Consider the following 110,485-nt stretch of genomic DNA (forward strand, 5'->3'; position numbering starts at 1 on the left):
ATGGTGTAGCGGTTGGGGTTGGCGACGAAGGTGATGTCGATGTGCCAGCCTTTGTTGTCGCGCGGCGGCGGCGCGCTGGGCACGGTCACGTCGGGCCGGCGCGACTTGTACTCGGCGGCCTTGCGCTGCCAGATCTCCGGATGGTCGTCGAGCCCTTCGGCGATCGGGTGCGCGGGCGTGAGCGGACCGAAGGCGCGGCCGAACGCGAGCTGCTGCGCGTCGGTGATCGGCTGGTCGCGGAAGAACAGCACGCGCCACTGGTGGATCGCCGCCTTCAGGATGGCAACGGTGGCGGCGTCCAGCGGCTGGCGAAGGTCGACGCCGGAGATCTCCGCGCCGATCACCGGCGTGAGTGGGCGGACTTGAATCGTGGTGCGTTCGGCGACGGCGGACATGCGGGTCTCCTGTGATGGAAATGGAACGAGAGTCGTCCTTTCAGCGCAAGCTCCATGCCATTGGAAAGGCCCGTCGATCAGGGTGTCGTTGCTCTGTGCGCAGCATCCGCGGCGGGCGGCTGCTGGCTTCACAGCAGGCCGCGTGGCTGTGCCGCGGCAGGTCCGCGCAACCCCGAAAATAGCGTGAACAGGCCCGGCCAGGCACCGGCACGGCCCCCCCCTCCTTCTCTCGACATTCAGACATGACCGACCGAAAAATCATCCTCCCGTCATCCATGGCGCTGCTCGCGCAGAGGGCCGGCTATGCGCCCGCCGTACAGGTGGGTGCCACCGTCTACTGCGCCGGCCAGGTCGGCCGCACCGCCGACCTGCAGGTCATCGCGGACCCCGAGGCGCAGTTCGTCGCGGCCTGGGAGAACCTGCGGCTGGTGCTGGCCGAAGCCGGCTGCACCTTCGAGGACGTGGTGGAGATGACCACCTACCACGTCGACATGCGGCAGCACATGGCCGTGTTCAGGGCGGTGAAGGACCGGACCTTTCCCCGCGGCGCCTGCGCCTGGACCTGCATCGGCGTGACGGAACTGGCCCATCCGGGGCTTCTGGTCGAGATCAAGTGCGTGGCGGTGTCGCGCGCGGTGCCGCGAGACGACAGCGTGTCGTCTTCCTGAGCTGCGCCTCAGCGCGACCTGGCGCGCAGCCGGCCCAGCCAGAGGTACAGGCCGCTGCCCAGGACGACGATGGCCAGCAGATCCAGCAGCGCCCAGACGACTTTCAGCGGCAGGCCACCGTAGTCGCCGAAATGCAGCGGGCGCGCGAGTTGCAGCGCCCGCAGGTAGGTCGGCATTTGCGCCACGGCGCTCAGTTCGCCGGTCTGCGCATCGACCAGTGCCGCGGTGAACAAGCGGTGTGTCAGCGGCGTGTTGCCGTTGGTCCAGACCAGGTAGTGGTGCGGGTTCGAGAACGAGCGGCTGGGAAAGATGAGGCTGGTGACGTTGCGCTCGGGCAGTGCCGCGCGCACCGTGTCGAAAGCGGCCTGCGCGGTGCCTTGGGGCGCCGCCACCGGCGGGCCCTGGTGGCCGCGCAACAAGGCGCTCATGTCGGTGCGCCGCCAGTGGGCCGAGAGCGGTTTCGACAGTTCGTTCAGCACACCGGTGGTCCCGACGACCAGCATCCATGCCAGCGCGCACACGCCCAGCAGGTTGTGGCGGTCCAGCCATGTGAGCCGGCGCGTGCGCGTGCGCACGGCGCCGAAGTCGAGCTTGCGCATGTAGGGCGCGTAGAGCACCGTGCCCGACACCAGCGCGAGCACGAAGACGACGCCGACCACGGCCAGCGTCATCTCGCCTGCAAAGCCGACGAAGAGATCGGTGTGCAGGCGCAGCAGCCAGCCCATGGCGGTCGGTCGCTGCGCACCGGTCGGCGGCGTGTCGGCCACCACGGCGCCGGTGCGCAGATCGAACTCGATGCGGTGGTCCTTGCTGCGGTCCGGGCTGTCGGCCGGCGCCATCACCACCTTGGCGCGCGGCTCGTCGTCGTCGATGAAGACGAAGCGCACGACCTCGTCGGGGTAGCGTCCGCGCGCGGTGCGCACCAGCGTGTCGAGGCTCGCCCAGGGCGCGCCCGCGGCGGTGTCCGACAGCGTCGGCAGCGGCGTGCTGCCGGCCTCCTCGATCTCCTGCGAGAAGATCAGCGGCAGGCCGGTGATGCACAGCACCAGCAGGAACACCGTGCAGGCGAGGCTGCTCCAGGTGTGGAGCCGCTGCCAGCGTTGGAGCGCCTGCGACCTCATCGGCGGGCCAGGACGGTCATGTCGGGGAACAGGGATCAGAAGTCGAAGGTGGCCGACAGCAGGAAGGTGCGCGGCGCACCGCGTGCGAGGCCGAAGGCACTCGACGCCGCCGCCCAGTAGTCCTTGTCCGCCAGGTTCTCGATGCCGACGCGCAGCGTCGCGGGCAGGTCGGCGATGCGGGTCCGGTAGCGGGCGCCGATGTCCACGCGCGTCCACGCCGGAATGCTCTGCGTGTTGGCGGCGTTGTAGTACTGCGAGGAGGTGTAGATCAGCCGGCCGGTCAGCGTCAGACCTTGAACCGCGGGCAGGTCCCATTCGCTGCCGAGGTTGAACTGCGTGGTCGGCACGCCGATGGCCTTGTTGCCGTCGAACAGGCCGTTGGCCGTGCGGGTCTGCACCCCCTTCATGAAGGTGACGCCGCCGAGCAGCCGGATGCCGCGCGCCACTTCGCCGAAGGTGTTGAGCTCGATGCCGCGGTTGCGCTGCTCGCCGTCGACGCGGTAGGTGTTGGTCGCGCTGTCGGTCAGGCCGCTGGGCTGCTCGATCTGGAACACGCTGGCCGTCACGGCGAAGCGACCGAAGTCGTACTTGGCGCCGGCTTCCACCTGTCGGGCGCGCAGCGGTGCGAACACCTCGCCCGCATTGCGCGTACCCGCCGGCGCGCTCGGCCCCTGGCTCAGGCCTTCGATGTAGTTGCCGTAGACGCTGAAGGCCTGCGACACGCGCACGACCAGCGCGGCCGCCGGCGTGACCCGCTCCTTGTCGTAGGCGGTGGTCGGCGCACCGGTGGCGGCATTGAAGTTCTGCACTTCGACGCTCTGCTGGCGCAGGCCCAGCGTCAGCTGCACGCGGTCGTCGAGGAAGTGCAGCGTGTCGGCGATCGCGATGCTGCGCAGGTCGGACTCGGCCGTCTTCGGCGCCGTGGATGCGTAGCCCGTCAGCGCGGGCTGTGCGATCACGGGCGGCCGGTACATGTTGCCGGTGTAGGTCGAGATGACGGGCGCCAGCACGCCCGACTCGGTGTGCAGCGTGCTCAGGTTGAGGTTGATCTCGTGCCGGACCGAGCCGGTGTCGAACTGGCCGCGCAGGCCCGCCATGGCGGTGCGCGTGTCGGAGTAGGTCGGCTGGTAGTACTGGTTGGCGCGGAAGTCGCCGAGCGCGTTGCGCAGGTAGATGAAGTTGTACAGGCCGAGGAACTCGTTCCTGCGCCCGCCGACGGCGGCGAAGGCGGTAAGCCCGGGTGCGATGTCGACTTCGCCCTGCACCATGCCGAAGCGGTCCTGCGACTTGGCGAAGTACCAGGGCTGGCCGAGGCTCAGGGTGTTGTCGGGCGCCCGCGGAATCTGGAAGTTCGCGTTGTCCGTGTAGGCGATGCGGGTCGGCGCGTCGGTGCGCATGTCGTGGTAGCCGAGGTCGGCCGACAGGCGCACGCGGTCGCCGCGGTAGTCGAGGCCCAGCGTGGCCGAGCCGGCGCGCTGCGACTGGTCGTCCACGCCGGTGTCGCCGTCGCGGTAGGCGCCGTTGAAGCGCAGGCCCCATTGCTTGTCGTCGCCGAAGCGCCGGCCCAGGTCGAGGTGCTGGCCGAACTGCGCGCTGGCGTAGTAGCTGGTCGTGAGCTGCGTGAGCGGCTCGTCGCCGGCGCGCTTGGTCACGAGGTTGATGTTGCCGCCGATGCCACCGGTCGGCGCCATGCCGTTGAGCAGTGCGCCCGGGCCCTTGAGCAGTTCCACGCGTTCGATCGACTCGAGCCCGCCGGTCATCTGTGGCGCCACGATGCCGTAGAGGCCGTTGACCGCCATGTCCGAGGTCTGGGTCGGGAAGCCGCGGATGGTGAACTGGTTGATGTAGCTGCCGTCGGGCCAGATGGTGCGCACCGAGGGATCGTTCTTCACCACGTCGCCGATCGTGCGCGCCTGCTGGTCCTGGATGCCTTCGGCGGTGAAGCTCGTGAGGTTGAAGGGCGTCTCCAGGAAGTCCTTGTTCCCGAGCAGCCCGGCCCTGCCGCCGCGGGCGACCTGTGCCCCGGCGTAGGCCGGTGGCAGGCGATCCGCCGTTGCGGCGTCGGCCGACACGGTCACGGCGGGCAGCGTGCCCGCCGCGCCGGCGTCGGCGGGCGTCGCCGAGGGCGGCGCCCTGCGCAGCGTGTACTCGCCGCTGCCGCCGCGCTGGGCCGACAGGCCGGTGCCGCCGAGCAGCTGGCGCAGCGCGTCGTCGGCCGGATGGCTGCCGCTCACGCCGGGGCTGCGAAGGCCGGCCGTGAGTTCGGCGTTGACGGTGATCTGCAAGCCCGACTGGCGGCCGAAGCGCACCAGATTCTGGTCGAGCGTGCCGGCCGGAATGTCGAAGCGCACGCGGGCCTCGCCGGCCGCTGGCGCAGGCTGTGCCAAGGACTGGGGCGACACCGAGGCCATCGCCATCAGGGCGAGCGACAGCACCGCGCCGCGCAGTGGCGAGACGGCATGGACCGAAGAATGAGATGCGCGGACGGGCGCCATGGGCGGGTTCCTTGTCGAAGCTGAGGTCAGGAAAAGGCGCCACGTGCATCGCCCGCAAGGCAGCACACGCAGCGGTTCTGACAGGGAGGCCCCGCGAGATCCGGAAAACTGCCCCTCTACGGAGAAAATATTTCGCCGCGGCGCCGAAGGCCCCGGCATGCGGCGTTCAGTGCGCTGCCGCCGGTCCCACCGATACCCAGTAACGCGTGAACTGCGACACCTTCACCGGCAGCGTCTTTTCGAGCGAGGCCAGCACCCGGTCGGTCGCTTCGGCGCCGGCCAGGGGCCAGACGCCGGTGACGCGCAGGTCCGCCACGGCCGGGTCGCAGCGCAGGCGGCCGCTGCGGTAGCGGTCGAGCTCGGCCAGCAGGTCGGCCAGTCGCATGCGCTCGGCGACGAGCTTGCCTTCGGTCCATGCCTGCGCGGCTTCGTCCAGCGGCAGGCGTGCGTCGACGCCGTTGCGCGTGAAGCGCGCCTGCTCGCCGGCCGAGACCCGCACCGGCGCGTCCGACGCGGCGGACGCCACGCGAATCTCCACCGCGCCCTGTTCGACCGCCAGCCGCGTGAAGCCCTGTGCGTCGTCGTGGAGCGCGTCGCGCCGCACGGTGAAACGGGTGCCGATGGGGGTGAGCATGCCCTCGCGCGTGCCGACCAGGAAAGGGCGCCCGGCCGCGTCGGGCGCGGTCGCCACCTGGATCTCGCCGGCATGCAGCGCGATCAACCTGCGCTGAGTGTCGAATCGGATGTCGACCGCGGTGGCGGTGTTCAGCAGCAGGCGGGTGCCGTCGGCCAGCACCAGGGCGCGACGCTCGCCGGTGGCGGTGCGCGCGTCGGCCAGGGTCCGGGCGAGTGGGTCGTGCCAGGCGACCTCGTTGCGCAACAGGTACAGCGCGCTGCCGCCGATGCCGGCCCATGCCAGGGTCTTGAGCAGGCGCCGGCGCGGCAGGGCCGCGGCCTGCGCCAGCGTGGCGCGTGCCATGGGCGCGGGCACGTGGCCGGTGCTGTCGCGCAGCCGGCCGCCCAGCGCCTGCAGCCGCTGCCAGGCGCGGGCATGTTCGGGATGCGCGACATGCCAGGCGGCGAAGGCGGCCTCGGCCTCGGGCAGTCGCTCTCCCGAGGCGCGGCGCACGTACCAGGCCACGGCCTCCTCGACGATGTGTTCGTCGACCGGGCTGCCATCGTCTGGCATGCCGTCGTGCAAGGACCCCGCGGCGGCGCTCATGGTGCCGGCGTGTACAGCGCCTGGTAGCAATGCATCAGCGCGCGCGTCATGGCCTTCTGCACCACGTTGACGCTGAGCCCCAGGCGCTCGGCGATCTGCGGGTAGCTGAGGCCGTCGAGCTGCGACAGCAGGAAGGCCTCGCGCACCGTGGGCGCCAGTCCGTCGAGCAGACGTGCGATGCGCTCGAGCGTCTCGAGCACCAGCAGGCGCTCTTCCGGTGAGGGCGCGAACGCGGTGGGCTGCGCGGCCAAGGCCTCGAGGTAGGCCTGCTCCAGCGCCTTGCGGCGCCAGTGGTTGGCCACCAACCCGTTGGCGATGGTCGCGAGGTAGGCGCGCGGCTCGCGCACATCGATCGGCTCGCTTTTGGCGAGCAGGCGCACGAAGGTGTCCTGCGCCAGGTCGGCGGCATCGAAGGCGTTGCCCAGCTTGTGCCGGAGCCAGGATTGCAGCCAGCCATGGTGGCTGCCGTAAAGGACGTCGATGCCGGAAGATGACGCGCAGTTGGGGGCACTCACGATGCAGGCACTGCCCACGGCTGCGGGCAGATTTCGGAATAAGAATTGATCGCATTATGTGTCGGATCGTGCGCGCGGCCTCGGGCCGATGCGTCCTTCGTGCTTGAACGAGACTGAGATAAAGGGAGACGCGCCGGTGCGATAACTGGGATATACGGGAACGAGGCGGGATTTAGAAAACGGCCTCGGTGTAAATCCGTTACGCGTATTGAAACGGGCCGCGCTGCCCGGTTCTTCAGAGTTCGGGGGGGGCGTCCAGCATGTCGAGCTGCTGCTCGTGCCGGAACGATGCCAACTTCGCACGAACGCGGGCGATCAGGCGGCGCAGCCCGCTCTCCGTCATTCCGTGCCGACGCGCCAGCTCGATGTAGTTCGAGCCGTTGAATGCGTCATAGATCTCAAGTTCCACCTGGGCGAGCTTCCACTGGAAGTCGGCGGGGATGTAGATCATCTGGCCGCCCCAGTGGGCAGCAAGGCGGTCGGCCAGCGCACAGGCGACCGTGGACGCGGCCGCCGGAGTGACCTCGTTTTCTCGGAGTACGCGCTCCGCGAGCTGCACCAGGTCGGCGAGCAACTCGTTGCGCTTCTCGCCCATCCGTGTTTCAGCGCTCACGGTGCACCTCCGATGTTGGCCTTGATGGATGTGGCTCTCGTGCCCCCGACGACGGCCGCGTAAGCCTCCCAAGCAGCCCAGTGGCGATCGAAAGTCAGTCCGCCGCCGCTGACCTCGTTGTGCGCCCTTTGACACTGGCCGAGTTGCTCGGCCGTCAGGGCGCCGCGCGCGGCCAGCGCTGCAGCTTCGGCCCTGAGCCCAGCGATCGCTGCCGGCAGGAAGCGCATGGCCCACTTCTTGAGCGACTCGATCAGGGCCAACATCTGGTCGTCCCGCGCCCAGCGCAGGTCGTCGACCTTCGCGATGCGCTTCACATACGCGGCCAGCGCCGACTCGGTCGGATCTTGGACTGCGCCGAGGTGGTGCAGGAACAACCACAGCGCGCGCACCTTGCGGGCCTCGGTGGGGGTTGCCTGCGGCCGATCTCCAGCCTTGGAACGCACCTTGAAACCCGCCTTTTTGGCGTGTTCCAAGACCTTCATCAGCGCTGGAACGCCCATCTTGGCGGTCGAGTCGGCCTTTCCAGCGGTGCGCAGCATGGTGCGGTAGGTCGGATCATCCATCTGCAGGTCGCGCTTGGCGACGTGGATCAGGGTGATCAGCCTGGCGCGGCCGCCCGCGGCCGATGCCGAGCGCGTGGGCCTGGTCGGTGCGGTGACGGGCTTCATGCCAGGAGCGCCCTTTCCGGCACGCCACCGACGCCGCGGTTCAACTGCGCCTCGAGGCCGGCCACGAACCCAGCCGCCCGATCCGTGGTGGTCACGTTCCGTCCGATGGTCCGGTCTTTGGCCTTGAACGTCGTGCTATCAGGCCAGGTCTGAGCCTTGTACTGCTCGATCAACAGGACGTTCCGCTCCGAATTGGCGAAAGCGTCTAGCAACTGGTGCGCGGCATGCACCCAGCCCATGGCGAACTCGTCGCCTCGGGCCGTGAGGGTGATGGGCTTGCAACGAGCCGGCTGCTTGCGCAGATGGGCCAGGCGCGCCTTCGCGCACTGGCGCGACAGAACGTCCCAGGCATACGCGGCAACCTGCGGCGCTGAGGCTATGCCGATGAAAGCCACCTCCCGATGGATGACCCGGCGCGAGCCAAGCATCCGGTCCTCGCTCAACCAGATCAGGTCGCAGCCGAAGGCCTCCGCGATCATGCGAGCGAGGCTCACCTCCCAGCGCGGTTGTGAGTTCGTGCGCGTCGAGCACTTCACGACGCTCACGTCGGACAGTGCGACGTCGTCGAGGCTCACGCCATGCTCCGCCATCAGGCGTTGCGCCTGGCGCATGGCGATGCCGGCCTCGTTCGGGTTGGTGCTCTTCGCGAGCGCCAGGCACTTCTTGATCTTCTTCAGGGCGTCATCACGGTTCATGGTTCACCCCAGGATGAGCGGCCCGAGCCACGAGTTCCACAGGCCCAGCAGGCTCGAGATGGAGAAGATGAGCTGCATGGTGAACAGTGGCCACTGGCGATGCTTCGCGCCGTGAGCCATCCAGGCGGTGTTGCTGGCCAGGAAGAGACCGAACGCCAGCGCGGGCACCGTCATCATGGCCATCAGGAAGGCGCCGACGATGCCCGTTGCGGCAGCCAAGACGTCGATACGCATCACGATTGACCTCCCGCAGCCTGCGGCCGTTGCCGGCGTTGCTCTTCGAGCTGCTCGATGCTGATCGCGAGAAAGTCGAACAGCGTGCATGGCGTGCGGTCAGCAAGCCACAGCGTGTCGTAGATATCGCCCGAGTCATCAGCGCGCGCGAGCAGCTCGCGCGCGGTGCGCAGCGTGCGCAACGTCATCGCGCGCTGTTCGCCAAGGGGATGGATCGCCTGGTCGATCTCCGCGATGACCAGGTCAAGGCGATCGGCGAGTGTCTCGGTCTCGTTGACCCATAGCGACGCGCGGATGGCGCCGCGTGTGGTCTCCGCGCGCAGCGCATTCGCCACCGTCGTCAGCACATCAAAGGCCTGTTGGGACCGGTCGAAAGAGCCCATGCGCTGCTCCAAAAAAGACCCCGCCGCCCGAGGGCGACGGGGAAAGACCAAGCCGCCAGACGGCGTGCCTTGACCAAGGAGGGAAGTGGTGGAGTTCATACGGCAACCATGTCCAGAGGAATGGGGGCGTAGCGATCGGTGTCGCCGATGCGCTCGTAGATGCGAACGTACTGCTTCGAGCCGATGACCTGGATCGATTCGCCGATCGCGCGCATCGCTTCCTGCCAGCGCGCGTCGGTGATGGCCCAGCGGCGCAGGCCCAGGATGCGGCCCACACTCAGCTTGCCCTCCTTGTCAGCTCGGAAGGTCTCTTGAATCACGATCTTGACCTCGTCGCGCGAGCCGTCCGTCCAATCGGCGGCACAAGCATCGATCAGTTCCTTTGCAGCCTGCAGGCGCTCGTCGAAGGTGATGGACTCCGACGTGGCGATCAGCAGCTTGTAGCGGCCATCGAAGGTGTGCAGCGTGACGTTGCCCTTCTTACCGCCGCGCTTCACGCCGTACTGCTCGGCGCTCAGCTCGATGAACGCGGTCACGTCGCCGAACACCTTGGCCTTGAACTGGGCCAGCTTCTGGTGCAGCTCAAGGGCGAGGGGCGCCAGTTCGCCGACCAGGCGGTCGCGTTCCTGGTCGATCGGCTTCACCAGACTGATGGGCACAAGGCGACCCTGCGGGTCGCGCATGTAGCCCTCGGGAACGGTGGTCGGGGAAGTCATAAAAATTGCTCCTACGGTTGGTAAATGGGTGCCGTCTCAGGCGGAAATTGGTCGGTGTGGTGCGGCAGCGAACTCCCTTTCTTCTGGGCGGCATAGCTGTCTGCAATCAAGTCGTGGCGCACGGTTCCCGCGATGACGGGAACGTCGAACGCCTCGGCCACGTCGCGCGAAGTGCAGCCCACGGCGCCCTGCAGCGCCTTTGCGGAGATGGCGCTGCCGTCGGCAGGCAGCAGAGCCAAGAGCGTCACCTGGAGGCGCTCCGCGGCCGTCATGCGACGCTCCCGAAGGCCACCCGCCGACCACCAATCAGGCTGTCGACGTTGACGTGGTCCAGCGCACCGGCGCGAGCAGGCACCCAGGGGGCTGGCTGGTACTGCGGGCCGTGCATCACGTTGATGTGACGCGGCGCGGCAACGCGGCCGGTAGATTCAGGCGCAGGCGTCGCAGTGACCTGTGGCGCCTGGCCCTCGAACCAGACGAGCTTTCCGGCTTCGTTGATGCGCTTGTCGATGCGCTTGCTGGAGCGCAGGCGCGCCAGGCTCTTCTGCATCCAGTAGGGGTCGCGCGCCAGGTCGTCCGCAGTGACAAGGTTCACCGCGAGCAAGGCCTCAAGCAGTTGTGCAGTGCTGCGCTCGCCGTGGGCCCGCAGTTGGCCGAAGATGGCCGCGCGCACCGGGGTCAGCACCTTGGCCGGGACGTCCTTAGGGCGTCCGAGGTCGAGCATGCTCATGGCCGACCTCCGCACAGAACCGAGCCTTCGGCCATACCCTTGAGGTGCGCTGCTTCGAAGCGCTTCACCTCTCGGTTGCTGTAGTCGTTGACGGCGATGGCGGTCAACATCGAGCCGCCAAAGAGCATCAGCCAGGTCATCCAGAACACGGCGCTTTTCATGCAGGCACCCGCATGGCGCTGATGCGCTTGGCCTCGGGGAAGTTCTCCATCGCCACGATGACGGCGTCGAAGCCGTCGGCGTAGAGGCCGTGGTGCTCGCCGATCGAGCCGTCGCGCATGACGATGCGCAGGAGGTAGGTCTTCATTCGGCCCTCGCGACGGCAGCGATCAGCCCGGCGGTCACCTTGGTGGCGCCGATCTTCACGGCTTCGTTCATCGCCGCGCTGACCAAGTTGTTGATCGCCAGCGGGTGGCACAGAGACAGGCTGCGCGTCTCCCGGCCGCTGCGGGTGCTCTCCGTCACGGCTTGGCGCAGGCGGGTCCGGATCTCCACGATTGCGTCCGGCGCCATGAGTGCGTCCAGGTCGAGGTCGACGCGGCTGAACTTGTGGCGCAGGTAGGCCTCGACGTGGTTGTCGAGCGGCGGCAGCTTGACCATCTCGCAGCGCTGCACCACCTCGCGCACCTCGGGGTTGCGCTCGGAGAGCTTCAGCTCCAGCTCCGTCTGGCCGATCAGGATGATCGCCAGCAGCTTCTTGAAGCCGTCCTGCAGCTCGTAGAAGCGCTTGAGGTGCTTGAGCGTGGGGGTGGCGAGGTCGTGGGCCTCTTCGATGATCACAACGTGCTTGCGGCCGATCTGCGCGCTCGCCTTGAGGATGTCGTGCATCTGGCCCGAGCGCTGGCTCGTTGCGGCGCGCAGCGAGGTGCCCGGCGACACAGCGCGGATGACGGCACCGGTGATGTCTTCTGCCTTGAGCGGGCGCCCCTTGCGCTCCGAGGAGGCCATGCCGAGAACGTAGGGCTCGATGACCGTGATCGGCTCGCCGCTGGTGTTGATCCACTCGTTAAGGTCGTGGCGCAGCGTGCTCTTGCCGCCACCGCTCTCTGCGATCACGGCTAGCATGCCGCCGTGCTTGGCCGTCTGGCGCATCGACGCGCGCACGTACCGGATGTCATCCGAGAGGAAGACGTCCGCTTCGCTCTCCATTTCGCCGGTGAAAGGGTCGCGGAGGATCTTGAAGTGGGCGCGCGCGGCGCGATCGATGGTGTGTTTCCGCAGTAGCATGTTCTCGTCCTCGGTTTTTGAATGGGCTTGGGGGCCGGAGTGAGCGGGGCAACCCGCCATCGGGCACATCGCGTTGGCGCGCGGTGTGTCCGGTGCTTCGTTAAACGCGACGGCCACCATGGCCTCGTCCGCGCCGTTGGCTCGCAGGAATTTCGCGGTGCGCTCCTGCAGCTGTGCTTTCCCGCCATGGCCTTTGGGCCAGTGGTCGAGGTTGATCATTAAATTGACGGTGGCGCCCGATACGCCCAGGTGGCGAGCGAGATCGGACTGCTTGCGCTTGACGCTCGTGAGTGCGGTTTTCAGGTTGAGCATGGATTCCTCAGACCGCGCGCAGGCCACCGGCCGCACGCATGGGTTCCGCCTGGACCGGCGCGGTGAATTGCGCGATCAGCGCGTCGATCTGGTCCTCCGGCACGCCTTCTGCGTATCGGGCCGTCATGAAGGCGTTCTCGTCTGCCGTCAGGTAGCGACCGATGCCCTTCACCACCCGCAACATCGCCTCGACAGCGTCCAGCCGTGCGGGTTCGATGCGTGCGTGCGCTGGTGCCTCGATTTCGGAGCCCGTGCGTGGCAGGTAGGTCGGCTGCTCGATGTCCTGCAGGTAGCTGTGTGCGACCAGCTTTCCCTCGAAGGGCGCCGTCTTCTTGTCCCGTGCCGCCTTGACCTCGTCCGCACCCATGCCGGGGTATGCCTTAGCGTCCATGCTGGCCGTGGCGTGCTGGGCCTCTGTGCGCGGCATCGCCTTGTATTCGGCGCCGATCTCAGCTGCAGCTTCGAGCTGGCCGAAGCGGTCGAAGCCCTGGACCGGCTCGACGCGGTGGATCAGCATTTCGCCGTCGTAGCGCGGCACCTCGACCTGGATGGCGCACTCGCCGTACACCAGGGCGCGCACCTGCACTTTGTCGCCGACGCTGATGCCGTCCAGGCCGCGCAGGCTGTAGTCGGCTGGGCGATCGGCGGACGGATGGCGGAAGCTGATGGTCAGGTTCGGGCGGACCAGGCGGTCGACCTCGCGGCTCGCCATCAGGGCGCGGCAGACGTCGACCGGCGGCAGCAAGCGGAGCTGGTCCTCCGTGATGAGCTGCCACAGGTCGTAGCGTGCGGTCGCGCCCACCATGCCGCGGCGGCGCAGGCGCGTGTCCTGCCCGGGGATCAGGTTCGCGCAGTAGGAGTTGGCCCAGGCGCTCGCAGCGGCGTTGAGTTGCTCGACGTTTTCGACGGGCTCGAACCGCAGCCGTGACTCGAACTGCGTCTCGACGATGTTGTTCGCGTTCTCGACGCCGCCCTTGGCCCGAGCGTTGCCTGCTTGATGGTCCAGTGGCGTGACTTCGAGCTGCTTGAGCAGATTCTTGATCGCGGCCGACTGGTTGGCGCTGCCCTTGTCCCACAGCATGAATTTCGGCACGCCGCGGAACAGCCGGCCTGGCTGCACGCCCCAGGCGAACATGAGGAAGTTGAAGAGGTTGTGCTGGTCTTCGCCGGCCGCCTCGCAGTACCAGGGCACGATGGTGGCGCTGGCCTTGTCGTACATGACGTAGCGGTACACCTTGAACTTCACCTTCGCCATGGCGTCCAGCTTGTTCTTGTAGAACTCGCTGTCGCGCACGATGTATTGGCGGTCCTTGAGGTAGTACACCAGGCACAGCGACGGATCGACCTGGTGCGTGTGGTTCGGGTGCGGCGCGCGCAGCTCCTGGACAGGAGCCGCGACGCGCTGCGCCGCCACGTTGAGCTTGCGGTCGCGCAACAGGGTGTTGAGGCGGCTGTTGCCGACGCCGAACTCGATGCCGTTCATTTCCAGCATGCCGCGCGCGGTGGTGGTGAACAGCGTTTGCTTCCCGTTCTCCCGCACAGCTTCGCGCTGCGCAGCGCCCAAGGTGGCGAGCGCGTCGAGCGATACGCTGGTCGAGCCCTTGTCGCAGCGTGCGCGACGGCCCGACGACCAACCCACGGCCGCCTTGAGCTGGCGATACACGGTCTGCGGCGACCAGTCCAGGAACTCAGCGGCCTCGCGCACCAGCGGCGTCGCGCCGCCATGGCCGACGGCGTCCAGGCGCTGGGCTAGCCCACGCATGTAGTCGTGAATCTCGGGTGAAAGTGCGGGCATGGCTTCGACCACCTCAGCCACGTTCGCCGACCGCCATCTGGTACTGGCGGGCCTCGTCGATGTAGGCGCCGAAGCGCGTTTCGATCTCGACCTGGAGTGCACCGACCGCGCTCGCGGTGCGGTTGACCGAGTCGTCCAGGCTGAGCAGCACGAGCTTCACGCTGGTGGGCAGTTCGTTGTTGGCGCCGTCGCCGGGCTCTTCGTTCCACCAGGCCTCCAACGCAATGACCGCCTCGTGGTGCGCAGCCAGTGCCTTCTCCAGGAGGCTCTGGCGTTCGGCGATCTCCAGCTGGAAGGGAGTGATGCGCTCGTCGAGCGGCACAGCGACGGGTCGCTTGCCGGCCAGCTTCTTCTCCAGAGCGTCGCGCTCGGCTTCGGCCTTCTTGCGCTTCGTAGCGTTGAACTCGGCATCCTTCTCGGACTGGCGCAGCGCCGCGCGCAGCTCGCTCGGGCTCATACGCTCAATGTTGTCGATTTCCTGAAGGTTTTCGAGGATGTCGTCGTCATGGGTGACCAACTCCAGGAAGGCGCTGGCGCTCTTCACCTGCGTGCTCAAAGCCGCCAAATTGGCGGATTTGGCCGTTTTGGCCGCGGCCTGCATGAAGCGCTGCGCGGTGCGATCCGAGAAGCCGAGCAGCTCGACGCGCGCCTTGAAGTCCCCGTGCGGCGTCATCTGCTTCAGCAGCAAGAGGCGCTTTCCGCTCTCGAGGAGAGCTTCCACCGAGCGGCGCTGATAGAACCGAATCTCGTCTTCGAGCGTGCCGACCGACAACTGGCCGTCGTAGCCCAGCGAGAGCGCCAGCTCTTGCACTTTGCCTTGCGCTTCGTCTTGCAGACGGACCAGCTCCGCGCCTGCCTCTTCGGCTCGCGCGAGGGCCCCTTCGTTGACGATTGCCCCCTGAACCGGGGGCGTTTTTGTAGCCGTTCGTGCCATGGCTGTCTTCCTTGCTCTATTGGGAAATGGTGAAATTGCGGCGCACCTCGGCGAGCTGCTGCTCGTGCTTGTCGAGGGCGGAAAGGGTTGTGATGCCGACGCGGGCTGCGGAGCGACCAATTCGGAAGCGGCCAGACGACTCGTCCTTCACCGCCCAGCCGCACTCGATCAGCGCCGCGGCCGTCCGAGTGACATAGCTGGGCGGGCAGCGCATCGCTGCGGCGAGGTCCTTGTTCGTCAGGCCGCGGAGCGGTTCGCTGGCGAGCAGCTCGACCATGCGCAGTGCGCGGAGCACCATCGCGCTTCCCTTCGATTCGTCGGCTGCGCTCATTGCCGGGCTCCTTCCATCGGTACGAGTTCAAGGTCGGGCGCCGGGCCGCGCAGCGGCACCTTGTGAATGCCCCGAACGGTCGGCACGTCAAGCCGGGCTTGGCCGAGTACTTCGTGGAGGTACTCCGCAGGGCTGATCTCGCGCACGGTCACACCGGGAAGGCTGGGATGCGCGCTGGGGGTGCTGAGGAACATCGCTGCGCCTTTCAGGGGTTGAAGTCGAATTCGGGGTTGGAGTGCTGGGCGACGTTCGCGCGGTGCCAGGCCATGTCGCCGAGGTGTGCGGAGAGCGCGGCCATCGTCTCGACGGACTCGGCCTTACCCGCGTAGAAGTCGGTGAGCAACTTGACTGCTGCACTGAAGCCGTTGTGCAGCTCGACGACATCCTTGCTCTTGAGCGGGCGTCCATTCGGGATCTCGACCAGCAGCCGGCCCTTGCTTGCGGCAAGCCAGCGGGTGAGGAAGTCGATGCCGCAGGCGTTCTCGAAGGGAATCACCAGGTTGGCGGGAATACGACCGTTCTGGAGCCACTTGTAGAGCGTCCAGTGATCGGTGAGGCCCATCTCGGCGGCGATGCCCTCGACTGACCTATTGAGGCGTTCGCGGGCGTGGTCTTTGCACAGCTCCATCGCATGGCGAATGCTGGTGGGCTGGAGCTGCTTCCAATTGCGGCGTGCTGCTGGAATCATGGTCGGCGGCCTGGTGGGAAGGCGGCCAAACAAACGGCCGCGTTGGATAGGTCGAAGCGCATGGGGCGTCGGTACACTTCGATCAATGGGCGGCGTCGGTCGCAGGCTTGAGCCCCAACTTGACGGCGATCTCGTGGGCTTGGCCGTAGTGGCCCTTGTCGAATCCGTTGACGACGCGAATCACCTTGTTCGCCCGATACCCGTTGTCGCGGGCCCATTGGGAGAAGGTCATGCCGCGCGCACGGAAGCGCTGCTTGAGTTGGTCGGGGGTCATTGCCGTGGCTCCTGTGCCAAAGTTGTTTGGTATGTGTGGCGATGAAGTTTAGGTTTGATTTTCAAACCTGGCAAGAGGTTTTGGTTTGATTTCTGAACTTTTGAAGCGAGTGATGAGCGAGTGCAACCTGAAGCAGGCCGACTTGTCGGAGCTGCTCGGGGTCTCGCTGAGCCGCGTCAAGGCGATGACGTCGGGCCGTGTGAAGCACCTGACCCGAGAGGAAAGCGAAGTCCTGATCCGACGGCTGAACATCCGAGCGGATTGGCTGATCAATGGCGAAGGGCGGATGTTTGACGAGCCCGAGATTGACCCTGAGTTCACCGCCCAAATGGGGGCGGCCATGCGCACGCTGGAGTTAGTGAAAGCGTTGCCGCTGACTGACGTGGAGCGATGGCGGCTCGAAGCCCTGATCACGGGTGATGCAGCGGCAGACGCGCTGCTGATTGCCAACGCACTTCGGGCGCAGTCGTTGCCTCCAGATGAAGCTGCGCTGTTGGACAACTATCGGCACGCTGATGAAGATGGGAGAGAGGCCGCTCGGAGGGTGCTTTCTTCGCTCGCGAAACAGAAAAGGGCCTGACCGGCGTCCGCCGTGGTTGCGCCTGGTGCTCTGGCTCCTCAACCTCCTGCTGTCGAACCGCGGAGAGCCCGACGAACGCCAGACGATCGTCGCGCGTGTTGCAGCCGTGGTGGTGACTGTCTTCGGAAGCCTTTAAGCTGCGCGGGCGCTATCGGTCAGCAGCACACATTGGGACGACGCCATACAGAGGGAATTCACTGCTGCTATGACGGCGACCGCTACCAGGTTGTAGAACGAAGATAAGGTGGAAACAATGGCAGACGACGAGGAAATCCATCGCAACAAGCTCACCGGTAAGACCTACATCAGCCCGCAGATCCCCACTCTGAATGGGCCCCTTCGCATTGCATCCAAGGTGATTGATTCCGAGGGCGCCTACTATGCCAAGGTGAAGAAAGAGGTTGTCCTTCGTCGCACTCCAGCAGCCAGGACTGAGATCGTTGCCAAGTTTCTTGAGGATGACCGCAAGCTCACGGTTCTGACACTCCAGCAGTTCAACGGGAACAACGGCCAGCCGCACCGTACAAATTTCTCTTTTGTCGGCAGCGAAATCCCGAAGCTTCTGAGCTTCCTCAATGACATCGCTGAAGTGGAGTTCCAGCATCCCGGCGCAGTCAACATCACAGATGCGGACTTGCACCGGTTGGTGTTGTCGAAGGCGCAGGCGGCGACCTTGGTTCATGACAATCAGGAAGTCTTCCTTGAAGCGCTCAAGTCTGAAGTCACCAAGAACGATATCGTCGCTTTGGGCTACCGCAAGAAGCAGCTTGGGGTGTTCTCTCAGCTCCTGAGCGATCCAGAATTTTTTGACCAATGCAAGAGGCAGAAGTCCATCAAAGGCGATGAGCCACTTTGGCAAGCCTTCTTTGAAAAGAATCCTTGGGTGTTTGGCTATGGGTTGAGCTACTTCTACGTCACCGGCTTTGAAGAGCGCAAGCTTGAGCAGGTCGTTCAGGGCTACGATCTTCTCAACAGGGGTAAGCGAGCAGATGCAGTCATGAAGACCAAGGGGATCATCAACTCCCTTTGCTTCGTTGAAATCAAGCATCACAACACCAAGCTACTTGAGTCAGATTCCTATCGGCCGGGCTGCTGGGCACCTTCCAAGGAGATGGGGGGTGCAGTTGCTCAGGTTCAAGCTACCGTGGCCATCGCCATGCACAGGCTTCACGGCATGCAACGTATGGTGGACAGTGATGGAAATCTCACGGGCGAAGATGTCTTCAATTTCAAGCCGCGTGCCTTCATCGTCATTGGCTCCCTCAATGAGTTCGTTGGCGAGCATGGCGTGAACCAAGACAAGCTGCGTTCCTTTGAGCTTTACCGCGCGAGCCTCTCGGGGATTGACATCTTGACGTTTGACGAGCTCTATGAGCGCAGCAAGTTCATCGTTGATTCAGCACACCCATAAGAACTCGGCACTGGGCATCCCTTAGAGCTTTTGGTGTTTACGAAACTTGATCTTGAATCGAAAGCGAGAACCGATCATGCCTGCTTGGAGAGCCTTCACTTTCATCGCCCTGCTGTGCGCCGGCACTCCCGCACTCGCAATCAACAAATGCACGGGCGTGGATGGGAAGGTCACCTACCAAGAAACGCCGTGCGCAGCCTCGATGCGCTCGACAGAAGCTCTGAAGATCCAGGAGGGTCCTGCGACCACGCCGGAGGAAGCACGCTTCAACTCGGCTGCGGCGCGTGGAAAGCTGATCGTAGGCATGCCGGCGCAGTTGGTTCGTCGAGCCTGGGGCGAGCCGACCAAGATCAACGTCTCGGTGGGCAGCTACGGCCGGCACGAGCAATGGATCTATGACCGCGGCAGCTATCGCGCGCAGTACGTCTATGTGCAGAACGGCATCATGACGAGCATCCAGACGCCTAGCGAGTAGTACGCAGGCGCCTGCCTCCCTCGGCAGGCAGCCAAGCAGTCCAGGTCGACAGGATCGAAACCCGGTCCTTTGTCTCCCCGCCTGGATATGCACCGCCGTCACAAGACGGCCGATTCGTTCCCCGGAAAACTGACCGCTTCCTGTGTCAGTCCACCTTCCGAGGAGCATCCCGTGAAACTCAAAGCAACCGTCCCAGTTTGGCTCCGCGCGCCGCGCAACAGCCTCTGGCTCATCGTCGCCATCGTGCTGCTGGCCGTGATCGCCAGCATTGCGCCGGTCCAACTGCCGGTCGTGATCTACAAGGTGGCACTGATCGCGCTCGCCGCCGTGTTGGGCTATTGGATCGACCGCGCGGCTTTCCCCTACGCACGCCCTGACGGCTACCTCTGCCGCGACTGGCGGCGAGGGACGAACGAGCCGGAGAACGATGTCGATCACCCGGTCGTGCCAAGTCACCAGCCCGTCTTCGTCGCGGCAATGCTTCGACGTGCGATCGTCATCGGTGCGACCGTCATCGGCACAGCACTGGGCCTGTGATGCACTGGCAGGCCGACAAGGACTTCGAGGACCAGATGGCCCGTTGCGGACGCTGGCACAGACGGGCCACAGCACTGGTCGCAGTGGTCACATTGCTCGTGATCGCCATGCTGATCGGCATCGGGTCGACAGCTCACGCCCAGGTGCCGCACGCCGCACAGGCGTATCGCGCCGACCTGACGCGCACAGCGCGCGTCGTATGGGGACTGAACGCGCCCGTGGCGGTGTTCGCTGCCCAGGTCCATACCGAGTCGGCATGGAAGCCCGGCGCCGTGTCGCACGTCGGCGCGGCCGGTCTGGCGCAGTTCATGCCCGGCACGTCGAAGTGGATTGCGGGAATCGACCCGGCGCTCAAGGCCGATCAGCCGTTCAACCCGGCATGGGCGATGCGCGCCCTGGTGGTCTACGACCTGTGGCTCTACGAACGTGCGCCGGCCCCATACAGCCCACGCGATCGCATGTGGGTGGCGCTCCGGGCCTACAACGGCGGGCTGGGGCACTGGCAAGCAGAGGCGCGCAACGCAGTGTCCAGCGACCGAGCGGCCGTTGACGCAGCCTGCGGCACAGCCAAGCGGCACCGCAGCCACTGCGTCGAGAACCTCACGTATCCGCGACGCATCCTGATCGACCTGCAACCGCGCTATGCGACGTGGGGGCCGACGCTGTGAACAGCTCGACTTGGTTTCTCGCTGTCGTCCTCGCAAGCCTGACGAGTGCGGCCGGCGGCATCGCGTACGGCCACGCCGACGGTAAGGCCGAAGCCGTTGCCAAGGAGAACGCGAAGGCAGTGAAAGACTTGACGGGCTTGATCGACTCGCATGCGCAGCTCGTCACGCAGGCCGCAAATGCCAGCAAGGCCATCCGCCAAGCAATAGCGCGTCGCGCCGGTGCTGACGCCCAGACCACCGAGGAGTTCAAGAATGCGCTCGCCGCTACTGCTGACAGTCGTGCTGGCTGTCTGTTCGATGACGACGTCATGCGCCGTCTCGCCACCGCCCAGCGCCGCGCTGCCCAAGCCGCGGCCGGCGGAATCCTCGGTGAGGTGTCCAGCGCCAGCGCCGGCCCCGTCGGGCCGTGAGGTAGACCCGGTGGCGGCAGCACTCAAGGACCTCTACGACCTGTACGGCATTTGCGCAGGGCGCTTCGCCGATCTGCTCGACTATCTCGACGGCGGGCAGCAATGACCATCCAGGCGGACTTCTGGCAACTCGTCGGCCTGCTGGGCGCGTTCGTGGCTTCCCTCGGGACGATCGGCGTACTCCTGTTGAAGCAGATCCAGAGCGGGCTGGACGAGCGCTTCACGCAGCTCGCCGGTCGTCTGGATGGCATCGAGCAGGTCAATCGGGACGAGACCATCCAATGGCAGCGCGTGGAGCGCGAGTTCCTCAAATTCCAGGCCGACTTGCCGATGCGCTACGTGATGCGCGACGACTACATCCGCGGCCAAACCACCATCGAAGCAAAGCTGGATGCAATCGCCATGAGGGTCGAGAACACCCAGCTGCGCGCTGCATCCAAATCCGGAGGAGGATCATGAACATCGACCACGCCAGAGTACGCCGCGAAGGCCTGCGTTGGCTCATCCTGCTGGCGCTCAACAACGCGCGCCCGGTTGGCGCGTATGAGAGCGTCGTTCTTGCGACGGCCCAAGGCATGTATCTCGATGCCACGCAGGTCGAGATTCGCAACGAGCTGGGTTATCTCGAGGAGCGCGAACTGCTCAAGCTGAAGAAGGAGCCGAGTGGCCGGTGGTTCGCCAGCCTCACGCGCTTCGGCATCGACCTGGTCGAATACAGCATCGAATGCGAGCCGGGCATCGGCCGGCCCGCAAAGTACTGGTAAGCCATGGGTCGCCAAAGTTCCGTCAAGCGCCTGCCGTCCGAGATCAAGTCGTACATCGAGGCCATGCTCGCCACCGGCGCGCAGACCCTCGACGAGCTGATCAAAGACCTGCAGGCGCGCTTCCCGGCAGAGGCCGAGGCCGGCAGTCTGCCGAGCCGGTCGGCGATCCACCGCTACGGCACCAAGCTCGACCGCCGCCTGGCTGCGATCAAGGCCAGCACGGAAGCGTCGCTGCTGATTCGCCAGCACGCTGGTGACAGCCAGGACGCCCGAAGCGAAGCATTGACGGCGCTGGTGCAGACCGAGTTGTTCGAGGCGATCCTGAACCTGCAGGATGCTGAGGACGACGAACTGGACGCCGGTGAGCGGGTCGGCATGCTCAGTGCCGCAGCGAAGAACATCGCCACGCTGACGCGCAGCAGCGTCAACCTGAAGAAGTTCCAGGCCGAGGTGGAAGAGTCGACGCGCAAGAAGCTCCTCGAGGAGCAGCGCGCCAAGCTCGATGCGCTGGGCAGCAAAGGCGGCGTGACCGCAGAAACCAAGGCCGCGATCCGCGAGGCCCTGGGCATTCTCTGACCATGCGCAAGATCATCGGTCGCGCCAAGTGCATCCCGAAAGATCCGGATGCGATCTTCCTGCCGTATCAGGCCAAGTGGATCAAGGACGAGTCTCGTCTGAAGCTGGCCGAGAAATCGCGTCAGATCGGCTTCACCTGGTGCACGGCCTACGCGGTGAACGAGCGGGCATCGATGCAAGCCGCTCGCTACGACGAGTGGATCAGCAGCAGAGATGAAGGGGCCGCACGGCTGTTCATCGAAGACTGCAAGTTCTGGGCTCGGATTCAGAACCTGGCCGCCAAGGACTTGGGTGAGGTTCTGATCGATGCGAAGCTTCGCGCGACGGCGCAATCGCTGGAGTTCGCGAGCGGGCGACGTGTCCACAGCATGTCGAGCAATCCCGATGCACAGGCCGGCAAGCGCGGTTCGCGCGTGCTGGACGAGTACGCGCTCCACCAGGAGCAACGGAAGATGTGGGCGATCGCGTATCCCGGCATCACCTGGGGAGGCGTGCTGGAGGCGTTCAGCACCCACCGTGGATCGCACAGTTTCTTCAACCAGCTGGTGCGTGAGGCCCGCTTTGGGGGAAATCCCAAAAAGATCAGCCTGCACCGAGTGACGCTGCAGGACGCGCTTGACCAGGGCTTCCTCTACAAGCTGCAGCAGGCGCTGCCGGCGGACGCCGAGCAGCAGGACATGGACGAAGCCGAATACTTCGACTTCGTCAAGCGCGGCGCGGCTGACGAGGAGTCGTTCGACCAGGAGTACATGTGCATCCCGGCCGACGACGATGCCAAGTTCCTGGAATACGCCCTCATCACCGCCTGCGAATACAGCGGCGGCACCGTCTGGCAGCGCGGCCTGGAAGGGCCGTTCCAGGGGCGGCTGTTCGCAGGCGTCGACATCGGCCGCAAGAAGGACTTGACCGTGCTGTGGGTGGTCGAGGAACTGGGCGACGTGCTCTACACGCGGCACGTCGAGGTCATGGAAAAGATGCGCAAGAGCGCCCAGGAGAAGATTCTCTGGCCCTGGTTTGCGATCTGCGACCGCACCTGCATCGACGCCACCGGCCTGGGCATCGGATGGGCCGACGACGCGCAGGACCAGTTCGGCGAAGAGCGCATCGAAGCGGTGACCTTCACCGGGCCGGTGAAGGAGGCGCTCGCCTATGCGCTGAAGGGTGCGATGGAGGACCGCACGGTGCGCATCCACGAAGACCCGAAGGTCCGCGCCGACCTCCGCAAGATCCAGAAGGTCACGACGGCGGCCGGGAACATCCGGTTCGTGGCGGAGAGCACGCCCGACGGTCACTCCGACCGCTTCTGGGCGCTCGCGCTCGCCAAGAACGCGGCGTCGAATCCGAGCGCTCCCATCGAGTTCACCAGCAGCGGGCCACGCGAGAGCGTGAGCGACGCAAGGGATTTCCAGCATGGCAACTAAACGAACCCGCCCCACCCGCGAGGCGGCCCTGGCCGCAAGGCCGCCCGACCTAGACACCGAGGTCGCCCATCGACTGGTCGATCCATTCGAGACGACATTTCAGGGCGTCGTTCGCACAAACGATCCGCTCCTTCTTGAACGCGGCGGCGCTGCGGCATGGGAGCTGTACCGCGACCTCAAGCGAGACGGCAAGGTGTTTTCGGGCCTGCAGAAGCGCAAGCTGGCCGTGGTCAGCCGCCCGTGGCAGGTCGAGCCGGTGAAGGACGATGCTCGCGGCCAGGCCGATGCAACCATCGTGACGAGCATCCTGAAGAACGCCAACTTCGACGGCCTGTGCAGCGACCTGATGGATGCGCTGCTTGTCGGCTTTGCACCCGCCGAGATCGTCTACGGACTGCAGGACAACTTGGTCGTGCCTAAGCGCGTGCTGAAGCGCGCGCAGCGGCGCTTCGTCTACGTCCAGACCGACATGGCCATGCCGGCGCAGCTGCGGATGCTCACGCGGGAAAACATGATCACCGGCGTCGAGCTGCCCGACCGAAAGTTTCTCGTGCACCGGGTCAATGCCGAGGACGACAACCCCTATGGCACAGGCCTGGGCCTGCAGCTCTATTGGCCGGTTTTCTTCAAGCGCAAAGGCATCGTTAGCTGGAACAAGCTGAACGACCGCTTCGGTAGTCCGACGGCTTGGGGCAAGTACCCGCGCAACTCCGGGCCCAGGGAGAAGAGCACGCTCTTCGATGCACTGCGCGCCATGAGCAACGATGGGTTCTTCATGACGCCTGAGGGCATGGACGTCTCGCTGCTCGAAAGCAAGTTGTCGGGCAACATCACCACGCAGCAGAACCTCTGCGAGTACATGGACGACTGGATCATGGAAGTGATCCTGGGCCAGTCACCGCGCAGCAAGGGCGGTGGCGCGCTCGCGGCCGCGAGCAGCGAGCGCGAGGATGTGCGCATCGAGTTGAGCCAGGCAGATAGTGACCTGCTGAGCGAGACGCTCAACAGCACGTATCTCACCTGGATTTGTGAGCTGAACGGTCTGCAGCCATGCATGGTCTATCGCGTCATCAAGAAGGACGAAGACCTTAAGGCCGCGAGCGAGACCGACAGTAATGTTTCCGGCATGGGGTTCAAGATGTCGGTCGCGGGCGTCAAAGCAAAGTACGGAGAGCACTGGGAGGCGGCGCCCACGCCAACACCGGGGCGACCTCCGGTCATCGCACTTCCCGAACAGGCGGCGAACGACCCAGCGGCGCCCGCGCAGGACGCGTCTGCTGCCAGCTTCTCGGAGGCCGCGGCACCCACGCCGGCCGATCGCATCGCACGCGCCCTGGGCGCCGGTGGCGACCTGGTGCTGCGCGACTGGATGGAGCGAATCCGTGCGATGGTCGACGGTGCTGACGGCCCCGACATGCTGCGTGAGCGGCTCCTGGCCGCCTACAGCGATCTGCCTTCTGACGACCTGGTCGAACTCATGGCGCTGGCGTTTGCCGCGGCCGAGCTCGTCGGCATGAATGCCGTCCTGGTCGATGGCCTGTCACCCGGGGACTTCTGATGGCGACATCGATCCGGGCTGACATGGAGGGCGTGCGCCAACGCTTCCAGGAGCAGATCGACTTCTTCCGCGCCAAGCTCGCGCTGCCCACCGAGCGCTGGGACGACATCTGGCAACGCGCCCACGATCGAGCCTTCATCGTGGCCGGCGCGCAGAAGGCCGACCTGCTATCCGATCTGTTCGGCGCCGTCGGCAAGGCCGTCGCGGGCGGCAGCATCGGCGAGTTCCGCAAGGCGTTTGCGGATGCTGTATCTCGAAGCGGCTGGACGGGATGGACGGGTGAAGGCACAAAGGCCGGCGAGGCCTGGCGTACGCGCACCATCTATCGGGCCAACGTCTCAGCGAGCTACGGTGCGGGCCGCTGGGCTCAGCTCACGGCGCCTGGCCTGGTGGCCGTGCGCCCGTTCTGGCGCTACGTGCACGCCGATGGTGTGCTGCATCCACGGCCGCTGCATCTGTCCTGGCACGGCATCACGCTTCCGCATGATCACGAATGGTGGAAGACCCACTTCGGACCGAACGGTTGGGGGTGCGGGTGCTACGTCGTCGCTGTGCGGTCCCCCGGTGATGGCGACCAGGTCGAACCTCCTGCTGCGTGGGACGAGATCGACCCGAAGACCGGCGCGCCCGCAGGCATTGATAGGGGATGGGGCTATGCGCCAGGTGCTTCTTCCGATGTCTCTCTGCAGCAGATGGTCGAAGAGAAGTTGATCACCTATCCGCCCGCGATCGCACTCGCGCTGTCGCGCGCCCTGGCGTCGCGCCGAGGTGCATCGTGATCTCGGCGGACAGCCGTGGCAGCCGCGAGGTCCTGGTCGTGCTCGACCAGCTGCTCGGCCGCATGGACGACATGAGGCCGGCGCTGCTGGAGATCGGCGAAGACCAGACGCAGTCCGTGAAGCGGCGCTTCACTACCGCCACCGCGCCGGACGGCTCTGCGTGGGCTCCCAACAAACAGTCCACCATGGACGCCTATCTCGGCCTGTTCAAGGGCTCCCATAAAAAGGACGGGAGCCTGAGCAAGAAGGGCACGGCCCGCACGGCCGCAAAGAAGCCCGGTACCGGAGAGACGAAGGCTCTGCAGACGACGATCAACTACCAGCTCCAGGGGGCGGACACCGTCGCGATCGGCAGCCCCATGGTCTACGCGGCCATGTTCAATTTCGGCGGCACCAGGTCGCAGTTCCCACATCTCTGGGGCGACATCCCGGCGCGTGAAGCGTTCGGCTTCTCCGATGACGATCGGGCGAACATCCTGAACGTCGTGGAGAGCTACTTGCTGGGTGGCACCTAGAGCGACCGACGGCACCGCTCGACGCGGCCCCGCGGAGGGGCCTGGGAGGCTATGCGGCGCCCGATGGAGCGCCCCGGCCGTCAGAGCCGCCTGTAAAGCCTTCTAAACGTTTTACGGGGTGGGCAGGAGCCGAAGGGCTGCTCACCTTCGGCCATGCACGACCCGGTCTCGCTCTCCGCGAGATCGAAATGCGTTTTTTGCCTCGGTGCATAGCCGCCACGTCGGCCAATCCCGAGACTTCGTGGCATGCCTCAAACAGCCCCCACCGTTGCACTGCCGCCTGGCGTGGAGATCTTCCGCGCCGGCCGGCATGTCGATGACCTCGGTACCACGCACGAGTTCAGCGAAGCCGACGTGCGCCGCATGGTCGAGGTCTACGACCCCGAACAACGCGAAGCACCGCTCACCGTCGGCCATCCGGCGCATGACCTTCCTGCTTACGGCTATGTGAAGAGCCTGGCCGTCAACGCGTCCGGCCGCTTGGCCATGGACACGCACCAGGTGCCCGTGCGATTTGCTGAGATGGTCCGCGCCGGCACCTTCAAGAAGCGCAGCGCCAGCTTCTACCCGCCGTCCCACCCCAACAACCCTACGCCGGGAGCCTGGTACCTGCGCCACGTTGCCTTCCTCGGCGCCCAGCCGCCGGCCATCGCCGGCCTGGCGGACATCCAGTTCGCCGAGGGAGATGCCGAAGGCGTCATCCAGTTTTCCGAACCTGCCACCCAACCCACCCAGGAGCAAGACGACATGAGCAAGGAATTGCAAGACAAGCTGGCCGCGGCCGAAAAGCTGGCCGCCGATGAGAAGGCCGCCCGCGAGCTGGCAGAGCGGAACGCCAAGGACGCGACCGACCAACTCGCGCAGTTCTCCGAAGCAGCGAAGCAGACCCGCTACGCCGCGTTCGTCTCGTTCGCTGAAGCCCAGGTCAAGGCCGGGACGATCCTGCCGAAGGACAAGGACATGACCGTCGCCACGCTGGTCCTGCTCTCCGACGCGACGCCGGTGTCGTTCTCCGAAGCTGGCGGCACGGCTCGGACGGTTGCGCCGAGCCAATGGCTGCAAGACCTGATCACCAGCGCCAAGCCGCTCGTGAACTTCGGCGAGTTCCAGCCTGGCGCCGGTGAATCGGGCCAGGGAGAAAAGGTCACTGCAGGGTCCGCAAAGGGCAAGACCGACGCCGAGATCGATGCGGCAGCAAAGGCCTACGCCCGCGATCACAAGGTGAGCTACGCCGAGGCCGCGTCGGCTGTCGTGGGCTTCACCTCCTAACCCGCGCACCAGCGCCCGCTCGTCCAACTCGAAAGCAAGGAATCCATCGCCATGATGACCGCCGCCCAGATCCGTCTGAACCAGAACCCCATCCTGACCAGCCTGTTGCTCGGTCTGGGCCAGGGCACCTTCATCGCTGAAAAGCTCTTCCCGCGTCTGCCGCAGTCGCTCAGCTCGGTGACGCTCGCCAAAATCGGCGACGAGCGTTTCCGTCGTTACAACCTGCGCCGCGCGCCTGGCACGCCGACCAAGCGCGTCGAGATCAAGTACGAAGGCCAGACCTACACGGTCGACCAGTACTCGGTCGAGATCCCGATGCCCCGGGAGCTGATCCGCGAGGCCGACGAAAGCCGGAAGCTCAACGTGGGCAACTACCTCGATGTGTCCCGCATCGCGATGGTGACGGCCAACGACATCCTCGGACTGGACTACGAGCTCGAAGTCGGCGCCCTGGCGACCAACCCCGCCAGCTATGCCTCGGGGCACGTCCAGGCGCTTGCCGCCGGCACGAAATGGACCGCAGTCACGGGCACTGCTGTGACTGACGTGCGTGCCGCTGCCGAGGTGATCCGCAAGAAGATCGGCAAGCGCCCGAACAAGCTGACCTTCTCGGCTGATGCGTTCCAGGCTGCATCGACCAACGCCGAAACCCGCTCTTACCTCCCGAGCACGCAAATGGGGCCAGCGACGATCGACCAGCTCAAGGTGATCTTCAACGTGAAGGACATCGAGGTCGGTGACGCCATCTGGATCGACGGCAATGGCGTCGGGCAGGACGTGTGGGGCAACAACGCGATCCTGGCCTACGTGCCTGCGATGAACGGCACGACCGGTGACATCAGCCTGGCCGAACCGGGCTTCGGCTTCACCAACGTGCTGGAAGGCCACCCCTTCGCCGAGGCGCCGTACTTCGAGAACGGCCTGAAGAGCTGGGTCTATGGCGCGACGTACGAACGTCGCCCGAACGTGGCCTACGACACGGCCGCTTTCCTTTTCCAGAACCCCAAGTAATCCACACCCACCCTGAAGTGCAGCCCCCGGGCAGTGCAGCTACATCGGTCGCTGTGCTGCCCGGGTTGTGCCAGGAAAAACCATCCCCGGAGAGAAGAGCATGAGCAAGATCGCATTGGTCCACGTTGCGCTGCTGGTTGGCGGCATACGCACGGTATTCGCCCCAGGCGAGGAACTGCCCGAGCTGCCCAAACACGACGAGGTGGCGCTGATCAACTCGAAGTCCATCAGCGACCCGACCGCCGACGCCGCCGCTGAACGCGCCGGGCAAGCCGAGCAACGCAAGGGCGAAAAAGAGTTCCGTGACGCGCGTCTCCTCGTCCAGGCCGAGGCCGAATCCCGCACTACGGACGTCGGCTCTGGCGAAGACGCCGGCACCGCCGGCAGCGGCACTGCTTCCACCGCAGGCACGGCCCTCGATGGCGACGGCACCGGCACCGCCCTGCCTCCCGTCAGCCAGGCATTGCGCTCGGCAGCGGGCACTGCCACGGCGAGGCTCGCACCCGCCGTGAAGAACGCCGCCAAGGCCACCAGGGGCGGTAAGCGGTAACGCCGTTCCTCCATCTGAAACGAACGCCTCTTCACTTCAACCCATACCAGGAGCCCACCCTCATGGCATCGCAGAACAACTCCGGCCGTCAGTTTCTGAAGCTGAACGCCGTCACCATCATTGCAACGGCCGTCCTTGCCGCCAACCGGTTCGCGGCCTATGACGGCACGCACGCCACCAACGCAGGCGGTGTCAAGGACGCTCAGGGCATCACCGAGCACGGCGCCGCGATCGGCGAGGCCGTCAGCGCGATCACCGGCTACAGCGGCCTGGTCGAAGCGAGCGCAACGATCGCGTTCGGCGACTACATCAAGCCGGCAGCCGACGGCTCCGGCAAGGCCGCCGTCGGCACGGCCGCAGAGCACTGCGGGCGAGCCCTCGGTGCGGCCACCGCCGGCCAGCTCGTCGAGGTCGAGCGCCTGCAGCACCTTCACGCCGCCGCCTAAGCGATCGGACGACGCCGACCATGCGCTACGCAGCCCTCACCGACATGACCGCCCGCTACGGGGAGCGCGAGCTGATCCAGCTCACCGACCCGGACAACCTGGCGATCGACGTCGCACGCGTCGAGCTGAAGCTTGATGACGCGCAGGCGGTGGTCGATGCGTCCGTCGGTCGCGTGTACCGACTCCCGCTGCGTGGCTGCGCCAGGCCGGCCACTGCGCCGGGTGCCGAGGTGACGTACGAGGTGCCGCCTCAGCTCAAGCGCATCGCTTGCGACCTGGCGCGCTACTACCTCTACGACGAGGCCGCGCCTGAGGAGGAGATCTATCGCCGCTTCAAGGCCGCGAAGGCCGAGCTGGAAGCGATCGCTACCGGCGATGCGGTCCTCGCATGTCCTTGGGGCGGATCGGCCGGCGAGCTGGTCGGTGCCGATTCGCAGTCCGGCGCAGAGGTGCATTTCCGCTTCAGCCCTCGCCAGATCACGGACATCTCCGTGGAGGACTACAGGTGAATCTCGCGGAGAACGATTTCCTCTCGGTCGAGCCGCTCATGGTCGCGCGACTGAATGCCGCTCTGTCGGGTCTGAGCCCCGCGGTGCATGTGCTGACGGCGGCAGATCTTGCAGACGTCGCCGAGGCGCGCCAGCCCGTTCCTGCGGTGCACGTCATCTACGACGGCTTCCGCGTGGTCGAGGCCAGAGGCGACGGTCTTGTCTACCGCCTTGAGCACACCTGGCTCGCTGTTACGGCGACCCGCAATGTCGCCAACACGCGTACCGGCGCGGCCGCGCGCCGAGACGCGAGTGCCCTGATGGCGAAGGCGGGTGCTGCACTCGCGGGCTTCGTCCCGACAGGGTTCAGCAACCCGCTGCGCGTCACGACGCCGCCGCGGCCCGGCTTCCGCACGGGCTACCAGTACTTGCCACTGGCGTTCCTGCATCAAACGTTTTTCCACGCATCCCCCCCCTGACGCCTTTTTTGAGGAGCGATTCCATGTCCCTGATCACCCAGATCTACAAACCAATGTCCAACGTCGGCAAGGTGTACGCGCGCCCCTACGGCGTCGCCGCGCCGATGGCCGAGATCGGCAACGTGCTGCAGCTCGCCCTGACGCACGAGGAGGTTGTCCGCAAGCAGGAGGATTGGCAGCATCAGGGCGGCGGCACGCACGCGCAGGTTCGTCGAGTGAGCGGCGTCTCGATCGCGCTCACGATGGCCGATCTCAACCTGGTCAACTTCGCCCGTGCCACCTACGGCACTGCGTCGGAAAGCGAAGCCGGGACCGTCACGGACGCTCCGCACAAGGCTTTCAAGGGCGGCCTGATCCGCCTCGCGCACCTCGATGTGAGCGCCGTCACGGTCAAGAAGGCGTCCGCCACGATCCCTGCCCAAGCCAACTACGAGGTGCGCCCGGAGGGCATCTACGTGCTGCCCGGCACGACCCTGACCGATGCGGACGATCTGCTGATCAGCTACACGCATGGCATCACCGGGACCATCGAGGCGCTCACCACGTCGCCGCCCGAGCTCGAGCTCAGCTTCGGCGGCCTGAACGAAGCCGACTCTGGCAAGCCGGTCGTCGTCGATATCTTCAAGGTCGGCCAGGGCATCGCCAAGAACCTGGCACTCATGAGCGGCAACTTCATGGGCCTGGAAGTCGAAGGCGAGGTGCTCAGCGATCCGACCAAATCCGGCATCGGCCTCAGCCGCTTCTACCGCGTCCAGTTCACCTAAGCGGTTGTCTCCGCGCGGCGTCCGCCGCGCTTCGCCTCGCCTGTTTGGTGTTTCGCTGGACAGGCGAGGTTTTTTTCTTCTGCACCACTTCCCTGGATTGAGCGCACCGCCCGATGGACAACACGATCGACATCAAGGTCAGAACCGGCGTCACCGGAACGGATGGCGTGCGCGACCTCCGTCAGGAAGTCGATGGCCTGGGCAACGCGCTGGGCGGCGAGCTCAAGCAGCAGGCCGACCAGGTCACGGCCGCACTGGAAGCTCTCGGAGCCAAGGCTCAAGCAGCCACGGAGCTGCAGCAGCTTGCCAACGACGCTCAAGCGCTCGTCGTGGAGTTGGCAGAAGTCAACACGACCCTTCAGGGCTTGGAAGGCCAGCTGCCCCAGGCCGCGAGCGCCATGTCCCGCCTGGCTGTCGCCGAGAGCGAGGCTCGCACCGCGGTGCAGGCCGCCAGCCAGGAGCTGGACGAGCAGCGCCAGGCGCTCGCCACGCTGCGGGACACGTACACGGGCGCTGAGCGTCGCACCACCGAGTACAAGGAGGCGAACACGCAGCTGCAGGCGTCCGTCCAGGCCGCCACGCAGGCGCTCGAAGAGCGGAGCGCCGACCTGCGCGTCGTCGAGACCGCGACCAAGCTGGTGAAAGAGGCCGAATCCAGTCTGCACACCGAGTACGAGCGCGCAAGCGCGGCGCTCTCACGCGTCAACACCGCCGTAGTGGAGAACAACACCGAGCTGGCAACGGCCTCAGATCGAGCCCGCGAACTGGGCGTCGACGTGGCGCACCTGGCCGACGCCGAACGTCAGCTCGCTGCCGAAGCCGAGCGCGCGACCGCCAGCGCTCGCGAACTGGTCACCGCTATGGTCGCCGCGCAGTGGCAGAAGGAGGCGCACGAGATCGTCGAGGCTGCAGAGGCTGCACAGCGCCTGGCGCGCCAGACGCAGATCCTGGCTGAGGCGCAGCGTGAGCTGGAGGCACAGAAGGCCTTCGATCGTCAGTACGAGGCGTCGCAGAAGCTTTCGGCCGCAGGCGAGCAGGTGCGCATGTACACGGCGCTGTGGGACCAGCTCGAGCGCGAGGAGCGCGAGGCGGCCGACACGGCGCAGCAGACCGCGCAGCGCCTGCAGCAGGCCTTCGGCACGGTGGGCGTGCGCAGCGCGCAGGATCTCGTCCTGGAGATCGCCAACGTCCGCACCAGCCTGTCCACCATCGCGAACTCGGGCACCCTGGCCGGGAAGGAACTGCAATCCGCTTTCGCAACGGGCAATGCGCGCGTCAAGGAGCTGGAGAGGGATCTGCGCGCAGCTCGCGGCGAGCTGACGCTGGCCGATCGCGCCGCGGGCCTGTTTAAAGGCACGATGAGCCAGTTCGCTGGGGGTTCGCTGATCGCCAACGGCATCAGCAACCTCGCGAGCAGGGTCATGTCGATGGGGGCCGAGTTCCTTACGGCCAACTCGAAGGCCGAACAACTGCGCCGCGGCCTCACAGCGATCTATGGCAGCGCGGCGATCGCCGACGCCCAGATCGACATCCTGCGCGGCACCGCCACGCGTTTCGGGGTGTCGGTCGCCAGCATCTCCGATTCGTTCGTCAAGTTCAGCGCGTCGGCCAAAGAGTCGAAGATTCCGCTGAGCGTCGTCAACGAGTTGTTCACCAACCTGGTTGGCGCGTCGGCGACGCTCGGCCTGAGCGGTGAGCGCGTGGGCCTGATGCTCGACGCACTGGGCCAGATGGCGGGCAAGGGCGTGGTCAGCATGGAGGAGCTGCGTCAGCAACTGGGCGACTCGCTGCCAGGCGCACTGGCGCTGACCGCCAAGGGTCTCAATCTGACCGAGCGCGAGCTGATCAAGCTGGTGGAGAGCGGCGGCCTGTTGGCGCGCGACCTGTTCCCAGCCTTGTCGACTTCGCTCAAGTCGCTGAGCGGCGATGCCAGCACCATGACGACCATCTGGGGCGGCCTCACGAATGCGGGCAGCCTCACCGCCACCACTGTCGGCGATACCGGCGTCTGGGACATCCTGAAGGTTGCGCTGAAGGCGGTAGCGGTACCGCTGGGCGCGTTGGCCGTCGGCTTCTCGGTTGTCACCGATGCAGTGCTCACTTCCGTGCGGGTCGTCTCAAGTGCCGTGGCCGCGATGGTCTCGGGCGACTTCAAGAGCCTCGGCGCGACCGTCCAGAAGCTGACCGACGACGCCGTCGCCAGGCAGACCAAGCTCATCGACGCTTACAAGGGCGTTGTCCTTGGGGCCGAAGCGGCTGCGCCAGCCCACGCTGCAGCCGGCCAGGCGGCGACGCAATCCGGCCAGGCTGCGGTCCAGGCCGGGCAGAACATGCAGGCCGCGGCAGGATCTGTCACCGTCAACGCCGATGCGCACCGCGGCGCGGCCGCAGCGGCTTTAAGCAACGCCACAGCACAGTCCGCAGCTGGCGCAGCCGCTCTTGCGTCGGGCACGGCAGCCGGCACCGGCACGCCGTCGTGGCAGCGGCTTCGCATCCAATTGGACGAGACCCTCAAGACGGCGGAGCAAGGTGCTGCGGTGAAGGACAAGCTCGCCAAGGCGACTGACCTGGCCGGCCAGGCTGCGATGGAGAACGCGCGCCTGACTGGGAACGAGCGCGTCGCGCTCACCGAGGCAGCATTCGCCGCCTCGAACAACGCCACCGCGCTGCAGGCTGCGTCCGAGGTGCGCACGCGCGGCGTGGCCGAAGCGGTGCGGCTGCGCGATGCCCTCGTCGCTGAGTCCGCTGCACGAGGCGACCCCGGTGGTGAGCGGGCCAAGGAGATCGAGGAGATCAACAAAACAATCGAGCTGCGCAGGGCGGAGGCAGAGCAGGCCACCCAGGCCGCGAGCGCGGCCAAGAACGAGGCCGCCACCCGCGCCCTGGCGCGCCAGTCCTACGAGGACAACGCTCAATCGCTCGCGCTGCTGCGCCAGGCCGTGGAAGACACCCGCAAGGCTGTGGAGGGCTACACGCTGGCCCAACGGGATGGCTATGCGACGAAGGAGCAGGTGAACGAGGCGACGCTGCGGGCTGCCTACGCTGAGGGTCTCTACAACGACGCGTTAGCCGATTCCCAAAAGGCGCTGGAGCGCAATGCCATTGCGATCCGCAACAAGAACACCCTGGCACAGGCCAGCCTGGAGGTCGAGATGCTCCGGGCGCGAAACGCCGAGACGAGTGCTCGTGCACTCGGCAATGAAGCGTCCGCCCTCGACGCGGTGATCGCGCAGCGCGCCATCAACATCCGCTCGGTCCAGGCGACAGCGGACGCGATGCGGCGTGAAGCAGATGAGGCGATCTCCGCGGCACTACGCTACCGAGAAGAGTTGCGCACCACCGGCCAGATCACTGCGGAGAAGGAGGCCGAGATCCAAGCTCGCATCGACAACGCTCGTGCAAAGCAGATCGAAGCTGATGGGTCCAACGAGGTCGTCAAGGGCATCAATTTGGAGATCGATGCCATCCGCCGCAAGCGCAGTGAGTCGGCGGGCGGGGGCAACCTCACGAACAAGGAAAGCCTCGGCGTCATCGGGCCCAACCAACAGATCAAGTCGACTACCGGCAACACCAGGGAGGAGCGACTTGCCGGCCAGAACGCCGTCGACATGAATCTGCAGTTCCAGCTCCGAGACAAGCTCAACGCAGGCGCCCTCACGGCCGCCGACCTGGAGGACATGAAGAACGTCATCGCCTCGCTGCGGCAGCAGGACGCGGTGAATGGCAGCGCCTCCAAGATGAGTGCCGGCTTCCAGTCGCTGGAAGGCCAACGCGACGCACAGCAATGGCAATCGGTGCGGCAGCGCCTTGAAGACGTCATGAGGCAGATGGCGCAGCAGGAAGCGGCGGCGAAGCAGGCGGCCGACCAGGCGGCTCGTCAGGTCGACGTCAACCTGAAGACCGACGGCATCTCCAAGGGCACTGTGCGGACGAACGACGACGGCGCCGCCACCCTTCAACGAATGCTGGTCGAACTCGAAAACGGCCGTCGCAACTCCGGGCGCTATTGACCATGGCCACATCACTCTCCCTTGCGGCGGTAGCCATAGAACTACCTGACGACCTGATCTGGGTCGACGAGCTCGCGTGGTCGCCCATCCGGCAGAAAAAGGGCTATTCGATCGAGGGCGCGTTGATCGTCGATCGCTTCGTTTTGCAGGCGGGGCGACCCATCACCTTGATCGGCAACGAGCGGCGCTCATGGGTTGCACGCGGGAAGTTGCTTGCACTGCAGGCCTGGGCTTCGTTGCCCACCGACCCGGTTTTCACCTTGCGTCTGCACGGTATCGATCGTCAGGTGATCTTCGATCTCGGGGAGGCGGCCAACACGACAGAGGGAGCAGTGCGCGGAGAGCCGGTTTTCCCCTTTGCGGACCCCGAAGACGAGGACGCGTATTGCAGTGTCGAGCTGCGTTTCATGGAGATCTGACCCTATGCCTATCAAAAAAGGCGACGTAAAGCTGGTGAAGAGCCGGGTGATGGACGACGTGCCGGAAGGCGGTGACGGCCCGACCGCCAACCCAGTCGAAGACGGCAAGAGCAATGCCATCTTCCCGGACATCTCCGAGACCGATCGTGCCGCCGGCCGCGTGTCGGCGCGCAAGTTGCACGTCTGGGTGCAGTCGCCCGACACCGACACCTACCTCGGTGCGAACGTCATCGTTGCAGAGCCGCCGAACGACCCGAACGTCTCAGTGACGCTCTTCTCGACGGGCGACACCTTCGATACGCGCACGGCGGCGATCTCGCGGGTCGAAGCCTATCTTTCGATCGGTGCGAGCTACCCCGGCTTCCTGTCGGGCAATCACATCAAGGGGCAGGCCACGCTGTCGATCTTCCAGCGCACCGCCGAGTTGCCGCCCATCGGAGGCACGTTGGCGCTGACCTGGCACGAAGCTCTGAACGACAAGTTCGTACAGTACGTGCGTGTGACTGAGGCCACAGCGACGCTCCGCACCTTCACTGACACCGGCGGCGAATTCCAGAGATACATCCTCGAGCTGAAGCTCAGCGATCCACTGCGCGCCGACTTCACCGGCTACAACGTATCGCGCATCGATCCGACCGTCGCCGAGATGGAGCGCAGCACCAAGATCAACGGCGCCATCACCACCGACGCGGCGAAGTACGCAGGCGTCGTTCCGACCTCACAGGCAGCGCAGATCGGCGACTTCTCGGTCAAGGCCTCCAGCATCTTCACGCAGCTCGTGCCCAGCGCGCAGATCGAGACACCGATCGCTGATGCACGCAGCAACCAACTGCTCGCCGGTGTGGTGGGCGGTGGCGCGGCGGTGTCAGTGACCGTCACCATGCCCTTCACAACGACGCAAAGCCTGTTCATCGGCGGCGCGGTGAAGCCGAACACGTTGTCTCTGTCCAATGGCGGGACCGTCCTGACGGACGTCGGCGGCCGGTTGATGAGTGCGGGCACGCAGGTCGGCGTCATCGACTACGAGAACGGCGTGCTGTCGTTGCTCACGAATGCTTTCGGCACGGGCGCGCTGACCTTCGCGCTGACCTACCAGCCGGCGCAGGTGCCGGAGGCCGTCACGCAATCGCAAGGCTTCCTCGTGACGGCAGAGAATCGATCGTTGTCCTACGTGCGCACCATCGAGCCACCGCCAGAGGCGGGCACGCTGTTTGTTGCCTACATGGTGGCGCGCCGCTGGTACGTGATCCGGGACGACGGATCTGGCGCCATTCGCGGCCCGGACACGGGCTTCGGCTCGGGGCAGCTCAACCCTTCGACAGGCACGGTGGCCGTTACGTTGGGCGCACTGCCTGACGTCGGCAGCGAGCTGATTTATCAATGGGTCGAGCCCAAGGCCGCGCGCGATGCCTCTCAGCTCACGCTCGACAACGACGGTCGCCTGTACTGGCAATTCAACACCTCGGGCCAGTCGTCGCTGGAGCCTGGCGACAAGCCGATTGTTCCGACCCGACTGGAGATCAAGTGGGTCGAGGCGGACGGCACCACGGAGCGCACCGTCACGGACGATGGGCATGGTCGACTGATGGGATATGGCACCGGCACCGTGGGCTACGCAAAGGGCGTGATCCGGCTGAGCCCGACCACGCTTCCGCCGCGGGGCACTCAGGTGTCCGTCATTCTGGGCGCGACGACCAACGTGGTGCAGTTCGCCGGTGTGCCAGCAGTTGGCGCGAGCGGCAGCGTCACCGGGAACCTTGGCGCGTCGGATCTCGCGCCCGGTTCCGTTGGTTTCACCATGAGGGGCCTGCTGCGCTTTCGATACAAGGGCGGCCCGGTACGCCCGTGGCGCGAATACAGCAACTGGTACTTCAGAGACGACGGCGCCGGAAACCTACTTGTTGAGACCCTCCTGAACGGAACCAACATCGTCGCCGGCTCGATCAACTACGCCACCGGCGACTTCACGATTGCGGGCAACGTCGCGATCCCCGCAGCCCAGGCGCGCAACGTCGCCGCATGGGACAACCTTTACCTCCGCGACATCCCGGCCGGCGTGATGTTGGTCGGCAACAAGCTCGCCTGAGAACCACAACATGAGCGACGTCACACTCAACCCCGAAGACACGCTTGCTGCACCTCGACGAGTCAGCTTTGACTCTGTCGCCAGCCAGCTTGAGCTGTCGATCAACTTTGACCTGGAACCGGGCACAGTGTCCGGCGGCTATGGCCGGGCCGGTGGCGCGGGCGGCGGGCTGACGCTGGCCGGCGATATGGACCAGCTCCACCTGAAGACCAACCTCGCGAACTCCTTTTCGCTGTCCGGCGTGAGCTTCGAGGCAGGCGGCAAGCGCTATGTCTCCAAGGCCAACGGCGACCTGCAGGTCGACCTGTCGCCCTTCACCGGGATTGGCACCAAGGTCGGCACGCTCACGCCGGGCCTCGGCGAAGTCGTGCTTGACGCCTGGCCAGCCGGCTCCGGCTCAGCGGTCACCGACTGGCGCGGCGTGGCTTCTGCGCCCATCAATGGCCCCTTCACGCCTTTCGCCACGTATGCGGTGGTGTTCCGGATCGCAACTGCACCGGTCCGCCCCGGTAGCTTCTCCGTCCTCGGCACCATGCAGGACGGCACCACGTTCAACTACTCGGCGGACGCGAACGGTTTCATCAACGCCGAGCGCGTCAAAGGTCGGATCAACTACACGACCGGCGTCGTGAAGCTGATCGGTGTCACGCCCGCGGCGCCCGCCGGCCGCGAGAAGATCAATGTCGAAGTGTTGGGCATCCCGGGCGTCACCGAAGTCTTCATCGACCTGATCCGACAGGAGACGCTGCGCTACAACGCCATCGCCTTCACGTACCTGCCGCTGAATGCCGAGCTGCTGGGCATCGACGCGGTGCGCCTGCCGAGCGACGGCCGCGTGCCGATCTTCAAGCCAGGCGAGCTTGCGGTGGTCGGGCACACCGCTTCTACAGCGCCGGCCATGGCGGTCAACGGCGGCACGGTGAACGTCGGCCGTGATCGCCTGTCGCGCCTCGTCGTGAAGGGAAGCGACAACAAGATCATCGAGACTGGTTACACCGAAGACCTGGAGGCCGGCATCGTCCGATGGGCGGATGTGACCGGGTACAAGCAGCCCGTGCGCGTCGAGCACCGCGTTGAGGACATGGGCCTGGTGCGCGACGCTCAGATCGACGGCACCATCACCTTCACCCGCCCGGTGACGCACCAGTACCCGGTGGGTTCTTTCGTCTCCAGCGCGCTGCGCATTGGCGATCTCAAGGCGCGCGTCTCGGTGGTCTTCGACCAGGCTACGTGGAATGGCACCGACTTCAAGGACGTGCCCGTTGGGGACGTTGCGCCGGCGACCTACAACACGGCGAGCTACCCGATCGTGGTCACCAACGCGGGCGCATTGACCGAGCGCTGGGCGCTGAAGTTCAAGAGCAGTTCGACGTTCGACATCATCGGAGAGCACGTCGGGAACATCGGCGAGGGCTCCATCAACACGGAGACGAAGCCGATCAATGGCATCACCGGCCAGCCCTACATGACGATCCCGCAGCTCGGCTGGGGCGGCGGCTGGGCCGCGGGCAACGTTCTGCGCATCAACACCATCGGCGCCATGTTCCCGTTCTGGATGTTGCGCACGGTACAGCAAGGCCCCGAAGCGGCGGCCGACTACTCCTTCCTCACCATCGTTCGCGGCGACGTGGACAACCCCATCGTCTAAAGGCCCAGCATGACTTCTGTTGTTGACACCTCCGTCAAACTTTTCCTCGACACCATGGCGAACGCGCCGGTGCTGACCAAGCAGCCCGGGTCTCTGGTGGCTTTGCTTGACGCTTGCCTGGTGCTCGGTTTCGACGCGAAGACCGCGACGTCGCTAACAGTGGCCGATGGCGTCGCCACGCTGCAGCACCCTGGGACGCACGCTGCAGTTCCGGACTCGGTCATCCTAGTGTCAGGTGTGACGGGTGCACTCACGGCCCTCAACGGTGAACAGAAGATCGTGAGCAAGGCGACAGGCTCTCTGACCTTCGCGACCGCCGCCCCTAACGGCACGGCGGCCGGCACGGTGGTCTTCAAGATGGCGCCGGCAGGGTGGGAGATTGTCTACACGGCCCCCGATGTCCGTGTGTACCGGTCGCTGGACCCGACCAGCTCGAAGATGCTGCTCAAGGTCGATGACACCGGCTCCAACAACCAGCCGGGTCACTGCCGAATCCGTGCCTATGAAACCATGAGCGACATCAACACCGGCACCGGCATGTTCCCGCTGGATTCGGAATTCGCCGGCACCGACAACCCGATGGACGGTCGAGGTGGCTACTGGGCCAAGGGGTACGCGCCGACTGCGGGGACGCTCCCTATCCCATGGTCGGTGTTCGCGGATTCGCGGCTGTTCTACTACGCGCCGACACCCTACGCAGCAGAGTCGACCAGCTACTCCAATCGTGTTCAAGGCAACCTGTACGGCTTCGGGGATATGAAGTCGCGACGGCTCAGCGGTGACCCTTATGCGGTTGCGCTGGCTGGTGGGCGGATGATGTCGGACGCGCAGAGTTATCACGAGCAGGGCGTTTTCAACCACAGCCAGTCGGACTACTCGCGAATCTGGATCGCCCGTGATTACACCGGCCTGGGTCAGTCCCAGGTGGTTCGGTCGATGGCCTACGGGTATTCGGGCACTGGCTTCAGCGGCGCCACCCTGGACCCATTCGGATCGTTCCCCTCCAAGTACGACGGGTCACTGCTCTACTGCGGGCGCTACCTCCGCAAGCAAAGCATCCTAGACAACACCGACTACGCCCCGCGTTGTGACGTGCCGGGCGTGTATCACATCCTCCAAGGCACCGTCTATCCGCAACTGGGCCGCGGCACGCGCGTCCCAGGCAGCGGACCCGTGCTCGGCCGCACTTTGTATGCTCAGATGGGCGCATCGTCGACCACTGATCCAACGAGTTCGCCCACCTCAGTGAGTGTCTTCTTGATGGACGTCACGGGGCCTTGGCGGTGAGCGCCCACCGCTACTGGCGAGTGGTGGTGCGCGGCAGCGCGTATGGCTTCACGTTGTCGGAGTTGGCGCTGGCGTCGTCGGACACTTTGGTGGCGGGTGTGCCCGTCGCCTCCGTCGCGCCGGTGTCCGGGTCGCTTGTCAGCCTGAGCGATGGCTCGACCGCAGATGCCGTGGCATTCGATGCGCCACTCGTCTCTTTTTTCTTCGACTTGGGCGCTGCGAAGGAGGTGAACAACTTGCTGGTCGGGTCTGGCGACAGTGCCAGTCAGTTCCCCGACGGCTTCGGTCTTGCGGGGTCTGACAATGCGGCACTCTACCTGCCCGAGCGGGAGTTCTCTGGCGTCGTCTACCCCGGTCCCAATGCAGCTGTGCCGCAGGTAGACGGCAGCACCTGGAACGCCCAGAAGTCCTTCAACGCATCGAACGTTATCGGTTTGGACCCCGCCGTGGGCTCGCCGAGCAGCTACGCGTTGGTGGCGGACGCTATCGACGCCGACGGCAGCAAGAAGCTGATCGAGTTCATTTGGGAATCGGCCAGCGGGAGCAACCAGTACTTGGGGTGGGGAGATGAGGCCTACGTCAACACCCAGCAAACCACACCACCCGGCGGCGCTGCGAACAGCGCTTCGTACCGTCTTCAAGACGGGCAAAGGTACCGAGCCGGCAGCTTCTCCCTCTATGGCGCTGCCTACGCAGCGGGCGATGTCATCGGCATGGTGGTGGATCGCGCCGCAAACACCGTGGAGATGTTCAAGAACGGCGTCAGTCAGGGGATGTTCGAGGACGCGCTACCAACCACTGGACCCATCTTCCCAGTAGCCTTCAATACGGGCTCTGCGAGCACTGTGCGAGTGCGGATGGGAGATCCCTTTTTCCCTGTTCCGGGGGCGGCTGCCTGGGGGCCGGCAAAGCGTCTGAAACGCCGCGGGTTTCAGGCCGTCTCGTTGCTGTTGATGGGGGAGCCTGACGTCAAAAGACAGAGCCCCTGGGACGGGTTTCGCACTTTCAACCTGAACCCCTTGACTCAATCCGGCCGGCCCTTCGACACCCCCATCGGCCGTGAGAACGGCCTGGGTGTCATCGCCAGCACGGTCAAGAAGGCGGCCGACCCGGCCAACCTGCCCCTGCGGCGCAAAGTGCGCTGCTACCGCGAGCGTGACGGTTTGCTGGTGGGCGAGACGTGGAGCGAGTTGGGCACCGGGAACTATCGCTTTGAATGGCTGCCGCTTCAGGAAAAGTACACCGTGCTGTCCTACGACCACGAGCACAACTTCCGCGCGGTCGTGGCCGACAACCTCAGCCCGTCGGTGCCGCAATGAGGGTGGACGTCTCCCCAGGGCACAACGTCGCTCGCCTGGCCGGCACGCTGGTGTTCATGGATGCCGGGCCCGGCAGCGCGACGATTGAGCTGTACGGCGTCGAGTTCGCGCCCGGCGAAGACCCTGGCGAGCAGCCCCTGGTCACACTGCTGCTTGCGAAGCCATCTGCCACTCTCACCGATGTGCTGACGCTGCACCAAGGCGACATCACCGGCGACTTGATCCTGCACTCTGGCATCGTGAAGACCGCGCGCTTCAAGAGCGCGACCGGTGCATGGGTGATGGACACCGACGCTGGTGAAGAAGGCGGCGACGCAGCCGTCCAACTGCCGACGACGGTGCTGCGTGCAGGTGGCCGCTGCCCGCTCAGCCTGAGCGTGATCGGGTGAACGTGTGGCCGATCTGCTGTTCGACCGCCCGCCCGCCATCGACGGGCAGCTCGTGTTCGGCGACACCGGCGGTGCTGCGCCGCCGGAGGGCGTGCCGTACCTGCCGAACGCGGCGCTGGTGTTCGAGCGCCCTTCAACGGCCTCGGCTGAGCTGGTCTTCGAGTTGGAGCCTGGTGACGACGGCAGCGCACCGGTCGATGTGCCCGTCGCAGTGCGGCTTGCACTGCCAGGCCCCAGCGTGGCAGTGCACGTCTCCATTGCATTTCCGGTGCGAGCTGCCGTTCGCATGCCGGCGCCGCGCGTCGCAGTCACTGCGCGCTATGTCAGCGGCGCTGCGCGCCCTCTGGTGGGCCAGGCTCGAGCCCGCTGGCAGGATGCACAGCCAAGGGTCGAAGGAACTGCGCAAGGCTGGAAGGACGCCAAGCGCGCGCCTGTGGGGACCGAGGTGCGTGTCGAGCGCGCGGCGGCGATGCAGGCCGGCACCGGCATCCTCTGGCGCGATGCCATCCGCTTCGGGCGAAATGGTGTCGGCGGCAGGTTTCAGGATGGACTTGGAATGCAGCACGGCACCCGCAGTGCGTTCCGCGATGCTCGGCGCCTCGGCCGCGAAGGCATCAGCACCGGCTACCAGCAGGCCGTGCCGCATCGGCGCGCCGTGCGTCAGCGCTACCAGGACGGCACGCGCGGTATCGCGGGCGACCACCGTGTGCGCTTCCAAGACGCAGGCCCGCTGCCGGCGTGGATCTCGGCTCACTTCGGCAGTGGCCGCGCAGAGGGGCGAGGCTGGGCCACGCGCTTTCAGGACGGCGTGCAGCCAGATCCTGGCCGCCATGACTTCACGGTCGTGGTGCCGCCGGACGAGCCTTGCTACCTGCCGGACGCTGCGCTGTTGTTCGAGGCGGCCTGGAGGGCAGACGCCGGCCTGGTGTTCGCCTGCGACAGGCACGGCGGCGGGCCGGGTCCTGGTGCACCTCTGTTCATTCCGCTACTCAAGGTTTACATGGCTACCCATTCACTGACTGCTGTGCTGCTCCCGAGCCTGGAGCGGCTACCGTTGATGGACGTCACACTGGAGGCAGACGCCGACAATCCGACCTGGTCGCTGTCTGGCTTCGGCCCATCAAGCCTGCTGGAGCAACTGCGGGGGGGAGCCAACGCCCCCAGGCAGATCCGCGTGACGGTCGACGGCATGCCCTGGATCTTCGCTATTGACGGCTTCACACGGTCACGAGCGCCTGGCGAGAGGCGAGTCCAGATTCGCGGCCACAGCGTCACGTCCCTGCTCGGCGCCTCCGCGCTGCCTGCCCAGACTTGGCTGAACGCCAACGCTCGGACTGCCCAGCAGCTCGTCGCCGAAGCGCTGGAGTTCAGCGGCGTCAACATTGGTTGGCAGATCCCGGACTGGATGGTTCCTGCGCGCGCCTGGAGCTTCAAGGGCAAGCCGCTGGCGGCCGCCGTGCGGATCGCCGAAACCGTCGGCGCTGTGCTTCAAAGCCACCCCACCGACGCGACGCTCCAATTCTTGTCGCGCTATCCCCTGATGCCATGGGAGTGGATGGCTCCTACGACCGTACCTGACGTGTCCGTGCCGAGTGCAGTGATCACCGTCGACAGCACGGACTATGAGGACGCGCCCGAGTGGGAGGCTGTCTATGTGAGCGGGACTACGCAGGGCATTTCTGCCCGGGTACGTCGTGCCGGCACCTCGGCATCGGTGCTTGCCGACGATGTCATTGATGACCTGGTCACGCATGCAGATGCAGCTCGCGAGCGCGGGCGATCAGTCCTAGGCCGCGGCGGCCGGCAGGCAGGGGTCACTATCGGCATGCCCATCCTGACCGGTGGATCGCTGCCAGGCGTGCTGCGCGTCAACCAGTTGCTGGAAGTGGTCGAGCCGAGTGAGGTGTGGCGCGGCATGGTGCGCGGCGTGCGGCTCCGTGCCGGCCCTGAAGAAGTTCGGCAGACGCTGCGCGTCGAAAGGCATTTCGCATGACCGCAAACCTATTTCAGCGCCTGCAGGAGTTGCTGGGCAGTGACGCGAGGCTGGCCGGTGACGTGGCTGTCGCTGAGGCCACAGGCATGGCGGTGGTGACATTGCCAGGCGGCGGCCAGCTCCGCGTGAACAATCCTCTGGGACTCGCCAGCGGTGCACGTGTGTACGTCCAGGGCGGCGCGATCACCGGCCCCGCGCCCGATCTGCCGTTCGTTGAGATCGAGATCTCGTAGGAGGACACGAAAAAAAAGACGGGCGACCTGGTTCGGTGCGCTAACACCTCCCCAGGACCCAACCTGCAGAACGAGCCTGCAAGCCGGCAAGGCCCGCCACCCTGTACAGAGTGCGGCCGAGCCTACCAAATTTCCAAATAGAGGAACTGGCTTGCAAATGGAAGAAATACGATGCGGCGCCTGCGGCCGCAAGCTGGGCAGCGGCGTGTACACGCACCTGGTCATCAAATGCCCCCGCTGCGGGGCCCTGAACACCTTGAGAGCCACGAGCTCCTTACCTGAGCGCCCTGAGCGCCTTTCAACCGAAAGAGCGACTCATGAACCCCGCACCCATCATTCCCTGGCTCGGAGGCAAGCGCCGCCTGGCTGACCTCCTGCTGAGCCGCTTCCCGGCGCACGGCTGCTATGTCGAGGTGTTCGCCGGAGGGGCCGCGCTGTACTTCCTGCGCCACCCCGCCGAAGTCGAGGTGATCAACGACGTGAACGGCGACCTGGTCAACCTGTACCGGGTGGTCAAGCACCACCTGGAAGAGTTCGTCCGGCAGTTCAAGTACGCGCTGTCCAGCCGCCAGATCTTCAAGTGGACCCAGGCCACCCCGCCCGAGGCCCTGACCGACGTGCAGCGGGCGGCGCGGTTCTTCTACCTGCAGCAGCAGGCCTTTGGCGGGCGCGTCGACGGCCAGACCTGGGGCACTGCCACCACCGCGCCCGCCATCAACCTCCTGAGGATCGAGGAGAACCTGAGCGCTGCGCATCTGCGCCTGGCCAGCGCCTACATCGAGCAGCTCGACTGGGGGGCTTGCATGGACCGCTATGACCGGCCGCACACGCTTTTCTACCTGGACCCGCCGTACTGGCAGACTGAGGGCTACGGTGTGCCCTTCGAGTGGCCCCAGTACGACCTGATGGCCGCCAAGCTGCGCCAGCTCAAAGGCAAGGCGATCATCAGCCTCAACGACCACCCGGACATCCGGCGGTGTTTCGAGGGCTTCGACATGGAGAGCTTGGCGATCGACTACACGGTAGGCGGCGGCGCCAAGCGGGCCGAGCGGCAGGAGCTGATCATCTACAGCTGGGACCGCGCGGTGGAACCGGCGGGGCTGTTCTAGCTTAGCTCGGGAGACGAGACGGTCGGCGCTGGGGGAGCTGCTGAGGCGATCGTATGCAGCACAGATTCGATCACCAGCGGCACGTGCAGCCCAACAAAGGAGAGAAGGGAGAAAGCCTTCAGGCTGTTCAGCCGCGTGCCGTAGTCGGAAACCTCCCCGTGCATCACTTGATGGCGGTTCAAGGCGGTGAACTTTCCGCCCGCAGCCTTGGCATCCCGTTGCATCGGGTTCAGCAGGAGGTCAAGGTCGGCGAACTTGATCAACGGCTGGAGAAGTCCACTGATCTCAGGGTCCACTGCGCTCCACTGAGCGATTTTCTCCTCCAGCGCCTCGCGGCCGGTCTTCTGGAACACCGATTTGATCTGTGCGATTTCGCTTAGTAGGCCGTCGGCCTGCGCGATAAAGACGGGGATCGACAAATATGCGCCGTCGAACAAATGTGAGAGGTGGGCATACGCCGCCGCTTCGATCGCTTGGGCGCGAGCAGGGTACTGTGCAACCAGCCGCGACTTGATGGAGTCAAAGTTGTGGGTGAAGTACTCCTCGAATACCTGGTCGACAGTGGCGGCGTCGATCGAGCCCGCAGCCGACGCCTCTAGTTTGTCAAGCAGCTTGAAAACGTCCTCGAGCGAGTCGTTCCAGCCAAAGAACCAGCCGCTGGCTGCGGCCAACTTCATGGCGTCCCTCGATCGCTCGGGAAGCTCGTCGAGCTTCTTCTGGACACTCGGCCAGTCGACCCGGCTCAGCGCCCTTAGCGTGGGCGTCGCTGCTTCGACGAAAGCGGCGATCGCCGGGGCCGCGGCCCTCACTATGTTTTGGATGCCCAGATATGTGGCACCCGCCATGGCCAAGACGTTGAGGATCTCCGGCTTGTGCTCATTGAAGAGTTCCCGAAGTTGTGCAGTTGTGAGCAGAGGTTTGTCCGGCATGTCGAGACCCGTCGAAGTCGGGTCAGTATGCCTACGGTAATTCTGTTGCTCCTGGAGTAACGTGCAGGCGAGTGAGTTATCGCACGCTGACGGCGTTACTTATCGCGCCGCGCTTCACGTGCTATCCCGTCCGACGCCGAGCCTGCACCGCGGAGGCCGTGAAGAGACGGTTCTCAATCCTGCATGCGGTCGTATTCGCTCTGGGCGCGTTCGAGTTCGGGGCCGTAGCTCAGCGCCCACGCGTAGAGCGCTGCAAACGGCTGCTGCAGCGAACGGCCCAGCGGCGTGATCGTGTACTCGACGCCCACCGGCTTGGTGGGCAGCACCTCGCGCCGGACCAGGCCGTTGCGTTCCAGGCGCTTGAGCGCATCGGCGAGCGCCTTGTGCGTGATGACGTCGAGCCGGCGCAGGATCTCGTTGAAGCGCGACGGCTTCTCGCACAGCACCGTCAGGATCAGCACCGACCATTTGTTGGCGATGTGCTCCAGGATCGGCCGCGTCTTGCGCGCATCGATCAGCGCGACGTCGGCGACCTCCTGCTTCGCCGGGCTGGACCTGGTGGCCTTGACGGCGGGTGGGGCGGTGGCACGGGGCATCGGTCTACTCCTTGATATCTACGCTAAATATAGTGCGTAATTGACCGTAGATATAGGATCTATACCATCGTCTCCATCAATTTCAGATGGAGTCTTCAGATGGGCAAGTTGACGAAAAAAGTCGTGTTGGTGGTCGGTGGTGGCAGCGGCATCGGCGCGGCCATTGCGCAACGCTTTGCGGCCGAAGGGGCGGATGCCCATGCGACCAGCCGCGCGGCGATGGAGGGTGTGTCGGATGGGCCTTGGGGCGATGGCGCAGGCCGTCTTCGCACCGTGCGCGCCGATGCAGGGAGCGCAGCGGATCTCGCGCGCGTCTTCGCCAGGGTCCGCGCGGAAGCGGGCCGCATCGACGTGCTCGTGGTCAATGCCGGCATTTCCGAACACGCGACGCTGGGAAGCATCGGCGAGGACCATTTCGACCGGACCTTCGGGCTGAACGTGCGCTCGGCGCTTTTTGCAGCCCAAGGCGCGATCGAGCTCATGCCCGATGGCGGAAGCATCGTGCTGGTCGGCTCGATCGCCGGCGCGATCGGCACCAAGGGCTACGGCGTCTACGGTGCCAGCAAGGCCGCGTTGCGTTCCTTTGCGCGCACCTGGGCCAACGAACTCGCGCCGCGGCGCATCCGCGTCAATGTCGTGAGCCCGGGCCCGATCGACACCGCGATGTTCGATGCGGTGTCCGACGCGGTGCGCGATGGCCTCACGAAGCTGATTCCGCTGGGCCGCCTCGGACGCGCCGATGAAGTGGCCGCGGCCGCGCTCTTCCTGGCCAGTGACGACAGCAGCTTCACCACCGGCGCCGAGCTCTGCGTCGATGGCGGCATGGCGCAGGTATGACGATCGAATCAATCGCAAAGGCCCGTCCATGACCACCCTCTGCATGGTCGATCCCGCGGCGCGTCAGTTGGCGCTGACGTTCGCTGCCTTCGATCCGAGCCAACAGCCGATCGCGGAATATCGCGCGAATCTGGCCAGCCTCTTTCCTGCGCTTGCACCGACCTTCGAGGAACGCGTGATCCCGGGCGCACCTGGATCGGCGCCGGTCCGGGTCCTGATCCATCGGCCCCGGCAGGTCGGCAGCGAACGCCTGCCCGCCATCCTGTTCCTCCATGCGAGCGGCTTCATTTCCGGCACGCCCGACATGTTCTCGGCGGCCAACGACGCGATGGCGCAGCAGCATCGAGCGCTGGTGGTGTCGGTGCAGTACCGCTTGGCCCCGGAGTCGCCGTTCCCGGCCGCGCTGCAGGACGCGCATGCCGCACTGGTCTGGCTGTTCGCGCAGGCCGACGCGCTGGGTGTGGACCCCGCACGGATCATCGTGATGGGCGAGAGCGCGGGCGGAGGCCTCGCCGCCATGCTCACGCTGCTGGCGCGCGACCGGGGTGAGCACGCCGTGGCGGGCCAGGTGCTGGTCTATCCGATGCTCGATCCGCGCACGGGCACCGACGATGCGCCGGTGCACAACCCGAGCACGGGCGAGTTCCTGTGGACCGTCCGGCACAACCGCTTCGCGTGGGCTGCCTTGCGCGGCGACGCGGCGATCGATGCGCGATGGCTGCCGTACCTCGTGCCCGCCCTGGCGCCGGACCTGCATGCACTGCCGCCGACCTTCATCGCGGTGGGCGCGCTCGACCTGTTTCTCGAAGAAGACGTCGCCTATGCGTTGCGGCTGTCGCGCGCGGGCGTGCGGGTCGAAGCGCATGTCTACCCGGGCGGCATCCATGGCTTCGACTTCGTGCCGTGCGAGGTGAGCGCGCAGTACCGCGCCGACCTGGCCGCGGCGTTGACCTGGATGCTGGCAGGCGCGCCCGCGGCCTGAGCGGTCGGGTGCCGGAACGCCCGCCCAGGCGCGCCTGCACTTCAGACCTGCCCGACCCCGCCGTCTTTCATCAGGTCCGCACCCGTCATGTAGGAGCTCTGGTCGGACGCGAGGAACAGCGCCGCGTCTGGCGGTGGCTGCCGCCGACCATCCGCTGGCGCGCTTCGGTGGCCGCATCCCCCGGCGCGAGTTGAGCAGGCACGTGCAGCTCGTGCTCACCGACAGGTCCGACCTGACGATGGGGCGGGAGTGCGCCGTCGCATCGCCATCGACCTGGCGCCTGGCCGACCTGTCGACCAAGCACGCGTTCCTCAAGGACGGCGTGGGATGGGGCGGCATGCCCCTGCACATGATCGCGCAGGACATCGCCCGGGGACGCTGGTCGTGCTGGACGTGGACGACATGCCGCGCTCCGGTTTCATCCTGACGATGTCGGCCTGGCACCGGGCCTCGCAACCGCCAGGGCCCGCGGGCCAGTGGTTCGTCGAGCATTTGAAGGCCTTGTGGCGCCAGGACGATGTCGCGCAGCGTCCATAGGGGGGCGTTCGGGGCGCCGGTCGACCCATGGCATGGCAGCGCAGCAAATCGCGCCGATCAGGCGTGGCGTCGGCCACGGCTTTCGGCCGGTCCTGGCCGTGGCACAGCAGATGGCGCGCCGACGGCTGCATGCACGATGGGTGTGGACGGGGCGAGCGCTCCCGCGTCGGGTACCACTGGCATCGCGCACACGCCGGCACCGGCGGCACCGCGCTCGTGTCCATGCCCAGACTCAGCCCCTCAAGCGATGACTTCCTGACGCTTCACACCTAGCGCGTGACGCGCGGCTCGGCGGGGGCCGGCATGGGCGAGGCCGGCGGCGGTGCGGCGACGGGGGATGCCGTCACCCGGCCACGACGCTGGATCTGGGTCTGGATGTACCGGAGTTCATTCTTCGACACCGTGTTGCCGGGATCCAGTCCGAGCACGCGTGCGTGCAGCGCCTTGGCCGCCTCGAAGTCTCCGAGCTCGACCTGGGCGAAGGCCATGCCCCGCAGCGCACGCGTGGTCTCGGCCGTCTTCGATTCCGGTGGCGTGATCTCCGCAGCCTCCAGCGCCGTCTTGAACCCGTCGAAGGACGCATGCCAATCGTGCTCGAGCGCGTCGATCTGCGCGCGCTCGGAAAGGTATTGCGAGTTGCGTGGCGACAGCCGGATCGCGGTGTCGAACGCTTGCTTCGCTTCCGGGATGCGATGCAGGTCGACCAGCGCATACCCTGCCAGGAAGTAGGCCTGGCCCCACTCGGGCCCCTGAACCCGGGCCGACGTCTGGGTTTTCGCGCCCTCAGACGCGTACCACAGGGTCTCGGCCAAGGATCGGGCGGAGTACGACAGGACGGCGTCCTGTCGAAATTTCTTTTCGTACCCGGCGATGGCTTGTTGTGCCAGCGCCAAGGCCTGCGCTGGCTTCCTTGCGCCGATCAAGGCCGCGGCCTGGCGCACCAGGGTTGCGTTGGCATCCTCTGCGGCCGAGGCCACCGTCGGGGACCCCGTCGCCCCTGTGGGGATTTCGGGCTGGCCCGCACAGGCGCAGAGAAGGATCAACAGCGGCAGCGTCGCGGTGAGCTGGGTTCTTCGATGCATGGCGGGTCCGTTGGAAATGTTTCGTTGACAGATGGGCTTCAATGCGGAATCGCTTGAGGCCAGGCGCGAATGATGGCCAATTCAAGACGTGCCTTCGCCTCGAAGACTGTCGTTCGTCACGAAGATCTCACGGAAATGGGGACCGCGATGGCGATGAAGATTTGTGGCACGGGCGGTTCCGCACGGGTCGGCATGGAAGGGGAAGGGGGCGTTGTGCTTGAGCGGGGGGGCCGTGTTGCGCACGGTGCAGAAGCTGCCAGCCATGACGGACTTGCGCGTGAGCATGTTTCCGGATAAGCAAGCACCGAATGCTTCTAAGCGCTGGCCTCGGTCTGAGGCAAGGTGGCGTGCGAAATGCTGCGGCCCCAACCGCCATCGCGAACGAACCAAGGAGCAGACATGAGCTTTCGCCTTCGCCTCGTGCCCCCGCCGCGCCCGACCGACCCAACCGCCGAACGCCCGCCGGCGCGCATGCGTGCCGGCGGCGAGCGCGTGCCCGACACGAGCTGGACGGACCGCACCGACACGCACGACATCGACGGCTCCTGGCGCGGCGTGATCCAGGCGCATGGCGGGCTGCGCGGCGGCACGCTGCGTGCGCCGTGGTGGGCGCGCTCCTGAGTGCTGCGCTGGCAACGCGCGCCGGTGCGCGGCTGTGCGCGCGACAGCAGACCGGAGGGATCGCTGCGCAGCGCCGAGCATTCGAAGACCCTTCCAGGGCCATTTCCGCTGGCACGCGCTCTGCAATGGAAGCGCAGGCATCGCCCGCCCTGGGCGGTCGCCTCGAACCCTCCACGATCCAACCCCAGGAGCCACGCGCCATGAACGACCGTCTCAGCCGCATCCATGCATCGCCTTCCGTCGCGGTGAAAGAAAACCTCGACTACCCGGTGATCGACACCGACGTCCACACCAACGACTACGCACCCGCCGTCGAGGACTACGTTGCGACCTATGCCGGCGTGCATCTGGTCGATGTGCTGCGAAAGGCTGGCGAGGAGCGCGCCGGGCGCGGCGGCATCGGCAACGGCAAGAGCTGGTACGAGCAGACGCCCGTCGAGCGCCAGCACTTCCGCACCATCCGCTCGCCCTGGTGGGCGCGGGTGACCAAGAACACGCTCGACGTCGCGACCTACCACCTGCCCGAGCTGCTCTACGAGCGGCAGGAAGAGCAGGGTTCGGACTACTCGGTGCTGTTCCCGAACAACGTGCTCGCGCCGCTGGGCGTGCGCGACCCCGAGGCGCGTGGCGCGCTTCAGAAGGCGCTCAACCACTACCACGCCGATCTTTATCGCAAGTACAGCGACCGCCTGACGCCCGTGGCCGGCATCGCGCTGAACACGCCGCAGGAGGGCATCGAGCAGCTCGAGTACGCGGTCAACGTGCTGGGCCTGAAGGCGATCAACATCGCGGGCAGCGTGAAGCGGCCGATCAAGGCGCTGGCCCAGCGCTTCCCGCTGGCCGAGTACCCGGAGCTGCGCAAGTACATCTCCTACGAGGACTTCTACGGCATCGACAGCGAGCACGACTACGACCCCTTCTGGGCCAAGGTGGTCGAGCTCGGCGTGCCGGTGCTCACGCACTACGGCAGCCAGGGCTGGACCGGCCGCAGCTCGATCTCGAACTACATGTTCAACCACATCGGTCACTTCGCCGACGGCTCCGAGGCCTTTGCCAAGGCGCTGTTCTTCGGTGGCGTGACGAAGCGCTTCCCGCAGCTGCGCGTGGGCCTGCTCGAGGGCGGCGCCGACTGGGGTGCGCGCGTCTACATCCACCTGGTCGACCGCTTCGAGAAGCGCAGCCTCGAGGGCCTGGCGCACTACGACCCGGCCGCGACCGACCGCGCGCTGCTGACCTCGCTGTTCGAGCGCTACGGCAGCGAGCTCACGCAGGGCCGCTCGATCGAGGGTGAAGACCTGATCCGTGACACGCTGGGCCGGCGCTACACCCGTGACGCGCGCCAGCCCTCGGCCGACGAGCTCGAGGACTTCGGGAAGGCCGGCATCTGCAGCGCCGAGGACATCAAGCGCCAGTGGGTCGACAGCTTCTTCTTCGGTTCGGAATCCGACGACCGCACGGTGGCCCATGCCTTCAACGACAAGGCCAACCCGCTGGGCGTGAAGGTCAATGCGATCTATTCCTCCGACGTCGGCCACTGGGACGTGCCGGACCTGACCGACGCGCTGGCCCAGGCGCATGGCCTGGTCGACGAAGGCGTGATCAGCGAGGCCGACTTCAAGGCCTATGTGTTCGAGAACCCCTACCGCCTCTACACCGAAGCCAATGCGGACTTCTTCAAGGGCACGGCGGTGGAGGCCAGGCTCAAGACAGCGGCCCTGCGCTGATCGGTGGCCTGGGTGGCGCGGGGACCGCCCGGCTTCAGGCCGCCAGCGGCAGCGTGTCTTCCGGCTCGTCCGCGAGGAAACCGCCCGACTGGTGGCGCCACAGCCCCGCATAGTGCCCGCCCAGCGCGAGCAGCTCGGCATGCGTGCCCTGCTCGACGATGCGGCCCTGGTCGAGCACCACCAGCCGGTCCATGCGCGCGATGGTCGAGAGGCGGTGCGCGATCGCGATCACGGTCTTGCCCTCCATCAGGCCGATCAACTGTTCCTGAATCGCGGCCTCGATCTCGCTGTCGAGCGCCGAGGTGGCCTCGTCGAGCACCAAGATCGGCGCGTTCTTCAGGATCACCCGCGCAATCGCGATGCGCTGGCGCTGGCCGCCCGAGAGCTTCACGCCGCGCTCGCCGACCTGCGCGTCATAGCCCGTGCGGCCGCGCCAGTCGCTGAGCTGCGAGATGAAGTCGTGCGCCTGCGCGGTGCGCGCGGCCTGTTCGATCTCGGCAGGCGTGGACTGCGGTCGACCGTAACCCACGTTCTCCGCGATCGAGCGGTGCAGCAGCGAGGTGTCCTGCGTGACCAGCCCGATCGCCGCGCGCAGGCTCTCCTGCGTCACATCTCGCACGTCCTGCCCGTCGATCACGATGCGGCCGCGCTCGGCATCGTAGAAGCGCAGCAACAGGTTCACCAGCGTCGACTTGCCCGAACCCGAGCGGCCGACCAGGCCCACGCGCTCGCCCGGCTTGACCACCAGATCGAGCCCGTCGATCACCGGTCGCGTGCCGCCGTAGGCGAAGTCGAGCTGTTCGAAGCGGATTTCGCCGCGCGTGACCTCGAGCGCCCGGGCATCGGGGGCATCCAGCAGTGCATGCGGCACGCCGATGGTCTCCATGCCGTCCTGCACTGTGCCAATGTTCTCGAAGATGCCGGCGATCTCGAACGAGACCCAGCCCGAGGCGTTGGCGATCTGCCAGGCCAGCGGCAGGGCGGTCGCCACCTGCGCGGCGCTCACCACACCCTGGCTCCAGAGGGAGAGGCCGACGGCCGTGGTGCTGGTCAGCAGCAGCGCGTTCATCACGTTGAGCGTGAGCAGGAAGCGCGCGGTCATGCGCATGTGGCCGGCGATGGTGCGCTGGTGGGCATCGATCACCTCGCGCACGTACTGGTCCTCCTCGGCCACGCGCGCGAAGAGCTTGACCGTGAGGATGTTGGTGTAGCTGTCGACCACGCGCGCCACCACGCCCGAACGCAGTTCCGAGCGGGCGCGCGCCAGCTCGCGCAGCCGCGGCACGAAGAAGCGCAGGAAGCCCGCGTAGCAGGCGATCCAGACCAGCGTGGGCAGCCCCAGCCGCCAGTCGGCCAGTGCGGTCAGCACCAGCGTGATCACGCCGTAGGTGGTGATGAAGGTCAGCGCCCGGATCGACGACAGCACGCTGTCGCGCACGGCTTCGGCGGTCTGCATCACGCGGTTGGCGATGCGGCCCGCGAAATCCTTCTGGAAGAAGGGCCAGCTCTGGCGCACCACGTGCCAGTGGCTCTGCCAGCGCACCAGCGTCGTGACGCCGGGGATCAGCAGGTTGTGGCGCACCGCGATGTCCACCGCCTGCAGCATCGGCCGCAGCAGCAGGATCAGGCCCAGCATCGCGGCCAGCTTCGTGCCGTGCGCGGCCAGCGCCGCCGCGCGGTCGGGCGCCTCGAGCAGCTTGACGATCTGCCCGAGCACGACCGGGATGCCCATGTCGGCCAGCGCCACCAGCACGCAAGTAGCGAGCATCGCGAGGTAGGGGCCCTTGGTCTGGCGGATGAAGTGCCAGTAGAAGGCGCCGAGCTGCGGCGGTGGTGCCTGCGGGCTCGGCGTGCGGGTGCCATGGATGAAGGACTCGAAGGCTTTGAACATGAGAGGAGGGGAAGGCGAGGAGGGGCTGTGCATGGCGCGGAACCCCTGCGTGTTGCAAGAGCGGTGCCTGTGCATTCGGGCCGGATCACGTGGTCGCTGCGCGGTGCGGCGCAATGACGGGCTCCTGCTGTGGCGAGGGCAGCATCTGGCTGGGGACGGGTGCTTCCGTGCCGACAGTGGATCGCGGATGCACCTCGCGCTCCTTGCGGGTTCGCCGATGTTGTATACAGGCGCTGGCACTCTCCCGCCAAGCCCTCGACCATGCACCTTCCATTGTCCTCACCGCACGCTCCGGCGCCTGTTGCATGACGCTGCGCATCGTGCCGGCATCGCTCGAAGACGCGGCGGCCGTGGCGCGCATCCATGTCGAAGCCTGGCGCGCCGCCTATGAGGGCATCATCCCGGCGCCATTTCTTGCGGCCATGTCGGTGTCGCGACGCGAGGCGGCCTGGCGCGAGTCGATCGCCCGCGGGGCGCCTGAAGTACTCGTCGCCAAAGGGGCCGCCGGCGTCGTCGGCTGGATTGCCTTCGGTGCCTCTCGCGACGCCGATGCGGACGCCGTGCAGGCAGAAGTCCACGCGATCTATCTGGCGCCCGATCATTGGGCGCAGGGCATCGGCGGCTTGCTGTGGACGGAGGCGCGGCGCCGGCTTGCCTTGCAAGGCTTCGAGCGTGTCAGCCTTTGGGTGTTGGCCGAGAACGCGCGTGCGTTGCGCTTCTATCGGGCCATGGGGTTGACGCTCGATCCGACAGGGCAAAAGGACAGCGAGCGGGGCGGGAAACGGCTGCTGGAATTGCGGTACGTCATGGCATTGGCGCAGCAGGAGGTCTGAAGCGGTTCGAAGGGATCGCATGCGCTGCGCATCGAGCTGGACTCGACATCAGCCGAACCGGCTCTCCATGGGTACGGCAACGCCGGCACCGGTATCGCTTCTCGAGCGAAATGGCGTGTGGATCGCGTCTCGGCATCCAGCGGGCGCCATCGCCGCCGACGATGCGGCCGGTGTCGGTCCGTATCGCGAATGACCGCGGCGACGCCCGGACAGTGCAAGAGGTCCGGACCGACCTGGCGCCGGAGCGCTCGCATGCAGGGTTCCGGGCTCGGGCTCACGGTGTGGCTGCGCGTGGCGTGCCGGACGAAAAGCGCAACAACGTCGATCGAAGGACGGCGACCTTGGCTTCGAAAAGGAACCGGCCATCGCGTTCACCCACCCAACGGAAGCCCAGCCCTCGATGCAGCCGGATGGATGCCGCGTTGGATGCATGCGCGCCGGACTGGAGCAGGGCGTCCGGCCATCCGTCCATCGCGTCGGCGGCCTGGGCGAGCAGCGGTCGGAGCACGGCGGTGCCGTGGTGGGCCGGGTGCACCTGCAGGGACTTGACGCGAAGCGCGCCATCGTGGGGAGGCAGGTATTCCAGGTAGGCCACCAGCGCGTCGTGGCGCCGAAGCGTGAGCAGTCGGGCGCCCTGCGCCAGTTCGCGTGCCAGGTCGACGCGCCGGCGGGCCGGATCGAAGGTTTCCCCCGCCGATCGCAAATGAGGCGTCATGTTCACCTGGTCGAGCGCCACGATCTCGTCCGAGAGTGTCACGCGGGACGATCGGGCGCCCTGCATGGCGCAAAGCCGTCGGGTCTGCGGGGCCGTCACTTGAGGCCGAAGCCCAAGCCCCGCAGCACCGCGTGCAGCGCGTCGCGTCCGGCCAGCGCCTCGGGGCCGCGCACGCGCTGGGTGGCCTGCTCAGTCCAGTCGCGTTCGGGCAGGCCCTGCTCGCGCTGGAAGCTGCGCAGGCGCTGGTCGTAGGCGGCCAGCGCGGCGGCGCCGCCATCGGGCGCGCCGTACCGTTCGCGGAACAGCACCGCCTCTTGCGGCAGGCGCGGCTTGACCGAGGCCGGCGCGGCCGGGTCCGGGTGGCCGATCGCGAGGCCGAACAGCGCGAAGACGTTCGGCGGCAGGCCGAGCTCGGCCGCGACCTCGGCCGGCTTGTTGCGGATGCCGCCGGTGTAGACCGCCCCCAGTCCCAGCGACTCGAGCGCGACCACCGCGTTCTGCGCGGCCAGCGCGGTGTCGATGGCGCCCAGCAGGAAGGTTTCGAGATAGTCCAGCGCGGCCGACGGCACCGAAAGGACCCGGCCTACTTCTTCCAGCCGGTGCAGGTCGACCAGCCAGAGCAGGAAGACCGGCGCCTGGACGATGTGCTTCTGGTGGCCCGCGAGCGCCGCCAGCCGGGCCTTGCGTTCGGGGTCTTCGACCACCACCACGCTCCAGGGCTGGAGGTTGGACGAGGAGGGGGCCGATTGGGCGGCCGCGACCAGCAGTTCCAGCGTGCCCTCGGGCAGCGGGTCGGGCCGGTAGGCCCGCACCGAGCGGTGGCCGATCAGCGTGTCGAGCGTCTCGTTCCAGGCGGTGGCGGGGTTCAGTGCCGCATCGCGGTAGCGCTCGCTCAGGCGGGTCGCGGAGACGGCGGGGGTGGCTTCGGATGTGGTGATGGAGGTGGTCATGTCGGTATTTCGAGCTGAGCGGATGCAGGGGTCACGCGGCGCGGTCCGGCGGCGTGGTGGCCGTGCGCCTGCGCGCCAGCAGCCAGCCTTCCAGCTCCGGATCGGCGAAGGCCCGGTCGGCGATGAAGTGGTCGCCTTCCGGATAGAGGGTGTACGCCACGGGGTTGCCCTGCAGGCGCAGCGCCTCGACGTGGGCCTCGATCGCCGCGGCCGGCAGCTTGTCGTCGCTGCCGCCATGGAAGATGCGCACGGGCAGGCCGCGCAGGTCCTGTGGTCGAGCGGTTTCCGGCACCCGGCCCGACACCGCGACCAGGCCGGCGAAGCGGCCGGGATGGCGTGCCGCGATCTCCCACGCGCCCGCCGCGCCCAGGCTGAAGCCCGCGATCAGCACGCGCGCAGGGTCGACCGTGCCCGAGGCGGCCAGCGCGTCGACCAGCGACAGCAGATCGTCGGCGCGCTCGGGCCAGGTCGCGGCTTCGGGCAGCTGGGGCGCGATGAAGTGATAGGGCAGGCCGGCCGATTCGGCGACGAGGCGTGGCGGCGCCCAGCGCAGCAGCAGGTCGAGGTCATGGCCGCGATCGCGCGCGCCATGCAGGAAGAGCAGCGCGGGCGCGGGCTTGGGTGCGGTAGTGCGCGCCAGCAGGTAGGGCAGCGGGCCGCGCGAGGTCAGCCAGGTGTTGCGTTCGAGGGTGCTCAAGGGAGTCTCTGGAAAGATGTGGACGAGGGTGTGCAGAGCGCGTGAGAAGGACAGGGTTGCAGATTTCGGGCCAGCGCCGCACCCGCTTGCGGCGGGCCCATCTGCTGTGCCGCGAGCAGTGGACGCAGTGGCGTTGCTGCCTTGCCAGCATGCACTGCTGCCACATGTCGCCGCGGCATAAGCTCAAGCGAAAAGCTTCGTTGGCCTGGCGCGCCGCCGGCGCCACACTCGCGCGATGAATTCCGGGCACGACATGCGGCAGGCGCCTGCGCGCGACAGCGACAGCGACCACCAGGGCCAGACCGACCGCGTGGTGGACTGGCTGCTCGACGGCCTCGAATGGCAGGCCAGCGTGTTCCACGTCGGCCAGTACTGCGGCCGCTGGCGCGCCTCGACCGCCGGCCGGGCCCGCGCGAGCTTCCACCTGATCCTCGACGGCCGCTGCTGGCTGCACCGGCCTGGGCTCGCGTCGGTGGCGCTGACGCCGCGCGACGGCGTCTTCCTGATGCGCGACGTGCCGCATTTCCTCTCGCCCTACAGCGATCCGGCCATCGACTGCGCGCCGCGCGCGATGCAGCCGCTGTCGTCTGCCGCTGCGCTCGGCGAGACCGGCCTGGCCTGCGGCTTCTTCTCCTTCGACGGGCCCTTCCGCGCGCTGGTGACGGATGCCTTTCCCGACTGCCTGCTGTTGCGAGCCGACGACCGCACCAACGCCTCGGCCGCGACCCTGTTCGACCTGATGCGCAGCGAAGCGCACCGCACGGGTTCGGAACCCTCGGCGCTGATGGACCGGCTGGCCGGCCTGCTGTTCTTCTACGGCCTGCGCCACGTCTCGCACGGCGAGGCGCAGGCGCGCGGGCTTTGGGCGCTGCTGCGACGCCCGGGCTTCGCGCCGCTGGTGTCGCAGCTGCTGCAGGCGCCCGAGCAGGCCTGGACCGTCGACGAGATGGCCGCACGCGTGCACCTGTCGCGCGCGGCCTTCTTCCGCCAGTTCGCCGAGGCCTGCGGCCAGTCGCCGCTGCAGTTCTTGCTGTTGCTGCGCATGCAACTCGCGGCGCGGCTGCTCGCGCAGGGTGAGTCGATCGCGCAGGTGGCGCAGGCCGTGGGCTACGAGTCCTATGCGGCGTTCTCGCGGGCCTTCAAGCGTGTGATCGGCGCGCAGCCGGGCGCCTGGCAGCGCGCGCGCATGAACGGGCACAATTCAGAGACGCTCGGTCATTGAGCGTGCGGCGGTCGCGACGAACAATCGTGCATCGCCGGCCCTTTCGGAACCCAGCCCCGAGGAGACAACGTTCATGACCCGCCTGACCCTGCACACCGAGGCCTCGGCACCCGAGGGCAGCCAAGCCTTCGTGGCGCGCGCCGTCGCCAACAACGGCTTCCTGCCCAACCTCATCGGCATCCTGGCCAACTCGCCCTCGGCCCTCGAGACCTACCTCACGGTGGTGCAGATCAACGCGCGTGGCTCGCTCACGCTGGCCGAGCGCGAGGTGGTGCAGATCACCGCGGCCCGGCTGCACGGCTGCGACTTCTGCGTGGCCGGCCACACGGCCGCAGCGCTCAAGCAGGCCAAGCTCGGCACCGGCGCCGTGATCGCGCTGCAGAACGGCGAGGCCACGGGCGATGCGCGCCTCGATGCGCTGCGCGTCTTCACGGAGGCGATCATCGCCACGCGCGGCAATGTCGACGACGTTGCGCTCACCGCCTTCCGCGCCGCCGGCTACTCCGAGGCGCAGGCGCTCGACACCATGCTGGGCGTGAGCCTGGCCACGCTGTGCAACTTCGCCAACAGCCTGGCGCGCAGCCCGGTCAACCCGCAGCTGCAGCCCTACCTGCCCGAGAAGCTGCAAGCCGACACCGGAAGCTCCCGTGCGGGCTGAGGCCGTGCGCGACTGGCTGGCCGCGCACGCGGAGGCGCTCGATGCCGACGACTCGCAGGCCGCGCAGGTGGTGCCGCGTCTGGCGGCTGCGGGTCTGTTCCGCTTGGGCGTGCCCAAGGAGTTCGGCGGCGAAGGCGGCATCGACGATGCCGTCGAGGCGATCGCCGGCGTGGCCGAGCAGTCGCTGGCTGCGGCCTTCAGCTTCTGGGGCCAGCGCGCCTTCATCGAGTACCTGCTGCAGTCGCCCAATGCGGCGCTGCGCGAGCGCTGGCTGCCCGCGCTGCTCGACGGCACGCAGGCCGGCGCGACCGGGCTGTCGAACGCGATGAAGTTCCTCGGCGGCATCGAGGCCCTGGCCATCTGGGCCCGGCCGTCGCCTCATGGCGCCGGCTGGCTGCTCGACGGCACGGTGCCCTGGTGCACCAACCTGCGTGCGGACAACTTCGTGACCGCCGTGGCGGTGGCGCGAGAAGACGGCGGCGCGCCGCTGATCGTGGCCCTGCCATCGGACCGCGCGGGCCTCGAACGCAGCCCCGACCTCGACCTGATCGCGCTGCGCGGCAGCAACACCGCCTCCCTGCGCATCGAGGGCCTGGCGATCGACGAGACCGACCTGCTGCATGCCGACGGCAAGCAGTTCCTGCCGCAGGCGCGGCCGGCCTTCCTGGGGCTGCAGTGCGGCATGTCGATCGGCCTGGCGCGGGCCGCGCTCGAGGCCGCGACGCAGCGCAGCGGGGCAGGACGCGAGGTGCTTGAGGCCCCGATCGAAGCGCAGCGCCAGGCGCTGCGCGAGGCGACCGAGGCGCTGCATGCGGGCCTGCTGAGCCTGCGCTTCCTCGCCCACCCGGTCGAGCTGTTCAGGCTGCGGCTCGCGCTGTCGGAGATCGTGCAGCAGGCGGTGCAGCTCGAGCTGCAGGCCAGCGGCGGGCGGGCCTACCACCGCGACCAGGTCTCCAGCTTCGCGCGCCACTGGCGCGAGGCGGCCTTCGTCCCGATCGTGACGCCCAGCGTGACGCAACTGCGGGGCGAACTGCTCAAGCACGACGCCAGGCTTCGGGCCGCCGCGGCCGCATGAACGGGGCGCCGACAGCCCCCGAGGCCGGCGCCGGCGGCCCCGTGCTCGAGGCGCGCGACCTGCGCTTCGGCTACGGCGATGCGCCACTGGTGTTCGACGGCATCTCGCTGCAGGTCGCGCCGCGCGAGATCGTCTGCCTGCTGGGTGGCAGCGGCTGCGGCAAGTCGACCTTGCTGCGCGTGCTCGCGCGGCTCGAGACCGGCCATGGGACGCACACGCGCGGCGAGGTGCGCTTCCTCGGCGCACCGCTGACCGCGCCGCACCCGCGTGCGGCGCTGGTGTTCCAGCAGCCCAGCCTGCTGCCCTGGCTCGATGCCGCGCGCAACGTGGGTTTCGGCCTGGACTTCGCGCGCCAGCCCGCGCAGTCGAAAGCCGCGCTGGCGCAGCGCGTGGCCGAAGCGCTCGAGGCCGTGGGCTTGGCGGGCCAGGAGCGCCGCTATCCCGCGCAGCTCTCGGGCGGCATGGCGCAGCGCGTGGCGCTGGCGCGGGCGCTGGCCCGCGAGCCACAGCTGCTGCTGGCCGACGAACCTTTTTCCGCCCTCGATGCCTTCACCCGCGCGGGCATGCAGGACCTGCTGGTCACGCTGGTGCACCGCTGGCACACGGCCGCGCTGCTGGTGACGCACGACATCGACGAGGCCCTGCGCGTGGGCGACCGCATCCTGCTGATGGGCGGCAGGCCCGGCCGCATCGTGCGCGAATGGCGTGTCGACCGGGGCACGGCCGATCCCGCCGCGCTGCTGGGGCTGCGCCTCGAGATCCTCGTCGCGCTGCAAGCCACCGGCGGTGTGCCCGCATGAGCGTGGCGCCCCTTGCCATTCCGATCCCCTTTCTTCAGAAGGACTCCCTCGCATGAACGATCGCTCCCCCTCCGGCACCGGACGCCCTCTGCACATCTGCGCCTCGTCGGCCTGCGACTGCGGCCTCACGCGGCGCGACATGCTGCGCCTGTCGGCCCTGACCGGGGCGGCCGTCGCCGCGCCCTTCCTGAGCGCGGGCGATGCGCGCGCGCAGGCCTTCAAGGGCGACGACCAGCCGGTGAAGATCGGCTACCTGCCGATCACCGACGCCACGCCGCTGCTGGTGGCGCACGGCCGCGGCCTGTTCGAGAAGGAGGGGCTCAAGGCCGAGGCGCCGCGCCTGTTCCGCTCCTGGGCCCAGATCGTCGAGGCCTTCGTCGCGGGCCAGGTCAACGTGGTGCACCTGCTCACGCCGGCCACGCTGTGGGTGCGCTACGGCGCCAGGTTCCCGGCCAAGATCGTGGCCTGGAACCACATCAACGGCTCGGCGCTCACCGTGCTGCCCGAGATCGGCAAGGTGGCCGACCTCGGCGGGCGCACCGTGGCGATTCCGTTCTGGTATTCGATCCACAACATCCTGCTGCAGGACGTGCTGCGCAAGGAAGGCCTGACCGCGGTCACGCGCGCGCGCGGCGCCACCATCGGCCCCAAGGAAGTCAACCTGGTGGTGCTGGCACCGGCCGAGATGGTGTCGGCGCTGGCTGGCAAGTCGATCGCCGGCTTCATCGTGGCCGAGCCCTTCAACGCCGCGGCCGAGATCGCGGGCGTGGGCAAGGTGCTGCGCTTCTCGGGCGACGTGTGGCGCGACCACGCCTGCTGCGTGACCTTCCTGGCCGAGCGCGACGTGGCCGAGAAGCCCGAGTGGGCGCAGCGCGTGACCAGCGCGCTGGTCAAGGCGCAGCTCTGGACCCGCGACAACCGCCTCGAGACCGCGCAGCTGCTGTCGAATGCGGGCGAGCGCCGCTACACGCCGCACCCGCCGCAGACGCTGGCCAAGGTGCTGGCCGCCACCGACTACGTCGATTACGAGAAGAGCGGCGTGGTGCAGCACAAGGGCTGGGCGCAGCGGCGCATCGATTTCCAGCCCTATCCCTACGCCTCGTACACCGAGCAGTTGGTGCGCGCCATCAAGGCCACCAAGGTCGAGGGCGACACCGCCTTCCTCAATGCGCTCGATCCGAAGTTCGTCGCGGGTGACCTGGTCGACACGCGCTTCGTGCGCAAGGCCATCGAGAGCGTCGGCGGCCCGCAGGTGTTCGGTGTGCCGGCCGACTACGCGCGCCGCGAGACCATCGCCGCCTGACCGTGCTGCGCCGCATCCTGCTGCCGCTGACCGGCATCGCGCTGGCCCTGGGCCTCTGGTGGCTGGGCAGCCAGCTGCTGCTGGCGCGCACACCGGTGGCCGCGGCCTTCGCACCCTGGCCTTCGTTGCAGGCGCTGGCCCATCTGCTCGGGGGTGCCGACATCTGGCACCACACGCTGCTGAGCCTGCAGCGCGTGGGCGTCGGGCTGCTGCTGGCCTTCGTGCTGGGCGTGCCGCTGGGCGTGCTCACCGGCCTGTCGCGCGGCTTCGCGCAGGCCAGCACGCCGGTGTTCCAGTTCCTGCGCATGATCTCGCCGCTGTCGTGGATGCCGATCGCGGTGATGGTGCTGGGCGTGGGCGATGCGCCGGTGTATTTCCTGCTCGCCTTCGCGGCGGTCTGGCCGATCCTGCTGAGCACCGCGGCCGGCGTGGCGCAGCTCGACGCCAACTGGCTGCTGCTCGCGCGCAGCCTCTCGGCCACGCGGCGCGAGACGGTGCTGCACGTGATCCTGCCCGGCATCACGGCGCAGATCCTGACCGGTGTGCGCCTGTCCATCGGCATCATCTGGATCGTGCTGGTGCCCGCCGAGATGCTGGGCGTGTCGGCCGGCCTGGGCTACTTCATCCTCGACACGCGCGACCGGCTGGCGTATTCGGAACTCATGGCCGCGATCCTGCTGATCGGCGCGCTGGGCTACCTGCTCGATCACCTGGCGCGCTGGTTGCATGCGCGGTGGCTGCACGCGTAGCGAGGGCCTTTGCCGGAGGCGATGCAGCGATGGCTGCATAGAATCCGCACCCTCGGTGCATCGCAATGCCGGGCCACTCGTGAAAGCGCCATGCCATTTCCTGAACCTTCGAACAGCGTGCCGCGCCGTGCCACCGTGCTGCTGGCCAAGTCCTCCATCACCGGCGCAGCCACGCGCGAAATGGAGGATCTCGCGGGCCGGCTGCAGGCGGTGGAGGGCGTCGGCCACGTCGTCTTCGCCTTCAGCGAGCAGGGCGCGCCTTCGCTGCGCGAGACCTTGACGGCGCTGGCTGACGCGGGCTTCGACGAAGTCTTCATCCTGCCGCTGCTGCTGCCGATGGAGCCCGGCTTCAGGGTCTGGATCGATCGCGCGGTGCATCGCTGGCAGGCCGAGCACCCGCAGCGCCGCTGGCCGCGCGTGCAGGTCGGCGAGCCGCCCGCCGCACTGGCGGGCATGGACGCGCTGCTGCGCGACATGGCGGCGTCGCAGCCCAGCGATCCGGCGTCCACGCCGGCCTCGGCGCTGCACACGGTCGGCTCGCTGATCCCCGCACAGAAGTACCGGGTGCTGGTCTGCCAGGGCGGCCCCTGCAACAACGCGGGCGCGGCACTGGTCTGGGGCCATCTGCGCAACGAACAGAAGCGGCTCAACCTGCGCACCAGCGGCGAAGGCACGATGAGCGCCAAGACCAGCTGCCTCGGCCCCTGTAACCTCGCGCCGGTGGTGCAGGTGTTTCCGGAGGGCACGTACTACGGTGGGGTCGACGAGGCCGGCATCGACCGGATCGTCAGCGAACACCTGCTGGGCGGCCGGGTGGTGGACGCGCTGGCCTATGCACCGCTGCCGGTGAAGCAGCCGCTACGGGCGCCAACGGAAGCTTCCTGAGCGCTGCTGCGCACCCGCAGGACGAGCCCTCGCCGCGTCCGCGAACCCATGCGTCACAGCCTTTGCCGAGGTGGCGATCCGTGACGTGGGAAGAAGCCGGGAAGCACCCCCGTAGGCACAATCGGCCATCGCCAGTCGTTCCGACCACACCCGCCGATGCACCAGCCATCCCCGACATTCCCCTGCACCATCGAGACCGCGCGCCTCAAGCTGCGTGCTCCGGACCTCTCGGACGCCGAAGCCATGTTCGCCTCGTACACCCAGGACCCGGAGGTGGCCCGCTACATGGTCTGGCAACCGCATGCCTCGCTGGAGGCCACGCGCGATTTCGTCCGAAGCTGCGCAGCGGCGTGGCAGGCGGGCTCGGCGCTGCCGTACATCCTCACTTCGAAGGCGGGCGGTGAGCTCATCGGCATGCTCGAGGCGCGGCCTCTCGGCCACGTCGTGAACATCGGCTATGTGCTCGCACGCAGCCATTGGGGCCAAGGCTTGATGGTCGAGGCCCTCCAGGCGTTCACGGCCATCGCCTTGGATCTGCCAGGTATCTTCCGGGTCGAGGCGACCTGCGACGTGGACAACCGCCCCTCCGCCCGGGCGCTGGAGAAAAGCGGCTTCGTGCGGGAAGGGCGGCTGGCCCGCCACACCGTGCATCCGAACCTCTCCGCGGAGCCCCGGGACTGCTTCATCTACGCGGCTTGCCGACCGTAACGGCAGGCCAGTCGCAGCGATCCGGTCCTCGTCCGATGGCGCGCCCCTGACGCATCGTCATCAGGCTGTGGGCGCACCTTGTCCACGTGCCGCCGCAAGGGCCTGCTGCAGCGCGGCGATGAGCCGCTCGGCCACCAGCTTCACGATCGGGCCGACCGGCTTGGTGGCGTCCACGGCCACGGCGATCTCCTGCGGTTCGACCCCGCGGTCGCGCACCGGGATGAAGACCAGCTGGCCCGAGGCCAGTTCGGGCGCCACGTCCAGTTCGGAGGTGAACACCACATGCTGGCCGCCGAGCGCCAGCTGCTTGACCAGCTGCAGCGAGTTGGTCTCGGTGAAGCGCCGCGGTTCCTTGAACAGCCAGTCGTACTGCGCCTCCAGATAGCGCCGGATCGTCAGCGCCTTGCTCTGCAGCGCGACCGGGTGGGCCATGGCCTCCTGGAAGCTCACCGTCTCGCGCTGCGCCAGCGGGTGCCCGGGTGCCACCACGCAACCCAGCGGCAGCGCGCTCTTCCAGAGCACCAGCAACTCGCGTCGCGGCTTCAGGTTGAAGATGGCGGCCAGGTCGGCCTGGCCGGTCAGCAGCGCGGCCTCGGCATCGTCGGGCGTGGCCAGTTCGATGGACAGGCTGACCAGCGGGTGCTGCGCACCCACCTCCCGCACCAGGGCCGGCATGACGCTGGTGGCGTGGCTGTCCATGGCCACCAGCGACACATGGCCCTGGTGGACGCCCTGGATGCGCCGGATCTCGGCGATCACGCCGCGTTCGTCCTGCCGCCAATGGCGCGCCAGCGTGATCAGCGCATCGCCCGAGGGCGTCAGCCGCATGCCACGCGGCAGCCGCTCGAACAGGGGCACGCCGAGCTCTTCCTCCAGCTGCAGGATCTGCCGGTTGATGGCCGAGGCCGCCACGTGCAGTTCGCGCGCGGCCTTCTGGATGGAGCCCGAGCGCGCCACCTGGTCGGCGTAGCGCAGTCCGGCGGGAACGAGCGAATGGCGCATGGAGGGGCATGGGGCATGCGTGGATCGTGCGTACTGATTTTACGTATGCAGCATTGCAAAAATGGTGATGGCCGGCAATGAATTGCATCCCTACGATGCCTGCCATGAGCACATCCTCCCGCCTCGAACACCTCAACATCTGCGCGCCCGAGGTCTTTTGTGCCGAACTGGCCGGCATCTGGGAGCACGCGCCCTGGGTGACCCGCGGCGTCGTGGACCAGCGCCCCTTCGCGAGCATCGACGCCCTGCACGCGGCGATGGTGGGCGTGGTGGCCGCCCTGGACGAGCCCGGGCGCGTCGCCTTCTACGCCGGGCACCCGGAGCTGGCCGGCGAGGACGCCCGCCGGGGCACGATGACCGATGCGTCCATTGCGGAGCAGGGCACGCTGGCGCTGGCGCGGCTGGACGCCCACGAGGCCGAGCGCTGGCGCGCGCTCAACCAGGCCTACCGCGCACGCTTCGGCTTCCCGTTCATCCTGTGCATTCGTCGCCACACGCGGGACTCGGCCCTGCGGGCCTTCGAGCAGCGCCTGCGCAATGAGCGCGCCACCGAACTGGCCACCGCGCTCGACGAAATTGCCGCCATCACCCGCCTGCGGCTCGACCGCAGCACGACCGATGCTTCCCCCGTGGCCAGCCAGGGCGCGCCCATTCCTTCCTGATCCAACCACCGGAGCGACCCATGAACACTCGACGCAGAATTTCCCTCCTGGCGTGCGCGCTGGGCCTGCTGGCCACGGGGGTCTCCGCCGGCGCCCAGGGCCGCTATCCCGACCGTCCGGTGAAACTCATCGTGGCGCTCCCTGCCGGCGGCGGGGTGGACATCATCGCGCGCCTGGTCGGCCAGAAGCTGGCCGCCGTCACCGGCCAGCCCTTCGTGGTGGACAACCGGGCGGGCGCGTCCGGCCGCATCGGCCTGCCGGTGGTGGCCAAGGCCGCGCCGGACGGCTACACCCTCATGGCGTCGCCGGCCTCCTTCCTGACCACCAACAAGAGCATCTTCAAGGAGCTGCCCTACGACCCGCAGGCCGACTTCGCCCCCATCACCAAGCTGGCCAACCAATCCATGGTGCTGGTGGTCAAGGACAAGCAGAAGTTCTCCAGCGCGGGCGCGCTTCTGGCCGCGGCCAAGGCCGGGCCCGGCAGCCTGAACTACGCCAGCTCGGGCGACGGCAGCCCGCAGCACCTGGCCGCCCTGATGTTCGAGACGCGGGCCCAGGTGCGGATGACCCATGTGCCCTACAAGGGCGGCGCGCTGGCCATCACCGACCTGATGGGCGGCAACGTGGACCTGTTGTTCGCACCGCTGCCCGAGGCGCTGCCCTACCTCAAGTCCGGCAAGCTGACCGCGCTGGCGCTGATGAGCGACAAGCGATCGGCGCTCATCGCCGACGTGCCGACGATGCGTGAAGCGGGCATCCCCCACATGGTCATGCAGACCTGGATCGGCCTGCTGGCGCCGGCCGCCACGCCGCGCCCCCTGGTGGACCAGCTGAACCGCCAGGTGCACGCCATCCTGCAGAGAGAGGACGTGAAGAAGCAGTTGCAGGAGATCGGTATGGACGTGGCGCCCACCACCCCCGAGCAGTTCCAGCAGACCATCGCACAGGAGATCGCGCTGCATGCGGAACTGGTGAAGGCTGCGGGGCTGGTGCCGCAATAGGGGCAGTTGCAACAGCGGGCCTCCTGCGCGGAAGCCGAAGATGCCACGGGCCGCGGCCGGTGCGGTGCCGGCGTTCGAAGTCAGTGGAGAATTCCTGCGGCCGCTGCCACTTTCTCCGGCGCGATACGCGGCCCTCACCAGATCCTTCCTCATGCATTCATTCATCGGCGCCGCGTGCGTCGCCATTGCCCTCATTGCCACGGCACTTCCGGCCTCGGCCGCCGCACCCGCCGATGCACCCGCGGCTGCCGCCCGGGTCGCCGACAGGATCTCGGTGCAGACCGAAGGGCAGGGGCCCGACCTCATCCTGATTCCCGGGCTCGCGTCTGCCAGCGATGTCTGGGCCGACGCGTCGGCGAGCTTGCGGCAGACCCATCGGCTGCATCGGGTGCAGGTCGCGGGCTTCGCCGGCACGGCCGCCGGCGCCAACGCCACGGGCGAGGTCGCGGCGCCCGTGGCCGAAGCCATCGCGCGCTACATCGCGCAGCAACAACTGAAGGCACCCGTCGTCGTGGGCCATTCGCTGGGCGGGGAGGTCGCGCTGATGCTCGCGGCGCGCCATCCCGAGGCCGTCGGCGGGCTGGTGGTGGTCGATGCCTTGCCCTTCTTCAGCCTGTTGTTCGACCCCGCCGCCACCGTGGCAACGTCGACGCCCGGTGCGGCCGTGTTCAGGGATCAGCTGCTGTCGGCACCAAAGGAACAGGCCGACGCGATGCAGGCTGCGTCGGTGGCGCGCCTGGTCAAGACGCCGTCCGCACGCGCGGCGGTCGTGGACGCGGCCATCCGGTCTGACCGCACGACGGTGGCCAACGCGAGCTACGAGCTCATGACCACCGACCTGCGGCCCGAGCTGGCGCGCATCCGCGTGCCGGTTCAAGTGATCTATGCCTGGGACCCGCTCTACGGCGTGCCCGCGCCGGACGTCGACGCACGCTTTCGCGGCGCCTATGCGGGGCTGGCGAAGGCCCGCTTCACGCGCATCGACGACAGCTTCCATTTCGTGATGCTCGACCAACCGCAGCGCTTCGTCGAAGCGCTGCGGACCTCGCTGCAACCGGATCACTGAAAGGTGCCGGGCTCCGGCGGCTGGTCGGAGACGAACCAGCGCCCCACGTTGCGCGTCTTGTACTCGGCCGGGTTGTGCAGCGTGTGGATGCGTGCGTTGCGCCAGAAGCGGTCGAGGCCCAGGGACCGGGTCGCCGCATCGGCGCCCAGCACTTCGAAGATCTCGCTCGTCACTTCGAGCGCGACCTCGCCGGCCAGCACGTTGGCGGCGGCGATCGCGACCGCTGCCTCGCCGCGCTGGGTTGCGGTCAAGGCCTCGCCCTGCGCCACCGCATCGTCGAGCGCGCGCAGCGCACGGTCGGCCAGTGCGGTGGCGGCCAGCGTCTTCACATGGAGCGCGCCGTACTGGCGCTGGATGCCGGGGTCGTCGGCCGGGTACGCGACGCCCGCATGCAGGCGTGTGTGCTCGCGCGCGGCGCGCAGCGCGCCCTGTGCGGTGCCCACGAACACGTTGAGCAGCACGCTCTGCTGCTGCAGCGGCGTGAGCGTGCGGTAGGGCTCTGCCGGCGCGCCGGTGGGGTTGAGCGGCGCGGGGGCGCCCAGCACTTCGCTCTCGTGCACGCGCACGCCGCGGTACGTCACGCGCCCGCTGCCGGTCTGGCGCTGGCCGATGCCGTCCCAGTCGTCCTCGATCACGAGGCCCTCGCGGTCGGCCGGGATCGCGGCGAAGCGGCGGTCGCCGTTCTCGGGGTCTTCCCAGGCGATGGCCAGGAAGTCCGCGACATGCGAGCCCGAGGTGAAGGGCCGGAAGCCGTCGAGCACGAACCATTCGCCCTCGCGCCGGCCGAACAGGCTCTTGGAAAAACTGTTGGCGGTGTTGCCCCAGAACCAGTTGCCCTCGGTCGAGCGGCGCCAGAGTTCGCGCGCCTTCTCGGGCTCCTGGCGCAGGCGCGGGCTCAGCAGGCTGCTGCCGTGGTAGCCGAACAGATGGCCCAGCGAACCGTCGACCTGCGCGAAGGTGCGCGTGATGCGCAAGGTGGTGGACCAGGGCTCGCCCTCGCCGCCGTGCTCGCGCGGCAGCAGCAGCGCGAGCAGGCGGTGCTGCTTGAGCAGGCGGATCTGTTCGGCCGGCCGGCCGCCGGCCTGGTCGCGTTCGATCGCGTCCTGTGCGAACAGCGCGCGCAGTTCGACCGCGCGTGCGACGAAGGGGTTGCGGGTGTCGGGCTCGAACAGCGCGGGCGCGCAGTCATGCCCCTCGCCGAGCAGCCATCGACCCAGCGCCTGTTGCCGGTGTTCGACCCGGTCCTGCAGCGTCTGCGTGCGCGTGTTGCGCCAGAAGCGGTCGAAGCCGTTGGCGGTGGTGGCCGAGCGCGCACCCATGACCTCGAAGATCTCACTCGAGACGGCCAGCGCGGTCTCGCCGGCATACAAATTCGCCACGGCGATGATGGCCGCGGCCTCGTCGCGTTGCGCCTCGCCCAGGCCCGGGCCCTGCGCGTAGGCCGCGTCGAGCTGGTCGGCCGCCTGCTCGGCCAGTTCGGTCGCGGCCCACGTGCGGATGGCCAGCTCGCCATATTTGCGCTGTACCCAGGGGTCGTCGGTGTGCCTGGCGACGCCCGAGTGGATCCAGGGGCGCGAGCTGGTGTTGGTGTAGACACTCGCCTCGACCAGCGCGCCTTGTGCGGAACCCAGCGAGACGTTCAGCTGCACGCTCTGCCGCAGCAGCTTGTCCAGCGAGAGGAAGGGCGTCGAGGGCGCATCGGATGCGCCGAGCACCTCGTCGTCGCTCAGGCGAAGGCCCTGCAGGCGCACCGTGGCGTGGCCGCTCTGGCGCTGGCCGATGCTGTCCAGCGCGTGATCGATCACCAGACCTTCACGGTCGGCCGGAAGGCTCGCGAGGAAGCGCTTCCCGCCGATGTCCTGCCATTCGATCAGCAGCCGATCGGCCGCCTGCGCGCCGGAAGCGGTGGGCAGCACGCCGTCGAGCACCCAGCTCTCGCCGTCGCGCCGTGCGCCCGCCAGCGGCTGCCCCGCGTCGGTGGCATGGCCCCAGAGCCATTGGCCTCGAGCCGAGGCCAGCAGCAGCCGGTCGCGCTGCGCGGCCGTGCCGCGCGCCACCAGCGCGTGCAGCGCCACATGGTGCTCACCATAGCGCTGGGCCAGCGAGCCGTCGGTCTTGGCGAGTTCGCGCACGACCCGCAGCACCGAAGGCCACGAGGCGCCCTGGCCGCCGTACGCCACGGGGATCTGCGCCGAGGGCAGGCCGGCGTCGCGCAGCAGCTGGAGCGGTCCGAGCGGCACGCCGCCGGCCTTGTCGCGCGCGATGGCATCCGCATGCAAGGCCGCGCGCAGCGAGGCCGCGGCCGCGACCAGCGGGTCAAAGAGATCGGGATCGAAATGGCCCATCGCGCTTTACTTGACGAAGTAGTCGGGCAGCCGGTAGCCGGCCCAGACCGGATTGGCCTGGAAGACCTTCTGGAACTCGGTCGACTGGTAGGCGCGCACGATGTCCTTGGCATAGGCGCTGTTCTCGTTGCCGCGCTTGACTGCCACCACGTTGACGTAGGGCAGCGTCATGTCCTCGAGCTTGAGGGCCTCGGTGAGCTTGAGGCCGTTGGCGACCGCGAAGTTGCCCTGGATGGCCGCCAGGTCGGTGTCGGCCAGCGCACGCGGCGCCTGGGCCGAATCCAGCGGCACCAGGCGCAGGCGCTTGGGGTTGGCCGTGATGTCGCGCTCGGAGACGTTCAGCGGGCTCACGCCCGGCTTGAGCTGCACCCAGCCCAGGCCCGCGAGGATGTTCAGTGCGCGCGCCGCATTCACCGGGTCGGCCGGCAGCGTGACGGTGGCGCCGTCGGGCACCGCGGCCAGCGTCTTGTAGCGCTGCGAATACAGGCCCATCGGCGGCGTGGGCACGTGGACGATAGGCACCAGGTTGAAGCCCTGCTGCTGGTTGGTGGCGTTCAGGTAGAGCGTGTGCTGGAAGATGTTGGCGTCGATCTGACCGCGCTCGACCGCGTCGTTGGGCTGCACGCCCTGGCTGAACTCCACGTACTTGATGCTGTAGCCCTGCTGCTGGAGCAGCGGCTCGATGCCCTTGGCGAAGGCGTCGCGGTAGGGGCCGGGCATGAAGCCGATGCGCAGGTCCGCGGCCTGGGCGGCGCCGGCGAGCAGGAAGGAGAGCAGGGCGAAGCCGAGGCGGGTGCGGCCGCGTGAGGGGAAGGAAGGCATGGGAACTCCGGCGGGGCAGGGGCGACTGAAGCGCGTGAAAGAGAGAAGCGAAGGCCGGCGTGTGGGCGGGCCGCGTAGGCACTCTAAGAGCGCGGTCCGCGCGCGGCGAAGGAAGATTTCCGCGCTTGCTTATGCAGGGCGGCGCGCATATCGATCCTCGTTTTTCTCGCTTGGGCGCGGCGCATGCGGCCCCTAACCTCCCGGGCTTTCCTGTTCGCTGTTCCCGTGGGCTTCGCACCCGGCACTCAGTCCTTTCCCGGAGATTTCGACCCATGGTTTCTTCATTGAACCGACGCCTGCTGCTGCAGGGCGGCATGGCCGCGGCCACCTTGCCCTGGCTGGCCACCAGCGATGCGCAGCAGCCGGCCGCCGACGGCGCCCAGCGCGGCGGCACGCTGGTGATCTCGCTGGCCCCCGAGCCCTCGATCCTGTCGGCGGCCTTCCTCACGACGATGCAGGTCACGATGATCGCGGGCAAGATCAGCGAAGGCCTGGTCTGGTTCGACGACAAGCTGCAGCCGCAGCCCGAGCTGGCCGAGTCGTGGGCCTTCGCGCCCGACGGCCTGTCGCTCACGCTGCGCCTGCGCCGCGGCGTGAAGTGGCACGACGGCCGCGACTTCACCTCGGCCGACGTGGCCTTCTCGCTGCTCAACATCTGGCAGAAGATCCATCCGGGTGGCCGGCTGGCCTATGCGTCGGTGCAGGCCGTGGACACGCCCGATCCGCACACCGCGATCCTGCGGCTGTCGCGGCCCACGCCCTACCTGCTGAGCTTCCTCAACGCCTACGGCGCGCAGGTGGTGCCCAGGCACTTGTACGAAGGCACGGACCTGCTCAAGAACCCGGCCAACGTGGCGCCGATCGGCACCGGCCCCTTCCGCTTCAAGGAATGGGTGCGCGGCAGCCACATCACGCTCGAGCGCAACCCCGACTACTGGCGCGCGGGCCTGCCCTACCTCGACGGCGTGGTGTTCAAGTTCATCCCCGACGCCGCCGCGCGCTCGGTCGCGCTGGCCTCGGGCGAAGTGCATGTGGCGCTGGCGTCGAACATCCCGGTGTCCAACCTCAACCAGTTCTCGGACAAGAAGAAGTACCGCATCAACACCACCGACGGCGCCTACCTCGCGTCGATCCAGCTGGCCGCGGTCAACGTGCGCAAGCCCGCGCTGGCCGACAAGCGCGTGCGCCAGGCGCTGATGTATGCGCTGGACCGGGAAGCGTTGCTGCGCGTGGTGTACCGGGGCTACGGCAAGGTCGCGACCAGCGCGATTCCCTCGACCGTGCCGGCCTTCCACAGCGCCAAGGGGCGCCAGTACCCGCACGATCCGAAGCAGGCCGAAGCGCTGCTCGACGCGGCCGGGCTGACGCGCAAGGCCGATGGCAAGCGCCTCAAGCTCACGCTCGACTACGGCAGCGGCTCGCTCGAGGCCACGCGCACCGGCGAGTTCATGAAGCAGGCCTATGGCCGCGTGGGCATCGACCTGGAACTGCGTGCGTCCGACGCCGGCGTGTACCTGCGGCGCGTGTTCACCGACGGCGACTACGACCTGTTCCTCACCAGCCTGCACAACCTGCCGGACCCGAGCCTGGGTGTGCAGCGCTGGTACTGGAGCAAGAACATCGCCAAGGGCGTGCCGTGGAGCAACGGCTCCGGCTACGCCAACCCCGAACTCGACCGCGTGATGGAGGCGGCCGCGGTCGAACTCGACCCGGCCAAGCGCCGCGCGCTGATCGACCAGTGGCAGGCCATCGTGCAGGAAGAGGTGCCGATCCTCGACCTGGTCGAGCTCGACTGGACCACCGTCTCGAGCACCCGCTACCGCAAGGTGCGTTCGCAGGGCGACGGCCTCTACGCTTCGCTGGCCGACGCTTACCTGGCTTCGGCCGACTGATTCCTCTTCTTTCTTCCATCGATCCCATGCATTCCAACCGACGCCACTTCATCCACACCGGCACCGCGCTGGGCGCGCTCCTCGTGGCAGGCAGCCTGGCCGTGCCTTCGGCCTTCGCCCAGACGGTCGGCACGAAGCCGGTGCGCGGCGGCATCCTCAATGTGGCGGTGTCGCCCGAGCCCACGCTGCTGACCTCGGCCTTCATCACCACCATGAACATCGGCCAGGTGTCGAGCAAGGTGCTCGAAGGCCTGGTCAGCTACGACCTCAAGCTGCAGCCGGTGCCCGAACTGGCCACTTCGTGGGAGGTCGCGCCCGACGGGCTGACCGTGACCTTCCACCTGCGCAAGGGCGTGAGGTGGCACGACGGCAAGGACTTCTCCGCGGCCGACGTGAAGTACACGCTGCTGGAAGTCTGGAAGCCGCTGCACCCCTTCGGCCGCGCGGCCTTCGCCAACGTGACGGCGGTGGACACGCCCGACCCGCACACCGTGATCGTGCGCCTGTCCTCGCCCGCGCCCTACCTGCTCAACTACATCAACACCTACGGTGCGCAGGTGTTGCCCAAGCACCTCTACGAAGGCACCGACGTGCTCAAGAACCCGGCGAACAACGCGCCGGTGGGCACGGGACCCTTCGTGTTCAAGGAATGGGTCAAGGGCAGCCATGTGCGGCTGGAGCGCAACCCGAACTACTGGGGGCGCGGCCCGGGCGGCGAGCCGCAGCCCTACCTCGACGGCGTGGTGTTCAAGTTCATCCCCGATGCCGCGGCGCGCACCGTGGCGCTGGAAGCCGGCGAGCTCGACGTGGCGCTGGGTTCGAGCATCCCGCTGTCCAACCTCAACAAGTTCAGCGACAAGAGCAAGTACACGATCAACCTCGACGACGGCCGCTACCTCGCGACCATCTTCCTCACGCAGTTCAACGTGCGCCGGCCCGCGCTGTCGGACAAGCGCGTGCGCCAGGCCTTCGCGCACGCGATCGACCGCAATGCGCTGCTCAAGGTGGTGTTCCTGGGCTACGGCAAGCCGGCCACCGGGCCCGTGCCCTCGTCGGTCGTCAACTACTACGCCCCGGAAACGCGCCAGTACCCCTTCGACCTCAAGAAGGCGGCCGCGCTGCTCGACGAGGCCGGTCTCAAGCCGGGCAAGGACGGCAAGCGCCTGAAGATCACGCTGGACTTCGATGCCGGCGGCGGCGTGACGGCCTCGCGCCCGGCCGAGTTCATCAAGCAGTCGCTGGCGCGCGTGGGCGTCGACGTGGAACTGCGCGCGGGCGACACCGCCACTTACCTGCGCCGCATCTTCAACGACCAGGACTACGACCTGATGATCTCCAGCCTGCACCGGCTGCCCGACCCGACGCTGGGCGTGCAGCGGCTGTTCTGGACCAAGAACATCGTCAAGGGTTCACCCTGGACCAACGGTTCGGGCTACTCCAACCCCGAACTCGACCGCATCATGGAAGCCGCGGGCGGCGAGGCCGACGTGGGCAAGCGCAAGGCGCTGATCAAGCAGTGGCAGCAGATCGTGCAGGAAGACCTGCCGGTGCTCGACCTGGTCGAGCAGACCTGGGTCACGGTCGCCACCGCGCGCCTGCACAAGCAGGTGCTGCAGGGCGACGGCCTGTTCGCCTCCTACGGCGACGCCTGGCTCGACGCCAAGAAATGAGCCTGCGCCTCGCGTCCCCGCTCTGGGGCTTCCTGAAGAAGCGGCTGCTGCAGGTGCTGCCCGTGGTGTTCGGCATCGCACTGCTCAACTTCATGATCCTGCAGGTCGCGCCGGGCGACGTGGTGGACGTGATGGCGGGCGAGGCCGGCGCCGCCACGCCCGAGTACATGGCACAGCTGCGCGCGAGCTTCGGGCTCGACCAGCCGCTGTACCTGCAGCTGGGCCACTACCTCTGGAACATCGTCACGCTGGACCTGGGTTTCTCCTTTCGCCAGAACATGCCGGTGTTCGACCTCGTGATCGACCGGCTGCCCGCCACGCTGCTGCTGATGGTCGCGGCCATCGCGATCGCGCTGGTGCTGGGCGTCACGCTGGGCGTGCTGTCTGCGCTGCGGGTCCACACCTGGGTCGACAACCTCAGTTCGCTGTTCGTGCTGGCCGCCTACGCGATGCCGACCTTCTGGCTGGGCCTGATGGCGATCGTGCTGTTCTCGGCCCGGCTGGGCTGGCTGCCTTCGGGCGGCATGGTCGACATCAGTGCCAGCCACACGGGGCTGGCCTGGGTGCTCGACGTGGCGCGCCACGCGATCCTGCCTTCGGTCACGCTCGCGACCTTCTACATGGCGGTCTATGCCAAGCTGGTGCGCTCCTCGATGCTGGAGCTCTACGGCGCCGACTTCATCCGCACCGCGCGCGCCAAGGGCGCGGGCGAGACGCGCATCACCATCGTCCACACGCTGCGCAACGCGCTGCTGCCGCTGGTGACCATGCTGGGCTTCCAGATCGCCTCGCTGCTGAGCGGCGCGGTGCTGGTCGAGTCGGTGTTCAGCTGGCCCGGGCTCGGCCGGCTGGCCTTCGAGGCCATCCTGGCGCGCGACTTCAACCTGCTGCTGGGCATCCTGCTGCTGAGCTCGATCCTGGTCACGCTGATCAACATCCTCGTCGACGTGCTCTACGCCTGGCTCGACCCGCGCGTGCAGCTCTCGACCAACGGAGCCCACGCATGAAGCCGGCATTGGTGGCGAGCGCGCCGGCGCAGGCCGTGCGCTACGACGGCGGCCGGCGCGAACGCGCGCTGGGCTTCGCGCGCGAAGTGGCGCGCAACCGGCCCGCGCTGGTCGGGCTGGTGCTGATGCTGCTCGTGGTGGCCGCGGCCACGCTGGGCCGCTGGTGGTTTCCGGGCGATCCGTGGGAGATGGCGGGCTCGCCCATGCTGTGGCCCGGCGAGGACGCGGCCCATCCGCTGGGCACCGACTTCATGGGCCGCGACCTCGCGACCGGGCTGGTGTCGGGGGCGGGCGTGTCCCTGCTGATCGGCCTGGTGAGCACCGTGATCTCCGCCTGCGTGGGCATCACGGTCGGTGCCCTGGCCGGCTACTACCGCGGTCGCGTCGATGCGGTGCTGCTGCGCGTGATCGAGGTGTTCCAGACCGTGCCCAGCTTCGTGCTGGCGGTGGTGCTGGTGGCGCTGTTCAAGCCCTCGGTAACGACCGTGGTGTTCGCGATCGGCATCGTGTCGTGGCCGCCCACGGCGCGGCTGGTCCGCTCGCAGTTCCTGCAGCTGCGCGAGCGCGAGTTCGTGCTGGCGGGCCGCACGGCGGGCATGAGCCATGCGCGGCTGATCCTCACGCAGATCCTGCCCAACGCGCTGCCGCCGGTGGTGGTGGTGTCGACCCTGGCGGTCGCGCATGCGATCCAGACCGAGGCGGCGCTGGCCTTCCTCGGCCTGGGCGACCCCAACGTGATGAGCTGGGGCACGATCATCGGCAGCGGCCGCGAGCAGGTCACCGACGCCTGGTACATCTGCGGCCTGCCGGGCCTGGCCATCGTGGTCACGGTGCTGGCCTTCAACCTGCTGGGCGAAGGGCTCAACGACGCCATGAACCCGCACCTGCGGCGGAGGTGACCCATGGCCCTGCTCGACATTCAAGACCTGCAGACCTGGTTCGACACCCGCGCCGGTGTGGTGAAGGCCGTCGATGGCGTGACGCTCAGCGTCGACCGCGGCGAGACCGTGGCGCTGGTGGGCGAGAGCGGCAGCGGCAAGTCCGTGACCGCCTATTCGATCCTGCGGCTGATCCCGCGCACCCAGGGGCGCATCGCCGGCGGCCGCATCCTGTTCGACGGCACCGACCTCGTGACCCTGCCCGAGGCCGGCATCCGCGCGCTGCGCGGCAACCGCATCTCGATGATCTTCCAGGAGCCGCTGTCGGCGCTCAACCCGGTGCTGAGCATCGGCAGCCAGATCGCCGAGGCGATCCGGCTGCATCGGCCGGTCGACCGCCAGACGGCCTGGTCGCAGGCGGTGCAATTGCTCGACCGCGTGGGCATCCCGATGGCGCGCCGGCGCGCCGACGACTTTCCGCACCAGCTCTCGGGCGGCATGCGCCAGCGCGTGGTGATCGCGATCGCGCTGGCCTGCGAGCCCGAGCTGCTGATCGCCGACGAGCCCACCACCGCGCTCGACGTGACCACGCAGGCCCAGATCCTCGAGCTGCTGCAGGAACTGCAGGCCGAGCGCGGCATGGGCCTGCTGCTGATCACGCACGACCTGGGCGTGGTGGCCGAGGTGGCCGACCGCGCCGCCGTCATGTATGCCGGCCGCGTGGTGGAGCAGGGCACGGTGGCCCAGCTCTTCGATGCGCCCGCGCACCCCTACACCGCGGGGCTGCTGGCCTCGATGGCGTTGGGCGAGCTGGTGCCCGGCAGCCGGCTGCCGGAGATCGCGGGCACCGTGCCCTCGCTGCTCGACATGCCGGCGGGCTGCGCCTTCGCGCCGCGCTGTACGCAGGCGCGCACGGCCTGCGCCGCTTCGCGGCCGTCGCTCGATGCGGTGGGGCAGGGGGAAGCGCATCGCGTGGCCTGCTTCCTCCCGCTCGCGGACCCGGTGGCGTCGCGCGAAGCGCTGAGGGCGGCGGCATGAGCACACCCCTGCTGAAGCTGCGCCAGGCCGTCAAGCACTACGCCACGCAAGCCGGCACCGTGCACGCCCTCGAAGGCGTCGACCTCGAGGTCGGCCGGGGCGAGACGCTCGGCCTGGTCGGCGAGAGCGGCTGCGGCAAGTCGACCGTGGCCCGTGTCGCGATGCGCCTCACGCCGCTGTCGGCGGGCCGCATCGAGTTCGACGGGGAGGACATCACGAAGCGCGAGGGCAAGGCGTTGCAATCGATGCGCGCCCGCCTGCAGATGGTGTTCCAGGACCCGTATGCCTCGCTCAACCCGCGCGTCAACGTGGGCCGTGCGCTGGAAGAGCCGCTGGTGGTACAGCAGCGCGGCAGCGCAGCCGAGCGGCGCGAGCACGTGGCCTGGGCGTTGGCCCGGGTGGGCCTGCGACCCGAGATGGCGGCGCGCTACCCGCACGAGTTCTCGGGCGGGCAGCGCCAGCGCATCGGCATCGCGCGTGCGCTGATGCTGCGGCCTGAGCTGATCGTCTGCGACGAGGCCGTGTCTGCGCTCGACGTGTCGGTGCGCGCGCAGGTGCTGAACCTGCTGCTGGGCTTGCGCGAGGAGTTTGGCGTGTCCTATCTCTTCATCTCGCACGACCTGTCGGTGGTGCGCCACATGTCCGACCGCATCGGCGTGATGTATGCGGGCCAGGTGGTCGAGCAGGGGCCGCGCGAGGCGGTCTGGCACCGGCCGCTGCATCCCTACACGCGCGCGCTGATGTCGGCCATTCCGCGCGCGCGGCCGGGCGCCACGCAGCGGACCCGCACGGTGCTCCAGGGCGACCTGCCCGATCCGCTGCAGCCGCCCGCGGGCTGCCGCTTCCATCCGCGCTGCCCGGAGGCCACCGAGCGCTGCCGCGCCGAGGCGCCGGTGCTGCGCCCGGCCGGTGTCCAATGGGTGGCCTGCCATTTCGCCTGACTCTTTTTCGTCTTCTGCTTCCATGACCTACCTCCCATCTCCCCAACGCTACGAGGCCCTGCCGTACCGCAGGGTCGGCCGCAGCGGCCTCGTGCTGCCCGCGATCTCGCTCGGCCTCTGGCACAACTTCGGCGACAGCACGCCCATCGAACAGCAGCGCCAGCTGTTGCGCACCGCCTTCGACCTGGGCATCAACCACTTCGACCTGGCCAACAACTACGGCCCGCCCTACGGCAGCGCCGAACGCAACTTCGGCCGGCTGCTGCGCGAGGACTTCGCGGCCCACCGCGACGAGCTGATCATCTCGACCAAGGCCGGCTGGGACATGTGGCCCGGCCCCTACGGCAAGGGCGGCGGTTCGCGTAAGCACGTGCTCGCCAGCCTCGACCAGAGCCTGCATCGCCTGGGCCTGGATTACGTCGACATCTTCTATTCGCACCGCTTCGACCCCGACACGCCGCTGGAGGAAACCGCCGATGCCCTGGCCCAGGCCGTGCGCCAGGGCAAGGCGCTGTACATCGGCATCTCTTCTTATTCGGCCGGCAAGACGCGCGAGATCGCGGCGCTGCTGCGCGCGCGCCAGGTGCCGCTGCTGATCCATCAGCCGGCCTACAACCTGTTCAACCGCTGGATCGAGAAGGACCTGCTGACCGCGACCGAGGATCTGGGCGCGGGCGTGATCGCCTTCACGCCGCTGGCGCAGGGCCTGCTGACCGACCGCTATCTGAAAGGCATCCCGGCCGACGCGCGCGTGAACCGGCCCGGCGGCACCTCGCTGCGGCCCGAGCACCTGTCCGAAGCCAACCTGGCGCGCGCGCGTGCACTCGATGCGATCGCGCAGCGCCGCGGCCAGAGCCTGGCGCAGCTCGCATTGGCCTGGACCCTGCGCGACCCGCGCGTGAGCTCGGCGCTGATCGGTGCCAGCCGGCCCGAGCAGATCGTCGACAACGTGGCGGCCCTGCGCCAGCCGGGCTTCAGCGCCGAGGAGCTGGCCGAGATCGACCGGCATGCGGTGGAAGGCGGCGTGAACCTGTGGGAGAAGCCGTCGACCGACTACGCCTGAGCGCGGGGCGTGCTGCCCTCGGCCCAAGCTGCGCGCGGCGCGTGTTGCGCTCGCAGCAGTGGTGCTGCGCGTCGGCGCGCAGCACCTGCTTTCAGGGGGGAAAGGCCTTCTCGGGCATGGCACGAAGGCTGCTGTAGAGAGAGGCCGGGCGTGCATCGCAACGCGGGCGTCACGGTGGCTGTCCAGGTCGCCGCGCGCCCATGTTGAGGCACGGACCGGCGCCATCCACACGCCACCGCATCCCTCGCACAGCATCCAGGTCTACCGCATGAGCAGCACGCCTTCTTCTTCCTCTTCCGAGTTCCTCTGGTACGTCCCCAACCAGGTCCATCCCGGCCACCGCGGCGACGCGGCCGTCGAGAACCACAACAGCCTCGACACGCTGACCGCGCATGCGAAGGCGCTGGAGCGCAACGGCTGGAAGGGCGCGCTGCTGGGCACCGGCTGGGGCCGTCCTGACACCTTCACCGTGGCCACGGCGCTGGCCGCGCGCACCGACACCTTCGAGCCGCTGATCGCGATCCGGCCCGGCTACTGGCGGCCGGCGAACTTCGCCGCGGCTGCGGCCACGCTGGACCATCTGAGCGGTGGCCGCGTTCGCATCAACATCGTCTCGGGCAAGGACAACCTCGGCGCCTACGGCGACAGCGAGGGCGACCAGGCACACCGCTACGGCCGCACGCGTGAGTTCATCCACCTGGTGCGCCGGCTCTGGACCGAGGAGAGCGTGAACTACGCGGGCGAGCACTTTCAGGTCACCGAGTCGACCGTGGTGCCACGCATCACGCCGCGTGACACGGCGCGCGGCCCGCGGCTGCATCCGAAGATCTATTTCGGCGGTGCGTCGGAGGCCGCCGAGCGCGTGGCCGCCGCCGAGGCCGACGTGCAGCTGTTCTGGGGCGAGCCGCTCGACGGCGTGGCCGAACGCATCGCGCGACTCACGCAGCTCAGCAAGGACCTTGACCGCGCGCATGCGCCGCTTGAATTCGGCCTGCGGGTCACGACCTTGGTGCGCGACACCACCGAGCAGGCCTGGGCCGACGCCGAGGCCAAGGTGGCGGTGATGGCCCAGGGCCAGGGTGTGTCGCGCCGCGACCCGCACCGCGGGCCCGCGGTGGGGCAGAAGCGGCTGCTCGACCTGCACGAACGCGGCGAGGTGCTCGACGACAACCTCTACACCGCGCCGGGCAAGTTCGGCGGCGGCGGGGCGGGCACCACCTGGCTGGTCGGTTCGGCCGAGGACGTGGCGCGCTCGCTGCGCAAGTACGAAGCGCTGGGCATCACGCACTTCGTGCTCTCGGACATGCCCTACCTCACGGAGATCGAGCGGCAGGGGCAGCAACTGCTGCCTTTGTTGCGGGGATGAGAGCGCGTCCCGCGCCGGCCGCCAGATGGGCATGGACGAAGCGCGCCACCTCGGCGCGCAGCTCGCGGTCTTCCGGCGCACCCATGAAGCCGCCATGGGGCATGCCTTCGAAGATGTGCAGTTCGCAGGGCACCTCGGCGCGGCGCAGCGCGCGGTGCAGGCGAACGGCGTTCGACAGGAATAGGTCGCGCGTGCCGCTCTGGACGAAGGTGGGCACGAAGCCCCGGGAGAAATCGCCGAACAGCGGCGACAGGTAGGGATGGGCCAGGTCGGCACCCGCGGCGTACAGCAGGTTGTGGAGCATCAGCGAGCGTGGCAGCAGCACGTCGACGAGTTGATTCAGCTCGAAGCTGTCGCCCGACTCGGTCAGGTCCACTTCGGGTGACAGCAGCACCAGTGCCGCCGGCAGCGGCAGGCCTTCGTCGCGTGCGCGCAGCACCATGGCCGCCGCCAGATTGCCGCCGGCCGACCTGCCGCCGATGACGATGCGCTGCGCGGGATGGTGTTGCAGCAGCTGCCGGTAGGCCGCCATGCCGTCGTCCAGCGCGGCCGGGTAGGGATGCTCGGGCGGCATGCGGTAGTCGACGCCCCAGCAGCAAAGGCCGAGCTGGTCGGCCTGCATCCGTGCCCCGATGCGGCAGACCTCGCCGCCACCGAAGACCAGGCCGCCGCCATGCAGGTCGAGGTAGACCCCATCCCCGGCCAGGGGGCCGGCCGGCGTGGCGATGTGCACCGTCGCGCTGTCGAACCGAACGGTTTCCACCGTGGCGCGCAACTGTCCGGCGAACTGGGCCATGGCGGCACCGTATTGCGCATCGGCGCTGGCCTTGAGGCGCATCCAGCCCGCGTGGTCGCCCGGCGGTGGCACGTCATGCAGGGCATTGAGCGGCACGCCCTCGGCGTCGACCAGGCGCCGCAGCGCGGCCTGCGCCTCGGCGCTGATGCTGCGGGGGAAAGGGATGTCGCGAGCCGGAACCCGGACGCCGTCTACAGGGGTGTTCATCGAGGGGCTTTCTTCGCTTCAGGGGGCGCATCGGGTGCGGCCGGCCAGTGCACGAGCGCGACATGCAGCGCCTCCAGGCTGCGTCGCCACGAGATCTGGGCATCGGGCGCGCTGTGGGCGAATCCGCTGGCCAACTCCAGCGTGACATAGCCCATCAGGAGGCTGCCGAGAAAGCGGATGGCATGCACCTGCTCGGTCTCGGGCAGCGCATAGCCGTGGAGCACAGCGCGCATCAGCTGTGCCAGGCGGGGGCCGGCGCTGGCGGCGGCCAGCTCGGGGGGCAGCGGGTGGCGGGCGGCGGCAAAGCGGCCGGGGTGGCGGCACGCGTAGTCGCGGTGCGCATCGGCCAGAGCCCACAGCGCCTCCTTGCCGGCGCGACCGGCCATGGCCTGGGTGGTGGCGTCGGCCAACTGTTGCAGGGCCAACAGCGCGATCTGGCTCTTGAGGGCGTCGAGGCTCTTCACATGGGAGTAGAGGCTCGCTAGCCGCACGTCGAACCGGCGCGCCAGGGCCGCGCCGGTCAGCTGTTCGAAGCCGATCTCGTCGGCCAGCGCGGCGCCGCCTTCGGCCAGCCGTTCCACGCTCAGTCCAGCCTTGGCCATGGGTCTTCCCGCATGAAGCTAATGTTGTTAGGTTAAGAGCTAACTATATTAGGATTTATGCAGGCCCGTCAAACAGCGCGCCGGCAGGTGCCATCGCTCAGGGCGAATACGCGCGCCTGAGTTCGTTTTTCAACACCTTCCCCGTGGCGTTCTTGGGCAGCGCATCGACAAAGACATAGCGCTTGGGCCGCTTGAAGCGCGCGATGTACTGCAGGCAGAGGGCATCCAGTTCGGCAGGCGTCACGGGCTGCGAAGCGACCACCACTGCGGTGATCGACTCGCCCCATTCGGCATCCCTCGCACCGATCACCGACACCTCCTGCACATGCGCGTGAAGCAGCAGCGTCTCTTCCACCTCGCGCGGATAGATGTTGCTGCCGCCGCTGATGATCACGTCCTTCGAGCGGTCCTTCAGGTGCAGCAGCCCGCGCGCATCGACAAGGCCTACGTCGCCGGTCAGCAGGCGGCCGTCGACCAGCGTCGCGGCAGTGGCGCTTTCGTTGCGCCAGTAGCCGCGCATGACGGTGGGGCTGCGCACGGCCACCTCGCCGGCCTGGCCGTTCGACAGGGGCAGGCCCTGCGGGTCGAGGATGTCGATGTCGACCGTGGTCTGGGCAAAGCCGACGGAGCCCAGCAGTTCGTCGTCGGCCTCTTCGACGGCATGCGCGATGGTCTCGGCGCGCAGGGCGGCGATGGTCATCGGCGTTTCGCCCTGGCCATACATCTGCGCGATGCGCGGGCCGAAGCACCGCACCGCGGCCTTGATGTCCTCGACATAGAAGGGCGCGCCGCCCGCGAAGATGCAGCGCAGGCCGGGCAGCGCTGCATCGCTCCCCGACGACGCGGCGTGTTGCACCATGCGCGTGATGATGGTCGGCGACGCGAAGAAGCTGGCCCGGCCTTCGTGGCCCAGCAGCGAGAAAAGCTCCGCTTCGTCGAAACCGCCGCTGGCGGGGACGCGTTGGCAACCCCCCTGGATCCAGTACGGAATGCCGTAGAGCCCGCCGCCATGCGACATCGGCGCGACGTGGATCAGCGTGTCGCTGTGGTCGATGGCCAGCATGTCGGCGTGGAAGTTCAGCGCCATGGCGACCAGGTTGGCGTGCGTGAGCATCACGCCCTTGGGCTTGCCGGTGGTGCCGCTGGTGTAGAACAGCCAGGCGAGTTCGTCGTCGGCGCCCCGGGTGTCGGGCGCGGTGGCCGCCGGCGCGTGGCGCGCCACCGCCGACGCCCACGCGTCGCCGTCGACGTTCACCAACTGCGTGGCGGCGGGACTGGCGGCGAGTTCGTCGTGCAGCGCACCGTGCGCAATGCACAGCGCGGCGTCGGCGTCCTGCAGGATGTAGGCGACCTCTGCGCTGTGCAGCTTGCTGTTGATCGGCACGGCGCACAGGCGGGCATGCCAGATCGCGAGCATGGCCTCGGCATAGGCGGTGCAGTTCTTCAGGGCGATGACCACGCGATCACCCGGCGCGAGGCCCAGGTCTTCGCTGAACCAGCGGGCGAGGGCGCGAACCCGCACGTCGAGCTCCGCGTAGGTGATGGCGGGGGCATTCCCGCTGGCCAGGGCCGGGCGGGCGGCGTGCATGCGCACGCTGCGTTGGAACAAGCGACTCAGATGCATGAAACCTCTGCCCTCAGGCCTGTTGGGGTTGGACGCCGCCGATGATCTCCTGCACCGCCGGGTCCGAGGCCGTGGCGCGGCGTGCCATCACCGTGAGGAATCTGCAGATGATGAGGCCATACAGCGTGACCATGGCGGCCAGCACGCACATGCCCGCCGAATAGGTGCCGAAATAGTCCTTCGCCCAGCCGGTGAGATAGGGGCCCACGAAGCCGCCGAGGTTGCCCACCGAATTGACCATCGCGATGCCCGCCGCGGCGGCCGCGCCGGTCAGGAACAGCGAAGGCAGGGGCCAGAACAGGATGTTGGACGAGAGGATGCCCGCGGCGCCGATGCAGATGCCGACCATCGCCACCACCGGCGAGCCCGCCAGCGCCGCCATCAGCAGCCCGACGGCGCCGATGCAGGCCGCGATTAGCACGTGGAAGCGGCGTTCCCCCGTACGGTCCGAGTGGCGGGCATTGAGCACCATGGCCACGCCCGCGCACAGGTAGGGCACACCGGTCAGCAGGCCCGCCTCGGTGTTCGACAAGCCGCCGAAGGCCTTGATGATCTGCGGCATCCAGAGCGTGACGCCGAACAGCGCCGTGATGTTGCAGAAGATCGCGAGGGAGAGGATCAGCACCTTGCCGTTGAACAGTCCTTCGCGCACGCTGTACACGCGCAGGCCTTCCTTGGCCCTGCGCTCCGAGGCGAGCTTGTCGACCAGCCACCGGCGTTGCTCGGGCGAAAGGAAGCGCGCCGTCGACGGATCGCTGGTGAGCACGAAGAAGGCGATCACGCCGACCACCACGGCCAGTCCGCCTTCGAGGATGAACATCCATTGCCAGTTCCTCAGCCCGCCCAGCTCATGGGTGGTGGCCAGGATAGCGGTCGACACCGGGGCGCCGATCAGCACCGCGATCGGCAGGCCCAGCAGGAACACCGCCACCGCGCTGCCCAGCACGCGGGCCGGAAACCACTTCGTGAGGTACAGGATGATGCCGGGGAAGAAGCCCGCCTCGGCGACGCCGAGCAGGAAGCGCATCGCGTAGAACGAGTTCTGCCCCTGGATGAAGGCGAAGCCGGCCGAGATCAGGCCCCAGGTGACCATGATGCGCGCGATCCAGATGCGCGCACCGACCTTGTTCAGGATCAGGTTGCTGGGCACTTCGAAGAGGAAGTAGCCGATGGAGAAGATGCCCGCGCCGAAGCCGTACACCGTGGCCGTGAAGCCCAGGTCGGCGTTCATGTGCAGGGCGGCGAAGCCGACGTTGACGCGGTCGAGGAACGCGACGATGTAGCAGAGGATCAGGAAGGGCATGATGCGCCAGTACAGCGTGCGTATCGTGCTCTTTTCGATGTCGGGGATGGGGCTCACGGGTGTCTCCGGTGGATGGTTCGGGTAGGTTTTGTGTTGTCAGTCGCGATAGGACAGTTCGGTGCGGCCCAGGCGGCGCAGCAGCGAAGGCCATTCGCGCGACGTGTCCTTGCGCAGGTCGGTGGTCCATTGCGTGGCGGTGAGTTGGGCGAGCGCGTCCGACGGCACGCGCAGGCGCTGCCCGCAGGCCTGCGCCATGAGCTGGCAGCGCGCGGCCTTCTCCAGATAGAACATCTCGACGAAGGCATGGCCCACCGTCGGGCCGACCGTGAGCGTGCCGTGGTTGCGCAGGATGAGGGCCGCGTGGGGGCCCAGGTCTGCCACCAGCCGCTCGCGCTCGCCGGTGGTCAGCGCGATGCCCTCGTAGTCGTGATAGCCGATGCGGCCGTGGAAGCGCATGGCGTGCTGCGTCAGCGGCAGCAGGCCGTCTTCGAGCGTCGAGAGCGCCATGCCCGATTCGGTGTGCAGGTGGATCACGCAGCCTGCGTCCTCGCGCGCTTTGTGGATTCCCCCGTGGATCACGAAGCCGGCGGCATTGGGCGCATGCGGCGTGTCCCCGATGACGTGGCCGTCGAGGTCGATCTTCACCAGGCTGGACGCCGTGATCTCATCGAAGGCGAGGCCCAGCGGATTCACCAGGAAATGATGCTCGGGACCCGGAACGCGCGCGGAGATGTGCGTGTAGATGAGGTCGTCCCAGCCGAACTGCGCGCAGAGGCGGTAGGCGGCGGCGAGGTCACGCCGCACGGCCAGTTCGGCGTCGCTTGCGGGCGAGGCCTGCGCGATGCGTTTCACGGGAAGTTCGAAGGAGGAATAGGAGGTGTCTTGTTGCGCCATGGGTAGGATCACGGAACCCCTTCGTTGCGTCGAAGTGGATCCTAATTAATAGACGTTGCGTTCAGTATTGAATTTGAGATGGAGAGACATCGAATGTCCACTAGTGCAAACCCTGGCGTGAAGCCTGAAGCGCCAGGCCGCGGGCGCAAGCGGAGTGCGTCCGCGGAGACGGCGATATTGGACGCGGCGTACGAGTTGCTGCTGGCATCCGGGCTGCAGGCCACCACGGTCGAGGCCATCGCGGCCAAGGCCGGCGTGAGCAAGGCGACGATCTACAAGTGGTGGCCCAACCGGGCGGCGGTGATCATGTCGGCCTTCCTGCGCGAGGGCGCCAGGGCCTTGCCGTACCCGGAAGAGGTGCGCATCGAAAGCGTGATAGAGCGCCTGCACACCATGGCCCTCGAGTTCCATGGCGCGGTGGGCACGATGATCAAGGCGCTGATCGCCGAGGGGCAGTCGGACCCCGAGATCGCGCAGGCCTTTCGGGAGGGCTACATCTATGCTCGGCGCAAGCAGGGCGTTGCCATCGTGAAGAGCGCTATCGCCAATGGACTGATCCGCCGCGCCGACCCCGATACCGTGCTCGACCTGCTGTACGCGCCGCTGTACTACCGCCTGCTGGTCGGCCACCAGCCGCTCACGGCTGCCTTCGTGCGTCAGCACGTGGACCTTGCGATGCACGGGCTCATGGTGCCGTCCGAACCCGCCGCGCCGGCCCGCCGCCGGAGCGCTCGCGCATCAAACGGGACTTGACGGACCGTCTTTCGGATGAAAAACTATACGCTTCGTACAGTTTAATTTGGATTGACATGAATGATTCGGACAGCACGGATGGGTCATCCGCCAGCGGCGCCGGCCAGTCGCGACGCAAGGCCGGCGGTGCCTGTGTGGTCGTGACGGGGGCGGGGGGCGGCATCGGGCTCGCGGTGGTGCAGCGGCTGCTGCGCGACGGCTGGGCGGTGCTGGCGACCGACCGCGACGCAGCGGCGATGACCGCGCTGGAAACGCTCGAACAAGGCCACGCAGGCCTGTGGACGCTCGCCATGGATGTGAGCAGCCGCGCGCAGATCGACGAGGCCGGCCGGCAGGCCGATGCGCGTGGCGTGGCCGTGGCAGGCCTCGTGAACGTCGCGGGCATCCTGCAGGACGTCGGGCCGCTGCTGGCAATGGATTTGGAAGCGCAGCGCCGCATCTGGGACGTGAACTATTTCGGCGCCGAGCAGTGCCTGCAGGCCTTCGCGCCCCGCATGGTGGCCAACGGCGGAGGCGCCATCGTCAACATCACCTCGATCAACGAACTGCAGCCGCTTCCGCTGCACGCCTACGCGCCGAGCAAGGTGGCCCTGGGCGCGCTTACGCGGCTGGCCGCGGGCGAGCTGGGCGCCAAGGGCGTGCGGGTGAACGCCGTGGCGCCGGGGTTCACGCTGACGCCGATCTTCAAGGAGAAGCTCGAGAGCGGAAAGCGCGACGCCGGCGCGATCGAGGCCCACACCGCGCTGGGCCGGCTCGTCGGCACCGAGGAAATCGCTGCGGCGGTGAGCTTCCTGCTGTCCGACGAGGCGAGCGCCATCACCGGCGTGAGCCTGCCGGTAGACGCGGGCTGGTTGTCGACGGCGCACTGGATGAACTTCGGGACCTTGCTGGCCCAGTGAGGCCCTCCGGTCGCTACGCGGGCGGATTCACCGCATCGTCCACGCTCCAGGCCGCATAGGCCGCGGCCGGCAGGTCCGGCGAGGCGACCTTGGAGAGCACATCGCGCACCTCGTCCTTGACACGCGCCAGCGCGAGCGGCACGCCGCGCACGCGCATGTAGGCGGCGAATTCGCACAGCGCCTCGATGCTGGTGGCGTCGAGGTCGGGCGATTCCTCCAGGCTCAGCACCATGCGATGCAAGGCCGGCGCGCCGTCGATGCGCGCGCGGATGGCTGCGAACACCGCGTCGGCGTTGCCGAAGAACAGCGGCACTTCGGGCCGCGCGATCAGCACGCCGGGCGGCACGGTCGCCTCGGGGTGGCGCGCGACGTCCACATAGTCGTGGCTTTGGCGGAGCCGGCCGAGCCAGCTCACGTTGGTGCGCGAGAAGCCGCGCAGCAAGAGCAGCAGGCTCACGCCGATGGCGGCGAGCAGGCCGTCGAGCACGCCCAGCAGCACCACGGCGGCCACGGCCACCAGCGCCACGAGCCGGTCGCGCCGCCACTGGAAGTAGGGGCGCAGCGCGGCGGGGTTCAGCGTGTGGCCCACGGCGTTGATCACGATCGCGGCGAGCAGCGGCTCGGGCGTGTGTGCGATCCACGGCAGCAGCGTGAGCACCGCCACACCCACCACCAGTCCCGCGACGAGGCCGGCGGCGCGGCTCTGCGCGCCGGCCGATTCGTTGGCCGAGGTGGCCGAGTAGCCCGCGCCCACCGGCATGCCCTGGAACAGCGCCGACAGCAGGTTGGCGCCGCCGAGCGCCAGCAGGTCGCGGTTGGGCGCCACGTTGTCGCCACGGCGCATGGCGAAGGTGCGGATCGAACCGTACGACTCGGCATAGAGGATCAGGGCCATCGCGAAGGCCAGTTCGACCAGGCTCAGCCATTGCGCGCGGTCGAGTGAAGGCAGGCCGGGGTGCGAGAAGTCGAGCGCCATCGGGCCCACCGCCATGACGCCCCAGGCGCGGCTGATGCCGCTTGCATCGAGGGCGATGCCTGCCGCGATCACCAGCAGGGCGGCCGGCACTGCGCGCCAGCGCGAGAACAGGCGCATGAGCAGCAGGGCCGCGATGGCCATCGCCGCGCCGGCGAGATTCCAGTGGCGCCAGGCCGCGGCCAGATCGAAGGCGAGCCGGAAAAAGTCGCTGTGCGCCGGCTGCACCGCCAGAACCTTGGGCAACTGCTTGACCACGATGGTCAGCGCCAGGCCGAGCGCAAAGCCGCGCAGCACGGGCTTGGCGATCAGGCTGGACACGGCACCGAGCTTGGCCAGCCCCGCGATCACGAAGAACACGCCGGCCAGCAGCACGATGCCCGTGCCCATGGCGAGCCGGGTGGCGGCGTCCACGCCCGGCATCGCCGCGGTCGCGGCGAACAGCACGGCCGCCGACGAGGAGGTGGCCGACACGATCGCGAAGCGGCTGCTGCCGAACAGGCCGTAGACCAGCAGCCCCGCGAACAGCGCAATCACGCCGGCCTGCGGCGGCATGCCTGCAATGCCCGAATAGGCCACGGCCTCGGGCAGCAGCAGGCCGGCGATCGAGACGCCGGCCACCAGGTCGGCGATGCCGGGACGCGCGGCGGGAGCGGAGCTCACACGGTGGCTGCGACCGGCGCAGGGCTGCCGCTGACCCCGCTCCACCCCGGCAGGCAGCGTGCCGCGGGCAGGCGGGCCAGCGCCACGGCCTTGTCTATCGCGGCCTGCGGCAAGACCTCGGTGGCCGAGGGCTGGAGCTTTTTCAGTGGCACGAGCGGGCGGAAGTGGTCGGCCCAGAGAAACTCGGCGTAAGGCGCCGCGTCCTTGGCATAGCCGCCGGCCTTGCGCACGAAGCCCGCGAGGCTGCGGTAGGGGTCGTCGCGCAGCTTGCTCACGCTCTGCGGAATGGCCGAGAACGCGCGCCGCCGGCCTTTCTCGTCGAAGGGGTGCGCCCAGCGGTGGAACTCCATCAGGCGCCAGAACTGTTCGCCCTCGACCTCGGACAGGTCGTCGAGCTGCATCACCCAGACGCGCCGGACCGACTCCTCGTGGAGCGCGCGGCCGAGGTGGTGGTGGTCGACGATGTAGTGGCGCCCGCCGGGCCCGCGCACGGCCGGGAACCAGTGCGCCTCCAGCGTGCGTTCGCGCTCCTTGCGCTTGAGCTGCGTCCACTGCGCCCGCTTGGTGGCGACTTCCGCACCGCCTACCGTGATCTGCGTGGGGCGGAGGTCGTTGAGATCGACGGGGATGAGGTTGGGCTTGGCGGTCATGGGATTCCCGTGGTGTGCGCGTGCGCCATCGGCTTTGCGCCACGAAGCGCCGTTCGTGGGCGGATTGTGCCTTCGCGCAGGCCAATGCGCCCGGCAACCGGCACTGCGCCTGCTGCGACGTTCAGGGCGCGGCGCCCGTGGCGCAGGCCGCTTGCGCGTCCACGCGTTGCAGCCAGTGTCCGACCGCCTCGGCCACCGCGGCAGGCTGTTCCAGCGTCGACATGTGCCCGCAGTCCGGAACGATCACCAGCGCCGCATCGCCCGCGAGCAGCGCAGCCATTTCCTCGCTGAGCGCTGGTGGCGGGACCTGATCCTCGCGCCCGCACAGGACCAGCGCGGGGCAGCGCAGCGTGCGCAGCACGTCGCGGCTGTCCGGCCGGTTCATCGCCGCCGTCTGCTGGCGCGCGAACCCTTCACGCCCGACGCTTCGCGCCATGTCGGCGAGCCGTTCGAGCAGGCGACGGTCCTGCGCGTGAGAGGCATGCACGACCCGCGACGCGAAGTCGGCTGCGACCTGGGCGAAGCTGGCGCTGCCCGAACCGAGCGCGGCCACCATGCCTTGCCGGTTCTGCCTCGCCGCCTTCGAATCGGCGCGCGCGCCCGTGTCCAGCAGCGCGATGCCGGCGATCCGGCGGTGGGCCTGCCGGCAGACTTCGAGCGCCACATAGCCGCCGAGCGAGAAGCCCGCCACGGCAAAGGGACCGGGTGGCATGGCGTCGATCGCGGACGCCGCCAGCACGGCGATGGCATCCGCGTGATGGGTGGGTGCGACCACCACATTGCGCGTCCCTGGAAGGGGCGGGTCATGGTGCGCTCGCCGCGGTGTCGGGCACCAGCTCGTCGAAGGACGCATGGCTGCTCGCATGCAGCCGCGCGTAGGCGCCACCCTGCGCGAGCAGTGTCTCGTGCCGGCCCTGCTCGACGATGCGGCCTTGGTGCAGCACCACGATCACGTCAGCGTCGCGCACGGTGGCCAGCCGGTGCGCAATGAGGATCGTGGTGCGGCCTTTGCGCAGCAACCGCAGCGCGCGTTGAATCTCGCCTTCGGTGAAGCTGTCGATGTTGGCCGTGGCCTCGTCGAGGATCAGGATCTTCGGGTCGGCCAGCAGCGCGCGCGCGAAGCTCAGCAGCTGTCGCTGGCCGATCGACAGGTTGCGCCCGCGCTGGCCCAGCTGCGTGTCGTAGCCCTCGGGCAGCAGCGTGATGAAGGCGTCGGCCCGCACCGCGCGTGCTGCCTCGACCACGTCGTCGCGTGTGGCACCGGGCAGGCCGTAGCGGATGTTGTCGAGGATGCTGCCGGTGAACAGGAAAGGCTCTTGCAGCACCATGCCGATCTGCTGGCCCAGCGTGTCCTGCTGCAGGTCGCGCACGTCGTGGCCACCCACGCGCACCGCGCCGGCGCTCACGTCGTAGAAGCGGTGGATCAGCGAGACGATGCTGGTCTTGCCCGAGCCGGTGGCGCCCACCAGGGCCACGGTCTGGTAGGCGGGGATGCGCAGGTCGATGCCGTGCAGGACGGTCTGTCCCGGGCGGTAGCCAAAGTCGACTTGCTCCAGCACGATCTCGGGCGCGAAGTCGGCCGGCAGCGCGATGGCGCCAGGCTTCTCCTGGACCGTGATCGGCACGTCCAGTACCTCGAAGATGCGCTGGCCCGCGGCCATGGCGCGCTGCATCACGGTGTACTGCATCGACAGCGTGCGGATCGGGTCGAAGAAGCGCTGCACGTAGAAGATGTAGGCCACCATCACGCCCACGCCGAGCGAGCCGCCGAGCACGGCGCGGCCGCCGAACACCACCACCACGGCCGTGGCCAGGCCAGTGAGGACGTCGACCGCCGGCACCATGATCTGCGACGCGTGCGAGGAGCCGATCTGCGCATGCAGGTTCTCGTTGGCACGCACTTCGTAGCGCTGCAGGTTGGTCGCCTGGCGGCGTGTCTCCTGCACGGTGCGGATGCCGTTGATGTTCTCGGCCAGCGCGGCGTTGACGCTCGACGACGCCTCGCGCGCGCGCTTGAACTTCTCGCGGGCCCAGGGAATCCAGGCCATGCGCACCAGCACCAGGGCCGGCAGCACCGCCAGCGTGAGGGCACCCAGCTGCAGATCCATCCAGAGCAGTACCGCGACGATGCCGATCAGCAGGCAGATGTCGCCCAGCGCCGAGACCGAGTTCTCCATGAACTCCTGCAGCGCATTCACGTCGCCGGCCAGCCGCGCCATGAGGCGGCCGACCTGGGTCTGGTCGAGCGTGGTCAGCGACACGTCCTGCAGGTGCGCGAACATCGCGCGTCGCAGGTCGAAGATCACGCGCTGCGCCAGCCGGGCCGCCACCCATTCCTGCAGGAAGTTCAGGCCCGCGTTCAGCACCACCAGCACGGCGAACCACGAGAGCGCCTGCACCAGATGAGAGGTGGTGCCCTCGGTCGCGCTGTCGACGGCATAGCGCACCGCGATCGGGATCGAGACCTGGACCAGCGTGTAGAAGAAGACCGAGGCGACGGCGCCCCACAGCACGCGGCGGTAAGGGCGGATGAAGCCCCACAGGCGCTCGACCACGCGGGTGTCGAAGCGGCTGAAGATCTCCTCGCCCTGCTCGGCGGTGCCGGACCTGGCCGAAGGGGTGGATGTGGCGATGCTCATGCCAGTGCGCCTTCCTGTGGCGCCGGAGCCGGTGTCCGCTCGCCCCGGTTCTGCAGCTTCCACAGCGCGGCGTAGTGGCCGTCGGCCGCCAGCAGCGTGTCGTGCGTGCCGCGTTCGGCGATGCGGCCCTGGTCGAGCACGAGGATCTCGTCGGCATGCATCAGTGAGCTGAGCCGGTGCGCGATGACCACGGTCGACTTGTGGCGTACGGCTGCATGAAGGGTCGTGCGCAGGTGCTGCTCGGTGGCCGCATCGACGGCCGAGGTCGCGTCGTCGAGCACGATGATCGCCGGGTCGGCCGTCAGGCCGCGCGCGATCGACAGCCGCTGGCGCTGGCCGCCCGACAGCGCCACGCCGCGTTCGCCGACACGCGTGCCGTAGCCCTCGGGCAGCTGGGCCACGTGGTCGTGCAGTTGGGCCACGGTGGTGGCGGCCACCACACGGCCCGCGTCGGCCGCGGGCTCGGCGTAGGCTGCGTTGTGGTGGACCGAGGTGTCGAACAGGAAGGTCTCCTGCTGCACCAGGCTCACAGCCTCGCGCAGCGAGTCGAGCGTGAGCTCGCGTACGTCCTGTCCGTCGATGGTGATGCGCCCGGCGCTCACGTCGTAGAAGCGCGCGATGAGCTGGGCCAGCGTCGACTTGCCGCTGCCCGGCGCGCCGACGATGCCCAGCGTGCGGCCGGGTCGCAGCTCGAAACCGATGTCGTGCAGCACCGCCGCGCGCGCCGTGCCGGCATGGCCCGGCGCGCGGGGATAGGTGAAGCTCACGTTCTCGAAGCGCAGCACGCCCTGCGTCAGCACCAGCGGCTTCGCGCCCGGGCGGTCGTGGATCGCGGGCGTGGTGTCGAGCACCTCGAAGAAGCGCGAGCCGGAGGAGGCCGCGCGCGCGCTGGCGTTGACGATCATGCCGATCTGCCGCACCGGCTGCTGCAGCAGCGTCATGAAGGTCAGGCACTCGGTCAGCTGGCCGACCGTGAGTTGCCCGGCCGCGATGCGCCGGCCGCCGAACCAGAGCACCAGCCCCATCGCGAGGTAGAAGGAAAAGTTCATGGTGCTGACCGAGCCCATGCGCAGCGTGATGCGGCGGTTCGACAGGCGCAGCGCGGCTTCGGAGACGCGGTCGAACTTGGCGAGCTCGAACGCGCGCGAGGCGAAGGCGCGCACCACGCGCGCGCCCTGCAGGTTCTCCTCCATGCCGCGGGTCAGTTCGGACATCAGCTGCTGCAGCCGCTCCCACGACAGGCGAAGCAGCACCCCCATGCGGCCGGCGCGCCAGACCACGAAGGGCACGAAACTCAGCGCCAGCGCGCCGAGCAGCAGGTCGACGTGCATCAGCCGCCAGGTGCCGGCGACAACCAGCAAGGCCAGCGACAGGGTGCGCAGCAGGCCCGATTCGAGAAAGCCGCGCACGCCTTCAAGGTCGAGCATGCCGCGCGCGATCAGGTCGCCCGAATGCCGGCGGTCGTGGAAGGAGAAGTCGAGGCGCTGCAGCTTCTCGTAGAAGGCCAGCCGCAGGTCGTAGCCCACGCGCTGTGCGATGTTCTCGCCCAGGTAGCCTTGCAGGCCGGTCAGCGTGCCGCGCGCGGCGCAGGCCGCCACGATGAACCCGGCGATCCACCAGAGCGCGGTGCCGGCCGCGTCGGACGAGGCCGATGAACCGTTGCCCACCAGCCGATGTGCCTGGTCGACCGCGTCGCCCAGCAGCTTCGGCGTGAGCAGGTTGAACAGCGTGGCGCCCACCGCGCACAGCACTGCGGCCGCGCAGCGCCAGGGGTAGCGCCAGGCCAGCCGCACGAGGCGGGCGAGCACGCGCGGCATGGCATGCACGTCGATGCGGCCGAGGGCGGTGAAATCATCGGGCAACTCCGTCACGGGAGAGACCGGGGTGGAGGCGGAGGGGAGGGAGAGCGTGGGTGTCGTCATGCAAGGGCCGGGCGGCGAGGCGCTTGGGCCACCGGGGCCGGTCGTGTCGGGGGGGCAGGAAAGAAGGGAGCGGCTGCAGCCGGAGCACCTGGCGCAAATCGCATGCCAGCTGTTTCCCACGCCAATCGGCGCGCCAAGCGCGGAAATTGCTGCGCATGCAGCAGCGCGCGTGCGAGCGCTGTTGCGCGCGATGCAGCCGAGCGGGGCGGGAACGCCCAGGGCCTGTCGGCCCCGGCGGACGGTCTTCAGTCCACTGGCACCACGAAAGGTTGCCCCAGCAGCCCGAAGCGCTTGAGTTGCGCGCGCAGCACGTTGCGCGAGATGCCGAGCTCGCGCGCCGTGCGCACCTGGTTCTCGCCGCAGTGCGCGAAGGCCGTGGCGACGATCAGCTCCTCCATCGATTCGTAGAGGTCGGGACGCTGCTCCTGCATCAGGTTCTTGACGGCCTCGCGCAATTGTTCCATCCAGTCCTCGGGCCGCGGCGCGGGCAGGTCCTGTGGCGCGTAGGGCAGGCGCAGGTCCTCGCGCTCGATCCTGCCGTTCTGGCTCACGATCACCGCGTAGTGCACGATGTTCTCGAGTTCGCGGATGTTGCCGGGCCACTCGTAGGCCAGCAGCACCTGCTCGGCCACCGGGCTCAGTTCGGGCGAGGGCACGCCGAGCTTGCTGCCGTAGCTGCGCAGGAAGTGCAGGGCCAGCGGCAGGATGTCGCCCGGGCGCTCGCGCAGCGGCGGCAGGTGGACCGTGGCCACGTGCAGCCGGTAGAACAGGTCGGCGCGGAAGCGGCCGGCCTGCACGGCTTTGGCCAGGTCCACGTTGGTCGCGGCCACCAGCCGCACGTCGACCGGGATCGGCTGCCGCGCGCCCAGCCGCACCACCTGCCGCTCCTGCAGCACGCGCAGCAGCTTGACCTGCAGCGCCAGCGGCATGTCGCCGATCTCGTCGAGGAACAGCGTGCCGCCGTGGGCCGCCTCGAACCAGCCCGCGCGCGCATGGCTCGCACCGGTGAAGGCGCCACTTTCGTGGCCGAACAATTCGGCATCGACCAGCGACTCGGCGAAAGCGCCGCAGTTGACCGCGACGAAGGGCCCGCCGCGGTCACTGGTGGTGTGGATGTGGCGCGCCACCAGCTCCTTGCCGGTGCCGGTCTCGCCGATCAGCAGCACCGTGGCGTCGCTGGCCGCGATCTGTTCGACATGCTCGAGCAGGCGTTCGGATTGCGGGTCATGGAAGACCAGGGCCTTGGCGCGGATCGAGAGCGCATGGCCCTCCGGGTTGGGGAAGGTCAGCAGCTTGCGCGGGACGGGGGATCGGGGTTCGCTCATGGATGAAGTCAGACCTGGACTGGATGCGTGGAAGCGATGAAGGAAGAAGGCCGGCGCGTTGTGCCTGGTGTGCAGCAAAAGCAGCGTCCGTGCCAAGGTGCCTCGAATGCAGCAGCAGGAGCGGACATGACTGGACGGCTGTGGCGGCTGCCTTGAATGCAGCACCGATGGCGCCTGCCTGCTGCGCATCGCGATGCTCCTGGTGCTGGCGGTGCAATGCAATGGCCGGCGCCACGCGTGTGCGCGGTGCCGAAGGGCTGCGCTGCGACAGGCGCCCGTTTCAGGGGGCGTCGTTGCAGCAGGACGGCGGCGCGAAGGACCGGCGATTCCCGTGTGCCGTGCCGTCGCGGCGGACCGCGGGAAAGCGCAGCGGCGTCCGGCTGACCGGCGCCGCGGGCGCGTCCTCGTCGTCAACGGCCTCGGCGCTGCCCAGCAGGCCGTAGCGCTTGAGCAGCGTGCGCAGCATGTTGCGCGTGATGTCGAGCGCGCGCGCCGTCTGCACCTGGTTCTCCCGGCACCGCGCGTAGGCGGCACGCACCAGCACCTCTTCGACCGACTGGAAGAGGGCCGCGTCGCCGCGGTCTATGAGTCGGTCGAAGAAGCCCGCGAGCTCCTGGTAGAGCGGTGCCGTCAGTTCGGGTGGGGTCGAGGCGATGGGGCCGGAAAGCACCACCATCGGCTCTTCGCCGTTCTCGCGCTCTTCGGCCCCCGACTCGTCCTGCGGCTCGGCAGCCATGCCGGCCGGGGGCTGCGCTTTAAGCGGCTCTTCCGGCACGAGCACCGGCATGAGCTGCAGATCGCGTGCGGCGATGGGCCGTCCGCGCGAGAGGATCCAGGCGAACTCGACGGCGTTCTCGAGCTCGCGCACATTGCCCGGCCATGCGTGGGCCAGCAGCATGGCCTCGGCGTCGGGCGCCAGGCGGACCTGGTCCCGTCCCGTGCGCTCTGCGCAGCGCGCGATGAAGTGGTTGGCCAGGGGCAGGATGTCGCCGGTTCGTTCGCGCAGGGGCGGCAGATGCAGTGGCGCCACGTTGAGCCGGTAGTACAGGTCGGCACGAAAGCGCTGCGCCTCGACGGCGCGCTCCAGGTCGACGTGGGTCGCCGCGACCAGCCGCACGTCGATCGCGATCGGCCGGCGCGAGCCGATGCGCACCACCTGCCGTTCCTGCAGCACGCGCAGCAGCTTGACCTGCATCGTCAGCGGCAGCTCGCCGATCTCGTCGAGGAACAGCGTGCCGCCGTTGGCCGCCTCGAACCAGCCCGGGCGCGCACCTGGCGCGCCGGTGAAGGCGCCGGCCTCGTGGCCGAACAGTTCGGCATCGATCAGCGTGTCGCTGAAGGCGCCGCAGTTCACCGCGACGAAGGGGCCGCGGCGTCTGCTGGCCGCGTGGATGTGCCGCGCCGCCAGTTCCTTGCCGGTGCCGGTCTCGCCCACGATCACCACCGTGGCTTCGCTGCGTGCCACGCGCTCGAGCTGCGGCAGCAGCGAGGCCGAGCGCGGGTCGCGCAGGATCAGCGTCTTGCCCGCGCTGGCGCTGCGTGCGTGCGGCGGTTCCGGCTCGTGGAGTCGGTAGGTGGATTCGTTCAGGTCCATGGGGCTTTCTCGTCGGACGGCAGGACGCTGGCGCCCGCACGGCGGGCCGTGCGTGGCGCACTCTGTCGATTGAACAGCGTTCATTCTGCGAGCGACGTGCGCGCGCGTGAACGAAGGCTTCGGCATAGTGTTTCTCGCTCAGCAACTTAGGGCCTGGTCATCCTGTGTCCGGCGACGAGCAGACCGGCCCCGCGTCCGCTCATGCTGCGGCAGCGACACGCGGGCGCAGCAGGGGCAGCACGTGCGCACCCACCACCCGCGCTTCCTCCAGGTTCGGATAGCCCGACAGCAGAAAGGCTGTGACGCCCAGCGCCCGGTATTCGGCCAAGCGTTCGGCGACCTGCGTGTAGGAGCCGACGATGGCCGTGCCCGCGCCGCCGCGCACCAGGCCCACGCCGGCCCAGATGTTGGGATAGACCTCGAGCGAACGCGCGTCGTCCACGCGCCGGCCCTGGTGCAGGGCGCGCATGCGGGCCTGGCCCACCGATTCGGAGCGTGCGAGCTGACGCTGTGCCAGGTCGATCGTTTCCTGCGACAGCGGTCGCAGCAGCCGGTCGGCCTCGGCCCAGGCGGCCTCGGCAGTGGGCCGCGCGATCACGTGGATGCGCAGCGCAAAACCCAGCGGCGGCCGGCCCTGTGCAGCGGTCAGACGGCGCAGGCGCTCGAGCCGCTCCGCGACCATTGGTGGCGTCTCGCCCCACAGCGCATGCACGTCGGCCTGCGCCACCGACACGCGCTCGGCGATCTCCGAGGCGCCGCCGAAATAAATCGAGGGAACCTGGGCCGTAGCCGCGGCGCCGAGCCGGCCCACGTCGGCCATGTAGTAGCGGCCCGCATGCTGCAGCGGTTCGCCGCGCCAGACGGCGCGCATCAGGTGCACGAACTCCTCGGCGCGCTCGTAGCGCTGGTCGTGGTCGAGGAAGTCGCCATAGGCACGCTGCTCCTGCGCGGCGCTGCCGGCCACCACGTTGAGCTGCAGCCTGCCGGCGCTGAGTTGCTGCAGGGTCGCGGCCTTCTGCGCCAAGGAGGTCGGCAGTTCGAGTCCGGGCCGCAGCGACACCAGGAAGCGCAGATGCCGCGTCTCGGCGGCCATGGCCGCGGCCAGCAGCCAGCCGTCTTGCGCGTAGGAGCCGACGGGCAGCATCACGCCGTCGAAGCCTGCACCCTCGGCGACCCGCGCCACCTGCACGAGGTAGTCGACCTCGGGGGCGCGCGAGCCGCGGCTGCCGCCGCGCACGCTGCGCACGGCGGTGTTGACCAGATGGCGGCCGTCGCCGCCGCTTGGGACGAACCAGTGGAATTGGGTGCTCATACGGCGTTCGTGGTGAGGGGGGCACGGGGTGTGGCGACCGGCGTCGCGACCGGGGTCGGCACCGGTCGCACCAGCGGCAACACCTCTTCGCCCAGGCGCAGCGCGTCTTCCAGTCCCTGTTCGCCGGAAAGCACGAAGTCGTCGACACCGACGGCCTGCAGTTCCTGCAAAAGGTCGGCTACCGTGCGGTAGTCGCCGACCAGGCCGGCGCCGTCTTCCCAGCGCGGCTGGCCGCGCGTGACACGGCCGCGCAGCGGCCCCACGCCACGCCAGAGGCCGGACGCGGTGTCGAAGAAACTGCGTGCGGCGGGCGGCGTGCCGGTGGTGGGCCAGGCCGATTGCAGCGCGGCGTCTGCCGCTTGCCAAGCCTCGATGTCGGTCTCGCGTGCAATGAGATGCAGCCGGCAGGCCACGCGCAGCGTGCGGCCTTGCGCGGCCGCCAGCGCACGCACCCGCCGGATGCGCTCGGCCAGTGCCGCGGGCGGTTCGCCCCAGAGCACGTAGGCATCGGCATGCTCGGCGGCGATGCGTTCGGTCGACGGGCCGCTGCCGCCGATGTGCAGCGGCGGCGGATGGCGCAGCGCACGGATCAGCCCGGCGTTCTCGACCCGGTAGTGCGGCCCGCGGTGGTTGAAGCCCAGGGCGCTGCCACGGCCCTTCCATGACTGCTTGACCACGCGGATGAATTCGGCGGCGCGCTCGAAGCGGTCGTCATGGTTCACCGCGTCCCCGTAGGCGCGGTGCTCGGCCGAGTCGCCGCCCACCAGCAGGCCCAGCGCCAGGCGCTGGTGGGTCAGGTCGTAGAGCGTCTGCGCGCTTTGCGCGGCCACCGCGGGCAGCATGAAGCCGGGCCGGAATGCGACCACCATGCGCAACTGTCGGGTGGCGCGCGACAGCGTCGCGGCCAGCAGCCAGGCGTCGGGGCGCTGCGGGCCGCTGGGCACCTGCAGTGCGTGGAAGCCCGCGTACTCGGCCGCGCGGGCCACGTCGATCCAGTGCGCGGGCGTGGCCGTCGCATCCTTCGCCTCGCGGCGCCGGGCATCGCCTTCGGGGAACAGGCACCAGCTGAATTCGGTCATGCGCTCAGGCCGCCTTGGCCAGGGGCTCGGCATAGCGGCTGGCTGGCCGCTCGAGTCCAAGGTTCTCGCGCAGCGTGCGGCCTTCGTACTCGGTGCGGAAGATGCCGCGCTTCTGCAATTCGGGGATCACCAGGTCGACGAAATCGTCGAGCGACTCGGGCAGCACCGGCGGCATGATGTTGAAGCCGTCGGCCGCACCGTTCTCGAACCACGACTGGATCTCGTCGGCGATCTTCTGCGGCGTGCCCACCACCACCCAATGGCCGCGCGCGCCGGCCAGGTATTCGTAGAGCTGGCGCAGCGTGAACTGCTCGCGCCGCGCCAGTTCGATCACCACCTGGTGACGGCTGTTGCGGCCCTTGGGCGGCTCGGGGTAGTAGGGCGGCGGCGCATCGAGGTCCCAGGCCGAGATGTCCTCGCCGGGCCAGAAGCGTGAGATGGTGTGCAGCCCGATCGAGGGATGGATCAGCTTCTGCAGCTCGGCCCACTTGGCCTCGGCCTCTTCCTGCGTGCGGCCGATGACCGGCGAGATGCCCGGCAGGATCAGCAGCTGCTCGGGCCGGCGCCCGTACTTCGCGAGCCGGCCCTTCACGTCGCGGTAGAAGGCCTGGGCCTCTTCGAGGCTGGTCCAGGCGGTGAAGATCGCTTCGGCCGTGGCCGCGGCCAGTTCGCGCCCCGGCTCGGAGGAGCCGGCCTGCACGATCACCGGATGGCCCTGTGGCGGGCGCTCGAGGTTGAGCGGCCCCGAGACCTTGAAGTGCTTGCCCACGTGGTTGAGCGTGTGCAGCTTCGAGGGGTCGAAGTACACGCCCGATTGGGCGTCGCGCGAGAACGCGTCGTCGTCGAAGCTGTCCCACAGGCCCTTTACCACATCGAGGAACTCGTGCGCACGTTCGTAGCGCAGCGCGGGGTCGGGGTGCTTGTCGAGCCCGAAATTGCCGTAGACGTTCTCCGCGCCAGTGGTCACGACGTTCCAGGCCGCGCGGCCCTTGCTGAGGTGGTCGAGCGAGGCGAACTTGCGTGCCAGAAGGAACGGGTCCTCATAGGTGGTCGAGGCGGTGGCGACGAAGCCGATGTGCTTCGTCACGGCCGACAGCGCGGCCCACAGCGTGACCGGCTCGAAGTACGAGACGCGTCCCTGGCGACCGAAGGACGCGTCGTCGCTCAGGTAGCCCAGGCCCGGGCTGTCGGCCACGAAGACCTGGTCGAACAGCCCGCGCTCGGCGGTCTGCGCCAGGCGGATGTAATGGTCGATGTTGACGCCCGCATCGATCTGCGAGCCCGGATGGCGCCAGGCGGCCACGTGGTGGCCGGTGGCCATGATGAAAGCGCCGAGGCGCAGCTTGCGTTGACTCATGGGTCTGTCTCCTTAGAGCTTGCCGGTCAGCACGATGCCGGCCCAGCGGGGAATCGCGGGCGTGTAGCTGTTCCACGTCTGCGAGAGCGGTGTCTTGTTGTCGAACACGTTCTTCACCAGGAAGCTGGCGGTGAAGCGGCCGTCCAGACGGCCCAGGCCGATCGAGACGTCGGTAATGCTCTTGCCCGGAATCTCGCCGTAGCTCGACAGCGAGTCGTCCGAGTTGTACTTGGTGTTGTAGGCCGTGTTGAAGCTGGCGAGGAACAGCTTGTCACCGAACACCGGCTTGCGGTAGTCGACGCCGATGTTGAAGGTGTATTTCGAGGCGCCGGGCAGCGTGCGGCCCGAAAGGTCGGTGTAGGGCGAGGCGCCCGCGTAGCCGTTCTCCAGCGGCTGGGCCGCGTTCTTGAAGTCCTTGTAGCGTGCGTCGTTGTAAGCGCCCGCGAAGCGGATGGTGGTGTTGCGCAGGCCGCTGTAGGCGCCGTCGATCTCGATGCCCTTGGCCTGCACCTTGGGCACGTTGCCGGTGGCGGTGACGTAGTAGTTCTGGCCGTTGTTGTTGAGCTGGGTCGTGTAGACGTCCAGCGCGCGGATCGACTGCTGGAAGTCCTTGATGTTGGTCAGGTAGGTGTTGGCGTTGAAGACCAGCGTCTTGTCGAGCAGCAGCGACTTGAAGCCCAGCTCGAAGGAGTTGGTCTTCTCGCCCTTGACCAGCGCCGAGACGCCGTTGGTGAGTTGCGCGATGCCGGCCTTCTCGCCGTACTGCCACGAGACGTAGGTCGTGAGGTTCTCGTTGACCTTGTAGGTCGGGCTGATGACGAACGCGGGCTGCGTGGCCTTGAAGGGCTCGGCCTCGATCGGGTTGAACAGCGGCCCGAGGTTCGTGAGGCGGATCGCCTTGGCGTCGGCCACCTGCTGTTTCTGCGCCGCGGTCAGCGAGTTGTAGGCCGCGCCCGGCGCCGCGCCCGCGGCCGTGCCGAAGTACTTGTTGGCCAGCCGGTCGGCCAGCTGCAATTGCGCCGCCGAGTTGCCGCCGCCGAGCAGGCCGGCCGCGTTCGAATCGAAGCCGCCGAGCTGCACGTCGCGCACCGCCACCGGGTTCAGCTCGAAGCCGTTGCCGTTGGCCTTGATGTAGCTCGAGCCGATGTTGGTGCGGTCTTCGCGGGTGATGCGCAAGCCGGTCGTGAGCTTGAGCGCCTCGGTGAAGTTCCAGTTGACCTGGCCGAACAGCGCGGCGCTCTTGTTGTGGATCTGCTGCAGGCCGGGGCGGTTCCAGGCCAGCGACAGGCCGTCGAGCGAGTTCTGCAGCAGATAGCGGCCGGCACCGGTCGCGTCGAGACGGTTGTATTGCGCACTGCTGGCCAACCAGGCGCCGGCATCGTTGCCGAAGTCCTGCCGGTACTCGACGCTGTTGCGCACGTCCATGAAGTGCAGTCCGGCCTGGTAGTCAATGAAGCCGCCGGTCTTCGAGCTGATGCGCAATTCCTGGCTGGCCTGCTTGTAGTCGTTCCAGAAGCCGCCGGCATTGCGGTAGACGTCGAAGGGCGTGCCCTCGTCGTTCTGCGCGTTGAAGTGGTAGTCGCGCCAGGCGGTGATGGAGGTCAGCGTGTGGTCGCCGAGGTTCCAGTTGAGCTCGGCCGCCACACCGCGGCTGCCGGTGACCAGGCCCTTGGTCGCGTCGGTGTAGATGCTCTTGCCGTCGCTGCCGCCGTACAGGTAGTCGCGGGCATAGCTGAAGCCGTTCGGGTCCTGGTTGAACCAGCGCCGGCCCAGGCGGGTGGCGGCGTCGGTGGTCAGCGGGTTCACGCTGCCGTCTGCGTAGCTGGTGGGCGTGGGCGTGCGGATGGTGCGGCCGTTGGTGGTCTCGGCCGAGCGGGGCTGCAGCTCGATCGACAGGCGGGCATTGAAGTCGGCCGAGGGCGTGAGCAGGAACTGGGCGCGGCCGGCCACGCGGTCGGTCTCCGACCAGCTCTGGTCGCGGTTGAACTCGCTGCGGTTGAGCAGGTCGCCGCGGCCCTTGTCGACCACGAAGGTGCCGCGCCAGGCCAGCAGGTCATCGACGATCGGGCCGCCGCCGGCGAAGGTGCCGGTCAAGCGGCCACGCTGGCCATAGAGCAGCGAGTAGTCGGCGCTGGGCGTGAACGAGGGCCGGCGCGTGGTGAAGCTGACGGCGCCGATGCTCGAGTTCTTGCCCAGCAGCGTGCCTTGCGGGCCGCGCGCCACCTCCACCGAATCGATGTCGGTGAAGTAGTAGCTCGAGGTCAGCGCGTTGTAGCCCAGGCTCACGCCGTCGACGAGCACGCCGACGCTTGGGTCCTGCGCCTCGGTCTGCGACTGCTTGCCGATACCACGGATCGCGAGGCTGCTGGTGCGCTGGTTGCCCTGGTTCCAGAAGATGTTGCCCAGGCGCTTGGTGATCGAGTCGATGTCGTTGGCCTGCAGGCGGTCGAGTTCGCGACCGCCGACCACCGAGACCGACAGCGGCACGTCCTGCAGGCGTTCGATGCGGTTGCGCGAACGCACGACGACGGCGTCGAGCGCCACCGGTTCGTCCGCGGCCGCGCTGGCGGTGGCGGCCGTGTCGGTGGCCGGTGTCGCCACGGCGGCCGGTGGCTGCTGTTGTTGCTGAGAAAGCACTTCGCGCAAGCGGGAGATCTCGGCCTGCAGGTCGGAGATGAGCTTGTCCCTGTCCTGCTGCGCATGCGCCGGTGCGGTGACCAGGAAGGCCGAGGCGAGAAGCGCCGCGACGGGCGAAAGGCGGAACAGCGAAGACCTGTCCGAAGGCTGGCGATGACGCGATGCGCGGGCCGAGGAATCGATGGCGTGCATGGAATGTGGAAGTGAGGAGACCGTTGAAGACGATCGCTTTCAGCAACCCACATGCCATCGCATGCGAGGACACGCCGAGGCGTGTCGAAAATGCGGGAACCTCCAATGGGGAACGGTATCGGGGAGGGGCTCGCACGCTCGAATGCGGCTTCCGCACAGCGGTGCTTTTCAAGCAGGGGCGATGTTGGAATCACAACATCGCCCGAGGGGCTGTTGCACCGCAGGCAGCCCGAATACCGGGATGCCAAGCCGCGCAGGCATGCATCGAGCGCGCGCGACGTTCTGCAACGGGCCTCGGACAACAACCGATTTCTTCAATGCATATGGCGTGAAGGTCTGAGGCCGGGAGCCCATTGCGTCGATACTGCTTGTCACCCCCTGCAAGGAGAACCGCACATGAGTCGCCGGCGCCTGGCCGCCCTGGCCTTTGTCTTTCTGTGGTTCGCACTTGGCGGCGTGGCGCACTTCGCGTTCACCGAGGCGCAGATGCGCATCGTCCCGCCCTGGATCGAATGGCCGCGTGCCGCGGTGTGGGTGAGCGGCGTGGCCGAACTGCTGGGCGCGGCCGGGCTGCTGTGGCGTCCCACGCGGCGTGCCGCCGGCATCGGACTGATCCTGCTCACGATCGCCGTCACGCCGGCCAACGTGCAGATGCTGCAGCAGGCCGCGCAGTACCCCTCGGTGCCCTACTGGGCGCTGGTGGCGCGGCTGCCGTTCCAGCTGGTGCTGCTGGCGTTGATCGCGTGGAGCACTTCGGCCTTCGTGCGCCGGCGCGCGGCATGAACCGAGCGCTGCGCTCAGCGCCTTGGCATCAGGGCCTGCAGCCGATTCGCCAGCAACGCCGGAAAGCGCGCGAACCACACGGCGTTGGCCGGCGAGGGATGGGGCAGCGGCGCCAGCGTCAGCGTGCGTGACCTGCCGGCATGGCAGTAATCGATGCCAAGCGTGGCGTCGTGGCGGTCGTCGCGTGCCCAGAACGCGTCCAGAGCGGCGGCCACTTCGGCTGTCTGTCCGATCGCGAACCAGAAGAAGGCCTCGCGGCCCAGCACGATCACCTGCTCGCCCTGCCAGGTGTCCATCAGCAGGCTGGCCATCAGCGGCTGAAAGCGCCGTTTGACGGCCATCGACCAGGCCTTGTTGCCCACCGGCTTGTAGGGCACGGTGTTGAGCCAGAACACGTCGGCGCCAGCGGCCACCGCCTGCTCGAAGTCCGGCGCCGCGGCGTCTTCGCCGAAGCGCCGGCGGTGCAGCGCGCTGCGCACCAGCTGGCCGGCGCGCCCGATGAAGGCCAGGCCGTGTTCGACCTCGCTGCGGCCCGGGTCGCGGCCGAAGATGCACAGCGGCGCATCGGCCGGCCCGAGGCCGATCACCGGCTCGCGCCAATCGCGGCCGCTTTGCGCGTAGGCCGCAAGGTCGATGCCGGCCGTGCCTTCGGCTTCGCGACGCAAGGCGTCGTGCTGGGCGGCCGTGAGCACCGCGGGCGGGCGCGCCATCGGCTCAGGCCGCCGGAACGAACAGGGCCGGGTCGACCATCGTGCGGTTGAGCATCACGCCCCAGTGCAGGTGCGGTCCGGTCACGCGGCCGGTGGCGCCCACGGCACAGAAGCGGTCGCCGGTCTTGAGCTCGTCGCCGACCTTGACGTCGATCGCGCTCAGGTGGCAGTACATCGTGAGCAGGCCACCGCCGTGGTCGAGCCAGACCGTGCCGCCGTTGAAGAAGTAGTCGCCGGTGTCGATCACGCGGCCCGGCAGCGGTGCGCGCACGGCCGTGCCGGTGGCTGCGGCGATGTCCATGCCGCTGTGTGGATTGCGCGACTGGCCGTTGAACACGCGGCGCAGGCCGAAGGAGCTGGAGCGCCGGCCCGGCACCGGCACGCGCATCTGCAGGTCGTGTGCCGGCACCTCGGTGAAGGCGGCCATCACCTTGGCCTGGTGGTCGCGCTCGCGTTCGTAGCGCGCCTGGTCTTCGGGTGACAGGTCGACCTTGCCCGGTGCGACCTTCAGGCGCTGCTCGCTGTATTGCTTGGTGGCGATGGCATAGGCGATGGGCTGGTCGCCGGCGCCTTCGGTGCGTCGAACGATGTGCGCGTTGCCGGGGCGGGCTGCGAGCGGGATGCCGACCAGCGCGGTCCATTCGATCGGGTCGCCGATCACGAGCAGCGGCAGATCGTCCGTGGTGCGCGCCACGGGGCGTGTGGCCGCGGTGCCGAGCGACAGCCGCGCGACACCGCCGGGCACCGCCGATGCGTGCGGCCAGACCTCGGACGAGGCCGGAGAGGCCGCAGCGGCCCTCGACTTGGCGGCGAAGACCGGCGCCGCGGGCAGCAGCAGCGCGCCCAGCGTGCCGATCAACGCACTGCGGCGCGTGGCGGGGTGAGGGGAAGACGGGTGATTCTGAATGGCCATCGGGCAAGTCTAGCGAGCGCCTTCGGCACCACCGGACGAGAGCCCTTCAACCGGCCCAGGTGCCCGGCGCCAGGCCGTCGAGCGTGTGCGGCCCGATCGAGGCCCGGATCAGCCGCAGCGTGGGATGGCCGACGGCCGCGGTCATGCGCCGCACCTGGCGGTTGCGGCCCTCCTTGATCGCGAGTTCGATCCAGCTGGTGGGAATGGACTGGCGCACGCGGATGGGGGGCTGGCGCTCCCACACGGCGGGCGGCGGATCGAGCCGGCGCGCGCGCGCCGGGCGGGTCGGGCCGTCGTTGAGCGTCACGCCGTCGCGCAGGGCGCTCAGCGCTACCTCGTCGGGCACGCCTTCGACCTGCACCCAGTAGACCTTCTCCATCTTGAAGCGCGGGTCGGCGATGCGGGCCTGCAGCGCGCCGTCGTCGGTCAGCAGCAGCAGGCCTTCGCTGTCGGCATCGAGCCGGCCGGCCACGTAGACGCCGGGCAGGTCGATGAAGTCCTTGAGGCCTTGCCAGCGCCCCTCGGGCGTGAACTGGCTGAGCACACCGTAGGGCTTGTTGAATCGGATCAGGCGGGAAGAAGAAATAAGAGCCATGGCGCGGGCAGCATAGCGCCCGCGTGCGGCCCGCTCGCGCGGCGACGACGCTCAGCGCCTCAGCGCGCGGCGATGCACTCGACTTCGGCGCGCGCGCCGAGCGCCAGCCCGTTGACGCCGAAGGCGCTGCGGGCCGGGTAGGGCTTGGAGAAGTAGCTGCGGTAGATCTCGTTGAAGGCGGGCCAGTCGGCCATGTCGGCCAGCATGGCAGTGCACTTCACGACATCCTGCATCCGGTAGCCCCGGGCTTCGACCGAAGCCTTGATGTTGTCCATGAGCTGCCAGGTCTCGGCCCGGATGCCGCCGGGTGCCAGCTTGCCGGTGCTCGCGTCGTAGCCGATCTCGCCTGAGAGGTAGACCACGTTGCCGACCCGCACCGCATCGGAAAAGGGCAGCTCGCCGAAGCGGCCCGAGTCGATGAACTCGATGGGCGCGCGCGTCGCGCCCGGGCCGAGGGGCTGGAGGCCGGTGGCCGGGGCGCCGCCCGCACCGAGCAGGCCGGCGAGGGCGCACAGTGACGCGAAGACGTGTTTCATGAGGACTCCCTGAGTGATTCTTCCGGCCGGTGGCCAGGCCCGGACGGGCCGCGAGGCCTGTCGGCGCACGCATTCGTTCGCGAGGAATGGCGTCGGAACCCGGGCTGTGCGCTCCGCGGTGGAGGCGGGGCGAGCGGAGAATAGCCGAGCTTCCTCAGGTGCCGGACGCCTTGACGCGTCCGCGTCCTTGGTTGGCCAAGGCAGGCATGGGTTTCGTGACGGATGTCCACTGCGAGCGGCTTGTGCTCACTTATGTGTCCATTGTGGTGACAACTGTGGGTGAATCTTCATGTGGTGGGGTGGCACGCACCGCTGCCAGTTGCGCACGGAGAACCTGGCGCAGCACCTTCGGCGACACCGGCTTGTAGAGCACCGCGACGCCAGAGCGCGCCACTTCGCGCAGTCGTTCGGGCTTGGTCTCGCCGGTCACCAGCAGCCGCGCGGTGCGCGGTCCGATGCCGCGCGGGTGGCGCTGCAGCGCGGCCAGCACGTCGAGGCCGTTGTCGTCGTCCTGGAGCAGCAGGTCGCTCACCACCACGTCGGGCGGTTGTGCCCAGCGGTCGGCCCACGCCAGAGCCTCGGCGCGGTTCTGGGCGGCCATCACCTCGGCGCCCCAATCGGACAGCACGGCCTTGAGGCCCTCGAGGATGCTGCGCTCGTCATCGATGACCAGCACCCGCACGCCGTCGAAACGCGCCTCGGGCTCGCCGTCGACCAGGGCGACGGGCGGCGAGGCTGGCAGGGCGCCGGCGGGCGCCGTGCCGCGCACCAGCAGGCGAACGCAAGTGCCGCTGCCCAGGCGCGATTGCAGGTCGACGCGAGTGCTCAGCAGGGCGGCCAGCCGCTGCACGGTGGCCAGCCCCAGGCCCATGCCGCGCCCGCTGCTGCGGTCGTTGTGGCGCTGAGTGTCGACCTGGAAGAATTCCTCGAACACACGGGTCTGGTGCTGCGGCGCGATGCCGATGCCGGTGTCCCAGACGTCGATGCGCACGCGGTCACCGCGCCGCCGCGCGCCGACCAGGATGCCGCCCTCCGGCGTGTGGCGCAGCGAATTCGACACCAGGTTGTTGAGGATGCGCGAGAGCATCACGTAGTCGCACCGCACCCACAACCCGGTCTTGCGCACCACCAGCCGCAGGCCCTGGGCCTCGGCCACGGGCCGGAAATTGCGGCTGATCTCGTCGAACAGGGTGTCGAGCAGGAAGTCGCTCCACAGCGGCTGCAGCACGCCCGCGTCCAGCTGCGAGAGGTTGAGCAGCTCGGAGAACAGCCGGTCCAGCGAGTCGACGCATTCGCGGATATGGGCAATGCGCTGCAGCCGGGCGGGGTCGGTCTCGCCATTGGCCAGGCCGTCCGAGAACAGGGTCAGCGCGTGCAGTGGCTGGCGCAGGTCGTGGCTGGCCGCGGCCAGCAGGCGCGTCTTGGCCTGGCTCGCGACCTCCAGCTGCTGGTTCTTGCGCGCCAGCTCGACGGTGGCGTCGGCGATGCGGCTCTCGAGCAGGCGGCGGCCCTCGGCCAGCGCACTGGCGGCCTGGTTGAAACCGCTCTGCAGCCGGCGCACCTCCGCCGTGCCTTCGACCGTCACGCTGGCGTCTTCGCCCGCGCCGAGCCGGTCGACGGCATCGCCCAGCGCGCCGATGGGGGCGCTGATGCGCCGAGCCGCCCACCAACCGACCAGGCCCACGCCCACCAGGCTGGCGAGCAGCACCAATGCCACATTCAAGGCGGTGGAGTGGCGCGCGTGCTCGACGGCCGCGAGGCTGATTTCCA

The 110,485-nt window shown here is 68.1% G+C and carries 113 protein-coding genes (2 of these 113 only partly in view); 60 read left to right on the plus strand and 53 right to left on the minus strand.

What is annotated here, in order from left to right:
• A protein-coding gene (locus K0H49_RS10625; RefSeq protein ID WP_219211879.1) for a TauD/TfdA dioxygenase family protein crosses the window boundary here: on the minus strand, positions 1 to 395 show its 5' portion. It extends 547 nt beyond the left edge of the window; only the first 395 of its 942 coding nucleotides appear in the window; it begins with the start codon at positions 393 to 395; the stop codon falls past the left edge of the window.
• A 242-nt stretch (positions 396 to 637) separates the two neighbouring features.
• On the opposite strand from K0H49_RS10625, the gene K0H49_RS10630 reads away from it, so the two are divergent.
• A complete protein-coding gene (locus tag K0H49_RS10630; RefSeq protein WP_219211880.1) occupies positions 638 to 1,063 on the plus strand; it encodes a RidA family protein in 426 nt (141 codons plus the stop codon).
• Between the two features lie 8 nt (positions 1,064 to 1,071).
• Here the strand turns inward: K0H49_RS10630 and K0H49_RS10635 are convergent, their stop codons facing one another.
• From K0H49_RS10635 to K0H49_RS10735, 21 genes are all read right to left on the minus strand, one after another.
• Positions 1,072 to 2,184, minus strand: coding sequence for a PepSY-associated TM helix domain-containing protein (locus K0H49_RS10635; RefSeq protein ID WP_257624658.1), 1,113 nt, complete (start codon positions 2,182 to 2,184; stop codon positions 1,072 to 1,074).
• A 35-nt stretch (positions 2,185 to 2,219) separates the two neighbouring features.
• Positions 2,220 to 4,679: a TonB-dependent siderophore receptor gene (locus K0H49_RS10640; protein ID WP_257624659.1), complete on the minus strand. Its 2,460-nt coding sequence runs from the start codon at positions 4,677 to 4,679 to the stop codon at positions 2,220 to 2,222.
• A gap of 166 nt (positions 4,680 to 4,845) precedes the next feature.
• Positions 4,846 to 5,901: a FecR domain-containing protein gene (locus K0H49_RS10645; RefSeq protein ID WP_219211882.1), complete on the minus strand. Its 1,056-nt coding sequence runs from the start codon at positions 5,899 to 5,901 to the stop codon at positions 4,846 to 4,848.
• Complete coding sequence (locus K0H49_RS10650) at positions 5,898 to 6,416, minus strand: sigma-70 family RNA polymerase sigma factor (RefSeq protein WP_374122331.1); 519 nt, start codon at positions 6,414 to 6,416, stop codon at positions 5,898 to 5,900. The genes K0H49_RS10645 and K0H49_RS10650 overlap by 4 nt, the downstream gene beginning before the upstream one ends.
• Positions 6,417 to 6,651: 235 nt before the next feature.
• Complete coding sequence (locus tag K0H49_RS10655; RefSeq protein WP_219211884.1) at positions 6,652 to 7,029, minus strand: Mor transcription activator family protein; 378 nt, start codon at positions 7,027 to 7,029, stop codon at positions 6,652 to 6,654.
• Positions 7,026 to 7,697 (minus strand): gp16 family protein, encoded by a 672-nt coding sequence (locus K0H49_RS10660; protein WP_219211887.1) that lies wholly within the window; start codon positions 7,695 to 7,697, stop codon positions 7,026 to 7,028. Before K0H49_RS10660 ends, K0H49_RS10655 begins: the two co-directional genes overlap by 4 nt.
• Positions 7,694 to 8,392, minus strand: a complete 699-nt coding sequence (locus K0H49_RS10665; RefSeq protein ID WP_219211888.1) for a DUF2786 domain-containing protein — start codon at positions 8,390 to 8,392, stop codon at positions 7,694 to 7,696. The genes K0H49_RS10660 and K0H49_RS10665 overlap by 4 nt, the downstream gene beginning before the upstream one ends.
• Positions 8,393 to 8,395: 3 nt before the next feature.
• Positions 8,396 to 8,626 carry a hypothetical protein gene (locus K0H49_RS10670; protein WP_219213209.1) on the minus strand — a complete coding sequence of 77 codons (231 nt, stop codon included), beginning with the start codon at positions 8,624 to 8,626 and terminating at the stop codon, positions 8,396 to 8,398.
• On the minus strand, positions 8,626 to 9,009 hold the full coding sequence (locus K0H49_RS10675) for a hypothetical protein (RefSeq protein WP_219211889.1): 384 nt from the start codon (positions 9,007 to 9,009) through the stop codon (positions 8,626 to 8,628). Before K0H49_RS10675 ends, K0H49_RS10670 begins: the two co-directional genes overlap by 1 nt.
• Before the next feature lie 95 nt (positions 9,010 to 9,104).
• Positions 9,105 to 9,692: a DUF3164 family protein gene (locus tag K0H49_RS10680; RefSeq protein WP_257624660.1), complete on the minus strand. Its 588-nt coding sequence runs from the start codon at positions 9,690 to 9,692 to the stop codon at positions 9,105 to 9,107.
• Positions 9,693 to 9,736: 44 nt separating this feature from the next.
• Positions 9,737 to 9,997, minus strand: a complete 261-nt coding sequence (locus tag K0H49_RS10685) for a hypothetical protein (RefSeq protein WP_219211891.1) — start codon at positions 9,995 to 9,997, stop codon at positions 9,737 to 9,739.
• Positions 9,994 to 10,455 (minus strand): hypothetical protein, encoded by a 462-nt coding sequence (locus tag K0H49_RS10690; protein ID WP_219211892.1) that lies wholly within the window; start codon positions 10,453 to 10,455, stop codon positions 9,994 to 9,996. Before K0H49_RS10690 ends, K0H49_RS10685 begins: the two co-directional genes overlap by 4 nt.
• On the minus strand, positions 10,452 to 10,616 hold the full coding sequence (locus tag K0H49_RS10695; protein ID WP_219211893.1) for a hypothetical protein: 165 nt from the start codon (positions 10,614 to 10,616) through the stop codon (positions 10,452 to 10,454). Before K0H49_RS10695 ends, K0H49_RS10690 begins: the two co-directional genes overlap by 4 nt.
• Complete coding sequence (locus tag K0H49_RS10700; RefSeq protein ID WP_219211894.1) at positions 10,613 to 10,762, minus strand: hypothetical protein; 150 nt, start codon at positions 10,760 to 10,762, stop codon at positions 10,613 to 10,615. Before K0H49_RS10700 ends, K0H49_RS10695 begins: the two co-directional genes overlap by 4 nt.
• Positions 10,759 to 11,994, minus strand: a complete 1,236-nt coding sequence (locus tag K0H49_RS10705) for an ExeA family protein (RefSeq protein WP_219211896.1) — start codon at positions 11,992 to 11,994, stop codon at positions 10,759 to 10,761. The genes K0H49_RS10700 and K0H49_RS10705 overlap by 4 nt, the downstream gene beginning before the upstream one ends.
• Before the next feature lie 7 nt (positions 11,995 to 12,001).
• Positions 12,002 to 13,789, minus strand: a complete 1,788-nt coding sequence (locus K0H49_RS10710) for an integrase (protein ID WP_219211898.1) — start codon at positions 13,787 to 13,789, stop codon at positions 12,002 to 12,004.
• 13 nt (positions 13,790 to 13,802) lie between these two features.
• Complete coding sequence (locus K0H49_RS10715; RefSeq protein WP_219211900.1) at positions 13,803 to 14,723, minus strand: DUF3102 domain-containing protein; 921 nt, start codon at positions 14,721 to 14,723, stop codon at positions 13,803 to 13,805.
• A 16-nt stretch (positions 14,724 to 14,739) separates the two neighbouring features.
• Positions 14,740 to 15,054, minus strand: a complete 315-nt coding sequence (locus K0H49_RS10720) for a helix-turn-helix domain-containing protein (protein WP_219211901.1) — start codon at positions 15,052 to 15,054, stop codon at positions 14,740 to 14,742.
• The gene (locus K0H49_RS10725) at positions 15,051 to 15,248 is read right to left on the minus strand and encodes a hypothetical protein (protein ID WP_219211903.1); all 198 of its coding nucleotides are present in this window, start codon (positions 15,246 to 15,248) and stop codon (positions 15,051 to 15,053) included. Before K0H49_RS10725 ends, K0H49_RS10720 begins: the two co-directional genes overlap by 4 nt.
• A gap of 11 nt (positions 15,249 to 15,259) precedes the next feature.
• Entirely contained in the window at positions 15,260 to 15,742 is a 483-nt protein-coding gene (locus K0H49_RS10730; RefSeq protein WP_219211905.1) for a hypothetical protein, read from the minus strand.
• An 82-nt stretch (positions 15,743 to 15,824) separates the two neighbouring features.
• A complete protein-coding gene (locus K0H49_RS10735) occupies positions 15,825 to 16,016 on the minus strand; it encodes a DNA-binding protein (protein ID WP_219211907.1) in 192 nt (63 codons plus the stop codon).
• Between the two features lie 112 nt (positions 16,017 to 16,128).
• Between K0H49_RS10735 and K0H49_RS10740 the strand changes: the two genes are divergently transcribed.
• The 31 genes from K0H49_RS10740 to K0H49_RS10890 all read left to right on the plus strand — a co-directional run bounded on the left by K0H49_RS10740 (position 16,129) and on the right by K0H49_RS10890 (position 45,210).
• A complete protein-coding gene (locus K0H49_RS10740) occupies positions 16,129 to 16,596 on the plus strand; it encodes a hypothetical protein (RefSeq protein WP_219211909.1) in 468 nt (155 codons plus the stop codon).
• Between the two features lie 253 nt (positions 16,597 to 16,849).
• Entirely contained in the window at positions 16,850 to 18,007 is a 1,158-nt protein-coding gene (locus K0H49_RS10745) for a Shedu immune nuclease family protein (RefSeq protein WP_219211911.1), read from the plus strand.
• 76 nt (positions 18,008 to 18,083) lie between these two features.
• A complete protein-coding gene (locus K0H49_RS10750; protein ID WP_219211914.1) occupies positions 18,084 to 18,482 on the plus strand; it encodes a DUF4124 domain-containing protein in 399 nt (132 codons plus the stop codon).
• A gap of 171 nt (positions 18,483 to 18,653) precedes the next feature.
• Complete coding sequence (locus K0H49_RS10755; RefSeq protein ID WP_374122332.1) at positions 18,654 to 19,019, plus strand: putative holin; 366 nt, start codon at positions 18,654 to 18,656, stop codon at positions 19,017 to 19,019.
• Positions 19,020 to 19,126: 107 nt separating this feature from the next.
• On the plus strand, positions 19,127 to 19,687 hold the full coding sequence (locus K0H49_RS10760; protein ID WP_257624818.1) for a transglycosylase SLT domain-containing protein: 561 nt from the start codon (positions 19,127 to 19,129) through the stop codon (positions 19,685 to 19,687).
• Complete coding sequence (locus tag K0H49_RS10765) at positions 19,684 to 20,097, plus strand: hypothetical protein (protein WP_219211915.1); 414 nt, start codon at positions 19,684 to 19,686, stop codon at positions 20,095 to 20,097. Before K0H49_RS10760 ends, K0H49_RS10765 begins: the two co-directional genes overlap by 4 nt.
• A 102-nt stretch (positions 20,098 to 20,199) precedes the next feature.
• Complete coding sequence (locus tag K0H49_RS10770; RefSeq protein ID WP_219211916.1) at positions 20,200 to 20,556, plus strand: hypothetical protein; 357 nt, start codon at positions 20,200 to 20,202, stop codon at positions 20,554 to 20,556.
• Positions 20,553 to 20,861: a hypothetical protein gene (locus K0H49_RS10775; RefSeq protein WP_219211917.1), complete on the plus strand. Its 309-nt coding sequence runs from the start codon at positions 20,553 to 20,555 to the stop codon at positions 20,859 to 20,861. Before K0H49_RS10770 ends, K0H49_RS10775 begins: the two co-directional genes overlap by 4 nt.
• 3 nt (positions 20,862 to 20,864) lie before the next feature.
• A complete protein-coding gene (locus K0H49_RS10780) occupies positions 20,865 to 21,437 on the plus strand; it encodes a phage protein Gp27 family protein (RefSeq protein ID WP_219211918.1) in 573 nt (190 codons plus the stop codon).
• A 2-nt stretch (positions 21,438 to 21,439) separates the two neighbouring features.
• Positions 21,440 to 22,858: a phage terminase large subunit family protein gene (locus K0H49_RS10785; RefSeq protein ID WP_219211919.1), complete on the plus strand. Its 1,419-nt coding sequence runs from the start codon at positions 21,440 to 21,442 to the stop codon at positions 22,856 to 22,858.
• A complete protein-coding gene (locus K0H49_RS10790) occupies positions 22,848 to 24,416 on the plus strand; it encodes a DUF935 domain-containing protein (RefSeq protein ID WP_219211920.1) in 1,569 nt (522 codons plus the stop codon). Before K0H49_RS10785 ends, K0H49_RS10790 begins: the two co-directional genes overlap by 11 nt.
• A complete protein-coding gene (locus K0H49_RS10795) occupies positions 24,416 to 25,195 on the plus strand; it encodes a phage head morphogenesis protein (RefSeq protein ID WP_219211921.1) in 780 nt (259 codons plus the stop codon). Before K0H49_RS10790 ends, K0H49_RS10795 begins: the two co-directional genes overlap by 1 nt.
• On the plus strand, positions 25,192 to 25,710 hold the full coding sequence (locus tag K0H49_RS10800) for a phage virion morphogenesis protein (protein WP_219213321.1): 519 nt from the start codon (positions 25,192 to 25,194) through the stop codon (positions 25,708 to 25,710). The genes K0H49_RS10795 and K0H49_RS10800 overlap by 4 nt, the downstream gene beginning before the upstream one ends.
• Positions 25,711 to 25,956: 246 nt before the next feature.
• A complete protein-coding gene (locus K0H49_RS10805) occupies positions 25,957 to 26,979 on the plus strand; it encodes a hypothetical protein (protein WP_219211922.1) in 1,023 nt (340 codons plus the stop codon).
• Positions 26,980 to 27,030: 51 nt separating this feature from the next.
• Positions 27,031 to 27,990, plus strand: coding sequence for a hypothetical protein (locus K0H49_RS10810; protein WP_219211923.1), 960 nt, complete (start codon positions 27,031 to 27,033; stop codon positions 27,988 to 27,990).
• A gap of 100 nt (positions 27,991 to 28,090) precedes the next feature.
• Complete coding sequence (locus K0H49_RS10815) at positions 28,091 to 28,540, plus strand: hypothetical protein (RefSeq protein ID WP_219211924.1); 450 nt, start codon at positions 28,091 to 28,093, stop codon at positions 28,538 to 28,540.
• A 62-nt stretch (positions 28,541 to 28,602) separates the two neighbouring features.
• A complete protein-coding gene (locus tag K0H49_RS10820) occupies positions 28,603 to 28,986 on the plus strand; it encodes a DUF2190 domain-containing protein (RefSeq protein WP_219211925.1) in 384 nt (127 codons plus the stop codon).
• Between the two features lie 20 nt (positions 28,987 to 29,006).
• Entirely contained in the window at positions 29,007 to 29,495 is a 489-nt protein-coding gene (locus K0H49_RS10825) for a gp436 family protein (protein ID WP_219211929.1), read from the plus strand.
• On the plus strand, positions 29,492 to 29,953 hold the full coding sequence (locus K0H49_RS10830; RefSeq protein WP_219211932.1) for a phage tail terminator protein: 462 nt from the start codon (positions 29,492 to 29,494) through the stop codon (positions 29,951 to 29,953). Before K0H49_RS10825 ends, K0H49_RS10830 begins: the two co-directional genes overlap by 4 nt.
• Before the next feature lie 23 nt (positions 29,954 to 29,976).
• Positions 29,977 to 30,717 (plus strand): phage tail tube protein, encoded by a 741-nt coding sequence (locus K0H49_RS10835; RefSeq protein ID WP_219211933.1) that lies wholly within the window; start codon positions 29,977 to 29,979, stop codon positions 30,715 to 30,717.
• Between the two features lie 113 nt (positions 30,718 to 30,830).
• Entirely contained in the window at positions 30,831 to 34,727 is a 3,897-nt protein-coding gene (locus tag K0H49_RS10840; RefSeq protein ID WP_219211935.1) for a tape measure protein, read from the plus strand.
• A 2-nt stretch (positions 34,728 to 34,729) separates the two neighbouring features.
• Positions 34,730 to 35,146 carry a hypothetical protein gene (locus K0H49_RS10845; protein WP_219211936.1) on the plus strand — a complete coding sequence of 139 codons (417 nt, stop codon included), beginning with the start codon at positions 34,730 to 34,732 and terminating at the stop codon, positions 35,144 to 35,146.
• Between the two features lie 4 nt (positions 35,147 to 35,150).
• The gene (locus tag K0H49_RS10850; protein ID WP_219211946.1) at positions 35,151 to 37,232 is read left to right on the plus strand and encodes a hypothetical protein; all 2,082 of its coding nucleotides are present in this window, start codon (positions 35,151 to 35,153) and stop codon (positions 37,230 to 37,232) included.
• 10 nt (positions 37,233 to 37,242) lie between these two features.
• Positions 37,243 to 38,880, plus strand: coding sequence for a hypothetical protein (locus K0H49_RS10855; protein ID WP_219211948.1), 1,638 nt, complete (start codon positions 37,243 to 37,245; stop codon positions 38,878 to 38,880).
• A 9-nt stretch (positions 38,881 to 38,889) separates the two neighbouring features.
• Positions 38,890 to 40,167 (plus strand): hypothetical protein, encoded by a 1,278-nt coding sequence (locus K0H49_RS10860; RefSeq protein ID WP_219211950.1) that lies wholly within the window; start codon positions 38,890 to 38,892, stop codon positions 40,165 to 40,167.
• Positions 40,164 to 41,486, plus strand: a complete 1,323-nt coding sequence (locus tag K0H49_RS30965) for an SPRY domain-containing protein (protein ID WP_219211952.1) — start codon at positions 40,164 to 40,166, stop codon at positions 41,484 to 41,486. Before K0H49_RS10860 ends, K0H49_RS30965 begins: the two co-directional genes overlap by 4 nt.
• 2 nt (positions 41,487 to 41,488) lie before the next feature.
• Entirely contained in the window at positions 41,489 to 41,875 is a 387-nt protein-coding gene (locus K0H49_RS10870; protein ID WP_219211955.1) for a hypothetical protein, read from the plus strand.
• Positions 41,876 to 41,879: 4 nt separating this feature from the next.
• Positions 41,880 to 43,868, plus strand: coding sequence for a hypothetical protein (locus K0H49_RS10875; RefSeq protein WP_219211957.1), 1,989 nt, complete (start codon positions 41,880 to 41,882; stop codon positions 43,866 to 43,868).
• Positions 43,865 to 44,101 carry a hypothetical protein gene (locus K0H49_RS10880; protein WP_219211959.1) on the plus strand — a complete coding sequence of 79 codons (237 nt, stop codon included), beginning with the start codon at positions 43,865 to 43,867 and terminating at the stop codon, positions 44,099 to 44,101. The genes K0H49_RS10875 and K0H49_RS10880 overlap by 4 nt, the downstream gene beginning before the upstream one ends.
• A 157-nt stretch (positions 44,102 to 44,258) precedes the next feature.
• The gene (locus K0H49_RS10885; RefSeq protein WP_219213218.1) at positions 44,259 to 44,471 is read left to right on the plus strand and encodes a Com family DNA-binding transcriptional regulator; all 213 of its coding nucleotides are present in this window, start codon (positions 44,259 to 44,261) and stop codon (positions 44,469 to 44,471) included.
• Complete coding sequence (locus K0H49_RS10890; protein WP_219211961.1) at positions 44,419 to 45,210, plus strand: DNA adenine methylase; 792 nt, start codon at positions 44,419 to 44,421, stop codon at positions 45,208 to 45,210. Before K0H49_RS10885 ends, K0H49_RS10890 begins: the two co-directional genes overlap by 53 nt.
• Here K0H49_RS10890 and K0H49_RS10895 read toward each other — a convergent pair.
• Together K0H49_RS10895 and K0H49_RS10900 are read right to left on the minus strand one after the other, a co-directional pair.
• Entirely contained in the window at positions 45,207 to 46,139 is a 933-nt protein-coding gene (locus K0H49_RS10895; RefSeq protein WP_219211963.1) for a hypothetical protein, read from the minus strand. The genes K0H49_RS10890 and K0H49_RS10895 overlap by 4 nt on opposite strands.
• A gap of 173 nt (positions 46,140 to 46,312) precedes the next feature.
• Positions 46,313 to 46,735 carry a winged helix-turn-helix transcriptional regulator gene (locus K0H49_RS10900; protein ID WP_219211965.1) on the minus strand — a complete coding sequence of 141 codons (423 nt, stop codon included), beginning with the start codon at positions 46,733 to 46,735 and terminating at the stop codon, positions 46,313 to 46,315.
• Positions 46,736 to 46,834: 99 nt separating this feature from the next.
• Here K0H49_RS10900 and K0H49_RS10905 point away from each other — a divergent pair, with 99 nt between their 5' ends.
• From K0H49_RS10905 to K0H49_RS10915, 3 genes are all read left to right on the plus strand, one after another.
• The gene (locus K0H49_RS10905) at positions 46,835 to 47,572 is read left to right on the plus strand and encodes an SDR family NAD(P)-dependent oxidoreductase (RefSeq protein WP_219211968.1); all 738 of its coding nucleotides are present in this window, start codon (positions 46,835 to 46,837) and stop codon (positions 47,570 to 47,572) included.
• Positions 47,573 to 47,600: 28 nt separating this feature from the next.
• On the plus strand, positions 47,601 to 48,554 hold the full coding sequence (locus K0H49_RS10910; RefSeq protein ID WP_219211969.1) for an alpha/beta hydrolase: 954 nt from the start codon (positions 47,601 to 47,603) through the stop codon (positions 48,552 to 48,554).
• 133 nt (positions 48,555 to 48,687) lie between these two features.
• On the plus strand, positions 48,688 to 48,981 hold the full coding sequence (locus tag K0H49_RS10915) for a LysR substrate-binding domain-containing protein (protein ID WP_219211970.1): 294 nt from the start codon (positions 48,688 to 48,690) through the stop codon (positions 48,979 to 48,981).
• Between the two features lie 379 nt (positions 48,982 to 49,360).
• On the opposite strand, the gene K0H49_RS10920 is transcribed toward K0H49_RS10915, so the two are convergent.
• On the minus strand, positions 49,361 to 50,173 hold the full coding sequence (locus K0H49_RS10920) for a tetratricopeptide repeat protein (protein WP_219211971.1): 813 nt from the start codon (positions 50,171 to 50,173) through the stop codon (positions 49,361 to 49,363).
• 399 nt (positions 50,174 to 50,572) lie between these two features.
• Here K0H49_RS10920 and K0H49_RS10925 point away from each other — a divergent pair, with 399 nt between their 5' ends.
• Both K0H49_RS10925 and K0H49_RS10930 read left to right on the plus strand, forming a co-directional pair.
• On the plus strand, positions 50,573 to 50,794 hold the full coding sequence (locus K0H49_RS10925) for a hypothetical protein (protein WP_219211972.1): 222 nt from the start codon (positions 50,573 to 50,575) through the stop codon (positions 50,792 to 50,794).
• 200 nt (positions 50,795 to 50,994) lie between these two features.
• On the plus strand, positions 50,995 to 52,518 hold the full coding sequence (locus K0H49_RS10930) for an amidohydrolase family protein (RefSeq protein WP_219211973.1): 1,524 nt from the start codon (positions 50,995 to 50,997) through the stop codon (positions 52,516 to 52,518).
• 34 nt (positions 52,519 to 52,552) lie between these two features.
• Here the strand turns inward: K0H49_RS10930 and K0H49_RS10935 are convergent, their stop codons facing one another.
• Positions 52,553 to 54,409, minus strand: a complete 1,857-nt coding sequence (locus K0H49_RS10935) for an ABC transporter ATP-binding protein (protein WP_219211974.1) — start codon at positions 54,407 to 54,409, stop codon at positions 52,553 to 52,555.
• Positions 54,410 to 54,714: 305 nt separating this feature from the next.
• On the opposite strand from K0H49_RS10935, the gene K0H49_RS10940 reads away from it, so the two are divergent.
• The gene (locus K0H49_RS10940) at positions 54,715 to 55,242 is read left to right on the plus strand and encodes a GNAT family N-acetyltransferase (RefSeq protein WP_219211975.1); all 528 of its coding nucleotides are present in this window, start codon (positions 54,715 to 54,717) and stop codon (positions 55,240 to 55,242) included.
• Between the two features lie 274 nt (positions 55,243 to 55,516).
• Here K0H49_RS10940 and K0H49_RS10945 read toward each other — a convergent pair whose 3' ends face one another.
• Genes K0H49_RS10945 through K0H49_RS10955 form a run of 3 tightly spaced genes read right to left on the minus strand, consistent with a single transcriptional unit; the run spans position 55,517 to position 57,604 of the window.
• Entirely contained in the window at positions 55,517 to 55,999 is a 483-nt protein-coding gene (locus K0H49_RS10945; protein WP_219211976.1) for a GNAT family N-acetyltransferase, read from the minus strand.
• 53 nt (positions 56,000 to 56,052) lie between these two features.
• Positions 56,053 to 56,907 (minus strand): NADPH-dependent oxidoreductase, encoded by an 855-nt coding sequence (locus K0H49_RS10950; RefSeq protein WP_219211977.1) that lies wholly within the window; start codon positions 56,905 to 56,907, stop codon positions 56,053 to 56,055.
• A 31-nt stretch (positions 56,908 to 56,938) separates the two neighbouring features.
• Positions 56,939 to 57,604 carry a carboxylesterase family protein gene (locus K0H49_RS10955; protein ID WP_219211979.1) on the minus strand — a complete coding sequence of 222 codons (666 nt, stop codon included), beginning with the start codon at positions 57,602 to 57,604 and terminating at the stop codon, positions 56,939 to 56,941.
• Between the two features lie 253 nt (positions 57,605 to 57,857).
• Between K0H49_RS10955 and K0H49_RS10960 the strand changes: the two genes are divergently transcribed.
• The 8 genes from K0H49_RS10960 (at position 57,858) to K0H49_RS10995 (ending at position 65,004) form a co-directional block, all read left to right on the plus strand.
• Positions 57,858 to 58,826 (plus strand): AraC family transcriptional regulator, encoded by a 969-nt coding sequence (locus tag K0H49_RS10960; protein WP_219213221.1) that lies wholly within the window; start codon positions 57,858 to 57,860, stop codon positions 58,824 to 58,826.
• Positions 58,827 to 58,899: 73 nt separating this feature from the next.
• Complete coding sequence (locus K0H49_RS10965) at positions 58,900 to 59,484, plus strand: carboxymuconolactone decarboxylase family protein (RefSeq protein ID WP_219211980.1); 585 nt, start codon at positions 58,900 to 58,902, stop codon at positions 59,482 to 59,484.
• A complete protein-coding gene (locus K0H49_RS10970; RefSeq protein WP_219211981.1) occupies positions 59,474 to 60,559 on the plus strand; it encodes an acyl-CoA dehydrogenase family protein in 1,086 nt (361 codons plus the stop codon). The genes K0H49_RS10965 and K0H49_RS10970 overlap by 11 nt, the downstream gene beginning before the upstream one ends.
• On the plus strand, positions 60,556 to 61,359 hold the full coding sequence (locus K0H49_RS10975; RefSeq protein WP_219211982.1) for an ABC transporter ATP-binding protein: 804 nt from the start codon (positions 60,556 to 60,558) through the stop codon (positions 61,357 to 61,359). Before K0H49_RS10970 ends, K0H49_RS10975 begins: the two co-directional genes overlap by 4 nt.
• 52 nt (positions 61,360 to 61,411) lie before the next feature.
• Positions 61,412 to 62,662, plus strand: coding sequence for an ABC transporter substrate-binding protein (locus K0H49_RS10980; RefSeq protein ID WP_219211983.1), 1,251 nt, complete (start codon positions 61,412 to 61,414; stop codon positions 62,660 to 62,662).
• Between the two features lie 2 nt (positions 62,663 to 62,664).
• Complete coding sequence (locus K0H49_RS10985; protein WP_374122333.1) at positions 62,665 to 63,411, plus strand: ABC transporter permease; 747 nt, start codon at positions 62,665 to 62,667, stop codon at positions 63,409 to 63,411.
• 90 nt (positions 63,412 to 63,501) lie between these two features.
• Positions 63,502 to 64,296, plus strand: a complete 795-nt coding sequence (locus tag K0H49_RS10990) for an NAD(P)H-dependent oxidoreductase subunit E (protein ID WP_219211984.1) — start codon at positions 63,502 to 63,504, stop codon at positions 64,294 to 64,296.
• 156 nt (positions 64,297 to 64,452) lie between these two features.
• Positions 64,453 to 65,004: a GNAT family N-acetyltransferase gene (locus K0H49_RS10995; protein WP_219211986.1), complete on the plus strand. Its 552-nt coding sequence runs from the start codon at positions 64,453 to 64,455 to the stop codon at positions 65,002 to 65,004.
• Positions 65,005 to 65,064: 60 nt separating this feature from the next.
• Here the strand turns inward: K0H49_RS10995 and K0H49_RS11000 are convergent, their stop codons facing one another.
• A complete protein-coding gene (locus K0H49_RS11000) occupies positions 65,065 to 66,006 on the minus strand; it encodes a LysR family transcriptional regulator (RefSeq protein WP_219211988.1) in 942 nt (313 codons plus the stop codon).
• 104 nt (positions 66,007 to 66,110) lie between these two features.
• Between K0H49_RS11000 and uraD the strand changes: the two genes are divergently transcribed.
• The 3 genes from uraD (at position 66,111) to K0H49_RS11015 (ending at position 68,735) form a co-directional block, all read left to right on the plus strand.
• Entirely contained in the window at positions 66,111 to 66,668 is a 558-nt protein-coding gene (gene uraD, locus K0H49_RS11005; RefSeq protein WP_219211990.1) for a 2-oxo-4-hydroxy-4-carboxy-5-ureidoimidazoline decarboxylase, read from the plus strand.
• Between the two features lie 20 nt (positions 66,669 to 66,688).
• Complete coding sequence (locus tag K0H49_RS11010; protein WP_219211992.1) at positions 66,689 to 67,669, plus strand: Bug family tripartite tricarboxylate transporter substrate binding protein; 981 nt, start codon at positions 66,689 to 66,691, stop codon at positions 67,667 to 67,669.
• A 151-nt stretch (positions 67,670 to 67,820) separates the two neighbouring features.
• Complete coding sequence (locus K0H49_RS11015; protein ID WP_219211994.1) at positions 67,821 to 68,735, plus strand: alpha/beta fold hydrolase; 915 nt, start codon at positions 67,821 to 67,823, stop codon at positions 68,733 to 68,735.
• On the opposite strand, the gene K0H49_RS11020 is transcribed toward K0H49_RS11015, so the two are convergent.
• Together K0H49_RS11020 and K0H49_RS11025 are read right to left on the minus strand one after the other, a co-directional pair.
• A complete protein-coding gene (locus K0H49_RS11020; RefSeq protein WP_219211996.1) occupies positions 68,729 to 71,080 on the minus strand; it encodes an acyl-CoA dehydrogenase family protein in 2,352 nt (783 codons plus the stop codon). The genes K0H49_RS11015 and K0H49_RS11020 overlap by 7 nt on opposite strands.
• Positions 71,081 to 71,086: 6 nt before the next feature.
• The gene (locus K0H49_RS11025) at positions 71,087 to 71,902 is read right to left on the minus strand and encodes a MetQ/NlpA family ABC transporter substrate-binding protein (protein WP_219211999.1); all 816 of its coding nucleotides are present in this window, start codon (positions 71,900 to 71,902) and stop codon (positions 71,087 to 71,089) included.
• Positions 71,903 to 72,174: 272 nt separating this feature from the next.
• Here K0H49_RS11025 and K0H49_RS11030 point away from each other — a divergent pair, with 272 nt between their 5' ends.
• The 8 genes from K0H49_RS11030 to K0H49_RS11065 all read left to right on the plus strand — a co-directional run bounded on the left by K0H49_RS11030 (position 72,175) and on the right by K0H49_RS11065 (position 81,757).
• Positions 72,175 to 73,794, plus strand: coding sequence for an ABC transporter substrate-binding protein (locus K0H49_RS11030; RefSeq protein WP_219212001.1), 1,620 nt, complete (start codon positions 72,175 to 72,177; stop codon positions 73,792 to 73,794).
• A 26-nt stretch (positions 73,795 to 73,820) separates the two neighbouring features.
• Entirely contained in the window at positions 73,821 to 75,464 is a 1,644-nt protein-coding gene (locus tag K0H49_RS11035) for an ABC transporter substrate-binding protein (RefSeq protein WP_219212003.1), read from the plus strand.
• The gene (locus tag K0H49_RS11040; protein WP_219212005.1) at positions 75,461 to 76,471 is read left to right on the plus strand and encodes an ABC transporter permease; all 1,011 of its coding nucleotides are present in this window, start codon (positions 75,461 to 75,463) and stop codon (positions 76,469 to 76,471) included. The genes K0H49_RS11035 and K0H49_RS11040 overlap by 4 nt, the downstream gene beginning before the upstream one ends.
• Entirely contained in the window at positions 76,468 to 77,370 is a 903-nt protein-coding gene (locus tag K0H49_RS11045) for an ABC transporter permease (RefSeq protein WP_219212007.1), read from the plus strand. Before K0H49_RS11040 ends, K0H49_RS11045 begins: the two co-directional genes overlap by 4 nt.
• Positions 77,371 to 77,373: 3 nt before the next feature.
• Positions 77,374 to 78,387, plus strand: coding sequence for an ABC transporter ATP-binding protein (locus tag K0H49_RS11050; RefSeq protein WP_219212008.1), 1,014 nt, complete (start codon positions 77,374 to 77,376; stop codon positions 78,385 to 78,387).
• On the plus strand, positions 78,384 to 79,328 hold the full coding sequence (locus K0H49_RS11055; protein WP_219212010.1) for an ABC transporter ATP-binding protein: 945 nt from the start codon (positions 78,384 to 78,386) through the stop codon (positions 79,326 to 79,328). Before K0H49_RS11050 ends, K0H49_RS11055 begins: the two co-directional genes overlap by 4 nt.
• A 22-nt stretch (positions 79,329 to 79,350) precedes the next feature.
• Complete coding sequence (mgrA, locus tag K0H49_RS11060; protein ID WP_219212012.1) at positions 79,351 to 80,391, plus strand: L-glyceraldehyde 3-phosphate reductase; 1,041 nt, start codon at positions 79,351 to 79,353, stop codon at positions 80,389 to 80,391.
• Between the two features lie 268 nt (positions 80,392 to 80,659).
• Positions 80,660 to 81,757, plus strand: a complete 1,098-nt coding sequence (locus K0H49_RS11065) for an LLM class flavin-dependent oxidoreductase (protein ID WP_219212014.1) — start codon at positions 80,660 to 80,662, stop codon at positions 81,755 to 81,757.
• On the opposite strand, the gene K0H49_RS11070 is transcribed toward K0H49_RS11065, so the two are convergent.
• From K0H49_RS11070 to K0H49_RS11090, 5 genes are all read right to left on the minus strand, one after another.
• Positions 81,705 to 82,760 (minus strand): alpha/beta hydrolase, encoded by a 1,056-nt coding sequence (locus K0H49_RS11070; RefSeq protein WP_219212016.1) that lies wholly within the window; start codon positions 82,758 to 82,760, stop codon positions 81,705 to 81,707. The two genes, K0H49_RS11065 and K0H49_RS11070, sit on opposite strands and share 53 nt — an antisense overlap.
• Positions 82,757 to 83,362, minus strand: coding sequence for a TetR/AcrR family transcriptional regulator (locus K0H49_RS11075; protein ID WP_219212018.1), 606 nt, complete (start codon positions 83,360 to 83,362; stop codon positions 82,757 to 82,759). The genes K0H49_RS11070 and K0H49_RS11075 overlap by 4 nt, the downstream gene beginning before the upstream one ends.
• Positions 83,363 to 83,459: 97 nt before the next feature.
• Positions 83,460 to 84,986 carry an AMP-binding protein gene (locus K0H49_RS11080; RefSeq protein ID WP_219212020.1) on the minus strand — a complete coding sequence of 509 codons (1,527 nt, stop codon included), beginning with the start codon at positions 84,984 to 84,986 and terminating at the stop codon, positions 83,460 to 83,462.
• Between the two features lie 13 nt (positions 84,987 to 84,999).
• Positions 85,000 to 86,346 carry an MFS transporter gene (locus K0H49_RS11085; RefSeq protein ID WP_374122334.1) on the minus strand — a complete coding sequence of 449 codons (1,347 nt, stop codon included), beginning with the start codon at positions 86,344 to 86,346 and terminating at the stop codon, positions 85,000 to 85,002.
• 39 nt (positions 86,347 to 86,385) lie between these two features.
• Complete coding sequence (locus K0H49_RS11090) at positions 86,386 to 87,183, minus strand: class II aldolase/adducin family protein (protein WP_219212022.1); 798 nt, start codon at positions 87,181 to 87,183, stop codon at positions 86,386 to 86,388.
• 177 nt (positions 87,184 to 87,360) lie between these two features.
• On the opposite strand from K0H49_RS11090, the gene K0H49_RS11095 reads away from it, so the two are divergent.
• The gene (locus tag K0H49_RS11095; protein ID WP_219212024.1) at positions 87,361 to 87,936 is read left to right on the plus strand and encodes a TetR/AcrR family transcriptional regulator; all 576 of its coding nucleotides are present in this window, start codon (positions 87,361 to 87,363) and stop codon (positions 87,934 to 87,936) included.
• Positions 87,937 to 87,992: 56 nt separating this feature from the next.
• On the plus strand, positions 87,993 to 88,835 hold the full coding sequence (locus K0H49_RS11100) for an SDR family NAD(P)-dependent oxidoreductase (protein ID WP_219212026.1): 843 nt from the start codon (positions 87,993 to 87,995) through the stop codon (positions 88,833 to 88,835).
• A 13-nt stretch (positions 88,836 to 88,848) separates the two neighbouring features.
• Here the strand turns inward: K0H49_RS11100 and K0H49_RS11105 are convergent, their stop codons facing one another.
• From K0H49_RS11105 to K0H49_RS11155, 11 genes are all read right to left on the minus strand, one after another.
• A complete protein-coding gene (locus tag K0H49_RS11105; RefSeq protein WP_219212027.1) occupies positions 88,849 to 90,471 on the minus strand; it encodes a SulP family inorganic anion transporter in 1,623 nt (540 codons plus the stop codon).
• Entirely contained in the window at positions 90,468 to 91,121 is a 654-nt protein-coding gene (locus K0H49_RS11110; RefSeq protein WP_219212028.1) for a ParB-like protein, read from the minus strand. Before K0H49_RS11110 ends, K0H49_RS11105 begins: the two co-directional genes overlap by 4 nt.
• A 121-nt stretch (positions 91,122 to 91,242) precedes the next feature.
• Positions 91,243 to 91,896 (minus strand): alpha/beta fold hydrolase, encoded by a 654-nt coding sequence (locus K0H49_RS11115; protein WP_219212029.1) that lies wholly within the window; start codon positions 91,894 to 91,896, stop codon positions 91,243 to 91,245.
• A gap of 28 nt (positions 91,897 to 91,924) precedes the next feature.
• Positions 91,925 to 93,760: an ABC transporter ATP-binding protein gene (locus K0H49_RS11120; protein ID WP_219212030.1), complete on the minus strand. Its 1,836-nt coding sequence runs from the start codon at positions 93,758 to 93,760 to the stop codon at positions 91,925 to 91,927.
• The gene (locus tag K0H49_RS11125) at positions 93,757 to 95,631 is read right to left on the minus strand and encodes an ABC transporter ATP-binding protein (protein ID WP_374122335.1); all 1,875 of its coding nucleotides are present in this window, start codon (positions 95,629 to 95,631) and stop codon (positions 93,757 to 93,759) included. Before K0H49_RS11125 ends, K0H49_RS11120 begins: the two co-directional genes overlap by 4 nt.
• A gap of 296 nt (positions 95,632 to 95,927) precedes the next feature.
• Positions 95,928 to 97,007, minus strand: a complete 1,080-nt coding sequence (locus K0H49_RS11130) for a sigma-54 interaction domain-containing protein (protein WP_219212043.1) — start codon at positions 97,005 to 97,007, stop codon at positions 95,928 to 95,930.
• A gap of 280 nt (positions 97,008 to 97,287) precedes the next feature.
• Positions 97,288 to 98,601, minus strand: coding sequence for a sigma-54 interaction domain-containing protein (locus K0H49_RS11135; protein WP_219212044.1), 1,314 nt, complete (start codon positions 98,599 to 98,601; stop codon positions 97,288 to 97,290).
• A gap of 199 nt (positions 98,602 to 98,800) precedes the next feature.
• On the minus strand, positions 98,801 to 99,913 hold the full coding sequence (locus K0H49_RS11140) for an LLM class flavin-dependent oxidoreductase (RefSeq protein ID WP_219212046.1): 1,113 nt from the start codon (positions 99,911 to 99,913) through the stop codon (positions 98,801 to 98,803).
• A complete protein-coding gene (locus K0H49_RS11145; protein ID WP_219212049.1) occupies positions 99,910 to 100,992 on the minus strand; it encodes an LLM class flavin-dependent oxidoreductase in 1,083 nt (360 codons plus the stop codon). The genes K0H49_RS11140 and K0H49_RS11145 overlap by 4 nt, the downstream gene beginning before the upstream one ends.
• 4 nt (positions 100,993 to 100,996) lie before the next feature.
• Positions 100,997 to 102,349: an LLM class flavin-dependent oxidoreductase gene (locus K0H49_RS11150; RefSeq protein WP_219212051.1), complete on the minus strand. Its 1,353-nt coding sequence runs from the start codon at positions 102,347 to 102,349 to the stop codon at positions 100,997 to 100,999.
• A gap of 12 nt (positions 102,350 to 102,361) precedes the next feature.
• Positions 102,362 to 105,178, minus strand: coding sequence for a TonB-dependent receptor (locus K0H49_RS11155; RefSeq protein ID WP_219212053.1), 2,817 nt, complete (start codon positions 105,176 to 105,178; stop codon positions 102,362 to 102,364).
• Positions 105,179 to 105,574: 396 nt separating this feature from the next.
• Between K0H49_RS11155 and K0H49_RS11160 the strand changes: the two genes are divergently transcribed.
• Positions 105,575 to 105,961, plus strand: coding sequence for a DoxX family protein (locus K0H49_RS11160; protein ID WP_219212055.1), 387 nt, complete (start codon positions 105,575 to 105,577; stop codon positions 105,959 to 105,961).
• 14 nt (positions 105,962 to 105,975) lie between these two features.
• Here K0H49_RS11160 and K0H49_RS11165 read toward each other — a convergent pair whose 3' ends face one another.
• The 5 genes from K0H49_RS11165 to K0H49_RS11185 form a co-directional block, all read right to left on the minus strand.
• Entirely contained in the window at positions 105,976 to 106,671 is a 696-nt protein-coding gene (locus K0H49_RS11165; RefSeq protein ID WP_219212057.1) for a uracil-DNA glycosylase family protein, read from the minus strand.
• Positions 106,672 to 106,675: 4 nt separating this feature from the next.
• A complete protein-coding gene (locus K0H49_RS11170) occupies positions 106,676 to 107,584 on the minus strand; it encodes a peptidoglycan DD-metalloendopeptidase family protein (RefSeq protein WP_219212058.1) in 909 nt (302 codons plus the stop codon).
• A gap of 46 nt (positions 107,585 to 107,630) precedes the next feature.
• Positions 107,631 to 108,179: a pseudouridine synthase gene (locus tag K0H49_RS11175; RefSeq protein ID WP_219212059.1), complete on the minus strand. Its 549-nt coding sequence runs from the start codon at positions 108,177 to 108,179 to the stop codon at positions 107,631 to 107,633.
• A gap of 59 nt (positions 108,180 to 108,238) precedes the next feature.
• Complete coding sequence (locus K0H49_RS11180; RefSeq protein ID WP_219212060.1) at positions 108,239 to 108,715, minus strand: Rid family detoxifying hydrolase; 477 nt, start codon at positions 108,713 to 108,715, stop codon at positions 108,239 to 108,241.
• Positions 108,716 to 108,965: 250 nt separating this feature from the next.
• Positions 108,966 to 110,485, minus strand: partial view of an ATP-binding response regulator gene (locus K0H49_RS11185; protein WP_257624662.1) — the 3' portion only. 454 nt of this gene lie beyond the right edge of the window; only the last 1,520 of its 1,974 coding nucleotides appear in the window; the start codon falls outside the window, past its right edge — the gene reads right to left on this strand; it ends in the stop codon at positions 108,966 to 108,968.

It is taken from the genome of Variovorax boronicumulans, assembly GCF_019352895.1.
GTDB lineage: Bacteria > Pseudomonadota > Gammaproteobacteria > Burkholderiales > Burkholderiaceae_C > Variovorax > Variovorax boronicumulans_A.

What these genes read in the sequence shown, in the direction of transcription:
- K0H49_RS10630 (WP_219211880.1), top strand. Translation starts at nt 638, where the DNA reads ATGACCGACCGAAAAATCATCCTCCCGTCATCCATGGCGCTGCTCGCG.
- K0H49_RS10635 (WP_257624658.1), bottom strand. Translation starts at nt 2,184, where the DNA reads ATGAGGTCGCAGGCGCTCCAACGCTGGCAGCGGCTCCACACCTGGAGC.
- K0H49_RS10640 (WP_257624659.1), bottom strand. Translation starts at nt 4,679, where the DNA reads ATGGCGCCCGTCCGCGCATCTCATTCTTCGGTCCATGCCGTCTCGCCA.
- K0H49_RS10645 (WP_219211882.1), bottom strand. Translation starts at nt 5,901, where the DNA reads ATGAGCGCCGCCGCGGGGTCCTTGCACGACGGCATGCCAGACGATGGC.
- K0H49_RS10660 (WP_219211887.1), bottom strand. Translation starts at nt 7,697, where the DNA reads ATGAAGCCCGTCACCGCACCGACCAGGCCCACGCGCTCGGCATCGGCC.
- K0H49_RS10665 (WP_219211888.1), bottom strand. Translation starts at nt 8,392, where the DNA reads ATGAACCGTGATGACGCCCTGAAGAAGATCAAGAAGTGCCTGGCGCTC.
- K0H49_RS10670 (WP_219213209.1), bottom strand. Translation starts at nt 8,626, where the DNA reads ATGCGTATCGACGTCTTGGCTGCCGCAACGGGCATCGTCGGCGCCTTC.
- K0H49_RS10675 (WP_219211889.1), bottom strand. Translation starts at nt 9,009, where the DNA reads ATGGGCTCTTTCGACCGGTCCCAACAGGCCTTTGATGTGCTGACGACG.
- K0H49_RS10680 (WP_257624660.1), bottom strand. Translation starts at nt 9,692, where the DNA reads ATGCGCGACCCGCAGGGTCGCCTTGTGCCCATCAGTCTGGTGAAGCCG.
- K0H49_RS10685 (WP_219211891.1), bottom strand. Translation starts at nt 9,997, where the DNA reads ATGACGGCCGCGGAGCGCCTCCAGGTGACGCTCTTGGCTCTGCTGCCT.
- K0H49_RS10690 (WP_219211892.1), bottom strand. Translation starts at nt 10,455, where the DNA reads ATGAGCATGCTCGACCTCGGACGCCCTAAGGACGTCCCGGCCAAGGTG.
- K0H49_RS10695 (WP_219211893.1), bottom strand. Translation starts at nt 10,616, where the DNA reads ATGAAAAGCGCCGTGTTCTGGATGACCTGGCTGATGCTCTTTGGCGGC.
- K0H49_RS10700 (WP_219211894.1), bottom strand. Translation starts at nt 10,762, where the DNA reads ATGAAGACCTACCTCCTGCGCATCGTCATGCGCGACGGCTCGATCGGC.
- K0H49_RS10705 (WP_219211896.1), bottom strand. Translation starts at nt 11,994, where the DNA reads ATGCTCAACCTGAAAACCGCACTCACGAGCGTCAAGCGCAAGCAGTCC.
- K0H49_RS10710 (WP_219211898.1), bottom strand. Translation starts at nt 13,789, where the DNA reads ATGCCCGCACTTTCACCCGAGATTCACGACTACATGCGTGGGCTAGCC.
- K0H49_RS10715 (WP_219211900.1), bottom strand. Translation starts at nt 14,723, where the DNA reads ATGGCACGAACGGCTACAAAAACGCCCCCGGTTCAGGGGGCAATCGTC.
- K0H49_RS10720 (WP_219211901.1), bottom strand. Translation starts at nt 15,054, where the DNA reads ATGAGCGCAGCCGACGAATCGAAGGGAAGCGCGATGGTGCTCCGCGCA.
- K0H49_RS10725 (WP_219211903.1), bottom strand. Translation starts at nt 15,248, where the DNA reads ATGTTCCTCAGCACCCCCAGCGCGCATCCCAGCCTTCCCGGTGTGACC.
- K0H49_RS10730 (WP_219211905.1), bottom strand. Translation starts at nt 15,742, where the DNA reads ATGATTCCAGCAGCACGCCGCAATTGGAAGCAGCTCCAGCCCACCAGC.
- K0H49_RS10735 (WP_219211907.1), bottom strand. Translation starts at nt 16,016, where the DNA reads ATGACCCCCGACCAACTCAAGCAGCGCTTCCGTGCGCGCGGCATGACC.
- K0H49_RS10740 (WP_219211909.1), top strand. Translation starts at nt 16,129, where the DNA reads ATGAGCGAGTGCAACCTGAAGCAGGCCGACTTGTCGGAGCTGCTCGGG.
- K0H49_RS10745 (WP_219211911.1), top strand. Translation starts at nt 16,850, where the DNA reads ATGGCAGACGACGAGGAAATCCATCGCAACAAGCTCACCGGTAAGACC.
- K0H49_RS10750 (WP_219211914.1), top strand. Translation starts at nt 18,084, where the DNA reads ATGCCTGCTTGGAGAGCCTTCACTTTCATCGCCCTGCTGTGCGCCGGC.
- K0H49_RS10760 (WP_257624818.1), top strand. Translation starts at nt 19,127, where the DNA reads ATGCTGATCGGCATCGGGTCGACAGCTCACGCCCAGGTGCCGCACGCC.
- K0H49_RS10770 (WP_219211916.1), top strand. Translation starts at nt 20,200, where the DNA reads ATGACCATCCAGGCGGACTTCTGGCAACTCGTCGGCCTGCTGGGCGCG.
- K0H49_RS10775 (WP_219211917.1), top strand. Translation starts at nt 20,553, where the DNA reads ATGAACATCGACCACGCCAGAGTACGCCGCGAAGGCCTGCGTTGGCTC.
- K0H49_RS10780 (WP_219211918.1), top strand. Translation starts at nt 20,865, where the DNA reads ATGGGTCGCCAAAGTTCCGTCAAGCGCCTGCCGTCCGAGATCAAGTCG.
- K0H49_RS10785 (WP_219211919.1), top strand. Translation starts at nt 21,440, where the DNA reads ATGCGCAAGATCATCGGTCGCGCCAAGTGCATCCCGAAAGATCCGGAT.
- K0H49_RS10790 (WP_219211920.1), top strand. Translation starts at nt 22,848, where the DNA reads ATGGCAACTAAACGAACCCGCCCCACCCGCGAGGCGGCCCTGGCCGCA.
- K0H49_RS10795 (WP_219211921.1), top strand. Translation starts at nt 24,416, where the DNA reads ATGGCGACATCGATCCGGGCTGACATGGAGGGCGTGCGCCAACGCTTC.
- K0H49_RS10805 (WP_219211922.1), top strand. Translation starts at nt 25,957, where the DNA reads ATGCCTCAAACAGCCCCCACCGTTGCACTGCCGCCTGGCGTGGAGATC.
- K0H49_RS10810 (WP_219211923.1), top strand. Translation starts at nt 27,031, where the DNA reads ATGATGACCGCCGCCCAGATCCGTCTGAACCAGAACCCCATCCTGACC.
- K0H49_RS10815 (WP_219211924.1), top strand. Translation starts at nt 28,091, where the DNA reads ATGAGCAAGATCGCATTGGTCCACGTTGCGCTGCTGGTTGGCGGCATA.
- K0H49_RS10820 (WP_219211925.1), top strand. Translation starts at nt 28,603, where the DNA reads ATGGCATCGCAGAACAACTCCGGCCGTCAGTTTCTGAAGCTGAACGCC.
- K0H49_RS10825 (WP_219211929.1), top strand. Translation starts at nt 29,007, where the DNA reads ATGCGCTACGCAGCCCTCACCGACATGACCGCCCGCTACGGGGAGCGC.
- K0H49_RS10835 (WP_219211933.1), top strand. Translation starts at nt 29,977, where the DNA reads ATGTCCCTGATCACCCAGATCTACAAACCAATGTCCAACGTCGGCAAG.
- K0H49_RS10840 (WP_219211935.1), top strand. Translation starts at nt 30,831, where the DNA reads ATGGACAACACGATCGACATCAAGGTCAGAACCGGCGTCACCGGAACG.
- K0H49_RS10845 (WP_219211936.1), top strand. Translation starts at nt 34,730, where the DNA reads ATGGCCACATCACTCTCCCTTGCGGCGGTAGCCATAGAACTACCTGAC.
- K0H49_RS10850 (WP_219211946.1), top strand. Translation starts at nt 35,151, where the DNA reads ATGCCTATCAAAAAAGGCGACGTAAAGCTGGTGAAGAGCCGGGTGATG.
- K0H49_RS10855 (WP_219211948.1), top strand. Translation starts at nt 37,243, where the DNA reads ATGAGCGACGTCACACTCAACCCCGAAGACACGCTTGCTGCACCTCGA.
- K0H49_RS10860 (WP_219211950.1), top strand. Translation starts at nt 38,890, where the DNA reads ATGACTTCTGTTGTTGACACCTCCGTCAAACTTTTCCTCGACACCATG.
- K0H49_RS10880 (WP_219211959.1), top strand. Translation starts at nt 43,865, where the DNA reads ATGACCGCAAACCTATTTCAGCGCCTGCAGGAGTTGCTGGGCAGTGAC.
- K0H49_RS10885 (WP_219213218.1), top strand. Translation starts at nt 44,259, where the DNA reads ATGGAAGAAATACGATGCGGCGCCTGCGGCCGCAAGCTGGGCAGCGGC.
- K0H49_RS10890 (WP_219211961.1), top strand. Translation starts at nt 44,419, where the DNA reads ATGAACCCCGCACCCATCATTCCCTGGCTCGGAGGCAAGCGCCGCCTG.
- K0H49_RS10895 (WP_219211963.1), bottom strand. Translation starts at nt 46,139, where the DNA reads ATGCCGGACAAACCTCTGCTCACAACTGCACAACTTCGGGAACTCTTC.
- K0H49_RS10900 (WP_219211965.1), bottom strand. Translation starts at nt 46,735, where the DNA reads ATGCCCCGTGCCACCGCCCCACCCGCCGTCAAGGCCACCAGGTCCAGC.
- K0H49_RS10905 (WP_219211968.1), top strand. Translation starts at nt 46,835, where the DNA reads ATGGGCAAGTTGACGAAAAAAGTCGTGTTGGTGGTCGGTGGTGGCAGC.
- K0H49_RS10910 (WP_219211969.1), top strand. Translation starts at nt 47,601, where the DNA reads ATGACCACCCTCTGCATGGTCGATCCCGCGGCGCGTCAGTTGGCGCTG.
- K0H49_RS10920 (WP_219211971.1), bottom strand. Translation starts at nt 50,173, where the DNA reads ATGCATCGAAGAACCCAGCTCACCGCGACGCTGCCGCTGTTGATCCTT.
- K0H49_RS10925 (WP_219211972.1), top strand. Translation starts at nt 50,573, where the DNA reads ATGAGCTTTCGCCTTCGCCTCGTGCCCCCGCCGCGCCCGACCGACCCA.
- K0H49_RS10930 (WP_219211973.1), top strand. Translation starts at nt 50,995, where the DNA reads ATGAACGACCGTCTCAGCCGCATCCATGCATCGCCTTCCGTCGCGGTG.
- K0H49_RS10935 (WP_219211974.1), bottom strand. Translation starts at nt 54,409, where the DNA reads ATGTTCAAAGCCTTCGAGTCCTTCATCCATGGCACCCGCACGCCGAGC.
- K0H49_RS10940 (WP_219211975.1), top strand. Translation starts at nt 54,715, where the DNA reads ATGACGCTGCGCATCGTGCCGGCATCGCTCGAAGACGCGGCGGCCGTG.
- K0H49_RS10950 (WP_219211977.1), bottom strand. Translation starts at nt 56,907, where the DNA reads ATGACCACCTCCATCACCACATCCGAAGCCACCCCCGCCGTCTCCGCG.
- K0H49_RS10960 (WP_219213221.1), top strand. Translation starts at nt 57,858, where the DNA reads ATGCGGCAGGCGCCTGCGCGCGACAGCGACAGCGACCACCAGGGCCAG.
- K0H49_RS10965 (WP_219211980.1), top strand. Translation starts at nt 58,900, where the DNA reads ATGACCCGCCTGACCCTGCACACCGAGGCCTCGGCACCCGAGGGCAGC.
- K0H49_RS10975 (WP_219211982.1), top strand. Translation starts at nt 60,556, where the DNA reads ATGAACGGGGCGCCGACAGCCCCCGAGGCCGGCGCCGGCGGCCCCGTG.
- K0H49_RS10980 (WP_219211983.1), top strand. Translation starts at nt 61,412, where the DNA reads ATGAACGATCGCTCCCCCTCCGGCACCGGACGCCCTCTGCACATCTGC.
- K0H49_RS10990 (WP_219211984.1), top strand. Translation starts at nt 63,502, where the DNA reads ATGCCATTTCCTGAACCTTCGAACAGCGTGCCGCGCCGTGCCACCGTG.
- K0H49_RS10995 (WP_219211986.1), top strand. Translation starts at nt 64,453, where the DNA reads ATGCACCAGCCATCCCCGACATTCCCCTGCACCATCGAGACCGCGCGC.
- K0H49_RS11000 (WP_219211988.1), bottom strand. Translation starts at nt 66,006, where the DNA reads ATGCGCCATTCGCTCGTTCCCGCCGGACTGCGCTACGCCGACCAGGTG.
- uraD (WP_219211990.1), top strand. Translation starts at nt 66,111, where the DNA reads ATGAGCACATCCTCCCGCCTCGAACACCTCAACATCTGCGCGCCCGAG.
- K0H49_RS11010 (WP_219211992.1), top strand. Translation starts at nt 66,689, where the DNA reads ATGAACACTCGACGCAGAATTTCCCTCCTGGCGTGCGCGCTGGGCCTG.
- K0H49_RS11015 (WP_219211994.1), top strand. Translation starts at nt 67,821, where the DNA reads ATGCATTCATTCATCGGCGCCGCGTGCGTCGCCATTGCCCTCATTGCC.
- K0H49_RS11020 (WP_219211996.1), bottom strand. Translation starts at nt 71,080, where the DNA reads ATGGGCCATTTCGATCCCGATCTCTTTGACCCGCTGGTCGCGGCCGCG.
- K0H49_RS11025 (WP_219211999.1), bottom strand. Translation starts at nt 71,902, where the DNA reads ATGCCTTCCTTCCCCTCACGCGGCCGCACCCGCCTCGGCTTCGCCCTG.
- K0H49_RS11030 (WP_219212001.1), top strand. Translation starts at nt 72,175, where the DNA reads ATGGTTTCTTCATTGAACCGACGCCTGCTGCTGCAGGGCGGCATGGCC.
- K0H49_RS11035 (WP_219212003.1), top strand. Translation starts at nt 73,821, where the DNA reads ATGCATTCCAACCGACGCCACTTCATCCACACCGGCACCGCGCTGGGC.
- K0H49_RS11040 (WP_219212005.1), top strand. Translation starts at nt 75,461, where the DNA reads ATGAGCCTGCGCCTCGCGTCCCCGCTCTGGGGCTTCCTGAAGAAGCGG.
- K0H49_RS11045 (WP_219212007.1), top strand. Translation starts at nt 76,468, where the DNA reads ATGAAGCCGGCATTGGTGGCGAGCGCGCCGGCGCAGGCCGTGCGCTAC.
- K0H49_RS11050 (WP_219212008.1), top strand. Translation starts at nt 77,374, where the DNA reads ATGGCCCTGCTCGACATTCAAGACCTGCAGACCTGGTTCGACACCCGC.
- K0H49_RS11055 (WP_219212010.1), top strand. Translation starts at nt 78,384, where the DNA reads ATGAGCACACCCCTGCTGAAGCTGCGCCAGGCCGTCAAGCACTACGCC.
- mgrA (WP_219212012.1), top strand. Translation starts at nt 79,351, where the DNA reads ATGACCTACCTCCCATCTCCCCAACGCTACGAGGCCCTGCCGTACCGC.
- K0H49_RS11065 (WP_219212014.1), top strand. Translation starts at nt 80,660, where the DNA reads ATGAGCAGCACGCCTTCTTCTTCCTCTTCCGAGTTCCTCTGGTACGTC.
- K0H49_RS11070 (WP_219212016.1), bottom strand. Translation starts at nt 82,760, where the DNA reads ATGAACACCCCTGTAGACGGCGTCCGGGTTCCGGCTCGCGACATCCCT.
- K0H49_RS11075 (WP_219212018.1), bottom strand. Translation starts at nt 83,362, where the DNA reads ATGGCCAAGGCTGGACTGAGCGTGGAACGGCTGGCCGAAGGCGGCGCC.
- K0H49_RS11080 (WP_219212020.1), bottom strand. Translation starts at nt 84,986, where the DNA reads ATGCATCTGAGTCGCTTGTTCCAACGCAGCGTGCGCATGCACGCCGCC.
- K0H49_RS11090 (WP_219212022.1), bottom strand. Translation starts at nt 87,183, where the DNA reads ATGGCGCAACAAGACACCTCCTATTCCTCCTTCGAACTTCCCGTGAAA.
- K0H49_RS11100 (WP_219212026.1), top strand. Translation starts at nt 87,993, where the DNA reads ATGAATGATTCGGACAGCACGGATGGGTCATCCGCCAGCGGCGCCGGC.
- K0H49_RS11110 (WP_219212028.1), bottom strand. Translation starts at nt 91,121, where the DNA reads ATGACCGCCAAGCCCAACCTCATCCCCGTCGATCTCAACGACCTCCGC.
- K0H49_RS11120 (WP_219212030.1), bottom strand. Translation starts at nt 93,760, where the DNA reads ATGAGCATCGCCACATCCACCCCTTCGGCCAGGTCCGGCACCGCCGAG.
- K0H49_RS11130 (WP_219212043.1), bottom strand. Translation starts at nt 97,007, where the DNA reads ATGAGCGAACCCCGATCCCCCGTCCCGCGCAAGCTGCTGACCTTCCCC.
- K0H49_RS11135 (WP_219212044.1), bottom strand. Translation starts at nt 98,601, where the DNA reads ATGGACCTGAACGAATCCACCTACCGACTCCACGAGCCGGAACCGCCG.
- K0H49_RS11140 (WP_219212046.1), bottom strand. Translation starts at nt 99,913, where the DNA reads ATGAGCACCCAATTCCACTGGTTCGTCCCAAGCGGCGGCGACGGCCGC.
- K0H49_RS11145 (WP_219212049.1), bottom strand. Translation starts at nt 100,992, where the DNA reads ATGACCGAATTCAGCTGGTGCCTGTTCCCCGAAGGCGATGCCCGGCGC.
- K0H49_RS11150 (WP_219212051.1), bottom strand. Translation starts at nt 102,349, where the DNA reads ATGAGTCAACGCAAGCTGCGCCTCGGCGCTTTCATCATGGCCACCGGC.
- K0H49_RS11155 (WP_219212053.1), bottom strand. Translation starts at nt 105,178, where the DNA reads ATGCACGCCATCGATTCCTCGGCCCGCGCATCGCGTCATCGCCAGCCT.
- K0H49_RS11160 (WP_219212055.1), top strand. Translation starts at nt 105,575, where the DNA reads ATGAGTCGCCGGCGCCTGGCCGCCCTGGCCTTTGTCTTTCTGTGGTTC.
- K0H49_RS11165 (WP_219212057.1), bottom strand. Translation starts at nt 106,671, where the DNA reads ATGGCGCGCCCGCCCGCGGTGCTCACGGCCGCCCAGCACGACGCCTTG.
- K0H49_RS11170 (WP_219212058.1), bottom strand. Translation starts at nt 107,584, where the DNA reads ATGGCCATTCAGAATCACCCGTCTTCCCCTCACCCCGCCACGCGCCGC.
- K0H49_RS11175 (WP_219212059.1), bottom strand. Translation starts at nt 108,179, where the DNA reads ATGGCTCTTATTTCTTCTTCCCGCCTGATCCGATTCAACAAGCCCTAC.
- K0H49_RS11180 (WP_219212060.1), bottom strand. Translation starts at nt 108,715, where the DNA reads ATGAAACACGTCTTCGCGTCACTGTGCGCCCTCGCCGGCCTGCTCGGT.